The sequence below is a fragment of the Micromonospora sp. NPDC050417 genome, assembly GCF_044458865.1.
In the GTDB taxonomy this organism is placed as follows: domain Bacteria; phylum Actinomycetota; class Actinomycetes; order Mycobacteriales; family Micromonosporaceae; genus Micromonospora_G.
The window spans coordinates 1-112,966 of sequence record NZ_JBITIH010000023.1 but is presented as its reverse complement, the minus strand read 5'-3'; the positions used below and the strand labels follow the sequence as shown (position 1 = coordinate 112,966).

Annotated in this window: 109 protein-coding genes, 1 tRNA gene, 1 pseudogene and 1 riboswitch (1 of these 112 cut by a window edge); of the genes and pseudogenes, 40 read left to right on the top strand and 71 right to left on the bottom strand. The window is 70.2% G+C overall.

The window, feature by feature from the left end:
• The 3 genes from ACIBF5_RS26540 to ACIBF5_RS26530 form a co-directional block, all read right to left on the bottom strand.
• A protein-coding gene (locus ACIBF5_RS26540) for an FAD-dependent oxidoreductase (protein ID WP_396815588.1) crosses the window boundary here: on the bottom strand, positions 1-207 show its 5' portion. The gene continues 1,035 nt to the left of window position 1, outside the view; 207 of the gene's 1,242 nt are visible here — the first part of the coding sequence; it begins with the start codon at positions 205-207; its stop codon lies off the left edge, out of view.
• Positions 197-2,350 carry an MMPL family transporter gene (locus ACIBF5_RS26535; protein WP_396815587.1) on the bottom strand — a complete coding sequence of 718 codons (2,154 nt, stop codon included), beginning with the start codon at positions 2,348-2,350 and terminating at the stop codon, positions 197-199. The genes ACIBF5_RS26540 and ACIBF5_RS26535 overlap by 11 nt, the downstream gene beginning before the upstream one ends.
• A gap of 75 nt (positions 2,351-2,425) precedes the next feature.
• A tRNA-Asn gene (locus ACIBF5_RS26530) sits at positions 2,426-2,498 on the bottom strand.
• A gap of 260 nt (positions 2,499-2,758) precedes the next feature.
• Between ACIBF5_RS26530 and ACIBF5_RS26525 the strand changes: the two are divergent.
• Positions 2,759-3,061 (top strand): annotated as a pseudogene (locus tag ACIBF5_RS26525) (hypothetical protein); the annotation flags it as partial.
• A gap of 144 nt (positions 3,062-3,205) precedes the next feature.
• Here ACIBF5_RS26525 and ACIBF5_RS26520 read toward each other — a convergent pair.
• The 24 genes from ACIBF5_RS26520 to ACIBF5_RS26405 all read right to left on the bottom strand — a co-directional run bounded on the left by ACIBF5_RS26520 (position 3,206) and on the right by ACIBF5_RS26405 (position 32,230).
• The gene (locus ACIBF5_RS26520; RefSeq protein WP_396815586.1) at positions 3,206-4,213 is read right to left on the bottom strand and encodes a sugar phosphate isomerase/epimerase family protein; all 1,008 of its coding nucleotides are present in this window, start codon (positions 4,211-4,213) and stop codon (positions 3,206-3,208) included.
• A 278-nt stretch (positions 4,214-4,491) separates the two neighbouring features.
• Positions 4,492-6,624 (bottom strand): ThuA domain-containing protein, encoded by a 2,133-nt coding sequence (locus ACIBF5_RS26515; protein ID WP_396815585.1) that lies wholly within the window; start codon positions 6,622-6,624, stop codon positions 4,492-4,494.
• Between the two features lie 93 nt (positions 6,625-6,717).
• Positions 6,718-9,591 (bottom strand): PQQ-dependent sugar dehydrogenase, encoded by a 2,874-nt coding sequence (locus tag ACIBF5_RS26510; protein ID WP_396815584.1) that lies wholly within the window; start codon positions 9,589-9,591, stop codon positions 6,718-6,720.
• 300 nt (positions 9,592-9,891) lie between these two features.
• A complete protein-coding gene (locus tag ACIBF5_RS26505) occupies positions 9,892-10,959 on the bottom strand; it encodes a polyprenyl synthetase family protein (RefSeq protein ID WP_396815583.1) in 1,068 nt (355 codons plus the stop codon).
• A complete protein-coding gene (locus ACIBF5_RS26500; RefSeq protein ID WP_396815582.1) occupies positions 10,956-12,350 on the bottom strand; it encodes an alkaline phosphatase family protein in 1,395 nt (464 codons plus the stop codon). Before ACIBF5_RS26500 ends, ACIBF5_RS26505 begins: the two co-directional genes overlap by 4 nt.
• Before the next feature lie 28 nt (positions 12,351-12,378).
• Positions 12,379-13,569 carry a metabolite traffic protein EboE gene (gene eboE, locus ACIBF5_RS26495; protein ID WP_396815581.1) on the bottom strand — a complete coding sequence of 397 codons (1,191 nt, stop codon included), beginning with the start codon at positions 13,567-13,569 and terminating at the stop codon, positions 12,379-12,381.
• The gene (locus tag ACIBF5_RS26490; protein WP_396815580.1) at positions 13,569-14,432 is read right to left on the bottom strand and encodes a TatD family hydrolase; all 864 of its coding nucleotides are present in this window, start codon (positions 14,430-14,432) and stop codon (positions 13,569-13,571) included. Before ACIBF5_RS26490 ends, eboE begins: the two co-directional genes overlap by 1 nt.
• Position 14,433: 1 nt before the next feature.
• Positions 14,434-15,084 carry an EboA domain-containing protein gene (locus tag ACIBF5_RS26485; RefSeq protein WP_396815579.1) on the bottom strand — a complete coding sequence of 217 codons (651 nt, stop codon included), beginning with the start codon at positions 15,082-15,084 and terminating at the stop codon, positions 14,434-14,436.
• Positions 15,084-16,118, bottom strand: coding sequence for a sugar phosphate isomerase/epimerase family protein (locus tag ACIBF5_RS26480; RefSeq protein ID WP_396815578.1), 1,035 nt, complete (start codon positions 16,116-16,118; stop codon positions 15,084-15,086). Before ACIBF5_RS26480 ends, ACIBF5_RS26485 begins: the two co-directional genes overlap by 1 nt.
• Positions 16,115-16,975 (bottom strand): SCO3242 family prenyltransferase, encoded by an 861-nt coding sequence (locus tag ACIBF5_RS26475; protein ID WP_396815577.1) that lies wholly within the window; start codon positions 16,973-16,975, stop codon positions 16,115-16,117. Before ACIBF5_RS26475 ends, ACIBF5_RS26480 begins: the two co-directional genes overlap by 4 nt.
• A gap of 11 nt (positions 16,976-16,986) precedes the next feature.
• Entirely contained in the window at positions 16,987-18,165 is a 1,179-nt protein-coding gene (locus ACIBF5_RS26470) for an inositol-3-phosphate synthase (RefSeq protein WP_396815576.1), read from the bottom strand.
• Positions 18,166-18,959: 794 nt separating this feature from the next.
• Positions 18,960-20,144, bottom strand: a complete 1,185-nt coding sequence (locus ACIBF5_RS26465; protein ID WP_396815604.1) for a Gfo/Idh/MocA family protein — start codon at positions 20,142-20,144, stop codon at positions 18,960-18,962.
• Between the two features lie 51 nt (positions 20,145-20,195).
• Positions 20,196-21,245, bottom strand: a complete 1,050-nt coding sequence (locus tag ACIBF5_RS26460) for a substrate-binding domain-containing protein (protein ID WP_396815575.1) — start codon at positions 21,243-21,245, stop codon at positions 20,196-20,198.
• A gap of 94 nt (positions 21,246-21,339) precedes the next feature.
• On the bottom strand, positions 21,340-22,410 hold the full coding sequence (locus ACIBF5_RS26455; protein ID WP_396815574.1) for an ABC transporter permease: 1,071 nt from the start codon (positions 22,408-22,410) through the stop codon (positions 21,340-21,342).
• Positions 22,407-23,975, bottom strand: coding sequence for a sugar ABC transporter ATP-binding protein (locus ACIBF5_RS26450; protein WP_396815573.1), 1,569 nt, complete (start codon positions 23,973-23,975; stop codon positions 22,407-22,409). Before ACIBF5_RS26450 ends, ACIBF5_RS26455 begins: the two co-directional genes overlap by 4 nt.
• Positions 23,972-25,150, bottom strand: a complete 1,179-nt coding sequence (locus ACIBF5_RS26445; protein WP_396815572.1) for an ROK family protein — start codon at positions 25,148-25,150, stop codon at positions 23,972-23,974. The genes ACIBF5_RS26450 and ACIBF5_RS26445 overlap by 4 nt, the downstream gene beginning before the upstream one ends.
• A gap of 159 nt (positions 25,151-25,309) precedes the next feature.
• Positions 25,310-26,386, bottom strand: coding sequence for a YihY/virulence factor BrkB family protein (locus ACIBF5_RS26440; RefSeq protein ID WP_396815571.1), 1,077 nt, complete (start codon positions 26,384-26,386; stop codon positions 25,310-25,312).
• A 75-nt stretch (positions 26,387-26,461) separates the two neighbouring features.
• A complete protein-coding gene (locus ACIBF5_RS26435) occupies positions 26,462-27,268 on the bottom strand; it encodes an ABC transporter permease (RefSeq protein ID WP_396815570.1) in 807 nt (268 codons plus the stop codon).
• A 12-nt stretch (positions 27,269-27,280) separates the two neighbouring features.
• Positions 27,281-28,096 carry an ABC transporter permease gene (locus ACIBF5_RS26430; protein ID WP_396815569.1) on the bottom strand — a complete coding sequence of 272 codons (816 nt, stop codon included), beginning with the start codon at positions 28,094-28,096 and terminating at the stop codon, positions 27,281-27,283.
• Between the two features lie 129 nt (positions 28,097-28,225).
• Positions 28,226-28,879 carry an SRPBCC domain-containing protein gene (locus tag ACIBF5_RS26425; protein WP_396815568.1) on the bottom strand — a complete coding sequence of 218 codons (654 nt, stop codon included), beginning with the start codon at positions 28,877-28,879 and terminating at the stop codon, positions 28,226-28,228.
• 20 nt (positions 28,880-28,899) lie between these two features.
• The gene (locus tag ACIBF5_RS26420; protein ID WP_396815603.1) at positions 28,900-29,244 is read right to left on the bottom strand and encodes an ArsR/SmtB family transcription factor; all 345 of its coding nucleotides are present in this window, start codon (positions 29,242-29,244) and stop codon (positions 28,900-28,902) included.
• Positions 29,245-29,277: 33 nt separating this feature from the next.
• On the bottom strand, positions 29,278-30,498 hold the full coding sequence (locus ACIBF5_RS26415) for a low temperature requirement protein A (protein WP_396815567.1): 1,221 nt from the start codon (positions 30,496-30,498) through the stop codon (positions 29,278-29,280).
• A 125-nt stretch (positions 30,499-30,623) separates the two neighbouring features.
• Positions 30,624-31,496 carry a hypothetical protein gene (locus tag ACIBF5_RS26410; RefSeq protein WP_396815566.1) on the bottom strand — a complete coding sequence of 291 codons (873 nt, stop codon included), beginning with the start codon at positions 31,494-31,496 and terminating at the stop codon, positions 30,624-30,626.
• A gap of 260 nt (positions 31,497-31,756) precedes the next feature.
• Positions 31,757-32,230: an NUDIX hydrolase gene (locus tag ACIBF5_RS26405; RefSeq protein ID WP_396815565.1), complete on the bottom strand. Its 474-nt coding sequence runs from the start codon at positions 32,228-32,230 to the stop codon at positions 31,757-31,759.
• Between the two features lie 361 nt (positions 32,231-32,591).
• Between ACIBF5_RS26405 and ACIBF5_RS26400 the strand changes: the two genes are divergently transcribed.
• Positions 32,592-33,002: a hypothetical protein gene (locus tag ACIBF5_RS26400; protein ID WP_396815564.1), complete on the top strand. Its 411-nt coding sequence runs from the start codon at positions 32,592-32,594 to the stop codon at positions 33,000-33,002.
• A 190-nt stretch (positions 33,003-33,192) separates the two neighbouring features.
• Here ACIBF5_RS26400 and ACIBF5_RS26395 read toward each other — a convergent pair whose 3' ends face one another.
• Complete coding sequence (locus ACIBF5_RS26395) at positions 33,193-34,254, bottom strand: Ig-like domain-containing protein (RefSeq protein ID WP_396815563.1); 1,062 nt, start codon at positions 34,252-34,254, stop codon at positions 33,193-33,195.
• 541 nt (positions 34,255-34,795) lie between these two features.
• Positions 34,796-35,584, bottom strand: a complete 789-nt coding sequence (locus ACIBF5_RS26390) for a GAF and ANTAR domain-containing protein (RefSeq protein ID WP_396815562.1) — start codon at positions 35,582-35,584, stop codon at positions 34,796-34,798.
• A 786-nt stretch (positions 35,585-36,370) separates the two neighbouring features.
• Here ACIBF5_RS26390 and ACIBF5_RS26385 point away from each other — a divergent pair.
• The 4 genes from ACIBF5_RS26385 to ACIBF5_RS26370 all read left to right on the top strand — a co-directional run bounded on the left by ACIBF5_RS26385 (position 36,371) and on the right by ACIBF5_RS26370 (position 40,953).
• Complete coding sequence (locus ACIBF5_RS26385; RefSeq protein WP_396815561.1) at positions 36,371-37,792, top strand: PQQ-dependent sugar dehydrogenase; 1,422 nt, start codon at positions 36,371-36,373, stop codon at positions 37,790-37,792.
• A 271-nt stretch (positions 37,793-38,063) separates the two neighbouring features.
• On the top strand, positions 38,064-38,774 hold the full coding sequence (locus ACIBF5_RS26380) for a GAF and ANTAR domain-containing protein (protein ID WP_396815560.1): 711 nt from the start codon (positions 38,064-38,066) through the stop codon (positions 38,772-38,774).
• 196 nt (positions 38,775-38,970) lie between these two features.
• Complete coding sequence (locus ACIBF5_RS26375) at positions 38,971-39,957, top strand: AraC family transcriptional regulator (RefSeq protein WP_396815559.1); 987 nt, start codon at positions 38,971-38,973, stop codon at positions 39,955-39,957.
• 12 nt (positions 39,958-39,969) lie between these two features.
• Positions 39,970-40,953, top strand: coding sequence for an AraC family transcriptional regulator (locus ACIBF5_RS26370; protein WP_396815558.1), 984 nt, complete (start codon positions 39,970-39,972; stop codon positions 40,951-40,953).
• A gap of 71 nt (positions 40,954-41,024) precedes the next feature.
• Here ACIBF5_RS26370 and ACIBF5_RS26365 read toward each other — a convergent pair whose 3' ends face one another.
• Both ACIBF5_RS26365 and ACIBF5_RS26360 read right to left on the bottom strand, forming a co-directional pair.
• Entirely contained in the window at positions 41,025-41,213 is a 189-nt protein-coding gene (locus tag ACIBF5_RS26365; RefSeq protein WP_396815557.1) for a DUF397 domain-containing protein, read from the bottom strand.
• Positions 41,204-41,959, bottom strand: a complete 756-nt coding sequence (locus tag ACIBF5_RS26360; protein WP_396815602.1) for a helix-turn-helix transcriptional regulator — start codon at positions 41,957-41,959, stop codon at positions 41,204-41,206. The genes ACIBF5_RS26365 and ACIBF5_RS26360 overlap by 10 nt, the downstream gene beginning before the upstream one ends.
• A gap of 230 nt (positions 41,960-42,189) precedes the next feature.
• On the opposite strand from ACIBF5_RS26360, the gene ACIBF5_RS26355 reads away from it, so the two are divergent.
• The gene (locus ACIBF5_RS26355; protein WP_396815556.1) at positions 42,190-42,354 is read left to right on the top strand and encodes a hypothetical protein; all 165 of its coding nucleotides are present in this window, start codon (positions 42,190-42,192) and stop codon (positions 42,352-42,354) included.
• Between the two features lie 362 nt (positions 42,355-42,716).
• Positions 42,717-43,055 (top strand): winged helix-turn-helix transcriptional regulator, encoded by a 339-nt coding sequence (locus tag ACIBF5_RS26350; RefSeq protein ID WP_396815555.1) that lies wholly within the window; start codon positions 42,717-42,719, stop codon positions 43,053-43,055.
• Between the two features lie 112 nt (positions 43,056-43,167).
• Here ACIBF5_RS26350 and ACIBF5_RS26345 read toward each other — a convergent pair whose 3' ends face one another.
• A complete protein-coding gene (locus tag ACIBF5_RS26345) occupies positions 43,168-44,100 on the bottom strand; it encodes an ABC transporter ATP-binding protein (protein ID WP_396815554.1) in 933 nt (310 codons plus the stop codon).
• A gap of 303 nt (positions 44,101-44,403) precedes the next feature.
• Here ACIBF5_RS26345 and ACIBF5_RS26340 point away from each other — a divergent pair, with 303 nt between their 5' ends.
• The gene (locus ACIBF5_RS26340; RefSeq protein WP_396815553.1) at positions 44,404-45,453 is read left to right on the top strand and encodes a sugar phosphate isomerase/epimerase family protein; all 1,050 of its coding nucleotides are present in this window, start codon (positions 44,404-44,406) and stop codon (positions 45,451-45,453) included.
• Positions 45,454-45,548: 95 nt separating this feature from the next.
• Here ACIBF5_RS26340 and ACIBF5_RS26335 read toward each other — a convergent pair whose 3' ends face one another.
• Together ACIBF5_RS26335 and dnaG are read right to left on the bottom strand one after the other, a co-directional pair.
• Positions 45,549-46,085: a hypothetical protein gene (locus tag ACIBF5_RS26335; RefSeq protein ID WP_396815552.1), complete on the bottom strand. Its 537-nt coding sequence runs from the start codon at positions 46,083-46,085 to the stop codon at positions 45,549-45,551.
• 1 nt (position 46,086) lies between these two features.
• Positions 46,087-47,964 carry a DNA primase gene (dnaG, locus tag ACIBF5_RS26330; RefSeq protein ID WP_396815551.1) on the bottom strand — a complete coding sequence of 626 codons (1,878 nt, stop codon included), beginning with the start codon at positions 47,962-47,964 and terminating at the stop codon, positions 46,087-46,089.
• Positions 47,965-48,130: 166 nt separating this feature from the next.
• On the opposite strand from dnaG, the gene ACIBF5_RS26325 reads away from it, so the two are divergent.
• Positions 48,131-49,018 carry an NAD-dependent epimerase/dehydratase family protein gene (locus tag ACIBF5_RS26325; protein ID WP_396815550.1) on the top strand — a complete coding sequence of 296 codons (888 nt, stop codon included), beginning with the start codon at positions 48,131-48,133 and terminating at the stop codon, positions 49,016-49,018.
• Positions 49,019-49,033: 15 nt separating this feature from the next.
• Positions 49,034-50,257, top strand: a complete 1,224-nt coding sequence (locus ACIBF5_RS26320) for a low temperature requirement protein A (protein WP_396815549.1) — start codon at positions 49,034-49,036, stop codon at positions 50,255-50,257.
• Between the two features lie 48 nt (positions 50,258-50,305).
• On the opposite strand, the gene ACIBF5_RS26315 is transcribed toward ACIBF5_RS26320, so the two are convergent.
• Complete coding sequence (locus tag ACIBF5_RS26315) at positions 50,306-51,145, bottom strand: siderophore-interacting protein (protein WP_396815548.1); 840 nt, start codon at positions 51,143-51,145, stop codon at positions 50,306-50,308.
• A gap of 73 nt (positions 51,146-51,218) precedes the next feature.
• On the bottom strand, positions 51,219-52,259 hold the full coding sequence (locus ACIBF5_RS26310; protein WP_396815547.1) for an alpha/beta hydrolase-fold protein: 1,041 nt from the start codon (positions 52,257-52,259) through the stop codon (positions 51,219-51,221).
• An 83-nt stretch (positions 52,260-52,342) separates the two neighbouring features.
• Between ACIBF5_RS26310 and ACIBF5_RS26305 the strand changes: the two genes are divergently transcribed.
• Positions 52,343-52,936, top strand: coding sequence for an NADAR family protein (locus ACIBF5_RS26305; RefSeq protein WP_396815546.1), 594 nt, complete (start codon positions 52,343-52,345; stop codon positions 52,934-52,936).
• 52 nt (positions 52,937-52,988) lie between these two features.
• Here the strand turns inward: ACIBF5_RS26305 and ACIBF5_RS26300 are convergent, their stop codons facing one another.
• The gene (locus ACIBF5_RS26300) at positions 52,989-54,215 is read right to left on the bottom strand and encodes a deoxyguanosinetriphosphate triphosphohydrolase (RefSeq protein ID WP_396815545.1); all 1,227 of its coding nucleotides are present in this window, start codon (positions 54,213-54,215) and stop codon (positions 52,989-52,991) included.
• Between the two features lie 47 nt (positions 54,216-54,262).
• A complete protein-coding gene (locus ACIBF5_RS26295) occupies positions 54,263-54,625 on the bottom strand; it encodes a VOC family protein (protein ID WP_396815544.1) in 363 nt (120 codons plus the stop codon).
• A gap of 427 nt (positions 54,626-55,052) precedes the next feature.
• Between ACIBF5_RS26295 and ACIBF5_RS26290 the strand changes: the two genes are divergently transcribed.
• Positions 55,053-55,556 (top strand): roadblock/LC7 domain-containing protein, encoded by a 504-nt coding sequence (locus ACIBF5_RS26290; protein ID WP_396815543.1) that lies wholly within the window; start codon positions 55,053-55,055, stop codon positions 55,554-55,556.
• Positions 55,557-55,599: 43 nt separating this feature from the next.
• On the opposite strand, the gene ppdK is transcribed toward ACIBF5_RS26290, so the two are convergent.
• Positions 55,600-58,314, bottom strand: a complete 2,715-nt coding sequence (gene ppdK / locus ACIBF5_RS26285) for a pyruvate, phosphate dikinase (RefSeq protein ID WP_396815542.1) — start codon at positions 58,312-58,314, stop codon at positions 55,600-55,602.
• Between the two features lie 294 nt (positions 58,315-58,608).
• On the opposite strand from ppdK, the gene ACIBF5_RS26280 reads away from it, so the two are divergent.
• Positions 58,609-60,387, top strand: coding sequence for a beta-N-acetylhexosaminidase (locus ACIBF5_RS26280; RefSeq protein WP_396815541.1), 1,779 nt, complete (start codon positions 58,609-58,611; stop codon positions 60,385-60,387).
• Here ACIBF5_RS26280 and dusB read toward each other — a convergent pair.
• Positions 60,306-61,460, bottom strand: a complete 1,155-nt coding sequence (dusB, locus tag ACIBF5_RS26275) for a tRNA dihydrouridine synthase DusB (RefSeq protein ID WP_396815540.1) — start codon at positions 61,458-61,460, stop codon at positions 60,306-60,308. The genes ACIBF5_RS26280 and dusB overlap by 82 nt on opposite strands.
• Positions 61,461-61,750: 290 nt before the next feature.
• Here dusB and ACIBF5_RS26270 point away from each other — a divergent pair, with 290 nt between their 5' ends.
• Positions 61,751-62,845 (top strand): type IV toxin-antitoxin system AbiEi family antitoxin domain-containing protein, encoded by a 1,095-nt coding sequence (locus tag ACIBF5_RS26270; RefSeq protein WP_396815539.1) that lies wholly within the window; start codon positions 61,751-61,753, stop codon positions 62,843-62,845.
• Between the two features lie 61 nt (positions 62,846-62,906).
• Here ACIBF5_RS26270 and ACIBF5_RS26265 read toward each other — a convergent pair whose 3' ends face one another.
• From ACIBF5_RS26265 to ACIBF5_RS26255, 3 genes are all read right to left on the bottom strand, one after another.
• Entirely contained in the window at positions 62,907-64,286 is a 1,380-nt protein-coding gene (locus ACIBF5_RS26265) for a glycine--tRNA ligase (RefSeq protein WP_396815538.1), read from the bottom strand.
• Positions 64,287-64,514: 228 nt separating this feature from the next.
• Positions 64,515-64,991 carry a hypothetical protein gene (locus ACIBF5_RS26260; RefSeq protein WP_396815601.1) on the bottom strand — a complete coding sequence of 159 codons (477 nt, stop codon included), beginning with the start codon at positions 64,989-64,991 and terminating at the stop codon, positions 64,515-64,517.
• 106 nt (positions 64,992-65,097) lie between these two features.
• Complete coding sequence (locus ACIBF5_RS26255) at positions 65,098-65,439, bottom strand: antibiotic biosynthesis monooxygenase family protein (protein ID WP_396815537.1); 342 nt, start codon at positions 65,437-65,439, stop codon at positions 65,098-65,100.
• Between the two features lie 27 nt (positions 65,440-65,466).
• Between ACIBF5_RS26255 and ACIBF5_RS26250 the strand changes: the two genes are divergently transcribed.
• The 8 genes from ACIBF5_RS26250 (at position 65,467) to ACIBF5_RS26215 (ending at position 70,281) form a co-directional block, all read left to right on the top strand.
• The gene (locus tag ACIBF5_RS26250) at positions 65,467-65,724 is read left to right on the top strand and encodes a hypothetical protein (RefSeq protein WP_396815536.1); all 258 of its coding nucleotides are present in this window, start codon (positions 65,467-65,469) and stop codon (positions 65,722-65,724) included.
• 148 nt (positions 65,725-65,872) lie between these two features.
• Positions 65,873-66,823, top strand: a complete 951-nt coding sequence (locus ACIBF5_RS26245) for a metal ABC transporter substrate-binding protein (RefSeq protein WP_396815535.1) — start codon at positions 65,873-65,875, stop codon at positions 66,821-66,823.
• Between the two features lie 203 nt (positions 66,824-67,026).
• Entirely contained in the window at positions 67,027-67,755 is a 729-nt protein-coding gene (locus ACIBF5_RS26240; protein ID WP_396815600.1) for a metal ABC transporter ATP-binding protein, read from the top strand.
• A complete protein-coding gene (locus ACIBF5_RS26235; RefSeq protein ID WP_396815534.1) occupies positions 67,752-68,663 on the top strand; it encodes a metal ABC transporter permease in 912 nt (303 codons plus the stop codon). Before ACIBF5_RS26240 ends, ACIBF5_RS26235 begins: the two co-directional genes overlap by 4 nt.
• A 16-nt stretch (positions 68,664-68,679) precedes the next feature.
• Positions 68,680-68,997: an ArsR/SmtB family transcription factor gene (locus ACIBF5_RS26230; RefSeq protein ID WP_396815533.1), complete on the top strand. Its 318-nt coding sequence runs from the start codon at positions 68,680-68,682 to the stop codon at positions 68,995-68,997.
• Between the two features lie 16 nt (positions 68,998-69,013).
• On the top strand, positions 69,014-69,424 hold the full coding sequence (locus tag ACIBF5_RS26225; RefSeq protein WP_396815532.1) for a Fur family transcriptional regulator: 411 nt from the start codon (positions 69,014-69,016) through the stop codon (positions 69,422-69,424).
• Positions 69,425-69,502: 78 nt separating this feature from the next.
• Complete coding sequence (locus tag ACIBF5_RS26220; protein WP_396815531.1) at positions 69,503-70,108, top strand: hypothetical protein; 606 nt, start codon at positions 69,503-69,505, stop codon at positions 70,106-70,108.
• Positions 70,109-70,119: 11 nt separating this feature from the next.
• Positions 70,120-70,281, top strand: a complete 162-nt coding sequence (locus ACIBF5_RS26215; RefSeq protein WP_170208534.1) for a hypothetical protein — start codon at positions 70,120-70,122, stop codon at positions 70,279-70,281.
• Between the two features lie 4 nt (positions 70,282-70,285).
• Here ACIBF5_RS26215 and ACIBF5_RS26210 read toward each other — a convergent pair whose 3' ends face one another.
• The 3 genes from ACIBF5_RS26210 to ACIBF5_RS26200 form a co-directional block, all read right to left on the bottom strand.
• A complete protein-coding gene (locus ACIBF5_RS26210; RefSeq protein ID WP_396815530.1) occupies positions 70,286-72,304 on the bottom strand; it encodes an acyl-CoA dehydrogenase family protein in 2,019 nt (672 codons plus the stop codon).
• Between the two features lie 115 nt (positions 72,305-72,419).
• Positions 72,420-72,941 carry a DUF6328 family protein gene (locus ACIBF5_RS26205; RefSeq protein WP_396815529.1) on the bottom strand — a complete coding sequence of 174 codons (522 nt, stop codon included), beginning with the start codon at positions 72,939-72,941 and terminating at the stop codon, positions 72,420-72,422.
• A gap of 103 nt (positions 72,942-73,044) precedes the next feature.
• Entirely contained in the window at positions 73,045-73,458 is a 414-nt protein-coding gene (locus tag ACIBF5_RS26200; RefSeq protein WP_396815528.1) for a VOC family protein, read from the bottom strand.
• Between the two features lie 120 nt (positions 73,459-73,578).
• Here ACIBF5_RS26200 and ACIBF5_RS26195 point away from each other — a divergent pair, with 120 nt between their 5' ends.
• Both ACIBF5_RS26195 and ACIBF5_RS26190 read left to right on the top strand, forming a co-directional pair.
• Entirely contained in the window at positions 73,579-74,400 is an 822-nt protein-coding gene (locus ACIBF5_RS26195; protein WP_396815527.1) for a phosphatase PAP2 family protein, read from the top strand.
• Between the two features lie 102 nt (positions 74,401-74,502).
• Complete coding sequence (locus tag ACIBF5_RS26190; RefSeq protein ID WP_396815526.1) at positions 74,503-75,627, top strand: serine/threonine protein phosphatase; 1,125 nt, start codon at positions 74,503-74,505, stop codon at positions 75,625-75,627.
• 344 nt (positions 75,628-75,971) lie between these two features.
• Here the strand turns inward: ACIBF5_RS26190 and ACIBF5_RS26185 are convergent, their stop codons facing one another.
• The 4 genes from ACIBF5_RS26185 to ACIBF5_RS26170 all read right to left on the bottom strand — a co-directional run bounded on the left by ACIBF5_RS26185 (position 75,972) and on the right by ACIBF5_RS26170 (position 79,285).
• Entirely contained in the window at positions 75,972-76,472 is a 501-nt protein-coding gene (locus tag ACIBF5_RS26185; RefSeq protein WP_396815525.1) for a VOC family protein, read from the bottom strand.
• 174 nt (positions 76,473-76,646) lie between these two features.
• On the bottom strand, positions 76,647-77,396 hold the full coding sequence (locus ACIBF5_RS26180) for a sugar isomerase domain-containing protein (RefSeq protein WP_396815524.1): 750 nt from the start codon (positions 77,394-77,396) through the stop codon (positions 76,647-76,649).
• 55 nt (positions 77,397-77,451) lie between these two features.
• Complete coding sequence (locus tag ACIBF5_RS26175; protein ID WP_396815523.1) at positions 77,452-78,219, bottom strand: TIGR03943 family putative permease subunit; 768 nt, start codon at positions 78,217-78,219, stop codon at positions 77,452-77,454.
• 25 nt (positions 78,220-78,244) lie between these two features.
• A complete protein-coding gene (locus tag ACIBF5_RS26170; protein ID WP_396815599.1) occupies positions 78,245-79,285 on the bottom strand; it encodes a permease in 1,041 nt (346 codons plus the stop codon).
• 189 nt (positions 79,286-79,474) lie between these two features.
• Positions 79,475-79,581, top strand: a riboswitch (TPP riboswitch).
• A 78-nt stretch (positions 79,582-79,659) separates the two neighbouring features.
• Between ACIBF5_RS26170 and ACIBF5_RS26165 the strand changes: the two genes are divergently transcribed.
• Genes ACIBF5_RS26165 through ACIBF5_RS26150 form a run of 4 tightly spaced genes read left to right on the top strand, consistent with a single transcriptional unit; the run spans position 79,660 to position 83,082 of the window.
• Complete coding sequence (locus ACIBF5_RS26165; RefSeq protein ID WP_396815522.1) at positions 79,660-80,244, top strand: ECF transporter S component; 585 nt, start codon at positions 79,660-79,662, stop codon at positions 80,242-80,244.
• Between the two features lie 11 nt (positions 80,245-80,255).
• Positions 80,256-81,716, top strand: a complete 1,461-nt coding sequence (locus ACIBF5_RS26160; RefSeq protein ID WP_396815521.1) for an ABC transporter ATP-binding protein — start codon at positions 80,256-80,258, stop codon at positions 81,714-81,716.
• Entirely contained in the window at positions 81,713-82,513 is an 801-nt protein-coding gene (locus ACIBF5_RS26155; protein ID WP_396815520.1) for an energy-coupling factor transporter transmembrane component T family protein, read from the top strand. Before ACIBF5_RS26160 ends, ACIBF5_RS26155 begins: the two co-directional genes overlap by 4 nt.
• 23 nt (positions 82,514-82,536) lie before the next feature.
• Positions 82,537-83,082, top strand: coding sequence for a GNAT family N-acetyltransferase (locus ACIBF5_RS26150; protein ID WP_396815519.1), 546 nt, complete (start codon positions 82,537-82,539; stop codon positions 83,080-83,082).
• 27 nt (positions 83,083-83,109) lie between these two features.
• On the opposite strand, the gene ACIBF5_RS26145 is transcribed toward ACIBF5_RS26150, so the two are convergent.
• The 7 genes from ACIBF5_RS26145 to ACIBF5_RS26115 all read right to left on the bottom strand — a co-directional run bounded on the left by ACIBF5_RS26145 (position 83,110) and on the right by ACIBF5_RS26115 (position 90,837).
• Entirely contained in the window at positions 83,110-83,670 is a 561-nt protein-coding gene (locus tag ACIBF5_RS26145) for a hypothetical protein (RefSeq protein WP_396815518.1), read from the bottom strand.
• A 16-nt stretch (positions 83,671-83,686) separates the two neighbouring features.
• Complete coding sequence (locus tag ACIBF5_RS26140) at positions 83,687-84,973, bottom strand: ABC transporter permease (protein WP_396815517.1); 1,287 nt, start codon at positions 84,971-84,973, stop codon at positions 83,687-83,689.
• A complete protein-coding gene (locus ACIBF5_RS26135) occupies positions 84,970-85,716 on the bottom strand; it encodes an ABC transporter ATP-binding protein (RefSeq protein WP_396815516.1) in 747 nt (248 codons plus the stop codon). The genes ACIBF5_RS26140 and ACIBF5_RS26135 overlap by 4 nt, the downstream gene beginning before the upstream one ends.
• Positions 85,713-86,954: an efflux RND transporter periplasmic adaptor subunit gene (locus ACIBF5_RS26130; protein ID WP_396815515.1), complete on the bottom strand. Its 1,242-nt coding sequence runs from the start codon at positions 86,952-86,954 to the stop codon at positions 85,713-85,715. The genes ACIBF5_RS26135 and ACIBF5_RS26130 overlap by 4 nt, the downstream gene beginning before the upstream one ends.
• Before the next feature lie 41 nt (positions 86,955-86,995).
• Positions 86,996-88,531 carry a sensor histidine kinase gene (locus ACIBF5_RS26125; protein ID WP_396815598.1) on the bottom strand — a complete coding sequence of 512 codons (1,536 nt, stop codon included), beginning with the start codon at positions 88,529-88,531 and terminating at the stop codon, positions 86,996-86,998.
• 53 nt (positions 88,532-88,584) lie between these two features.
• A complete protein-coding gene (locus ACIBF5_RS26120; RefSeq protein WP_396815514.1) occupies positions 88,585-89,313 on the bottom strand; it encodes a response regulator transcription factor in 729 nt (242 codons plus the stop codon).
• A 90-nt stretch (positions 89,314-89,403) separates the two neighbouring features.
• Entirely contained in the window at positions 89,404-90,837 is a 1,434-nt protein-coding gene (locus tag ACIBF5_RS26115) for an HlyD family efflux transporter periplasmic adaptor subunit (protein WP_396815513.1), read from the bottom strand.
• A 224-nt stretch (positions 90,838-91,061) separates the two neighbouring features.
• On the opposite strand from ACIBF5_RS26115, the gene ACIBF5_RS26110 reads away from it, so the two are divergent.
• A complete protein-coding gene (locus ACIBF5_RS26110; protein WP_396815512.1) occupies positions 91,062-91,697 on the top strand; it encodes a hypothetical protein in 636 nt (211 codons plus the stop codon).
• Positions 91,698-91,733: 36 nt separating this feature from the next.
• Here ACIBF5_RS26110 and ACIBF5_RS26105 read toward each other — a convergent pair whose 3' ends face one another.
• Positions 91,734-92,258, bottom strand: coding sequence for a hypothetical protein (locus ACIBF5_RS26105; protein ID WP_396815511.1), 525 nt, complete (start codon positions 92,256-92,258; stop codon positions 91,734-91,736).
• Positions 92,259-92,425: 167 nt separating this feature from the next.
• Between ACIBF5_RS26105 and ACIBF5_RS26100 the strand changes: the two genes are divergently transcribed.
• The 3 genes from ACIBF5_RS26100 to ACIBF5_RS26090 all read left to right on the top strand — a co-directional run bounded on the left by ACIBF5_RS26100 (position 92,426) and on the right by ACIBF5_RS26090 (position 95,733).
• Complete coding sequence (locus tag ACIBF5_RS26100) at positions 92,426-93,322, top strand: alpha/beta fold hydrolase (protein WP_396815510.1); 897 nt, start codon at positions 92,426-92,428, stop codon at positions 93,320-93,322.
• Between the two features lie 168 nt (positions 93,323-93,490).
• Positions 93,491-95,206, top strand: coding sequence for a PHP domain-containing protein (locus ACIBF5_RS26095; RefSeq protein WP_396815509.1), 1,716 nt, complete (start codon positions 93,491-93,493; stop codon positions 95,204-95,206).
• Positions 95,203-95,733 carry a hypothetical protein gene (locus ACIBF5_RS26090; RefSeq protein ID WP_396815508.1) on the top strand — a complete coding sequence of 177 codons (531 nt, stop codon included), beginning with the start codon at positions 95,203-95,205 and terminating at the stop codon, positions 95,731-95,733. Before ACIBF5_RS26095 ends, ACIBF5_RS26090 begins: the two co-directional genes overlap by 4 nt.
• 68 nt (positions 95,734-95,801) lie before the next feature.
• Here the strand turns inward: ACIBF5_RS26090 and ACIBF5_RS26085 are convergent, their stop codons facing one another.
• Entirely contained in the window at positions 95,802-96,101 is a 300-nt protein-coding gene (locus ACIBF5_RS26085; RefSeq protein ID WP_396815507.1) for a hypothetical protein, read from the bottom strand.
• A gap of 395 nt (positions 96,102-96,496) precedes the next feature.
• On the opposite strand from ACIBF5_RS26085, the gene ACIBF5_RS26080 reads away from it, so the two are divergent.
• Positions 96,497-96,793: an MTH1187 family thiamine-binding protein gene (locus tag ACIBF5_RS26080; RefSeq protein ID WP_396815506.1), complete on the top strand. Its 297-nt coding sequence runs from the start codon at positions 96,497-96,499 to the stop codon at positions 96,791-96,793.
• Between the two features lie 68 nt (positions 96,794-96,861).
• Positions 96,862-97,626, top strand: a complete 765-nt coding sequence (locus tag ACIBF5_RS26075; protein WP_396815505.1) for an HAD family hydrolase — start codon at positions 96,862-96,864, stop codon at positions 97,624-97,626.
• On the opposite strand, the gene ACIBF5_RS26070 is transcribed toward ACIBF5_RS26075, so the two are convergent.
• Both ACIBF5_RS26070 and recO read right to left on the bottom strand, forming a co-directional pair.
• Complete coding sequence (locus ACIBF5_RS26070) at positions 97,623-98,408, bottom strand: isoprenyl transferase (protein ID WP_396815597.1); 786 nt, start codon at positions 98,406-98,408, stop codon at positions 97,623-97,625. The genes ACIBF5_RS26075 and ACIBF5_RS26070 overlap by 4 nt on opposite strands.
• A 92-nt stretch (positions 98,409-98,500) precedes the next feature.
• Positions 98,501-99,346 carry a DNA repair protein RecO gene (recO, locus tag ACIBF5_RS26065; RefSeq protein ID WP_396815504.1) on the bottom strand — a complete coding sequence of 282 codons (846 nt, stop codon included), beginning with the start codon at positions 99,344-99,346 and terminating at the stop codon, positions 98,501-98,503.
• A 233-nt stretch (positions 99,347-99,579) separates the two neighbouring features.
• Here recO and ACIBF5_RS26060 point away from each other — a divergent pair, with 233 nt between their 5' ends.
• On the top strand, positions 99,580-100,365 hold the full coding sequence (locus tag ACIBF5_RS26060; protein WP_396815503.1) for a DUF4097 family beta strand repeat-containing protein: 786 nt from the start codon (positions 99,580-99,582) through the stop codon (positions 100,363-100,365).
• 5 nt (positions 100,366-100,370) lie between these two features.
• Here ACIBF5_RS26060 and ACIBF5_RS26055 read toward each other — a convergent pair whose 3' ends face one another.
• The 8 genes from ACIBF5_RS26055 to ACIBF5_RS26020 all read right to left on the bottom strand — a co-directional run bounded on the left by ACIBF5_RS26055 (position 100,371) and on the right by ACIBF5_RS26020 (position 108,686).
• Positions 100,371-101,630 (bottom strand): acyltransferase, encoded by a 1,260-nt coding sequence (locus ACIBF5_RS26055; RefSeq protein ID WP_396815502.1) that lies wholly within the window; start codon positions 101,628-101,630, stop codon positions 100,371-100,373.
• Positions 101,631-101,805: 175 nt separating this feature from the next.
• Entirely contained in the window at positions 101,806-102,657 is an 852-nt protein-coding gene (locus tag ACIBF5_RS26050) for an NAD-dependent epimerase/dehydratase family protein (protein ID WP_396815501.1), read from the bottom strand.
• Positions 102,658-102,682: 25 nt separating this feature from the next.
• Entirely contained in the window at positions 102,683-103,618 is a 936-nt protein-coding gene (gene era / locus ACIBF5_RS26045; RefSeq protein WP_396815500.1) for a GTPase Era, read from the bottom strand.
• Positions 103,615-104,016, bottom strand: coding sequence for a cytidine deaminase (locus ACIBF5_RS26040; RefSeq protein WP_396815499.1), 402 nt, complete (start codon positions 104,014-104,016; stop codon positions 103,615-103,617). Before ACIBF5_RS26040 ends, era begins: the two co-directional genes overlap by 4 nt.
• Positions 104,009-105,499 (bottom strand): hemolysin family protein, encoded by a 1,491-nt coding sequence (locus tag ACIBF5_RS26035; protein WP_396815498.1) that lies wholly within the window; start codon positions 105,497-105,499, stop codon positions 104,009-104,011. Before ACIBF5_RS26035 ends, ACIBF5_RS26040 begins: the two co-directional genes overlap by 8 nt.
• Positions 105,499-105,966 (bottom strand): rRNA maturation RNase YbeY, encoded by a 468-nt coding sequence (gene ybeY, locus ACIBF5_RS26030; RefSeq protein WP_396815497.1) that lies wholly within the window; start codon positions 105,964-105,966, stop codon positions 105,499-105,501. Before ybeY ends, ACIBF5_RS26035 begins: the two co-directional genes overlap by 1 nt.
• A 32-nt stretch (positions 105,967-105,998) precedes the next feature.
• Positions 105,999-107,057: a PhoH family protein gene (locus ACIBF5_RS26025; protein WP_396815496.1), complete on the bottom strand. Its 1,059-nt coding sequence runs from the start codon at positions 107,055-107,057 to the stop codon at positions 105,999-106,001.
• A 201-nt stretch (positions 107,058-107,258) separates the two neighbouring features.
• Positions 107,259-108,686, bottom strand: a complete 1,428-nt coding sequence (locus ACIBF5_RS26020; RefSeq protein ID WP_396815495.1) for a serine hydrolase domain-containing protein — start codon at positions 108,684-108,686, stop codon at positions 107,259-107,261.
• A gap of 200 nt (positions 108,687-108,886) precedes the next feature.
• Here ACIBF5_RS26020 and ACIBF5_RS26015 point away from each other — a divergent pair, with 200 nt between their 5' ends.
• Complete coding sequence (locus tag ACIBF5_RS26015) at positions 108,887-109,834, top strand: RNA polymerase sigma factor (RefSeq protein WP_396815494.1); 948 nt, start codon at positions 108,887-108,889, stop codon at positions 109,832-109,834.
• A gap of 112 nt (positions 109,835-109,946) precedes the next feature.
• On the top strand, positions 109,947-110,822 hold the full coding sequence (locus ACIBF5_RS26010; protein ID WP_396815493.1) for an alpha/beta fold hydrolase: 876 nt from the start codon (positions 109,947-109,949) through the stop codon (positions 110,820-110,822).
• A 96-nt stretch (positions 110,823-110,918) separates the two neighbouring features.
• Here the strand turns inward: ACIBF5_RS26010 and ACIBF5_RS26005 are convergent, their stop codons facing one another.
• A complete protein-coding gene (locus ACIBF5_RS26005; protein WP_396815492.1) occupies positions 110,919-111,269 on the bottom strand; it encodes a histidine triad nucleotide-binding protein in 351 nt (116 codons plus the stop codon).
• A 37-nt stretch (positions 111,270-111,306) separates the two neighbouring features.
• On the opposite strand from ACIBF5_RS26005, the gene ACIBF5_RS26000 reads away from it, so the two are divergent.
• Positions 111,307-112,059: an SDR family NAD(P)-dependent oxidoreductase gene (locus ACIBF5_RS26000; RefSeq protein WP_396815491.1), complete on the top strand. Its 753-nt coding sequence runs from the start codon at positions 111,307-111,309 to the stop codon at positions 112,057-112,059.
• Positions 112,005-112,397 (top strand): helix-turn-helix domain-containing protein, encoded by a 393-nt coding sequence (locus ACIBF5_RS25995; protein ID WP_396815490.1) that lies wholly within the window; start codon positions 112,005-112,007, stop codon positions 112,395-112,397. The genes ACIBF5_RS26000 and ACIBF5_RS25995 overlap by 55 nt, the downstream gene beginning before the upstream one ends.
• A gap of 3 nt (positions 112,398-112,400) precedes the next feature.
• On the opposite strand, the gene ACIBF5_RS25990 is transcribed toward ACIBF5_RS25995, so the two are convergent.
• The gene (locus ACIBF5_RS25990; protein WP_396815489.1) at positions 112,401-112,784 is read right to left on the bottom strand and encodes a VOC family protein; all 384 of its coding nucleotides are present in this window, start codon (positions 112,782-112,784) and stop codon (positions 112,401-112,403) included.
• Between the last annotated feature and the right edge of the window lie 182 nt (positions 112,785-112,966).

Here is a 112,966-nt window from a genome sequence, read left to right as displayed (position 1 = left end):
GGTGCCGAGCCGGGGGTAGCCGGTGTTCAGCACCTGGAAGCCCCGGTCGAGCAGATAGCCGTCGACCCGGTCGGTGGCGACCCGGCCGCCGAGCCGTTCGGCCGCCTCGACCAGGAGCCAGGGGACGCCGGCCCGGTGCAGTCGGCGGGCGGCGGCCAGGCCGGCGAGGCCGCCTCCGACGATCACCACATCGGTGTCAGCGGGCATGGCGGGCACGGTATTCGGGTTGGTCCGGCTGGTCGACGCGGCGCAGTCGACTCGGCCACCAGATTGCCGGTCCGATGTGGTGGGCGAGGGCCGGGACCAGCAGTGAGCGAACCACGATGGTGTCGATGAGGACGCCGAGGGCGACCGCCAGGCCGAGTTCCACCAGGACCACCAACGGGAGTACGGCCAGCGCCGAGAAGGTCGCGGCGAGCACCACCCCGGCGGAGGTGATCACACCCCCGGTGACGCGGAGCCCGCGCAGGACCCCGGACCGGGTGCCGTGTTTCAGGGACTCCTCGCGTACCCGGCTCATCAGGAAGATGTTGTAGTCGACCCCGAGGGCGACCAGGAAGACGAACGCGAAGAGCGGGAACGAGGAGTCCACCCCGGGGTAGCCGAAACCGTGGTTGAACAGCACCGCGCAGAGTCCCAGGGTGGCGGCGAAGGAGAGCACCACGGTCACGATGAGCAGCAGTGGGGCGAGCAGTGAGCGCAGCAGCAGGGCGAGGATCACCGCGATCACGCCGAGCACGGTCGGGATGATCACGTTCTGGTCCCGGGTGGCGGCGTCGTTGGTGTCGACGGTGATCGCGGTGAAGCCACCGACGACCGCGCCGGCACCCGGCACCGCGTGTACGGCTTCGCGTAGCTTCCGTACGGTCTGCCGGGCCCCGCCGGTGTCGGCTTCCTCAGTGAGGGTCGCCTGCAGTTGGACCCGCCCGTCGACCACCTTGGGTGGGGCGGCTGTGCCCGCCGACGGGGCTGCCTGACCACCGGCACCGGGCGCGGCGGTCAGTGGTTGTACCCGCGCCACGCCGGGCACCGCACGGGCGGCGGCGGCGACCTGGTCGGCTCGGTCGGCGCTGACGAAGATGGTGGTGGGGCTGCCGAGCCCGCCCGGGAAGTGTCGGTCGATGATTTCCTGCCCGGTTACCGATCCGGTCGGGTCGGTGAACTGGTCGACCTGGCTGAGGCTGGTGGCACCGAGTTGGGTCAGGCCGGCGGCGAGCGCGATCAGCACCGCGGCGGTGATCGGCCAGATCAGCCGGGCGCGGCGGCCGACGAAGGCGCCGACGGCCTGCCAGAGTCCGCCGGGCTGGTTGGTGGTGCCGGCGTGCGGAACCCGAGGCCAGAACGCCCACCTGCCGCCGAGCAGCAGCAGCGCGGGAAGGAAGGTGAGCATGACCACGAGGGTCGCGCCGACACCGACGGCGGTGACTGGGCCGAGCGCCCGGTTGGAGTTGAGGTCGGACAGGAGCAGGCAGAGCAGCCCGGCGATGACCGTACTGCCGGAGGCGAAGATGGCCGGGCCGGCGCCGCGCCAGGCGGCGATCATCGCGTCGAGCGTACGGGGGTGGTGGTGCAGTTCTTCCCGATAGCGGGCGATGAGTAGGAGCGCGTAGTCGGTGCCGGCGCCGAAGACGAGCACGGTGAGGATGCCCTGGGCCTGCCCGTTGAGCTTGATCACGTCGTTCGAGGCGAGGACGTAGACGGCGAGCGTGGCGACCACGTACGAGACGCCTGCGGCGAGCAGCGGGATGACCCAGAGCACCGGGCTGCGGTAGACGATGAGCAGGATCACCAGCACCACGACGAGGGTCACCAGTAGCAGCGGCCCGTCGATCGAGGAGAAGACGGCGACCAGGTCGGTGAGGAGTCCGGCCGGTCCGGCGACCTCGACGACGAGGCCGTCGGCGCCCGGCCCGGTGACGTCGCGCAGGTCGTCGACGGCCCGTTGGATCCGGTCGCCCGCGTTGCCGCTGGCGTCGATCGGCACGATGAGCTGCACCGCCTGCCCGTCCTCGGACGGCACCGGCGGTGGCAGTGGGGTGACCACCCCCGGGACCTGGGCGAACCGGGTCGCGTCGCCCGTCACCTTCTGCCGGTCGGCGTCGGTGATGCCGCTGGTCCGTTCGTAGACCACCAGCGCCGGGGTGGTCTGCCGGTCGGTGAAGTCGTTGGCCAACCGGTCGGCCCGGGTGGCTTCGGCGTCGGCGGGCAGGAAGGCGGCGTTGTCGTTGATGGCGACGTCGCTCAGGCGTCCGCTGTATGGGCCGGCGAACGCGGCGAGCGCGAGCCAGCCGAGCACCACCGCGACCGCGACCAGCGTGCCGATGGCGCGGTGCTGCCGGATGCCCCACATCTCCCACCCCCGCCGGATCTCCCTGGATACGACGATGCCCGTCGGCGTGGCCGACGGGCGGGATTGTGGAGAAAGCTCCCCCGTTTGGACTCGAACCAAAAACCTGCCGGTTAACAGCCGGCTGCTCTGCCAATTGAGCTACAGGGGATCGTGCGGTTGCCGGATTTGGATCTCTCCGGCGCCCTTGCGACGGCATAAGAGTACAGGACTTCCGGGGGGTGTGCGCTAGGGGGTTATCGGCGAAGCTGGCCCCTCCGATATCCGGACAAAATGTCGCGCCTGCCACGAACAGGCATGAGCTTCCAGGAGTATGGGTAGGTACCTGAGCACAGACGACGCAGGCGCGGCGAAGTTGCCCATCCGGACCTCGGAGGGCGCAACGGCGCGTCAGGCACGGAAGGAGCCGCCATGCGCGGAAAGCTGTGGTTCATCGGCGGGCTGGCAGCGGGTTTCGTCCTCGGCGCCCGCGCCGGCCGGGAGAAGTACGAGGAACTGGTCGTCCGGGGCCGCAAGGTGCTCGACCATCCGACGGTGCAGGAGGCGGCCGGGGTGGCCCAGGCGCAGGCCAACCGGCTCTACGCCGAGGGCAAGGACCGGCTCAGCCACACCCGGCTCGGCGAGAAGCTGGGCCAGGCCACCAACGGCAGCACCACCGAACTGACCTCCACCGGCGCCGGGTCGACGACGACTCCGGCCACCCGGGGCACCACCCCGTAAGGAAGGGCCCCTTGTTATCGCTTTCTGTATAGGAAGGGCCCCCTCCTCACCCGGGATCGGGCGCGACGGGTACGGCAAGGGCCGGCCGCCATCGGCGACCGGCCCAGCGTCGCGCGGGTGTGCGCGTCGGCCCGTACGTCAGTCCTTGCTGGCGAAGGCGGCGTCGAACGCGGCGGCCGGGGCGTCGAACGCGAGCCGGCGGACGAACTGGAGCGCCTCCGGGGCGCCGACGAGGCGGTCCATACCCGCGTCCTCCCACTCGATCGAGATCGGGCCGTCGTAGCCGATCGCGTTCAGTGCCCGGAAGCAGTCCTCCCAGGGGACGTCGCCGTGGCCGGTGGAGACGAAGTCCCAGCCCCGGCGCATGTCGGCCCAGGGCAGGTGGGAGGCGAGCCGGCCGCGCCGACCATCGCCGGTACGTACCTTCGCGTCCTTGCAGTCGACGTGGTAGATCCGGTCGGCGAAGTCGAAGATGAAGTTCACCGGGTCGAGTTCCTGCCAGACGAAGTGCGACGGGTCCCAGTTGAGCCCGAACGCCGGCCGGTTCCCGATCGCGTCGAGGGTCTTCTTCGTGGTCCAGTAGTCGTACGCGATCTCACTGGGGTGGACCTCGTGCGCGAACCGGACGCCGACCTCGTCGAAGACGTCGAGGATCGGGTTGAACCGGTTGGCGAAGTCCTCGTACCCCTTCTCGATCATGGACGGCGGGACCGGCGGGAACATGGCCAGGGTGTGCCAGATCGACGAACCGGTGAAGCCGACAACCGTCTTCACCCCGAGCTTCGCGGCGGCGCGGGCGGTGTCCTTCAGCTCCTCGGCGGCCCGCTGGCGGACCCCCTCGGGTTCCCCGTCGCCCCAGATCCGGCCGGGCAGGATCCCCTGGTGCCGCTCGTCGATCGGGTGGTCGCAGACCGCCTGGCTGAGCAGGTGGTTGGAGATGGTGAAGACCTGGAGGTTGTACTTGGCCAGGGTTTCCTTCTTGCGCTCGACGTACGACTCGTCGGCGATGGCCTTGTCGACCTCGAAGTGATCGCCCCAGCAGGCGATCTCCAGGCCGTCGTAGCCCCATTCGGAGGCGAGCCGGCAGACCTCCTCGAACGGGAGGTCGGCCCACTGGCCGGTGAAGAGCGTGATGGGTCGCGCCATTGTCCTTCTCCCTGTCGGATACCTGGGATTCCCGACGGACACCGCGAAGGCGGTGTCCGTGGACGGGCGCGAGGGAGGCCGGTCCGGCCGTACGGCGCACCGGAGGAGGCGGGGCCGGCGTGTGCCTACGCACCTGGGCGAGCGGGTTGCGCCTCCCGCTGCTCACCGGCGGTCTCCTGGGTTGCCAAGACCCACTCTATTCCCCGGTTCGGATGCAAGGAAGGGCCCCTTGTTAACGCCGTGGCGTTAACAAGGGGCCCTTCCTTGCACTGCGAGCGTTACGCCGGGAGGGTCCAGCGCTGGTTGGCCGCGCCGAGGCAGTCCCAGAGGTGCACGTCCTGGCCGTTGGCGGAGCTGTTGTTCGACACGTCCAGGCACTTGCCCGTGGTGGGGTTACGCAGCGAGCTGTCGGCCGCGTTCGGCACCCAGTTCTGGGCACCGGTCGCGTTGCAGGTCCAGAGCTGGATCTTGGTGCCGTTGGCGGTGCCGCTACCGGAGATGTCGAGGCACTTGCCGAGCGCCCGCAGCGTCTGCCCCTGCACCGTCCACGTCTGACGCGGCGTACCGGCACAGGCGTTGATCTGAATCTGGGTGCCGTCGGCGGTCCCGCCGCCGTCGACCTCCAGACACTTACCGGCCAGACCCACGATCGGACCGGTGCCCGGGGTCGGGCCGGGGCCACCACCGCCACGGACCAGGGTGAGGTCGTCCACGTCGAACAGGCCGGTGCCGCTGCCGGTGAAGGTCAGGTACAGGTTCTGGGTGCTGGCGGGCACGTTCGACAGGTTGGTGGTGACGTCGGCGAAGGTGTTCCAGCCGCCGGTGTTCGGCACCGCCACCGACCCGAGGATCGGACCGGTGGTCGAACCGGTACGGACCTGGATGGTGCCGCCGGCGCCGCCGGAGACGACCCGGGACCGGAAGGAGGTGACCCCGGTCAGGTCCAGCCCGTTGTACGCCGCCCAGTCGCCGTTGTCGATGTAACCGATGGTCGAGCCACCGTTCGCGCCGGTCTTGCCGACCACCTGCACGCCACCGGTCGAGTTGAACGCCTCGGCCTGCACGGTGGTGTTACCGGTCGGCGGATTCGGTGGCTGGGTGCCGAGTTCCTTGATCCGTACGTTGCGGAACGACACGTCGTCGCCCGTACCGTGGTTCTGCAGGCCGATGTAGCCGGCCAGCGACCGGACCGGGTTGGTGTTGGTGAAGTCGTTGATCTGCACGCCGTTGAGGTAGATCCGCAGCCGCTCGCCCTCGACCAGCAGCTCGTAGTTGTTCCACTCCCCCGGCGGGTTCAGCGCGGCGTCCCGGGCGGCGATGTCGGCCGACTTGAAGGTGTAGACCGCGCCGGTGGTGCGGTCGGCCGCGTCGGTCGCGTCGATCTGGATCTCGTACCCGTTGTCCACCGCCGACCAGGGATCGGTCGAGGACGGAAAACCGATGAAGATGCCCGAGTTGTCGTCACCGTCCATTTTCCAGTCGAGCTTCAACGAGTACGACGAGAACTGCTTCGCGCTGTACCAGTAGAGGCCCATGCCACCGACCGAGGTGAGGGTGGCGTCGGTGTTGGTGAAGTTGCCCGGGCCCGCCTGCGACCAGCCGGTGGTGGAACCGTTGTAGAGGGTGGTGTACCCGGTCTCCGGCCGGCAGTCGGCCTTGGACCGGCCGGCCGCGTACCGGATGCCACCGAGCAGGTGCGCCCGGAACGCCGGCTCGGCGTACGTCGACTGGGTGTGCCCGGCGCCGGTGTAGAACGACCGCCCGCCCTCGTACGTCTTGCACCACGAGTGCGGGTGGTCGGCACCCATCCCGCCCCCGGAGTACGACGACTCGTCGAGCGTGGCGAGCACACGGGCGGTGGACCGGACGTTGGTCCGGTAGTTGTACCACTCGTCGGTGCGGGTCCAGGTCTGCGGCAGGGTGGCGGTGGCCGCGGTGGCCCGGTTCTCCACCTTGACGTTCGCCTGCTGGATCGCCGGGTGCGAGTCGAACCAGGCGCCGACGAGGTTGCCGTAGAACGGCCAGCCGTACTCGGTGTCGGCGGCGGCGTGCACGCCGACGTACCCCTTGCCGCTGCGGATGTAGGACTCGAAGGCGGTCTGCTGGGTGGCGTTGAGCGCGTCTCCGGTGGTGTTGAGGAAGACGACCACCTCGTACTGGGCGAGGTTGGCGGTGGTGAAGGCGTTCGCGTCCTCGGTGGCGGTGACGGTGAAGCTGTTCGCCGCGCCGAGGTCGCGGATGGCCTGGGTGCCGACCGCGATCGAGTCGTGCCGGAAGCCGGCGGTCTTGGAGAAGACCAGGACGTCGTACGGGGCGTCGGCGGCACTGGCCGGGGTGGCGGGTGTGGTGCAGGCGATGACGGCGAGTGCCGCCATCGCCGTACCGAGGACGGGTCGGAGGAGTCTGCGCATGGGGTGCTCTCTCCCTAGGGCGAGTGAGGAAGGGCCCCTTCCTATACGGAAAGCGATAAGAAGGGGCCCTTCCTTACAGGGGGTGGGGTGCGGTTACGGGAGGGTCCACTTCTGGTTGGGAGCGGTGGTGATGCAGTCCCAGAGGTGCACGTCCTGGCCGTTGGCGGAGCTGTTGTTCGACACGTCCAGGCACTTGCCCGTGGTGGGGTTGCGCAGGGTGCTGTCGGCCTGGGGGACCCAGTTCTGGGCGCCGGTCGCGTTGCAGGTCCAGAGCTGGATCTTGGTGCCGTTGGCGGTGCCGCCACCGGAGATGTCCAGGCACTTGCCGAGCGCCCGCAGCGTCTGCCCCTGCACCGTCCACGTCTGACGCGGCGTACCGGCACAGGCGTTGATCTGAATCTGGGTGCCGTCGGCGGTCCCGCCGCCGTCGACCTCCAGGCACTTAGCGGCCAGACCGACGATCGGACCGGTGCCCGGGTTGGGGTTGGGGCCACCGGTGCCGGTGGTGAAGGTGAAGGCGTCCAGGTCGTAGAGGGCCCCGGTGCCGCTACCGGCGAAGGTCAGGTAGAGCGTGGTGGCGCCGGCCGGCGGGTTGGTGATGGTGCCGGTGACGTTGGTGAACGTCTCCCAGCCGCCGGTGACCGGTACGGTCGCCGAGCCGAGCACCGTGCCGGTGGCGGATCCGGCCCGGATCTGGAGGGTGCCGCCGGAGCCGGCCGAGGAGACCCGGGCGCTGAACGAGGTGGCGTTGGCGAGCCGGTACGGCTCGAACGCGATCCAGTCGCCGTTGTTGATGTCGCCGACGGTACGGCCGCCCTCGGCCGGGGTCTTGGTGAAGGTGTTGATGCCGGACGAGGTCTTGAAGTGCTCCGCCTGGCGGCGCTTCGGCTGGAGGGTGTGCTGGGTGTGCGTGGTCAGCCCGCCGTTGTCGGTGTACTCGGCGTCGAAGATCGGGAAGATGTTCGCCGCGTCGTCGTGCTCACCGTCGGTCGGGATGGTGATGGTGCCGGTGCAGCCGTTGGCCGAGGTGATCTGGTGGCCGTGGGTGTCGTGGCCGAGCACGTACGTCATCTTGACCCGGGAGCAGTCGATCGTGCCGTCCTCCGGGTCGGTCACCGTGATCTGGAACGGGACCGCGTCGCCGAAGGCGACCAGTTGCCCGTTGGCCGGGGCGTTGATGGTCACCGTCGGGGCGGTGTTGCCGACGCTGATGATCACGCTCGCGCTGCCGGTCGCGCCGGCCGGGTCCCGGACGGTCAGGGTCGCGGTGTAGGTGCCGTTGGCGGTGTACGTCTTGGTCGGGTTCGCCGCCGTCGACGTGGTGCCGTCGCCGAACGCCCAGGAGTAGGTCAGCGCGCTTCCCTCGGGGTCGGACGAGCCGGCCGAGGAGAAGGTCACCGCGAGCGGGGCGGCACCGGAGGTCCGGTTGGCCGAGGCGACCGCGGTCGGGGCCCGGTTGCCGCCGGCGATGTAGTCGAACCGGTAGAGGGCCGAGTTCGCGTCGCCGTTGAAGTAGCCGGTGCCGTAGTCGAGGACGTAGAGCGCGCCGTCGGGGCCGAACGCCATGTCCATGACCTGCTTGCCGACCCAGGGGAAGGTGTCGATCGTGCCGACCGAGCCGTCGGTGTTGACGTGGATCGGCTTGATCCAGCCCCGGCCGAGTTCACCGGCGAAGAACTGTCCCTCGAACGACTGCGGGAACTTGGTGGTGGAGGGGTTCGAGGCGTTGTAGCGGTAGACCGGGCCGCCCATCGGCGACTCGGAGCCGCCGCCGAACTCCGGCGGGGTGCCGGCGTCACCGGCGTACCGGATCCAGGCGGGGCGGGCGGCCGGCAGGGTGGTCTGGCCGGTGTTGCGGAACGAGTTGTTGGTCGGGCCGCCGGTGCAGTTGAACTTGGCGTTGCCGGGGCCGTCGGGGAAGGTCCACTCGTTGTACGTCTCGCTGGTGGTGTTCGTGCCGGTGCAGTACGGCCAGCCGTAGTTGCCGGGCGAGGTGACCCGGTTGAACTCGACCTGGCCGCTCGGTCCCCGGTTGGCGTTGGTGGAGCCGGCGTCTGGCCCGTAGTCGCCGACGTAGACGTAACCGGTGGTCTTGTCGACGCTCATCCGGAACGGGTTGCGGAAGCCCATCGCGTAGATCTCGGGCCGGGTGTTCGCGGTGCCCGGGGCGAAGAGGTTGCCGGCCGGGATGGAGTACGTCCCGTTCGCGTTCACCTTGATCCGCAGGATCTTGCCGCGCAGGTCGTTGGTGTTGCCGGCGGAGCGCTGGGCGTCGAATACCGGGTTGCGGTTGGTCCGCTCGTCCAGTGGCGAGTAGCCGGCCGAGTCGAACGGGTTGGAGTCGTCACCGGTGGAGAGGTAGAGGTTGCCGGCGGCGTCGAAGTCGATGTCGCCACCGACGTGGCAGCACATGCCCCGGTCCGCGGCGACGTCGAGCACGTTGACCTGGCTCGCCATGTTCAGCGTCCAGTTGGCGTTGACGGTGAACCGGGAGAGCCGGTTGACGCCCTGCCAGGCGGTCCAGCTCGTGCCGGTGGCGGGGGCGTCGCCGGACGGGGTGGAAAGCGGCGGGGCGTAGTAGAGGTAGATGAACCGGTTCGTCGCGAAGCCGGGGTCGACGCCGACGCCCTGGAGTCCTTCCTCGTCGTGGGTGTAGACCGGCAGGGTGCCGACCACGGCGGTGGTCCCGTTGGCGTCGGTGCGCCGCAGTGTGCCGTTGCGGGCGGTGTGCAGGACCGAGCGGTCGGGCAGTACGGCGATGGTCATCGGCTCGCCGACCTCGGCCTCACCGCGGGCCAGGGTGACCTGCTGGAAGTCGGCCGCGCTGATCGGGTGGGCCTGCGCCGGGGTGGCGGTGGTCGTGGTGGTGGTGACCACGGTGGTGAGGGTCGCGGCGACGAGCAGCAGGGCTGATCCCGCTGTCTGCCATCGCCCGGGTCGGATTCCTACCTTGTCCAATGTGGACATTTGAGTGCTTCCCTTCCTGAGCAGTTGACTGCCAGGCAGGACGCGCGCCGTCGCGCCGGATGCCGTAGCCGGTTGAACCCGACCCGGTGGGATGTCACTCCCGCCGGGTGGTGATCGCGCCCGGTGCGAGCGCACCGGACGAGGTCACCGGTCGATGGGTTAACCGCGCCGCCGGTCACATCGACGTAACAACTCCGTGTTCGGAGTGACACTAATTTCCATACGTGGATGTGTCCATAGCTTCTGGGTTCCGGAACTGGACTTTTGCTCAATCGGAGAAAAGTCGCCGTCCGGTTGCGCTCAGTGCCGGCGGTCGGTCGCCTCCGCGGCCAGCGCCGCCAACTGCGCCTTCGCCTGTCCCGACACCGGGGCGTCCACCAATGCCGCCAGCGCGGCGTCCGTACGGACCCGGATCATCTGCTCGATCCGGTCCAGCGTGCCCGTGTCAAGGATGATCCCACGCAACTCGGCCGCCCCCTCCGGATCGAGGTCGGGGTTGCCGAACAACTCCTTCAACCGCAGCGCCTGCTCCCGGTCCGCACTGCCCCGGGCCAACGCCATCATCACCGTCGGCTTGCCCTCCCGCAGATCGTCGAGCACCGACTTGCCGGTCACCGCCGGATCCCCGAACACCCCGAGCACGTCGTCCCGGAGCTGGAACGCGTCCCCGAGCGGGTCACCGAAGGCCGCGAACGCGCTCAGCAACTCCGGCCCGGCACCGGCCAGCGCCGCCCCGATCTGCAACGGCCGGGTCACCGTGTAGCGGGCACCCTTCATCCGGATCACCGTCAACGCGCTCGCCACCGACCCGTCCCCCACCCCGGAAACCAGGTCCAGGTACTGGCCGGCGATCACCTCGGTACGCATGTTCGCGAAGACGCCGTACCCCTGGTGCACCTGGTCGGCGCTGAGCCCGCACTCGTGGAACATCTGGTCCGCCCAGGCCGCGCAGAGGTCACCGCAGAGCAGGGCGGTGCTGCGCCCGTACGAGGCCGGGTCACCGCGCCAGGACGAACGGGTGTGCAGGTCGGCGAAGAGCCGGTGCACGGACGGCTCACCCCGGCGCCGGTCGCTGCCGTCCATGATGTCGTCGTGGATCAGCGCGAACGCGTGGAACAGCTCCAACGCCGCCGCCGCCACCACGATCGGGGTGTCGTCCACCCCGCCCGCACCGCGCCAGCCCCAGTAGCAGAACATCGGGCGCAGCCGCTTCCCGCCAGCCAGCACGAACCGGTGCAGGGTGGTGAAAACACCGCGCGGCGCCCCGTCCGGCCAGTCCGGATCCTGTCGCTCCAGGAACGCCGACAACTGGGCGTCGAACCGCTTCCGCAACTCCGCCGCGTCGGTCAGCGGCGCCGTCGCGGTCACGACCCCTCCCGCGTGCCGATACCGGCGAGCTCCAACAGCAGGCCCTTGACCTCGGTCGCCTCCACCTTGTCCCGGGCCGCTCCCGGGGCGGAGCAGAGCAGCACCGGGCCGTCGGCCGGGTCCGCCGGCAACCGGCCGTGCGAGCCGCGTACGGCCCTCGCCCCGGCGTCCAGCCCCACCACGCTCATCAGGTAACGCATGCCGAGCTTCTTGCGCGCCAGCGCCACCCCGGCCCGTCGCTTCGCCGCGCCCGGTGCCTCCGGGTCGAAGAAGAGCTCGGCCGGGTCGTACCCGGGCTTGCGGTGGATCTCCACGAGTCGGGCGAAGTCCGGCGCGACCGCGTCGTCCAACCAGTAGTAGTACGTGAACCAGGCGTCCGGCTCCGCCACCAGCACCAGCTCACCCGCGCGTTCGTGGTCGAGGCCGTACCGGGCCTTGCCGTCGGCGTCGAGCACCTCGGCCACGCCGGGCAGGGCGGCGCAGAGCTTCGCCACCTCCGCCACGTCGGCCGGGTCCTTCACGTAGACGTGCGCGATCTGGTGGTCGGCGACCGCGAACGCCTTCGACGTCCACGGGTCCAGGTATTCCATTCCGTCCTGCGTGTAGACCCGGAGCCACCCCTCGCGGCGCAGCAACCGGTTCACGTCCACCGGCCGGGAGGCGTCGGTGATGCCGTACTCGGAGAGCACCACCACCGTGGCGTCCCGGGCGCGGGCCGCGTCCAGCAGCGGACCGAGCACCCCGTCCAGCTTCGCCGCGGCGGCAGCCGCCTCCGCCGAACCCGGCCCGAACCGTTGCAGGTCGTAGTCGAGGTGCGGGACGTAGACCAGGGTCAGGTCCGGGTCGTGGGTGGCCATCACCTGCTGTGCCGCCTGGCAGATCCAGCGCGACGACGGCAGCCCGGCCCCCGGCCCCCAGTACGTGAAGAGCGGGAACCCGCCGAGCTTGCTGGTCAGCTCGTCGTGCAGTTCCGGCGGGTCGGTGTAGCAGTCCGGCTCCTTGCGCCCGTCCGCGTAGTAGATCGGCCTCGGGGTGACGGTCCAGTTCACGTCGGCGCCCATCGCGTACCACCAGCAGATGTTCGCCACCGTGTAGCCCGGCTGCTCCTTCCGGGCCGCCTGCCACACCTTCTCGCCGCCCATCAGCGCGTGGTGCTGCCGCCAGAGGAACACCTCGCCCAGGTCACGGAAGTACCAGCCGTTACCGACGATGCCGTGCTCGCTCGGCGGGGCGCCGGTGAGGAAGGTGGCCTGCGCGGAGCAGGTGACCGCCGGCAGCACCGTACCCAGCTCCGCCTCGAACCCGGTCTCGGCCACGGCCCGCAACCGGGGCATGTGGGCCAGCAGTCGGGGGGTCAGCCCGACCACGTTGATCACAACGAGGGGTGCCATGTTCATCTCTCCTGCCAGAAAAGCGCGGTCATGCCCGCACCGGGGCGGATACCGGGGTCAGGCCGAGGTCGACCAGCTCGTCGCGGGCGAAGGCCAGTTCGGCCGCGATGCCGCCGACGAGTTCGGCGTCCGAGTTCGGCCGCCGGGCCGCGGGCAGGACCCCCCAGGTGTACGTCTCGACGTCGAAGTGGTCACAGCCGGCGCTCCCCCCGCCGAGCAGCTCGCGCAGGGCGCTGCGCAGCACCGGGGTGGTGGCCCGCAACGGCGGCTCCGGGTCGGCGTGCAACGGCACGTGGTAGTGCACCCGCCAGGCCCCGGGCAGCTCGCCGGCGAGGGCCGCGTCGAGGTCGTCCGTGGCGTGCGCCGGGTGGGCCGGGTCGGCCGCACCGGCGCAGCCGCTGCCCCGGGTCTGGTGCAGGAAACGCGGCTCGACGTACCCGCCCAACTGCTCGGCCGCCGCGGCCGGATCGTCCGCCTGGAGCGCGGCCGAGACCTGCACCTTCACCACCGGCAGCCCCGCCTGACGCAGCCGCTCCAACGCCTGTGCCGGCTCCTCCCAGGCGCAGGCGAGGTGGGCCAGGTCCAGGCAGACCCCGAGCCGGTCGGTGTCCACCCGGGCGAGCTGGGTGGCGGCCTGCGCGGTGCTCTCCACCACGCACCCGGGTTCGGGCTCGAAACCGACCCGGACGGCCCGCCCGGTCTGCCAGGCGATCGCCGCCAGTCCGGCGGAGAGCTGTTCCAACGTACGATCGGCGGCCCCCGCCTGGGCCGGTGTCCACGGCGTGCGCCAGGCCAGCGGCAGGGTGGAGATCGAGCCTCGGGCGGCGTCGTCGGGAAGCAGGTCGACCAGCACCCGGGCCAGGTCGAGCGTGTACTCCAGCCGCTCCGGCGCGGTCCAGTCCGGGTGGTAGACACCGAGCTTCACCACCGGTGCCTGGAACGAGCGGTACGGGAAACCGTTGAGCGTCACCACCTCCAGCCCCCGCGCGTCGAGTTCCGTACGCAGCTTGCGTCGCAGCGTCGGGTCGGCGGCGAGAGCGGCGGCCACCGGCGCGGCCAGCCAGAGCCCCAGGCCGAGTACGTCGGTGTCGAGCTGGCGTCGGATCGGCTCGGCGAACGTGTCGAGCTGGGCGATCACCCCGGCCAGGTCCTCGGCCGGGTGCACGTTCGTGCAGTAGCTCAGGTGGACGGTCTGCCCGTCCTGATGGCGTAACCGCATCAGCTACCTCCGCGCAGGATCGAGTTCCCCTCGAAGGTCGGCGCCGGCCCGGCCACCGCCCCCTCCAGTTCGGCCAGGTCGAGCCGGCCGGACTGGCCGTAGAACTCGATCGGGTTGCGCCAGAGCACCTGGTCGACGTCGTCGTCGGTGAAACCGGCGGCGAGCATCGCGTCGCCGGTGACCCGGGTCAGCAGCGGGTCGGACCGGCCCCAGTCGGCGGCCGAGTTGACCAGCATCCGCTCGGTGCCGTACTTGCGCAGGATCTCCACCATCCGGGGCGGCGACATCTTGGTGTCCGGGTAGATGGAGAACCCGGCCCAGCAGCCGGAGTCGCGGACCGCCTCGACGGTGACCTCGTTCAGGTGGTCGATCAACACCCGTCCGGGTTCGATGCCGGACTCGGCGACCACGGCGATGCTCCGCTCGGTGCCCCGGGCCTTGTCCCGGTGCGGAGTGTGGACCAGCGCCGGCAGGTCGTACGCGACCGCCAGGGCGAGTTGGGCGGTGAACGCCTCGTCCTCCTCCGGGGTGGTCGAGTCGTACCCGATCTCGCCGACCGCGACCACGTTCTCCTTGTCCAGGTAACGCGGCAGCAGATCGAGCACCTCCCGGCAGCGCGGGTCGTTCGCCTCCTTCGGGTTGAGCGCGATGGTGGCGTAGTGGCGGATGCCGAACTGGCTGGCCCGGAACGGTTCCCAGCCGACGAGCGAGTCGAAGTAGTCGGCGAACGATCCCGCGCTGGTGCGCGGTTGCCCCAACCAGAACGCCGGCTCGACCAGGGCGCGCACCCCGGCGGCGGCCATCCGCTCGTAGTCGTCGGTGGTGCGTGAGGTCATGTGGATGTGCGGGTCGAAGATGCGCATGTCACGCCTCCTTCGTGTTCGGTACGGGCGACGAGGCGGCGGACGAGACCGGGGTGCCGGTCGTACGCAGCCGGGCCAGCAGGGCGGAGGCGTCGGCCGGGATGGTGCGGCCGGCGGCGCGGCGTTCCTCGTCCAGCCCGGCGAGCATGATCTCCAGTTCGTCGTCGGCCCGCTCATCGAGCTGATCCACCACGGTCAGCGGAATCTCCATGAAGACGCACTTGAGCACCGCCTGACGCCAGGTGGCGGCGTCGAGGTGTGCGGCGTAGGGGCCGAGCGCGGCGGCGACCAGCCGGGTGTCGTTGGTCCGGATCGCGTCGTGCAGCAGCGGCACGCCGTTCGCGCCGACCGGCAGCCACGGCAGGGCCCGCAGGACGGCCCGCTTCTCCGCCGCGTCGCCGTACCGGTAGAGGGTTTCCACCTGCCCGACCACCCGGTCGGCCGGCAGCATGGTCAGCAGCAGGGCGCGGGTGGCGTCGTCGGCGGTCCAGCCGGGCGCGTCCGGCAGGGGCGCCCGACCGCAGCGACGGCCGGCGACGGCGAAGAGCCGCCCGACCGTCTCCGGGTCGGTCGCGACGCCGCGCAGCGCCTGGTCGAGCCAGTCCGGGTCGGGTACGGCCGCCAGTGCGGCCCGTAGCTGGTCCGGTTCCATCACGCCTCCCCTTCTGCGCCGGCGGGGCGTGCCACGGTGGCGGCCACGCTGACCGGCTCGCTGGTGACGCCGGCGGATCCGCCGCCGCCCGAGCTGCCGCCGCCCGGCCCGACGCGCGGCCCGCCGCCCGGCCCGAAACGCGGCCCGACGCCGGTTGGTAGGCCGGTGCGACCGGTGGGTTCGACCGGCACCCCGGCCTGCCAGGCGGCGGTGTGCAGGAAGTCGACCGAACGGGCCGCGACGGCCGGTGCGGCGTGCGAGTCGCGCGGCAGTTCGACCGCGACCAGCCCGGTGTAACCGCTGTCGGCCAGGGCCCGCAGCACCGGCGGGAAATCGATCTCGCCGGTGCCGAACTCCAGGTGCTCGTGCACGCCCCGACGCATGTCGTCGATCTGCACGTTGACCAGGTGGGCGGCGACCTCGACGACACAGTCCGGCACCGGCTGCGGTTCCAGACACCGGCAGTGTCCGATGTCGAGCGTGATGCCGAAGCCGGGCGGTGCGCCGAGGGCGTGCCGCAGCCGCCACCAGGCCGCGATGTCCGGCACCAGCATGCCCGGTTCCGGTTCGAAACCGAGGGTCACCCCGGCCGTGTCGGCGGCGTCGACCACCTCGGCGCAGCCCGCGACGAGCCGGTCCCAGGCACTGGTCTCGTCCAGTTCGGCCGGGCGTACCCCGGCCCAGAACGACACCGCCTCGGCGCCCAGGTCCGCCCCGATCGCCGCGGCCCGGCGGAGGAACTCGATCCGCAGCGCCGGGTCGTCGTCGAGCAGCGTCGGGGCGTGCTTGCGCCACGGGTCGAGCAGGTAACGGGCCCCGGTCTCGATGACCAGGCCCAGGTCCAGTTCGGCGAGGCGGTTGCCGAGCGCGGCCACCCGTACCGCCAGGCCGGGTGCGAACGGGTCGAGGTGGTCGTGGTCGAGGGTGAGCGCCACTCCCTGGTAACCCAGATCGGCGATGACCCGCAGGGCGTCGTCGAGCCGGTGGTTGGCGAAGCCGTTGGTGCCGTAGCCGAAGCGCAGGCCGGTGCTCATGTCGGGGACAGCTTCCGGGCCAGGCGCCGCCCGAGTGGTGCCGCTGCGGCGACCGCGAGACCGAGCAGGCCGGCACCGGTTCGGGCGACCAGTGCGCCCTGCAACGCCGGCAGGCCGGTGATGCCGGCCCCAACCGCGGCCCGGACCTGGGGCGCGGCCGGGTCGGTGGCGACCCGCACCTGGGCGGTGCCGTACTGGCCGACGTACCAGGCGGTGAGGGCGGCGGGAACCCAGGCCCGCCAACCGCTGCGGCGGGGACCGGCGACCGCGGCGGCGGCCACCGCGGCGGTGCCGGCCAGGGTCACCCGGGGCAGGGTACGGTCGGCGCCGCTGACCTCGCGGCGGGACAGTTCGGTCACGGTGTACGTGTGCGCGGCCACGGTCACCGCAGCCGGCACCGCCCGCAGAGGTCGGCCACCGCTCGCGCCGAGCAGCACGTCGAGCCCCCGGCAGGCGGCCATCACGGCGGGACCGGCGGCGGTGTTCTTGGCCGCCACGTCGTACGCCCAGATCGCACCGGCCAGCGGCACCGCCACGGCGAGCGCCCGGCGACCACCGGCGAGGCCGGCGACGGCCAGGCCGGCAGCGGTCAGCCCGGCGGAGACACCGAGCGCGGTGCCCGGGGTGATCCGGCCGCTCGGAATCGGCCGCTCCGGCCGCTCGACCGCGTCGAGCCGGCGGTCGGCCCAGTCGTTGGCCGCCATTCCGGCCCAGTAGAGAAGGACCGAGGCACCGGCGAGCGCCGACACCTTCCGGTCCAGCACCCCGGCGGCGGCGGCACCGGCCACCACGTCACCGGGGACGGAGAGCGCGGCCGGGGCCCGGACCAGCTCCGCGAGGTCAGCCAGGGTGGGCATGTCGGCGCACCTCAGCCCTGTTCCACGGGGGGCGGGACCGCCGCCCCGGACGCGTCGGCGTCGAGTTGGCGGACGAAGGCGCAGAGGGTCGCCCACTGTTCCGGTAGCGAGTGCGGTCCGGCGCCGAGCGGGTCCTTGAAGAAGAAGGCCAGCTCACCGAGGGGGCCGCTGCGCCCGGTGCGGTGCGCGGTCGCGGTCAGCCGGGCCAGGTCCAGCACCAGCGGCGCGGCCAACGCCGAGTCGCAGCCGTGCCAGGTGAACTCCATCCGCATCGCGGTGCCGAGGAAACCCGAGAAGGTGATCAAGTCCCAGGCGGTCTTGAAGTCGCCGATGTCGTCGACGTACTCGATCCGGGTGTTGCCCTCCGGCACGTACCCGAGGGTCTCGCCGAGCACCCGCTGCTTGCTGGCCGCCTTGGCCGCGTTGGCGGCGGGTTCGGCCAGGTTGGCGCCGTCGCCGCCACCGAGCAGGTTCACCCCGGACCAGGTACGCACCTTCAGGTTGCGCAGCGCGAACATCGGTGCGAGCACCGACTTGACCAGGGTCTCCCCGGTCTTGCCGTCGTGCCCGGTGTACGGCACCCGCTCCCGCTGTGCGAGTTCCGCCAGTGCGGGAAGTCGGGCACCGGTCGACGGGGTGAAGTCCACAAAGGAGCAGCCAGCGGTGAACGCCGCGTACGCGTACGCGGAACTCGGCGGCAGCACCGTCGCCCCGGTCGCCAGCTCCTGTTCGAGTGCGGCCAGGTCGGTGTGGCCGGGGTGCGGCGCCGGGGCCGGTTCGGTGGCGGAGACGTTCACCACCACCACCCGGTCGAGCCGGTGCCGGTCACGGAAGCTGGTGAGGTCGGCGACGAGGGCGGCGATGACGTCGGCCTGCCGCGCGGCGGCGGGTACCGGACGGATCTCGTCCTCGACCGAGGCCAGTTCGTCCGGGAGGGCGGTCACCAACCGGGCCGGCAGGACGCCGGCGGTGGCGAGCGCCTCCGCTTTCTTGACAATGGGGGTGGGTGCGATGTCGTGACCGCCGAAGACCAGGTCGGCGTAGCCGGGCAGGGCCGGGCTACGCAACGCGGGTAGTTCGGTGACGCAGCCGGTCGGCTCGACGAGCCCGGCTCGTAGGGCGAGAGCCCCGACCACGCTGGTGACGGCGACTGAGCCGCGTGCGCCCACCAGCCAGATTCCCGTACGCATGTTGTGCTCCTTCCTCGCGCGGGGAACTGCGCGGCGACACCCGTCGGGGGTTGACAGATGTGCCGGTATCAATACTGGCGTGCTGGAAAGTCAACGGCGTGGTGGAAGAGCACCCCGCCCGCCCGACCTGCGCGGATGGCGTTCCACGAACAGCGCCGGAGTCGGCGGCAACGGCGTTGTTCGCAAAACCCGGCAGGTACGGGCGGACGGGGCTGGCAGGCAAGGTCGGTCGGCGTCGCGACCTTGCCTCCCCCGCGTCGTGCCGGCTGGTACGGCGGCGGTACCGCAGCGCCGCGCCAGCCGGAGTCCTTCCCTGATGTAGTTGTCGTCGGATGCGGTCCGGGACGGGGGCCCCGGGCCGTACCCCGGGCTACGGCGTAGCCCACGGGAATGTCGTCCGGTTCGTCTGCGGACCCCGGGGGTCGGGGCCGGTGGAGAGGGATGGCGGTCGGAGGGGTCGGGACCGGTGTGGGTGGCAGCCCCGAGGGGGTCGGGACCGGTGTGGCTGTTGGCGCCCGGTACGGCCGGGGAATCCCGGTCCGGCCGTACCGGACGACCGCGTTACCTCCGTACGCCCTTCGCGGTCCGGCTGGACTCGCGGTGCGTACGCCCTCCGGGTCGACCCTGCTCCGGTCGCGGGGCGCAACCGCGACCGGACCCTCGCTGGTCGATCCGGAAAGCCGCTCGGGTGGGGGTGTTGGCACGCACCCCCACGGTTCGGATGGTGGAAACCGTGGGACGGACCTACCGGTGCGCCGGGCGGCGCGGCCGGTCGGTGCCGCGGTGTTGCCGGGTCAGGCGGCGACCGTGACGAGCGTGGGCTCGACCTCGGTCCACGACGATCCCAGCTCCGCCGAGCGCACCACCGCGTCCAGCACGAGCTGGACCTGGAGGGCGTCGGCGAACGACGGGGTGGGGTCGGTCCCGGTGGCGATCGCCTCCAGGAAGTCACGCATCTCGTGGGTGAACGAGTGTTCGTAGCCGATGATGTGTCCCGGCGGCCACCACGCGGACATGTACGGGTGGTCGCCTTCGGTGACCAGGATGCGGTTGAAGCCCTGTCCGGCCGCAGGGCCGGTGGCCTCGTAGAACTCCAGCTCGTTGAGGCGTTCGAGGTCGAACACCACCGAGCCGAGCGATCCGTTGATCTCGACCCGCAGCGCGTTCTTGCGCCCGGTCGCGAAGCGGCTCGCCTCGTACGTGGCGATGGCGCCGCCGTCGAGCCGCGCCACGAAGACGGCGGCGTCGTCGACGGTGACCTCACCGGTGGCGACTGCTTCGACCGAGCCGTTGCCGGTGGAGGCGGCGAGCCCGCTGGACTCCGCCGACAACGGGCGCTCCTTGATGAACGTCTCGGTGATGGCGCTGACCCCGGTGATCCGTTGTCCGGTCACGTACTGGGTCAGATCGATGATGTGCGCACCGATGTCGCCGAGCGCACCGGAACCCGCCCTGTCCCGCTGCAACCGCCAGACCAGCGGGAACTGCGGGTCGACGATCCAGTCCTGGAGGTAGACCGCACGCACGTGCCGGATCACGCCGAGCCGGCCGGATTCGACCAGCTTGCGCATGAGGGTGACCGCGGGGACCCGGCGGTAGTTGAACCCGCACATGGACCGCACTCCGACCGCCTGTGCCTTGGCCGCCGCGGCGACCATGGCCCGAGCCTCCTCGACGGAGTTGGCCAGCGGCTTTTCGCACAGCACGTGCTTGCCCGCCGCCAACGCCGCGATGGTGATCTCGGCGTGGCTGTCGCCCGGGGTGCAGACGTCGACCACGTCGATGTCGTCCCGGTTGATCAGGTCACGCCAGTCGGTGGTGTGCCCGTCCCAGCCGAGCCGGTTGGCGGCCGTGGCCACCTTCGACTCGTCCCGGCCGCAGATCAGGGCCATCCGGGCTCGTGTCGGCAGGTCGAACACGCGGTTCACGGTGCGCCACGCCTGTGAGTGCGCGGCTCCCATGAACGCGTAGCCGACCATGCCGACCCGCAGCTCGCTTTCTACAGTGGACAAGGTGGGCCTCCCCTTAGATCAGAACCCGAGCTTGGTGTAGGTGCTCGCGTTCTCCTTGGTGATGGTCTCCGAAGTGAGAGTGATCTCCTTCGGGACCTGCAGCTCGACCAGGTCGGACATGCCCTTGCCCTGACCGATCAGGCGAGCCAGCGTGATCGCCGAGGATGCCATCGAGGGGCTGTAGGTGACGGTCGCCTTCAGCACGCTGTTGTCGGCCCCGATCGCGTCGATCGCGGCCTTGGACCCGGCCCCGCCGACCATGATGAACTCGCTGCGGTTGGCCTGGGTGATCGCGGCCAGCACACCGATGCCCTGGTCGTCGTCGTGGTTCCAGATCGCGTCGATCTTCGGCAGCGCCTGGAGCAACTGCGAGGCGGCCACCCGACCGGTGTCGGCGGTGAACTCCGCCGGGATCCGCCGCGCCACGCTGAAGCCGAAGGTGGCGAGTTCGGCCTTGAAGCCGGCCGAGCGCTCCTGGGTCAGCTCCAGCGAGTCGATCCCCGGGATCTCACCGATGATCGGGTTGGCGATGTTCTTGGCCTTCATCTGCTCGCCGATGTACTTGCCGGCGGAGACGCCCATGCCGTAGTTGTCGCCCTTGATCTGGAGCCGGTAGGCGAGCGCGTCCGGGAACGCGCGGTCCAGGTTGACCACCGGGATGCCGGCCTTCATGGCCTCCAGGCCGAACGCGTTGAGCTCCTTGCCGTCGTGCGGGAGCAGGACGATGACGTCCGGCTTCTGCGCGATCAGCGTACGGAGCGCGGCGAGCTGGGCGGGTGCGTCGGCGCCGGCCTCGACCGTCTTGAAGGTGACGTCCGAGTAGAGCCCGGCCTGCGCCTTGGCGTTGGTGGTGATGGCGGCCAGCCAGCCGTGGTCGGCGGCCGGGGCGGAGAAGCCGATGGTGACCGGCTTGCCCGGTGCGGCGGCGGACGCGTCGGCGACCTTGGTCTGGCCCTCCGGCGCGGAAGCTTCGTTACTGGTGCAGGCGGTGAGCAGGGCACCGGCGCCGAGCGCGGCCCCGCCGAACATCAGCCGGCGGCGCGACAGGTCGCGCGCTTGCTGGGTCATAACGACCTCCTGTTTTCTTTGAAGGGTGGGGTGTGCGGATATGTTGGGTCCGGCGAGCGCCTGACTGCGACGTCACCTGGAGGGTTGCGGTGCCTCAGGTCGTGGTGACCTTGTTCCGCGCGAAGAACTGGGTGACCGACTTGAACCGGAACTGCTGGATCAGTACGGCGGCGACGATGATGCCGCCCTTGACCATGTTCTGGATCTCGACCGGAAGGCCGTTGATCGCGAACAGGTTGGTGATCGTGGCGAAGATGATGACGCCGAGCACGGAGCCGACGATGGTGCCCCGGCCGCCGCTGAGCAGCGTCCCGCCGATGATCGCGGCGGCGATCGCGTCGAGTTCGTAGAGGTTGCCCATGGCCGCCTGGGCGGAGTTCGCCTGGGCGGTCAGCATGATCGCGGCGATCCCGCAGCAGAGCCCGGAGAGCGCGTAGAGCAGCAGGCTGTGCCACTTGACGTTGATGCCGGCGAGCCGGGCCGCCTCGGGGTTGCCGCCGACGGCGACCGTACGGCGACCGAAGGTGGTGCGGTTGAGCAGCACCCAGCCGACGATCACCACCCCGGCGAAGATGTAGACCAGGATCGGGATACCGAGGAACTTGTTCGCGGCGATCCCGTTGATGAAGGTGTTGGCCGAGACCTGGGTCTGCTTGTTGGAGATCTGGGCGGCGAGGCCCCGGGCGGCGACCAGCATGGCCAGGGTGGCGATGAACGGCACCAACCGGCCGTACGAGATCAACACCCCGTTCACCAGGCCGACGATCGTACCGACGATGATCGCGGTGAAGATCATGCCGACGGCGCCGTAGCTCTGGGTGGCGACGGTGGTGGCCCAGACCCCGGCCAGCGCCACGATCGCGCCCGCCGACAGGTCGATGCCGCCACCGATGATCACGAAGGTCATGCCGACGGTGACCACACCCACCACGGAGGCGAGTTGGAGGATCGACAGGACGTTGCTCCACACCCAGGAGGAGTCGCCGTAGAGGTCGGGCTGGGTGACCGCGCCGATGATGATCAGCAGCGCCAGTACGCCCAGCAGACCGAGGTTGCGGGTGATGGACTCGCCCAGGTCGCCACGCCATCTGCCGCCCTTGGCCGGGGGCGTGGCGCCGCCGTGCTGCGGGGTCTCGGCCACCGCGGTCGCGGTCGCGTCACTCATGCTGGCGCACCTTCCATCAGCGACCCCGACATGACGAGGTCGAGCACCGTGTCTTCGTCAAGTTCGCCAGCCGGCGCCTCGCGCACCACCCGTCCTTCCCGCATGACCAGCACGCGGTCGGCCAGGCCGAGCACCTCGGGCACCTCGCTGGAGACCAGCAGCACGCCGACACCACGGGCGGCAAGGCTGCGGATCACCTGGTAGAGCTCGGCGCGGGCGCCGACGTCGACGCCCCGGGTCGGCTCGTCGAGCAGCAGCAGCCGGGTGTCGCCGAGCAGCCAGCGACCGACCACCACCTTCTGCTGGTTGCCGCCGGAAAGGGTGCGTACGGCCCGTCGTACGTCGCGCGGACGCAGCTCCAGCGCCTCGGCGATGCCCTCCGCCTCGGCCAGTTCCTTGCCGGCGTCGGTGAAGCCGAGCCGGGCGTAGCGGCTGAACGTGGCCAGGGTGACGTTGCGGTAGATCGGTTCGCCGAGCAGCAGCGCCTGGCTCTTGCGCTCCTCCGGTGCCATTCCCATGCCGGCCCGTACGGCCGCGCCGACGCTGCCCGGACGCAGGGCGCGCCCGTTCATGGTGACCGTCCCGGTCTGGGGCCGCCGCGCGCCGTAGATGCATTCGAGCAGTTCGGAGCGGCCGGAGCCGACCAGTCCGGCGATGCCCACGATCTCGCCCGGTCGGACGCTGAGCGAGATGTCGACGAACTCGCCCTCCCGGCCCAGCCCCTCGACGCGGAGCAGTTCGGTGGTCTCGGCTTCGGTTTCGGCGGGCCGCTCGGGGAAGACGTACTCGATGTTCCGGCCGGTCATCCGGCTGACCAGGTCCTTGGTGGGGGTGGTCTGGGCGGGCAGGTTCGCCGCGGTGGTCCGGCCGTCCTTGAGGACGGTGACCCGGTCACCGATCTCGCGGATCTCGTCCATCCGGTGCGAGATGTAGATGACCGCGATGCCCTGCGCGGTCAGTTCCCGGATGATCCGGAACAGGTTGCCGACCTCGTCGTGGGCGAGCACCGCACTCGGCTCGTCCATGATGATCAGCCGGGCGTCGTGGGAGAGCGCGCGGGCCATGCTGACGATCTGCTTGCCGGCGGCCGGCAGCGACCGGACCATCCGGCTCGACGGGATCTCGCCGTGGCCGAGCCGACCGAGGATGCCGTTCGCCTGGCGTTCCATCCTGCCCCGACGGACGAAGCCGAGCCGGCGGGGCTCGTGGCCGAGGAAGGCGTTCTCGGCCACCGACAGGTCCTCGACCAGGTCGAGTTCCTGGTAGATGGTGGCGATGCCGGCCTTCATCGCGGCCTGCGGGTTGGCGAAACTGACCGGCTCTCCCAGCCACTCGACCTGGCCCGAGTCGGGCTGGTGCGCACCGGAGAGAACCTTGATCAGAGTGGACTTGCCGGCGCCGTTCTGCCCGAGCAGGCAGTGCACCTCGCCGGCGCGGACTTCGAGCTGCACCCCGTCGAGGGCACGTACGCCGGGGAAGGTCTTCACCACGTCGGTGAGGCGCAGGACGATCTCGGCCTGCTTGCCCGCGCTATCTGGTTGTTCGGTAATGGCTTGCTCGCTCACAATGCCTCCCCGAAGGCGACGTCGCTGGCGAGTACCGCGGCGCCGGTGACCCCCGCGCGGGGGCCGAGTTCGGAAAGCACCACCGGCAGATTGCCGGTGGCCAGCGGCAGCGACCGCCGGTAGACCACGCTGCGTATTTCCGCGAGCAGGATGTGACCCAACTGGGCCAGCCCCCCTCCGATGACAATCATCGATGGATTGGCGAAGCTGACCAGGCCGGCGAGAACTCCGCCCACCCGCCGCCCGCCGTCACGAATGAGTCGGATGCAGGTCACGTCACCCTCGACAGCGCCCTCGGCGACATCCAGGGCGGTGACCGCACCGCTCGCCGCGAGCCGCTCGGCCAGCACCGGTGATGCGCCACTGCGAGCCGCGACCGTGGCGTCCTTGGCCATGGCGGCACCGCTGAACAGCGCCTCCAGACAGCCGACGTTGCCACATGAACACATGGGTCCGTGGGAGTCGACCTGGATGTGGCCGATGTCGCCGGCACAGCCGTCGGTGCCCCGGTAGACCTCACCGGCCAGGTAGATCCCGCACCCGATACCGGTGCCGATTTTGACAAAGAGGAAGTCGTCCACGGAGTGCGCGACGCCGCCGTGCCGCTCCCCGATCGCCATTATGTTGACGTCGTTGTCCACCACCGCCGGGCACTTGTGCTCACGGGTGAGCAGTTCGCGCACCGGGAAGCGGTCCCAACCCGGCATGATCGGCGGCGACACCGGAACCCCGTCCCGGAAGCTCACCGGGCCGGGTACGCCGATGCCGACGGCGTCGAGCCGCTCGTACGCGCCTTCGACCTTGGCCTTCTGCAGCAGCTCGTTGACCCGTTGCAGGATGACCTTCGGGCCGGACCGGATGTCACTGGCCTCGGCGTACGCGATGACGGGTTCGAGCCGCCCGTTGACGACCTCGACGTCGATCGAACTGGCGCCCAGGTCCACCGCGGCGAACCGCAGCCCGGGGTTGAGTTCGACCAGTGTGGAGCGTCGGCCACCGCGCGAGGCGGCGAGTCCCGCCTCGGCGACGTAGCCGGCGTTCACCAACCGATCCAGCTCGGCGAGCAGACGCGGGCGGGGCATTTCCAACCGGTCGGCGAGTTCGGCGCGGGAGACGGCTCCCTGATCTCGGAGCAGTCGCAGCAACCGGAGGTGGAGTGGTTCCGCCGTACGCACGTGGACTCACCTCCCGGTCGGGTCTGTTCACATCGACGCAACGCCGAGGTGTTGTGCCCGACACAGTAGGAGCCTTCCCGCGCGGCTGTCTAGAGCTTCAGGAGATCTGGAACTAACTTTTGTCTTCCTGAGCAAAAGCAGCGTGCCGATCAAGAAAACTCAATCGTTCGGTGGACGCGGCGCCCTGCGCAGTGTGCGATCGTCCCGGAGCTCCAGGTACGGCTCTCGATCCGGTGGGTAGCCGGCCGCGATCGCCCGTCCCCGCTCAAGTTCGGCGTTCAACTCCGCTCCAATGAGGATCGCCACGTTGGTCAGCCAGAGCCAGACCAGGAAGATGATCACGGCGGCGAGGGTGCCGTACGTCTTGTTGTACGAGCCGAAGTTGACCACGTACAGGGCGAGCCCACCGGAGGCGAGCAGCCAGACCGCCACAGCCAGCACCCCGCCCGGGGTGATCCAACGGAAGCCGCCCTGCCGGGCATTGGGCGAGGCCCAGTAGAGGATCGCGAACATCAGGCTGACCAGCAGCAGCAACACCGGCCACTTGGCGATGTCCCAGACCGTCACCGCGACCGAACCGATCCCCAGTACGTCACCGGCCGCCTCGGCCAGCCGTCCGGTGAAGACCACGATCAGGGCGCTGGCCAGCAGCATCACCCCGATGACGGCGGTCACCGCGAGCCGGATCGGCAGTGTCTTCCAGATCGGCCGTCCCTCGGGCACGTCGTAGATCGCGTTCGAGGCGCGCATGAACGCGCCGATGTAACCGGAGGCGGACCAGAACGCGGCGAGCAGACCCAGGATCGCGGCGAGGCTGGCCGTACCGGAGTTCTCGCGTACCTGGGTGATCGCGGTGTCGAGGATCTGCTGGATGTCCTCCTGGGTCACCACGTCCCGGATGGTTCCCTGGACGTCGTCGGTGGTCCGCTTGCCGAGCAGCCCGAGCAGCGACACCAGCACCAGCAGGCCGGGGAAGATCGAGAGCACGCTGTAGTAGGTCAGCGCCGCCGCCAGGTCGGTCAGGTTGTCCTTCTGGAACTCGGAGACGGTCCGGCGCAGCGCCGCCCACCAGGAGGTGCCGGACAACCGGGCCGGGCTCGTCGGCCCCTCGTCCGGCGCCGGCGGCCCGTCGACGCCCTCACCCTCCGGTCCACGCTCACGTTCGGCTCCACGTTCGCGCTCACGTGCGGGCTCGTGGGAGGGGCCGGAAGTGCCGGAGGGCTGGTCCGAGGCCATCGCGGGCTCTCCTGTCTGCGTGACGTGGTCACCACGTGGTGCCCAACCGGCAGCCGGGATAATCCAGCGGTCAGGTCACTTGTACAACATCCGGCCCATCCGACGGGACGCGACGAACAGACCGAGTCCGGTGGCGGCGAGCAGGTAACCGATGTCGACCAGCCGGATCCAACCGCCGGTGCCGGTGCTGATGCCCCGGATCAGGTCGACCGCCCGGTAGAGCGGCGTCACCTCCACCAGCCAACGCAACACCGACGGGTAACGCTCCGCCGGCACGAAGGTGCCGGAGAAGAGGAAGAGAGCGAACTGCGCCGAGCCCATCAGGTCGAAGTCCTGCCAGCTACGCATGAAAGTGGAAAGTGCCATGCCGAGTGCGCCGAACGCGAAGCCGACCAGCACCGCGGCCGGGAAGGCGGCGAGCGCCCGGAGCGGGGTGGTCAGCTCCATCGCGACCATGATGGCGAGGAAGGCGGCCGAGTAGAGGGTGCCGCGCATCATCGCCCAGCCGAGCTCGCCGAGGGCGATCTCGAACGGCCGTACGGGGGTCGCGAGGATCCCGTCGTACAGCTTCATGTACTTCATCTTCCCGAAGAAGTTGAAGGTCGTTTCCGAGAGCGCACCGCTCATCGCCGACGAGGCGAGCATCGCCGGGGCGACGAAGGCCGCGTACGTCACCACCTCTCCCCCGGGCAGGGTGAGGTCGCCGATCAGGGCGCCCACCCCGACCCCGATCGAGAGCAGGTAGAGCAGGGGCTCGAAGAAGCCGGAGACCAGCACCACCCAGTAGGCGGACTTGAGCGCGGCGACGTTCCGTTCGGCCACCGAGACCGAGCGGCGTGCGCCCTCGAAACTGACCAACCGGGGCAGGACGAGGCTGACCACGGGTTCCCCTTTCTAGAGCACGAGCCGGCGGCGGAAGGCGGCGCGGGCGAGCAGCCAGCCGCCGACCGTCCAGGCACCCAGGTAGAGCAGGTGACCGGGGACCGACCACTGCGGCGCGACACCGAGCGTGGCCGCCCGGCAGAGGTCGACCCCGTGCCAGAGCGGGGAGACGTACGCCGCCCAGCGCAGCCCCATCGGGAGCGACTCGACCGGGAAGAAGACCCCGGCGAAGAGCGTCATCGGGATGACCGCGAAGCGGAACAGGATCGCCAGGTAGCTGTCGGTGCGTACCGAGGCGGAGTAGGCGAAGACCGGGGTTGCCACGGCCAGTCCGATCAGCACCACCAGCGGCAGGATGGCCAGCGCCCACACCGAGTGCAGGGCACCGAAGAGCGCCGCGACCAGGAGGAACGCGGCGCTGCTGCTGAGCACCCGGACGGCGACGAAGGCCAGGTGGCCACCGAGGATGTCGACCACCCGCAGCGGCGCGGCGGCCTGCGCGAGGTAGGTCCGGGTCCAGTTGAAGTTGCCGAGCACCGGCCAGGTCGATTCGCCGACCGCGACCTGGAGTGCGGTGGAGGCGATCAGGCCGGGCACGAGGAAGTCGAGGTAGTCGACCCCGCCGACGCCCTGGGTGACGTACGCGCCGACGCCGAGCCCGAAGCCGACCATGGTCAGCAGCGGCAGCACGAACGACGACACCGCGCTGGACCGCCAGGTCCGCCGGTAGTCGACCAGGTGATATTCGAGTACGGACAGGGTCGGCGCCAGCCCGCGCGGCGCGTGCCCGGGGGTGCGGGTCGGAATCGATCCGTCGACGGCCACCATCAGCGCACCCGGTTCCGGTCGGCCGTCACGTCACACCGCTTCACGTCAGCCCTCCGTACAGCTCCGCGGCACGACCTCTGGTGTCGTGCCGCGGGTACTGTACGGCGACCCGGCGACGTTTTCGCCAGATTATTCCGCTGGCGAAGCCTCCGGCACGCCGGTGTAGAAGCCGGTCGTACGCTCGGCGGCGGCCTGCGCCTGCTCCGGGTCGGTGCCCGCCTCGACGCTCGCGTCCCGCCAGCGCTCACTGCTGAGGGTGATGAACCTCCGGCCCTCGGGCGAACTGGACCACGCCTCGACCTCGGCCCGGTCGACCGGCTCGCCACCGCTGGCGAGGTGCATGCCGAGACCCAGCAGTCCGAGGTCCCAGCCGACACCGGTCGCGCCGGGCCCGAACTGGTCCCAGAACTCCTCGCTGACGTGGGCGACGTGCTCCAGTTCGAACCGGGTGCCGCCGGTCGGCTCGCTGTCGAGGCGGACCTCGATCCAGCTCACCTGGTCCCCGTACTCCCAGGTCGCGGCGTAGCTCTTGGGCGGGTCGCAGCGTTCGACCGTGCCGCCGGCGTTGCCTTCGAGCTGGTACCGGCCACCGATCCGCAGGTCGCCGGAGACCGGCAGGAACCACCGGGCGATCCGGTCGGCGTTGGTGACGGCTTCCCACAGGTCGTCGAGCGTGGTGTCGTAGACCCGGCTGATGGTCTGCACCCGGGCCTCACCCGCCTCAAGTACGCGGGAGCCCATCTGCCGGCGTACGGCATTGATCTCGTGGTTGGCGTCGATCATCAATTTCTCCTCGGGTGTGTCTACTCGTCCTGGCCGCGCAGGCGGCGTTCGCGCTTGCCCCGGGCCACCTCGGTCGCGAGCGCGTCGAGGTGCGGGGTCCAGAACCGCCGGAAGCGGGCGAGCCATACGTCCACGTCCCGCAGTGGCTCGGAGTTGACCGCGTAGAGGCGGCGGACGCCCTGCGGGCGTACGGTCGCGAAGCCGTTCTCGCGGAGCACCTTGAGGTGCTGCGACACGGCCGGCTGGCTGATCCCGAACTCGCGTTGGATCACCGTGGTGATCGCACCGGAGGTCAGCTCCCCGTCGGCGAGCAGTTCGAGGATCCGCCGCCGCACCGGGTCGCCGAGTACGTCGAACGCGTGCACGAGCAGCAAGCTATCAGCACACGCTTATATAAGTCAACGCTTGCCTTCGCCCCCGTCGAGCGTCAGCGGGTCCTCTCCGGGCGGCGCGGATATCCGACCCTCCCGGACCGCTCGTCGAATCAGGTAGATGTCGACGGCCACGGCTCCGAACAGCGCAACATTGCTGACCGCCGAAATGCCCATCGGATGGAGCAGCAGCAGCACCGGGCTCAGCAGCCCGAGAATCGCCAGACCGACCAACCCCGGCCACGGCAGACGGTGGAACACCGCCACGTGGTACAGGATTCGGGCGATCAGGAAAAGCGCGGCTCCACCGACGATGAGCATCACCCACGCGCTCTGGGGCTCACTGAGCGGCTCGGTGACGAGCACCTCGTTGCCGACCGCGGTGAGCAGGGTTCCCGCGATCACCATCGCGTGGCACAGCGCGACGGAAACCGCCAACCTCGGGCGGTTCTGATCGAGAATGCCGCCGATCCGGAGATCACCGGGAATCAGATAACCGCGCCAGAGCAGCACCACGTTGAGGAACGCCAGCCCGAAGGCGAGCGTACGCAGCGGAGTGATGCCCGCAGCGGCGTAGGCGAGACCGCTGACCAGGATCACCTCACCCAGGGCGATGATGAACACCTGCTGGTACCGCTCCGAGAGATGCTCGCCGACATTGCGGAGGTTCTCGTCCGGCACCCGGCCGAGCCCCGGCGTCGGCCAGCCGAGCCAGGCGATTCCGTAGTCGATGGCCAGTGCGACCAGCCACAGCACCACCCGCTCGGTCTCCGGCCGGAAAGCACCGACCATCCAGGGCACCCCGGAGATCACAAACCAGATCAGGACCAGCAACGACCGGCGTTGCAGCGGATGCCCGCGCAACAGCGAAAACAACAACACACCCCGACCGAGGTGTACGAGGACGTACGCTCCGGCAAAGATGAATCCGTGCGCCCCGAACGCGCCCGGTACCGCAGCCACCATCACCAGGCCGACGAACATGATGCAGAGAACGAGTCCCTGGATGATCGGCTCGTTGGGGTTGTACCAGTCGGTCGCCCAGGCGGTCGCGATCCAGATCCAGTAGGCGCCCGCGAACAGGATCAACGTCTCAAGGGTGTTGCCCCAGGTCAGATCGTCGAAGAGCCGCCTTGACAGCAGGGTCAGCCCGAGAATGAAGGCCAGGTCGAAGAAGAGTTCGAGGGCTGACGCCTGGCGCGGGTGCTCGCGCTTACGCAGCAGCCTCGCCGCCCGGTCACTCGCCACGAATTCGTCCGCCTCACCCGGTCCGTCGCACTATTCGTATCACGGGGTCGGGATCCGGCAGGGCGATACGACGGGAACGGAAGTGATCCGATGAGGCACGCCGACGACGCGGCGAACGGGACAGGCTATTGAATGATCACCTTGTCGACGTCGACCCCAGGCTCGGCATCGCTGTAGAGCATGATCTCGACCGCCCCCGCGGGCAGGGCGATCTGGAATGTCATCAGGGCGGGCGTCTCCCAGCCACTACCGCTTACCTGCCGAGCCTGGGGAGGGCCTCCGTTCACACTGACCTTCAGCGTCCTGGGAGGACCATCGCTCTCATAAACGACACCCATGGTTCTCACACCAGCGGCGGGCACCTGGGCGTGCATGACGAGGTAATTGCCCAGGCCGACGTAACGGACCCGATAACCACCGTCACACGTACCGCACTTCACCACCTGGGAACCAACAAGCTCGTTGCGTGAATCCTCCGCCTGGATGACGATTTGAGGAAATGGCTGAGGCGTAGGCGACGCCTGGACCGCGTCCGCCGCGACACCCGGGCGTGGGGTGGCGGCACCGGGTTCAGGCGTCGGCCGGACGGGCTCCGGCGAATTCGTCGCGCGCGATCGGGTCGGGGACGGGGTCAGGGTCGCGGTCGGGGTGGCGGAAACGGTACCGGAGGGAACCGAAGACCCCTCCTCGGCAATCGGCTCCATCAGCGGCGCCAGGCCCGTCAGGCCCGGCACAGCCAGTGGGCTCTCGTGCGACACCTGCCTCGACGGAAGGGAAGCCGCCCACAGAACCAGCCCTGTCGCGGCGACCACCCCGAGCACGGTCAGCACCATCATGAAATAGCCGAACCCGCTGAGACCTTCGCCGTCGCGCACCTTGTGAACTCCGCGGTAGGTCTTTTCGGCAGCCGCCCGCCGGATGGACTTTCCATAAAATCCACCCCGGCCAACCTTCGCCGCTCCGGGACGCAACGACCGCTCCGCATCCTCTAGATGCACTGCCCCTCCATCGCCAACAGACAACCCTGACCCGTGCGCCACCACCATGACGGGCGGCATGGGTGTCGGGTTCACGGCGATGCCCGAAATCCCTCCTCGACCTCAGTCGGGACGGCCAAAATGTCACGAGGGAGCGAAATGCGAGCAGGGCTTCCCTAAAGCCCCCAAACGCCCGATCATCAACCTCTCCCATACCCTCCGGGCCGCGACACCACAGAGTGGTTGATACGGCCCGACAGGAGCCCCACCAGGGCGCATGCTCAGTCGGCCCAATCCGCCCAAGGGCTCTCCGGGGCCAGGGTCGCGATCACGGCCCGCAACTCTGGCGGCTCCAGTCGATCCGAAAGTGAAGCCAATTCGGAAACGGCGATCCAGGCGTACGTATCAAGGTTCTGCTGTTCGTCGGGGAGCAGACCGGCCCGGGTCAATGCGGGTCGGTCCATGGCATAGCGGGCCACGAAGAACGGTTCCGGCCCGACGAACCGCTTGCCGTTCCAGCGGACGTCCCGCTCGACCGCCAACGACTGGTCGACGATGGCGGCCGGGTCAAGGCCGGTCTCCTCGACCAACTCTCGCCGGGCGGCCTCGATCGGCGTCTCCCCCGGATCGATACCGCCGCCGGGCGGTTCCCAGAGCAGTGCCCCGTCAAACGGGTCCCGCCAGTGCAGCAGCAACACCCGGTCGGACGCGTCGAGGCAGATCACCCGTACGGCTGGCCGGTAGGTCGTCTCCACGGTCCCCACGGTAGTTCACAGCGGAGGCCCACCCCACCCTCGTACGCACGTCCACGAGCGCCGAACATATGCACGATGTTCATTGCACGGCACTCGCAACGGCGGCGATCAACGCGTCACGACTCCGACCGCAACAAAGGAATGATTGCGCGTACTAACGCTCGCGAACAATATTCACACAGCAGTTTCTGTCCTTGATTACACATCAGAACAACTGGCTGCCGACACCTAATGGCATTTAGCCTGGAGGAGTAGATGGAAATGGACGAAGGAGAACATGTTTCGACTCCAGGTCCATGATTCGCGCCATTTACTCCATCCCCGCAGGCTGCCGCAGCCTGCCGAAACAAGGAGCAGCATCATGTCCGAATCCGCAGCCGTCGGGCGCCAATCCGACGAACAGCCCCCACTCACCGAAGCCGAGGTGGCCGAAGTGGGCACAGAACTCGTGCCGGCCACCGCTTTCGGCCTGCCACCCACCGCCCAGACCTTCTTCGCAGTGGTCAACGCCAATGGCACCCTCGCCCGAGGATTTGGCGTCATTTCGTCGACCCGACTGGGAACGGGCCAATACCAGGTCGCGTTCTCCCACGACGTCAGGGGTTCCGCCTACGTCGCGACGCTCGGGCTGTCCACCACGTCGGGAACGTCACCCAGCGGCGAGATCGCTGTGGTCGGTCGCTTTGGCCTGATCAACGGGGTCTTCGTACAGACCTTCGCGTCGACCGGCACTGCCTCTGACCGCGGCTTCCATATCGCCATTCATTCCTGACAGCTCATTCGGTGGTCCCCGTGGCGCTTTCGCCACGGGGACCATTGACGTGCTGGTCCGTTTGTCCGCGTGCCTCGTCCCGACGGGCAGGCAACTCTGCCAGGAAGCGTCGGAATGGTGGGTCGGACCGGAAACGAAATGTCGCTAGTCGCCGGGGGCGGGCGCTGGGTCCGCCCCCGGCAAGAACGTGTCAAGCGCGGAACTGGATGCTCACGGTGGCGGTGCTGCTCTGGCCGCCTTCGCTCAGTCGATAGGTGAATCTGTCGGTCGGGCCGTGGTTCGGGGTGGGCGTGTAACGGATGGTGCGGTCGGGCAGCACCACGGCGGTGCCGTAACGGGGTGCGGAGGCGACGGCGACGGTGGCCGCGGCGGTGGCGTGGTCGTTGTCCCGTACCCGGATGACGACCGGAGTCGTGCCGCGCACCTCGGCCCGGTCGTCCATCGCACGGAAGGCGGAACCGAAGGTGCCGTCACCGCTGTTGTAGAAAATCGTGGCCTTGCCGTCCCGGTCAAGAGTACGGACGTCGATGAGCCCGTCTCCGTTGGAGTAGAGCACCGTGCAGGTCCAGGTCGCGATCCCGTCGAGGTCCTGCTGGAGCAGTTGGGTCTGACCATCGCCCTGCATCGCCGTGACCCCGCTCGCGGCGGCGCAGTCGTCGCCATAGGTGATCAGCATGTCCGTGCTGGCGTCGCGGTGCATGTCGCGGACGATGTAGCTGGTGGGGCCCAGAGAGCAGAACGATGGACCCGGGACCAGGTTGTTGTTGCCGGTGCCGACGTAGATGTGCATGCCGTCGCCCTGGTCGGTGTACTCGTAGATGTCGTCGCGGCCGTCGCCGTTGAAGTCGCCCACGCCCATGAACGACGGCTGGTCCTGGCCTTGCAGCTTGCGGTTCAGTTTGAACTGGTCCAGTACGAGCAGGGTGTAGTCGATACTCGGCGGTGGCCCGGCGAACCAGGCTGCGGCGATCTCGTCGGCCGGATCCGCGTCGAGGTTCGCCGCGGCGCCGACGTCAGGGCAGTTGGGTGGGCTGCCCACTCTCAGGTAGCTGTACGTGGTAGGCGAGGCGTAGCCGCCGGCGGCGCGGCCGAGTTGGACCCGCAGCCCGCAGTGGGCCGGCGGCAATGGCACGAGTGTGGCCCGGTCGTTGATGCCGTCGCCGTTGACGTCACCCACCATGGTCTCGCCCTGGGAGCCGGCGTATACCGGACCGGGGGCGATGAACATGACCAGGATGCTGACAACGGTCATCGTGAGGAGCTTTCTGCCATGCATGGAATCCCTCCAGGGTTCCGGTACGGCCTCAGCAGGGCCGCGTAGTCGAGTGGGAACGACCAGAGCGGCGTTCCCGAGGGCCGGTGCACGACTTCGGATACGGGGATGCGGCTCATGCTGCCCAGGAGGCTGGCTGGTCGTACCCGTCGAAGTCCGCTGATTGAATGCCGGCCGGCTGCTCGACCAACTGGAGGAGGGTCCTGGTTTCGTGGAGGACCACACGTCATCGTGAATTGCTCTCGCCCGCGGCACGCTGCGCGGGACTGTTGCGAGAACCGGGCGAACCCGGCGGATCCCTCTTCACGGGTGGAGGACGCCGGTGCGGTGCTGGAGCCTGTCTCAGCTCTCCGCCACCGGGCTGTCGGTCGACGCTACGGTCATCCGGCCGCCCCGTCTGCCGGTATGGGGAGCTGACGGGATGCGGCTGACCGTTGGCACCGAGCGAACTCGGTGTATTACCGCAATCGTACGACGCTTTTCCGGCCGCGACCGATCACCACTTGCCAGATCAAGGACATCAGGTATGCCTGGTCGTGGGGACGACTCGGCCGTCAGCGCCGTCAGGCGTACCGCCGGGCGGGGACTGTCGCTTCAGCCAGGGTGCTGCTCTGGTCTCGATGAGCTGCATCGCAACGACATGGAGTTTGGTGTTGGTGTTCTGGGACACCCGGAGCAGCAGATTGAATGCCGCTGCGGCGCTCAGTTGATATCGCTCCATGAGGAGCCCGCACGCCTGGCCGACCACCGCGCGGCGCTCCAGGCCGATCTGCATGTCACGGTGTTCTTTCGTCCGCACCAGGGCGACGGTCGCGTGCGTGGCGAGTACCAGTGCGCTCTGTCTGGCCCCGGTGTCGTAGGCGTGGCGGCAGGTGGCGTAGAGGTTGAGGGAACCGAGGGTGTGGCGGTCGGTGAACAGCCGAACGCTGAGGACGCTGAGAATGCCGAACTCTCGGACGGCGGGCGGCCCCCACGACAGCCACCGGTGGTCCCGACTCAGATCGTTGCACAGCACCTCGTCCCGGCCCGCCGAGGTGGTGAGGCAGGGTCCTTCGCCGAGTTCATACTGGAGTTCGTCGGCACGTCTGGCGGTCTCGATGCTCGCCGCCACGGTGGTGGGACGCCGCCGGTTCAGGATGGTGATGCTGCTTTCCTCGCACCCGGTGACCAGCAGCGGCGCCACCCTCAGGATGGTCTCCATGGCGAACTGCGGGTCTGGTCGAGTGAGCAGTTGACGGGCCATGGCAGTCAGGTGCGTGACCAGACGTTCATGGTTACCGCTGTCTGTGTTGCCCTGCTGCTCGGTCATCTGCTCGTCCGTCTGCTTGTTCGTGGTTCGAGCGTGGGTCGGTCCTGGCGAAGCATGGCCATTCGATCCGAGATTTGTGGTTGACCACCGTGGCCAGGCAGGGACCGGCCCGGTCGTTGTCACGACCGGTTGGTGACGCCGAGGTCCGGGCAGTGGGGGTTGGCTGTAGACGCTGGCCGGCTGCTTGACCAACTATGGGCCCTGGTGCCCGGCCGAGAAACCACGGGCGTACCGGGTGGTGGGCGGGTCCAGGCGAACCAGGTCGCGAGGTCAAGCGCCTGACGTCGCGGCCCTCGACCAGAGGAGAAGCATAACTCCGTGCCTTCGGGAGGAACACCCCGTACCCCTTGATCATGGACAAACAGCACTAACCCGGAGTTTTGGAGGCCGCTCGCCACGTCCAACCGGGACAGGCGCACCCTGCTGAATGTTCAGAAAGCGAAGGTTCCGTTCGATATGCGCAGTCACGGAACAGCGCGAGTGGACACACCCTCGTGGTCCGGAGCAGATTTGGATGACGGTGCCGGAAAGCCCGGGCTCTCCGGCACCGCCGGGTTGGGGCGGTTCAGCAGCGAGCCGTCCCAACCACCCCCACGAGCCGGCACCGTACGCAAGCCGCCGCGCGCCCCTCGACCGCCACCCCTCGTAGCCCGTATGCGAGTCGGGTAGCCGACCGCGCAGGTGGTCAATTAGCCGACTGACATTCGCCATTGCGCGGCGTAACCCTGGGATGAAACCACCCGGGTCGAGCAGCCTGCCCACTCAGTTCGACCGAGGGGAGGGGCCATGCTCACACGACGAGCACGGTTCCTGACCACTGCGCTGGCGCTCGTTTCCGCAATCCTCGCGGCACCCGGTGCGGCAGTAGCCGTACTGCCGCCGTACTTCGTCGACCACGTGGCCTTCGCCGGCTTGACCCAGCCGACGAAGGTCGCCTTCGCCGCCGACGGCCGGGTCTTCGTGGCCGAAAAACGGGGTGTGATCAAGGTCTTCGACAACCTGGCCGACACCACGGCCACGACTTTTGCCGACCTACGGACCGTGGTCTACGACTACGAGGATCTCGGCCTGCTCGGGCTCGCGCTCGCACCCGGCTTTCCCGGCAACCCGTGGGTGTACGTCAGTTACACCCACGACGCACCGATCGGTGGCACCGCACCGGTCTACCGCGACACCTGCCCGGCTACCGACAGGTGTCTGACCAGCGGCCGAGTCTCCCGACTGAGGGCCTCGGGCAACGGGATGATCGGCACCGAGCAAGTCCTGGTCACCGACTGGTGTCAACAGAGCGACACGCACTCCATGGGCGACGTCGCCTTCGGGCCCGACGGTGCCCTGTACGTCGCCGGTGGTGAGGGTGCGAGTGGCAACCAGGTCGACTACGGGCAACTCGGCACACCCACCAACCCGTGCGGCGACCCGCCGTCCCCGGTAGGCGGCGTGATGACCCCGCCGACCGCCAGGGGTGGAGCACTGCGCGCACAGAGCCCACGTTCGGGTGGGCCGGCACGACTCTCCGGAACGCTGATCAGGATCAACCCGGCGACCGGTGCCGCCCTGCCGGACAATCCCCAGGCGGGCAGCCCGGACGCGAACACCCGTCGGATCATCGCGTACGGCCTGCGTAACCCGTTCCGGTTCGTTTTCCGGCCAGGCACCCGCGAGATCTGGCTGGGTGACGTCGGGTTCCGCGACTGGGAAGAGATCGACCGGCTGGTCCCCGTGGCCAGCGGGGCAGCACCCAACTACGGTTGGCCCTGCTACGAGGGGACGACCAGACAGCCGAGCTACGACGCGGCCAACCTCAACCTCTGCGAGACCCTCTACACCGCCGGCCCGGCCGCGACGGTCGCGCCGTTCTACACCTACCGACACGCCCTCCCGGTCGTACCGGGGGACGGATGCCGGACCACCAGCGGCGCGATCACGGGCCTCGCCTATCTGCCCGCGACCGCCGGCAACTACCCGGCCCGCTACAAGGGCGGCCTGTTCTTCACCGACCTGCTGCGGCAGTGTGTCTGGGCGATCAAGCCGGGCTCGGGCGGCGTACCCCACCCTCGTTACATCCAGCCTCTGGGCAGCACGATCGGCCTGCCGGTGGACTTGGCTGTCGGTCCCGACTGCAATCTCTACTACGTCAGCATCACCACCGGCTCGGTGCGGCGCTATGTCTACAAGACCGGCGGGACGGGAAGTTGCCCGCCGTGATGCTCGGCGGCGGCCACATCGGCCAGCACGGGCCATGCCGCCGCCGTCTGGACGGGCCGGTGGGGGCCAAAGACCGCGCCGGGGGTGGCCGGCCGCAGACGGCCACCCCCGGCGCCCATACCGTTGCCATCTTCTCCGCGAGGTCGGCCGCGCACCGGGCGGCCTGACCTCTCCGTTCGGGCCAGGGTGGCGTTCGTAATCCGCGCAACTCGCGGCCAACTGGTTCGCTATCTGTGCTGCAGATCGGCGGCCGTGCCGGCATCGTTACGGTGTGGAAGCGGATTCGCTCGCGAACCGGATGACCGCCTGGGCGCGCAGCCTGGCATCGGAGCCCGATCCGGCGGCACTGCTGGCCCACGTCGCCGCGATGACGCTCGCGGAGGTGCCCGGTGCACATGACGTCGGGGTGGCGGTCTTCGACAGTTCGGGGCTGTCCACCAAGGCGTCCGTCGGGGTGCTGGCACTTCGGATGGACACGGCGCAGCGCGCGGTGCACGAGGGGCCTTGTCTGGACGCCGCGACTCGAAAGTCCGTCCGTAGCGGCGATCTCACCTTCGACCCTCGCTGGCCCAGGCTCGCACCACACGCCGCCGAGGTGGGCGTACGTTCGGCGCTCGCGCTGAGTCTCTTCGTCACCAGTCGGCCGTTGGGCGTGCTGAGCATCTACGCCACGACCGCAGGCGCCTTCGGACAGATCGCCGAGGCGATTGGCAGTGTGCTGGCCGCGCACGCGGCCGTGGCGATTGCCGCGATGACGATTCAGGTGGAGTTGCGAACGGCGCTGGAGTCCCGGGACCTGATCGGGCAGGCCAAGGGGGTGTTGATGGAGCGGTGTGGGGTCAGCGCCGAGGAGGCGTTCCATTGGCTTACGGTCACCTCGCAGAGAAGCAACATCAAGCTCAGGGACGTTGCCCGGGAGCTGATGTCCTCTCGCGATTCCGTGCTGTGGACCGCTGCCGCGCCCGTCGAGCCACCGCAGTAGGCCGGGTTGTCCACAATACGCATATCCATCCACTTGATCTTCGCATTTCGGACAAGTGATGATACTGTCGGATCAGACGGATCAGCCGCTCGATCGACCGGAGACGGAGATCTGTCGGCCACGATTACGCGACCCACCATCAACGACATGCGTCCTTCGACGCGTGTCGACACGCGCTCGCGAAAGCGTTTCCATCATGACGATCCCCAGGCGCACTCCCGACCCGACTCTTCCGGCGCAGTCTGTTTTCGCCACCACCAAACCCGAGGAGGCGCACGCCTTCCTGTGCACTCAGTACATGGAGAACGCGGTGCGCTTCCGTGGAACACGTGAGGCGTTCAGGTTCCGCCACGCGCACCGCTCCGCAGGGCGGTTCTCCATCGCCACGGCCATCCACACGATGTCGGTCGAGTGCGTCGACGAACCACCCGAGCAACTTCTGTTCGGGCGGGTGCTGGCCGGTCGATTCGAGCGCGACATCAAGGGACACACGCTCAGGGCCGAACCAGGAGACGTCTTTCTCATGGCGAGGCCCGGCGAACCTCTCACGGTACGTTGGGACACGGTCCGCATCCAGGTTGTCCAGATCGACTACGCCACGCTCGCCGAGGTCCTCGGTGAGAATCCGGCCGGGCCGCTGACACAACTCATCGGCTACGCACCGGTTTGCCCGGCCGCTGCCCGGCTGTGGATGGACACCGTGGATTACCTCGCGACCAGTGTCCTTCCCAACCCCGAGGCCGCCCGCAGTCCACTCCTCCTGGCCAACGCGACCCGCTTCCTGGCCTCGGCCGCCCTGACCGCCTTTCCCAACGACTCCCTCGACCGGTGCACCCCAAAGGACCGCACCGACGCCACCCCGTTCGTCCTGCGTCGCGCCGTCGATTTCATCGACACACATCTCGCCTCTGACATCGCACTCCCGGACATCGCCGCCGCCGCACGGGCAACCGGCCGCGCGGTCCAGCGCGCCTTCCGACGACATCTCGACACCACTCCCACCGCCTATCTACGTGACGCCCGCCTCCACCACGCCCATCGCGACCTCAGCAACGCAGACCCCGCCAACGGCGACACGGTCACCGCCATCGCGGCCCGCTGGGGCTTCCTCCATCCCGGCCGGTTCGCCACCACCTACCGGCGTGTCTACGGAAGATCCCCGCACATCACCCTGCACCAGTGACGGAGGGAACCGATGCGCGTCAACAGCACCACCATGCCGCTCACGCGGACCGAGTTCGCCACCTCGGACCCGGACGCCGCGCACCACTACATCAGCAATGTCTACCTCGGCCATCGGGTCCAGCAGCGGGGCAGCACGGCAGGTTTCACCTTCACCACGACCCGGAACCTCGTCGGCGAGATGAGTGTCGATCACGTGCGACACTCGTCCGGCACATCCTGCGTGACCGAGTCACCGGATCGGCACATCTTCATTTTCCCCAACGCTGGATGCCTCGATGTGTCCACGGACCACGAGAACATACGTCTGTCCCGAGGGGATGTTGCTTGCTACCGCCTTGATTGGCCGCTGACGGTGAGCTGGGACATGCTGGACCTGTTTGTCCTGTCACTGCCGGTGGAGGTGCTCAACCGTGTCGCAGGTGAGCGCACCGGCTGCGGTCTCGCCGGCAGCCTGCGCTTCGAAGCGATGACACCGGTCTCTCCCGCGATGACGAGATACTGGCGGTCGACAGTCGGCTACGTACACCGCGAACTCGTCGCCCAGGGCTCGACCCTCTCCAACCCACTGATCCAGGCTTCGACGACGGACCTGGTCGCCATCGCGGCGCTGAGCACCTTTCCGAACACCACGATGACGCTCGAACCCGCACGGGATTCCGATCAGGTCGCGCCGACCGCGCTGAGGCGAGCTGTCGCGTACATCGGTGCCCACGCCGCCGAACCGATCACCCTGACCGACATCGCCACCGCTGCCAGGGTCGGCCCTCGGGCACTACAGCAGGCGTTCACCCGCCATTACGACACGACCCCGACCAACTACCTGCGGCGCATCAGGCTCGAACATGCGCACCGCCAACTACAGAGCGCCGATGCCACCCGGGGCGACACCGTGGCCTCCATCGCCCGCAGGTGGGGCTTCGCCCACCCCGGCCGATTCGCCGTCGCCTACCGCCGGCAGTTCGGCCGGACACCCCATCAGACCCTGCGCGGCTGAGCAGTGCCCAGACACGGCAACGCCCGCCCGGCCCCGGGGCGGAACGGGCGCTGCCTACCTCGGGGTGTCGTTCACCGGCGGACGGCGTCGGCGACAAACGCGCGCCAGGCGGTCGGGCCGAAGACGAGGGTGCCGCCGTCGCGGTTCTTGCTGTCCCGGACGAACACCCGACCGGGCAGGTTGTCCGCCACCTCGACACAGTCGCCGCCGCTTGAGTTGCTGCGGGTGGACTTGCGCCAGTGGGCTCCGGTCAGATCCATGGCCTCACGATCTCCTTGATCAGGTCGAGCGACTGCCGGCGTGGCAGGGCGTCGTTACGCACACTCTCCCACTTCGCTAGCAGGGTTTCCACGTCCTCGGTCCGGTCCGCCACGTCGCCACCGATCTGGTTGTCCAGGTGGCCGACCCAGCCGGCCTCGGTCGAATGGGCCAGGACGAGCGGGCCGTCCAACCCGACATACAGTCCGGCGCTGGCCGGGATGACGAGAACGCTGACGTGTTGGCGCTCGGCGCTGGCGATGAGGTGCAGCAGTTGGTCCGCCATCACCTTTTCGTAGCCGTCGGCGAAACGACGCAGGGCCGACTCGTCGATCACGGCGGTGAGCTGCGGCGGGTGCTCCCGGTCCAGGATGGCCTGCCGCTCCAACCGGGTGGCCACGAGCTTTTCCACCTCCTCCTCGGTGAGCCGGGCGTCGGTCCGGATGACCGCGCGGGCGTAGTCCTCGGTCTGGAGCAGCCCAGGGATCAGCGTCGGGTGGAAGCAGCGGAGTTGGGTGGCGTTGCGCTCGGCTTCCAGCCAGGGGCGGAACCAGGTCGGCTCGCCGTCCCGTTTCGCCAGTTCCAGCATGGCGACAAAGAGGCCGCCGGTGTCGAGGACATCGTCGGCGCGGGCCAGGTAGACCTCGTCCAGCGGGCGCTGCCCCAACTCCACCGTCGACACCTGCGAGCCGGAGTAGTGCATCCGCTTGCCGAAGTCCTCCTGGCTCATGCCGGCGGCGTTTCGCATCCGTCGCAACTGGGCGCGGATCAGTTCCGCCGTGGGTACGAGTTTGGTCGCCACACTTCCTCCACAATGTTGTGATCATCATTGTTGGTCCACCTGACGACAGGACCGTCTACGTCTGCTCTGCCGGTTGCGCCGCGAACCTCTTCGCAAACTAATGGGCTGGGGGCAAGCTGTCACTACGCGGAACCGTTCGGATTTATTCCATTTCCTCGTGCACCATGGGGGCCACGATGCAATTGCAGAATGACGAGCCGACCTCGGACAAGCCGGACATCTCCGTCGCGCCGCCGCGCGAACTGAGCCCCGACCCGCCACCGCTGACGGTGGTCGCCGTCGGCGTCTACGGCCAGCACATCTACGACCGGTGTCGTCGCACCATCAACCTCCCGGCATGAGCAGATGGGGTTCGGCTGACGTGTTTCGCGTACGGCCAGCACCAACTGCCACATGAAGCGGAAATGTTCCACATGGAATTTCATGTACGTCCTGGTGGCGGCGTCGCCATCATTTCCGAGGCATCGTCGTACGAAGGAAGAATGCGTGCGACAACGATGTTGCCCATCTCTCACCGGGACAGATAGACGCCCGTTTTCTCAGACTGGACCGACTCGTCGCCCGGTCAACGACACGGCTGAGGCTCGACACGAAGATCCACGCGCGCAGAGCTGTTGTCACCGGCGCTCTGACAACAGCTCAGCGCGCGTGGATCACGCACGGCCGACGCGGGAGACAACGAAGGGCGGCGTAACCTGCCGCAGTGAGCACAAGTCGTAGTTACGGAGACCCATCCGGCATTGCCCGGAGTCTCGACATCGTGGGCGAACGCTGGGGCCTGCTGGTCGTACGCGACCTGCTGCCCGGCCCGAAGCAGTTCAGCGACCTGCTCGCCGGCCTGCCCGGGATCAGCCCCAACGTGCTGAGCAAGCGGCTACGCGAACTGATCGAGGGTGAGGTCGTCGGCTATCAGGACCTCGGCGCACCGGACCGGGTCCGGGTCTACGAGCTGACCGAGTGGGGCCGCGGCCTGGAACCGGTGCTGCGCCACCTCGAACAGTGGGGACAGCGCGCCCCGCTCCCGCCCGCCGGGCCCCGGTGACCCGCCAGCGGTACGTGGCCACACAATCCCCGGGTGTTCACCTTTGGCATCGACGGATACCGGCCTGACTGGCGCGGTGCCCGCCCTCACCACCGCCCACAGGCAACCACGTTCAGTCGATCAGGGTGCGGCCGGTGAGGTGCAGGAAGACGTCCTCCAGGCTGCTGCGGCGTGCCAGTGAGCTGGCCGGGGTGAGGGCCCGGTTGTGGATCTCGGTCAGGGCGGCGTCGCCGTTGTCGACGTAGAGCAGGATGCGGTCGGGCAGGATCTCGATCCGCTCGGCGAGGCCGTCGAGTTTGCCGGCGAACTCCTCCTGCGACTCGGTCGGGAAACGCAGCTCCACCACCTCACGGGTCGAGTAGCGCTCGATCAGCCCGCGCGGCGAACCCTCGGCGACGATCCGGCCGCCGTCCATCACCACCAGGCGGTCGCAGAGCTGCTCGGCCTCGTCCATGTAATGGGTGGTCAGCACCAGCGTCACGCCCTGCTGCTTGAGCCGGAACAGCCGTTCCCAGACCAGGTGCCGGGCCTGCGGGTCGAGCCCGGTGGTCGGCTCGTCGAGCAGCACGATCTCCGGCTCGTTGACCAGCGCGCGGGCGATGGTGAGCCGGCGCTTCATGCCGCCGGAGAGCGGCTCGACCTTGCTGTTGGCCCGCTCGGCGAGCTGCACGAAGTCGAGCAGTTCCGTGGCGCGGTCGCGGGCGACCCGGCGCGGGATGCCGAAGTAGCGGGCGTACGTGGTGAGGTTCTCCCGTACGGTCAGCTCGGGGTCGAGATTGTCCGTCTGTGGACAGACGCCGAGCCGGGCCCTGATCGCCGGCCCGTCACGGAGCGGGTCCATGCCGAGGATGCGCAGCTCACCGCCGGTGGGCGGGGAGACGCAGCCGACCATACGCATGGTCGAACTCTTGCCGGCGCCGTTGGGGCCGAGGAAACCGAACGCCTCCCCGGGCCGCACCTCGACGTCGATCCCATCGACGGCGGTGAAATCACCGAACCGTTTGACCAGTCCGCGAGCTTGGATGAGAGGTTGTTCCGTGGCCACGGCGACGACCCTAGCCGCCCGGTACGACACCTCCCAGCGAGTTTCCGGGAGGTTACGATATTCATTTTCATGAGCGCACCTTCGTCACCTGCGCAGAGAAAGTTTCCCGTCAGATGACCCTTTCTTTTTGACCTTGACGGCGGGTACGGTCCGCAACAGGAGATCGACCCGCCTGGAATCCCGACCCTCTTGGCACAGGGTCCCGGCTCTCTTGGCACAGAGCCCCGGGTCGGCTCCGCACTTCGGCGAATCGGCGCACGCCAGCACCACACCTGCCCACCGAGAGCTGAAAGGGACGTCAACATGGGCTCACCCGACACCACCACCGGCCCGTGGAGCCGCCGAGGATTCCTCGGTCTCTCCGCCTGCGCGGCGGCCAGCGCCATCACCGTCGCCGGCCCGTTCACCGGCATGGCTCAGGCCGCCGACGGCGGCGAGGTACGCGACAGCCAGGGTCACCGGCTGCCGGTCGGCAAGATCGGCATCCAGCTCTACTCCGTCCGTAGCGACCCGGCGCCCTTCGCCGACAAGCTGCCGAAGCTCGCCCAACTCGGCTTCAAGGAGATCGAGTTCGCCGGTTACGGGACCAACCCGACCGACGCCGACATCCTCGCCATCCGCAAGCTCCTCGACGACAACGGCCTCAAGGCGGTCGGCTCGCACGTCGGCTTCGGCTCGTTCCAGACCGACCTGACCCGCCAGCTCGACATCGCCCAGATGCTCGGCATGAAATACGTCGGCACCGCGAACGCGCCGACCGGCAGCCGCTACAAGACGGACTGGCGGGTCGCCGCCGACGCCTACAACGCGGTCGGCGGCGCGGCCAAGGCCCGTGGGCTGAAGTTCTACCAGCACAACCACGACGGGGAGTACAACTTCCTGCTCGACACCGGACCGCTGGACGCGAACGGCCGGCCGACCCGCTCCACGGGACAGCGCGGCCTGGAATACTTCTTCGGCCTCACCGACCCGGAGCTGGTCTACTTCGAAATGGACATCTACTGGGCGTACCAGGCCCAGGTGCGGTTCAAGACGTACGTGGACGAGTCCGGCGCCACCCGGCGCAAGAACTTCGACCCGATCAAGACCATCAGCAAGAAGCAGGAGCGGTTCCCGCTCTTCCACGTCAAGGACGGCGTGCTCAACACCGCGGGCACCAGCCTCACCATGACCGAATACGGCGTACCCGGCGGCTACGTGCCGTTCGAGGACTTCTTCGCCAGCCTGAAGTCCCTGGACGCGCACCACTACATCTGGGAGCACGACAACGCCGGCTCGACCCCGCCCGAGCAGGGCGGCGTCTGGGGCGCCACCGAGCGCAGCGTGATCAACATGAAGGCGGCCCGGTTCTAGGCCCTCCGTCACGGCCGCGTCCGTCGGCCGGGGAGGCAACTCCCCGGCCGGTGGGCCGGTAACCGTCGCCCGGCGCCACCCTCACCATCTTCGACTCAGGCCGGCGCCGACAGATCTCCGGTGCCGCGCGCACCCTCGACCAACGCGTCCGTCTGCTCCACCACGGCGGGGTCGTCAGCCGCTGTACCCGGGTCGTAGCGGACCGTCCAGCGCAGGCCGTCAACCCCGCTGACCCGGCGCGCGACCACGCGTACCGCGCCGCCCGCCGGCAGCTTGGCATGCGCGGTGTACGACACCGAGCTGGTCACCCGGGCGCGCACCTGGTGCGGCACATCCCCCGGCTCCAACAACAGGTACGTCTCCACCGGCAGATCCGCCACGACCAGGTATCCGTCGCGCTCGACCACCGTCTCGGCCGGCGTGACCGCGAGTTCCCGCCCGGACCAGACCGCCTTGTTGATCTCGTGCCAACCCAGCCGGTGCGCCCGACCGGGCAGCCAGAGCCCCCGGTTGCTGACCACCACGACCCCGTCGCCGTTGGCCGTGGCCGCCCAGGAGAGCATCCGCTCGTCCCGCTCCAACGGCGGACGCTTCTCCGCCGCCAGCTTCGGCTTCCGGTTGAACAGTCCCATCTCAGAAACCCCCAGCGGCCTGCTCGCGCAACGCCCGTGCGTGCTGCTCCAACGAGAGCAGCTCACCGAAGAGCGCGAAATACTCGTCCTTGTTGGCGACCGGGTTGACCCGCTGCACCTTCGACTTCAGATCCCGGATCCGGGTGGTGACCGCGCCCCACTCCAGCCGGGCGAGCGTGATCGAGACATAGCGCGGGTCCGGCTCACCGTCGATCCGCAGCGGCTCCACCGCCAACTCGCCGACGAGCGCCCTGCCCCCCAGGTCGGCGCAGGCGTCCCGGACCTGCTCGATCCAGACCGCGCCACTCGCCGCGCTCGCCGCACCACCCGCCTCGGCGATCGCCTCCCGGACGGCCAGGTGCACCGGGTGCAGGTAGACCTCCGGACCGAGCGCGTCGAACATCGGTCCGGCCAGCACGGGCTCCTGGATCGCGAGCTTCAACGCCTCCCGCTCCACCATCGTCTGCGGATTGTCGACAGCGGGCGCGGCCGGAGCCACCGGGCGGGCCGGGACGGCGGCCGTACCGCCGGGGGTCGGCTTGGTCGGGGCGTTTCCGGCGGCGAGTACCGCCCGCTGCACCGGCTCGATCTCCATGCCGAGGTCACCGGCGAGCTTACGCACGTACTCCGGACGTTTCTCCCGGTCCTTGAGCTTCGCCACCAGCGGCGCCGCCTGACGCATCGCCTCCACCCGGCCGTCGACGGTGTCCAGGTCGAAGCGGTTCAGCACGTGCCGCAACGCGAAGTCGACCAGCGGCTCACGGCGGGCGACCAGATCACGTACGGCCATGTCGCCCTTTGCCAGGCGCAGGTCGCACGGGTCCATGTTGTCCGGGCTGACCGCGATGAAGGTACGCCCGACGAACCGCTGGTCGTCCTCGAACGCGCGCAGCGCCGCCTTCTGCCCGGCCGCGTCCCCGTCGAACGTGAAGATGATCTCGCCGGCCACCGCGTCGGTGTCGAGCAACAGCCGGCGCAGTACGCCGATGTGGTCCGCGCCGAAGGCCGTGCCACAGGTCGCCACCGCCGTCGGTACGCCCGCCAGGTGGCAGGCCATCACGTCGGTGTAACCCTCGACGATCACCGCCCGCCCCTGCTTGGCGATCTCCCGCTTGGCCTGGTCGATGCCGTAGAGCACGTGCGACTTCTTGTAGATCGGCGTCTCGGGGGTGTTCAGGTACTTCGGGCCGTCGTCGTCGTCGAAAAGCTTGCGCGCACCGAAGCCGATCACGTCCCCGGTCAGTTCCTTGATCGGCCAGAGCAGCCGGCGCCGGAACCGGTCGATCAACGAACCGGACCGGGCCTCCCGGGCCAGCCCGGCGGTGACCAGCTCCTGGCCGGTGAAGCCACGCTGCCGTAGGTGCTTGGTGAGCAGGTCCCAGCCGTCCGGGGCGAACCCGCAGCCGTACCGCTCGGCGGCGGCCCGGTCAAAGCCACGCTGGGCCAGGAACTCCCGGGCCGGGCGGGCACCGGCGGTGCCGAGCTGCCCGGCGTAGAACTCGACCGCGGCGGCGTGTGCGGCGACCAGTCGCTGCTTCTGGCCCTGCTGCTGACGTACCGGGGCCGGACCGGCCTCGATGTAGCGCAACTGGATGCCGGCCCGGCCGGCGAGCCGCTCGACCGACTCCAGGAACGACAGGTGCTCGGCGTCCATCAGGAACTTGATCGCGTCGCCGCCCGCTCCGCAGCCGTGGCAGAAGTAGACGTTCCGCGCGGGCGACACGGTGAACGAGGGCGTCTTCTCGTCGTGGAACGGGCAGAGCCCCTTGAGGTTCCCGCCCCCGGCGGACTTCAGGGTGACCGTCTCGGAGATCACGTCGGCGATCGAGGTGCGCTCACGGACCAGTGTGATGTCCTCGTCCCGGATCCGCCCAGCCATGGTGCCACCCCCTCAGGCGTACATCCTGCCCTGTCGCGCCGATCCGACCGGCTCCGGGTGGCGACTCTCCCCCGTGCCGGTGGACCGGGGGCTGCGGGAGAGCGGCCGGTCCGTTGAATCGCCCGGACCACCTAACGAGGGATCAAACGCATGGCATCGTCATAACATGCGCATCCTGCTTGCCGGTGCGACCGGCTACCTCGGCTCCGCGGTGCTGCCCGCCCTGCTCCTCGACGGGCACCAGGTCACCGCGATCGCCGGCAGCGACGACGCACTCGCCGTCATCACCGCCGCCGGTGCCTCCGCGATACGCGGCGACGTCACCGACAGCACCCTGCTCAGCAACGCCGCCCGGGACGCCGACGGGGTGATCCACCTGTTCGCCCCCGGTGGACAGGTCACCGCCGCGTTGGACGACGCGGTGGTCACCGGCGTCCTCGCGGGCATCGAGGGCAGCGGCAAGCCCTACATCCACAGCGCCGGAATCTGGGTGCACGGCAACGGGGTTCTCGACGAGGACTCTCCGTTCGAACCGCCGGAACTCACCGCCTGGCGGCCAGGAATCGTCGAGCGGGTACGGGCCGCCTCGGGCATCCGCAACATCATCGTCTCCCCCGCCGTCGTCTACGGCCATGGTTCCGGCATCGTCCGCATGATCATCGACGGCCCGCAGGTCACCGACCCCGAGCCGGCCCTGCTCTTCCCCGGCAGCGGCGACCAGCACTGGACCAGCCTCCACATCGACGACCTGGCCACCTTCTACTCCGCCGCGCTGATGCGCGCCGCCCCCGGCTCCTACTACATCGCGGCCAGCGGGGAAAACCCGACCATGCGCGAAATCGCCACCGCCGCCAGCCACACCCTCGGACTCGGTGGCCGGATCGCCCCGGAACCGGCCGAGGAGACCCGACGGCGGCTCGGCCCGCTCGAAGGCGCCTTCCGGCTGGACCAGCAGACCAGCGGCGAGCGGGGACGCCGGGACCTCGGCTGGAAGCCGATCGGCCCGTCACTGCTCGACGAGATCGCCACCGGTTCGTACGCCCGCCGAGCCTGACCGGACCCCCACGACGTGACCTGGTGGCACCCGGCAACCGACCGGCGCGGCCGGGTCGGTGGGGTCGGCCGGACCGGCCTGTCCCGACCGCGACTGCGGCTGCGCGAGTCCGAACTGCCCGTGGACCAGGACGAACGGCACGCCACCTGGCTGGAGCTCTTCTTCGACCTGGTGTTCGCCCTCGCCCTGGCCACCGTGCAGAACCGGCTGGACACCCCGACCCCACACTTCGGCGACCTCGTCGCCACCTTCGGCCTCTACGCCGTGGTCTGGCTCGCCTGGGTCGGCCAGGCGTTCTACGACACCCGCTTCGATCCGGACGACGTCTACCACCGGCTCGCCGTACTGGTCACCATGGTGGGCGCGGGGGCGATGGCGGTGGGCGCGGCGAGCCCACCCCACACCCTGCTGCTCCCGATCGGCTACATCGTCGTACGCCTCACGCTGCTCCTGCTCTACCTGCGGGTACGCCACACCACCCCGGTCACCCACCGGCTCACCACCATCTACCTGACCGGTTTCGGGGTCGGGGTGCTCTTCTGGATCGTCTCCCTGGCGGCGCCCGTACACCTGCGCCCGGTGCTCTGGGCCATCGGCCTCGCGGTCGAGTTCCTCACCCCGTGGCTCGGCCACGCCTGGGAGGCACGGGTCCCGGTCGACGCCACACACCTGCCCGAACGGATCGGCCAGTTCACCATCATCCTGCTCGGCACCACGCTCACCGACCTACGCGACGTGATCACCCCCCGCCCCCCGGCCGAGGTGGTCATGACGGCCGGGATCGCGTTGATCATCCCGGCCGCCGTGTGGTGGGTCTACACCACCTTCGTCACCACCGGGATGGCCCTGCCCCGACTGAGGGCGGGACTCGCCTACTCGTACGTGCACTCGATCCTCGGCGCCGCCCTGCTGCTGCTCGGCTGGGCACTCGGCGAGATCGTCGGACAGGTGAACGACCACGCGACAGAGCTGCCGCACCGGCTCCGCGTGCTGCTCGTCCTGGCACTCGACACCTGGATCCTCTGCGGACTCGGTCTGCAGTGGGTCTCCCTGGGCTATGTGACCCGCTACCGCCTGCTGGTGGCGGTCATCGGCCTCGTCCCGATGACGCTGATCCCACTCCTGATAGGCGATCCGCTGACCCTGATCTCCCTGACCGCCGCCACGGTGGTCGGGTACGCGGTCCTGGTCAGCCGGCACATCGCCAGACTCGGCGGTATCCGTACCACCGGGCCCTGACCGGCGGTGCCCGAATCCGCCGGGAGCCGTCCCGCCAGGAGGCAGAGGTCAGGCGAGTTCGCGGGCTTCCTGCTCCTCGATCCGGCGGTTCCAGTCGGCCTTGGCCGCGCGCCAGCCCTCGTCGTCGGTGCCGGCCCGCCAGTAGCCGGAGATGGAGAGCTGATCCCGACCGAGTCCGCGCTCGACCCGGAGCAGGTGCCGCAGTTCCCGGACGAACGCCGCCTCGCCGTGTACGAACGCGTGCGGCCTACCGGTGGGAAGCTCTGCCTCCCGGACCGCGGCGACCAGACTCTCGCCGACCGCGCTGCCGTTGCGGTGCAGCCAAACGATCTCCGCGTCGGCCTCGGTGACCAGCTTCTGTTCCTCGTCCGGGCCGGCGACCTCGACGAAGACCCGCGCGGTCGCGTCGACCGGCAACCGCTCCAGGGCGGCGCCGATGGCCGGCAACGCGCTCTCGTCGCCGACCAGGAGGTGCCAGTCGGCGTCCTGGTTCGGCGCGTAGCCGCCACCCGGGCCGCAGAACATCACCGGGTCGCCCGGACGGGCCTGGGCCGCCCACGGTCCGGCAAGCCCTTCGTCGCCGTGGTGGACGAAGTCGATGCTCAGCTCCAACTCCACCGGATCCCAGGCGCGGATGGTGTAGGAACGCAACCTAGGCCACTGCTCCTGCGGCAGGTCGCGGCGGATCGCCTCCAGGTCGAACGGCACCGGATAGTCGACGCCCGACCGAGGGAAGATCAGCTTGACGTAGTGGTCGGTGCAGGCGCCGATGTCGAGACCGGCCAGCTCGCTCCCACCAAGCACCACCCGGATCATGTGCGGGGTGAGCTGCTCGGTCCGTCGTACAGTGGCGTGGGTGACCCGGGCACGCGCCTGACGATCCGTCATGAGGTTAGGTTAACCTAACACCCGCTCCCGTGGTTTCCGAGGCCCCGATCGCGACCCGGGTCACACCGCCTCCTCAGCGGGCCAGACGGTGCGCGAGCCAGCCGAGCGCCAACGGGTAGCGGTAGTCGATCCCACCGTGCCCGGCGTCGAAAAGCTCGAAGTGAATCCGGTCGTCCGGCACACCCACCCGGGCGAGTTCGGCCCGGTACGCCTCCGCGCCGAGGTCGAGGAACCACTCGTCCCGGGACCCCGCGTCAATCCAGACCGCCCGCAGCGAGGTCACCGCCTCCCGGTAACGCTCGACCATCCGGACCGGGTCCCAGTCCAGCCAGCGCTGCCACACCTCCGGACGCAGCACCCCGGTACGCGGGTCGAACGGCAACTCCGGCGTACCGTCCGGGGCGGCGGAGAAGCAGGCGGTGCAGCCGAGCAGCATCAGCAGGGTCTGGTCGGCCGGTTTGGTGAACGAGGGCCGGGTCTGGAAGTCCGCCCACCAACGGAAGATGTCCTGGTCGTAGTCGCGCAGGTAACGGACCGCATTGCCGAACTCCGGCAGGTAGCACAACTCGTACAGGTTGTCCCCCGCGTGGGTGGCCAACGCCCCGAACAGGTCCGGTCGAAGCATCGGAGTGATCATCGCGCCGAACCCGCCCGACGACTTGCCCGCGATCGCCCGCGACTCCCGGTCGGCGATGGTCCGGTAACGGGCATCGACCCAGGGCACCACCTCGTCGCAGAGGTACGAGTGGTAGGCGCCGGTGCCCGGCGAGTCGACGAACTGCGATCCGCCGTACGTCGTCCACGCGTCGACGTACACCACGACGCAGCCGGGCGCCTGACCCGAGGCGAAAACCTGGTCCGCGGTCTCGATGAACGGCTGCCGGTACGGCATCCGGTTCTCCCACATCGACAGGTGCCCGGTGTACCCCTGGATCTGGTAGACCGTCGGGTGCCGCACGGCCGGGTCGTCGTCGTACCCCGGTGGCAGGTAGACCCAGAGCGGTCGCTCGTGCGGGTCACCCAACGGGTTGTCCCGCAGCAGCTCGGAGGAGATGACATGGCGGTCGAGCCGGCCGGCCAGCTCGGAGTTCCACGGCAGCATCCCGCGAGTCAACCACGTCCGACCCACCTCCGCCTCGCCCCGCAGGCGACAAAATCGCCTCGGCGTCGGGGCGGTTGCCGGGCATACTCGCCCGCATGTCGTCGACACCATCCCCGCAGACCCACCCCCGCGACGTCGCCCAGCTCAGCCGCGCCCTCGCCGACGGCGTACGGCTGAAGTTCGTCTTCTTCTGGAAGCACCGTTCGGACGGGGTGGTCGACGCCGGCTGCCTGAGCCAGTGGGCGCCGTCGCCGTTCACTGTGGATGGTCTCGTGTTCGCCACCGCGGAGCACTACATGATGTGGCGCAAGGCGACACTCTTCGGCGACGCGGGGACCGCCGAGCGGATCCTCGCCGCCGGTCATCCGCACCGGGCCCAGACGCTGGGCCGTCAGGTCGCCGGCTTCGACCAGCGAACCTGGGAGAAGCACCGGTACGACATCGTGGTCGCCGCGAGTGTGGCGAAGTTCGGCCAAGACCCGGCGCTGTGCGAGTTCCTGCTCGGCACCGGTGACCGGGTGTTGGTGGAGGCGAGCCCGGTGGACCGGATCTGGGGTGTCGGCCTGGCCGGCACCGACCCCGACGTGGCCGAGCCGGAGCGGTGGCGCGGCCTCAACCTGCTCGGCTTCGCCCTCATGGACGCCCGCGCCTCCCTCCGCGAACCCACCATCCCCACCGCCAACGGTTAGGAAGGGGCCCTTCTTCTACCGAAAGCGATAACAGGGGGCCCTTCCTTACACCTCAGGTGGCGAGGCGGTGGTGCCAGGCGACGGCGGCGGGGTCGGTGAGGGAGGCAACCTGGTCGATCACCACGCGCAGCCGGGCGGCGTCGGTGCCGGCCGCTCGCCACAGCGGGGAGAAGACCGGGTCGAGCGCGCCCGGCGCCCGTACGGTCAGTGCGTGCACCAGTTCGGTGATCACCTCGCGCTGGCGGGCGTACCAACGGTCGGCGCCGGGGCGGCGCATCACGTACCGCAGCGCCATTCCCTTGAGCAGCGCGCACTGGGCCCGGACCAACCGGGGTACGACCAGGTCGGCGGCGTACCGGCGCAGCGGATCGGGTCCGTACCGCTCCCGGGTGGCGTCGACGGCGGCGGCGACGAACCGGCCGGTCAGCGCACTGGTGGTGCTCTTCAGCGCGACCTGGGCCCGGTGACTGCCGTCGTAGCCGGCGAGCGGGGCGAGCAGTGGGTCGGTGAGGAGGCCGAGCAGCACCGGGGCGAGGGCGTCGGCGGATTCGGTGGAGTAGGTCCCGGCGACGTCGGCGCAGAGCGCGGCCTGGTCGTCGCCGTCGTCGGAGAGGTCCGGTAGCCGCAGGTGTCCCCGGTAGACCCCGTCCTCGACGTCGTGCACCGAGTAGGCCACGTCGTCGGCCCAGTCCATCACCTGTGCCTCCAGGCACTGCGCCCGTTCCGGAGCACCCTGGCGCAGCCAGGTGAAGACCTCGGTGTCGTCGGCGTAGACGCCGAACTTGCGTCGGCCGGGTTCCCGGTGCCAGGGATATTTTCCGGCCGCGTCGAGCGACGCCCGGGTCAGGTTGAGGCCCGCGGAGGCGCCGTCGGGCCGCAGCACCTTGGCCTCCAGGCGGGAGAGTACGCGCAGCGTCTGCGCGTTGCCCTCGAAGCCGCCGCAGGACTGGGCGAGGCTGTCGAGCACCTCCTCGCCGTTGTGCCCGAACGGCGGGTGGCCGAGGTCGTGCGCGAGCCCGGCGACGTCGACGACGTCCGGGTCGGCGCCGAGCCGTTGTCCCATCTCCCGGGCGATCTGCGCGACCTCAAGGGAATGGGTCAGCCGCGTACGGAGGAAGTCGTCGGTGCCGGCGGTGTGCACCTGGGTCTTGGCCGCCAACCGACGGAAGGCGGCCGAGTGCAGCACCCGGGCACGGTCCCGCTGGTACGGGCTCCGCCCGTGACCGGTCTCCTTGCGTGGCTCGCCGACCAGACGCTCGGTGTCGCCGTCGTGGTTCACCGTTCCATCCTGTCACCCGGTTCGGCCGGTGTCGGCGCCCGGCCTGCTCAGGAGGGGGCCGTCGCGGCCTGGAGTACGCAGAACTCGTTTCCCTCGGGATCGGCGAGCACGATCCACGTGTCGGTCTGGCGCTGTCCCACGTCGACGTGGCGCGCCCCCATGTTGACCAGCCGCTCCACTTCGGCCTCCTGGTCGCCGGGGCGAAGGTCGATGTGGAGCCGGTTCTTTGTCTCCTTACCCTCGGGCACCGGCACGAAGAGGATGCTGGGCAGTTCGTCGGCGGATCGACTGATCTCCACCTCTTCGGGCTTCTCGTAGGTGATCCGGTAGCCGAGTGCCTCGGCCCACCAGCGGGCGAGGCGCGCCGGGTCCTGGGCGTCGACCACCAGGTTTGCCCAGAGACTGCCCATGGCAGACACCTCCGTCGGATCAGGTGACGAAACTTGAGTGACGCCCAGGTTACGCCCGCCTGACCGGAGTGGCGCATCTTCGACCGGCTGACACTTTTCGCATTTGTTTGGTGATCCCTCGCAACCACCGATCAGGTTGGAGTTGCTGTCCAATTGCCGACCGTCACGGGATCACATAAGGCATTCGCCAGGTGTAGCGTGCCGTAAACAGAAGGTCACCAGCCGGCGGCGATAACCGGCCCGGTCGGCAGAGTCTGACCAGCCCGATGTCCCACCCGCAGAGCCCACGCGACCATCCACGTTGCCGGCCGGCGTCGAACCGACGGGGACCCCAGGGCCATCGACCAGCGCACGCCCTGGACACCCGGCGGTCCGGACCTCCCCGCAGGACAGTTCCCTCCGTCAGCACAGTTAAGGAGAGTCTCCCGTGGACGCTGACGCCGCCATCCGGGCCGAACTGTACCGGCTGCGCCGCCGGCTCCCCGATCTGTCGGGCGCGGTGCTCGGCGGAGTGGACGGCCTGCTGGTCGCCGCTGACCTCACCGACGCCGACCCGCACCACCTCGCCGCGCTCGCCGCCGCCACCCTCGGCCTGGGACACCGGTTCGCCCAGTCGGCCGGCCACGGCCCACTGCACGAGTCGGTGGTACGCAGCGCCGGCGGCTGTGTGATCACCTACCCGGCTGGCGCGTACGGGCTACTGACCCTGGTGACCTATCCGGACAGCGACGTGGAACGGATCCACCCCGAGGCGCGGGCCTCCGCGCACCGGCTCGGCACCATGGTCGACTCGCTCCGGGTCGCGGCGTCGGTGGCCGCCGTCGCGGTCCCCGACCCGCACGCTCCGCTCGACGTACGCACCCCGATGGCCACGCTCCCGGCCGACCTCTGGGCCGAGACCGGGGGCCTACGCCCACCGGGGCTGCGCTGAGCGCGTACGCGCACCGCGCAGTCCCCGGTGGGGTGTCAACGGGTCAGCGGCTGTCCGAGCCGGTCGTCGTGATGGCCGCGCGGCCCGCCTCCAGCCGGGCGACCGGCACCCGGAACGGTGAGCAGGAGACGTAGTCGAGCCCGACCTCGTGGAAGAAGTGGACCGACTCCGGGTCACCGCCGTGCTCGCCGCAGACTCCGAGCTTGAGGCCCGGTCGCGCGGCCCGGCCCTCCTCGGTGGCGATCCGGACCAACCGCCCCACCCCGTCCCGGTCGATCGACTCGAACGGGGAGATGCCGAAGATGCCCAGCTCCAGGTAACGCCAGAAGAACGCGCCCTCCACGTCGTCGCGGGAGAAGCCCCAGCCCATCTGGGTCAGGTCGTTGGTGCCGAAGGAGAAGAACTCCGCCGCCTCGGCGATCTGGCCGGCGGTCAGCGCCGCCCGGGGCACCTCGATCATGGTGCCGACCAGCACCTCGACACCGCTGTCGCCGACCACCTCGGTAATGATCTTCTCGGCCTCGGTCCGGACCGTCTCCAGCTCCTGCACCGCGCCGACCAGCGGCACCATGATCTCCGGACGGGCCACCCTGCCGTCGCGGGCACAGGCCACCGCCGCCTCCACGATCGCCCGCACCTGCATCGCGAAGAGCCCGGGGATGACCAGGCCGAGCCGGACCCCGCGCAGCCCGAGCATCGGGTTCTGCTCGTGCATCCGGCGTACCGCCGCGAGCAGCGCCTCCTCCTTGGCCGCGTCCTGGCCGCGCTCCTGAGCCACCGCCACGTTCACCGCCAACTCCTCCAACGGCGGCAGGAACTCGTGCAGCGGCGGGTCGATCAGGCGTACGGTCACCGGCTGCCCGTCCATCTCGCGGAAGATCTCCACGAAGTCGTCGCGCTGCAACGGCAGCAGCGCCGCGAGCGCCTCCTGCCGGTCGGCGTCGGTACGGGCCAGGATCAACCGCTCGACCAGCTCCCGCCGGTCCCCGAGGAACATGTGCTCGGTGCGGCACAGCCCGATCCCCTCGGCACCGAACCGCCGGGCTCGGGCCGCGTCCTCGCCGGTGTCGGCGTTGGTCCGTACCCGCAGCCGGCGCCGCTCGTCGGCGTGGGCCATGATCCGGTGTACGGCCTGCACCAGCGGGTCGTCCGACTCGCTCGGATCGAGGCTGCCCTCGAAGTAGCGCACCACCTCGGACGGGGAGACCGGCACCTCGCCCCGGTAGATCCGGCCGGTGGTTCCGTCGATCGAGACGACCTCGCCTTCCCGTACGGTCTGGCCGTCCACGGTGAACTGACGCGACCGTACGTTCACGTCGAGCGCGTCCGCGCCGCAGACACACGTTTTGCCCATCCCCCGCGCCACCACCGCCGCGTGGCTGGTCTTGCCGCCCCGGGAGGTGAGGATGCCCTGGGCGGCGATCATGCCGGGCAGGTCGTCCGGGCTGGTCTCCCGCCGGACCAGGATGACCGACTCGCCCTCGCCGGCCAGCTCGACCGCCCGCCCGGCGGAGAAGACCACCTTGCCGACCGCGGCGCCGGGCGAGGCGCCGATTCCGGCGGCGAGCGGCGCGACGTCGTGCTCCAGCCGGAACCGGGGGAACATGAGCTGGGCGAGCTGGGCGCCGTTCACCCGGTGCAGCGCCTCGTCCAGGTCGATCAGTCCCTCGTCGACGAGCTGGCCGGCGATCACGAACGCCGCCGCCGCGGTGCGCTTGCCGACCCGGGTCTGGAGCATCCAGAGCTTGCCCCGTTCGATGGTGAACTCGATGTCGCAGAGGTCGAGGTAGTGCTCCTCCAGTCGGGCCATGATGCCGAGCAGTTCGCCGTACGAGCGGGGGTCGAGCTTCTCCAGCTCCTGGAGCGGGACGGTGCTGCGGATGCCGGCGACCACGTCCTCCCCCTGGGCGTTGGCCAGGTAGTCGCCGTAGATGCCCTGGGCGCCGCTGGCCGGGTCGCGGGTGAACGCGACCCCGGTGCCGGAGTCCGGCCCGAGGTTGCCGAAGACCATCGCGACCACGTTGACCGCGGTGCCGAGGTCGGCCGGAATCCGCTCCTGGCGGCGGTAGAGGACCGCACGCTCGGCGTTCCACGAGCCGAAGACCGCGAAGATCGCCAGGTCGAGCTGCTCGCGCGGGTTCTGCGGGAAGTCCCGGCCGGTGTGCTTACGGAAGATCGTCTTGTACGTGTCGACCAGCGCCCGCAGGTCCGCCGCGTCGAGATCCAGGTCGTCGGTGGTGCCCTTGGCCCGCTTCACCTCGTCGAGCGCGTGTTCGAACTCCTCGCCCGGCACCTCGCAGACCGTCTTGCCGAACATCTGGATCAACCGCCGGTACGAGTCCCAGGCGAACCGCTCGTTCCCGCCGGCCTGGGCGGCGAGCCCGGTCACGCTGGCGTCGTTGAGCCCGACGTTGAGGACCGTCTCCATCATGCCCGGCATGGAGAACTTCGCCCCGGAGCGAACCGAGACCAGCAGCGGGTCGGCCGGGTCGCCGAGTCGCTTACCCATCGCCCGCTCCAGCGACGCCAGGTGCGCGGTGATCTGCTCGGCGAGTTCGGCGGGGGCGGTCCCGCTGGCCAGGTATGCCTGGCACGCCTCGGTGGTGATGGTGAATCCGGGCGGCACCGGTAGGCCGAGGTTGGTCATCTCCGCCAGGTTGGCGCCCTTGCCGCCGAGCAGGTCCTTGAGTTCCCTGTTGCCCTCGGTGAAGTCGTACACCCATTTGTGTCCGACGCTTGCCGTGTCCCTCGATGCCACCAGAAGCCTCCCACGTACGACGCTGAACGAAGGGTTGAGTTGGTCTGCTTACCCCGAGTACGGAATTCCGTACCGAGAAGAACCAATGGCCATTGGTCCGCGAAGGTTAAGCCAGCGTAGGGCGACCAGTCAGTAATGGGTGACAATCGGCACAGGCGTCGTCCCTGTCCGTGTTCGCACCGGTGTGCGGGAGCGCTTCCACGCGCATGAGCACGCACCAGGCCGGCGGTAACCTGGGTACGGCACCGAACGGCACCCCACCCCGGTCCCGCCCCCGAGGAAGCTGAACCGACGATGAGCAGTAGCCCACAGGAGCACGCCCCCGCCCGCCCCGCGCCACCGGCACCCCGTACGCCCGAACCGGGCGGGGCGGCCGTCCCGGCGACGGACACCCGGCTGACCGGGGTGCTGCCCGCGCCGACGCGCGTACGACCCGCGCCCGGTGTGCGCTACCGCCTCACCGCCGACACGGTCATCCGGACCGGTGCCGACCCGGCCGCCGGTACGGTCGCCGACTACCTGGCCACGCTGCTGCGCCCGGCCACCGGCCACCCGCTGCCGGTGATCCTCACCGACGACAACACCGTCCCACCGGCCGACGCGATCACCCTGCTCCTCGACCCGACCACCGAAACAGCGGCGAGCGGGACGGCGGCAACCAGGGACGCCGAGCACGAGGGCGGGTACCGGCTCAACGTGACCGGCGACGGCATCGTGATCCGGGCCCGGGACCGGGCCGGGCTCTTCCACGGCGTACAGACGCTGCGACAACTGCTGCCGGCGGCGATCGAGAACAGCACCGTCCAGCCCGGCCCCTGGGAGGTGCCGGGCGGAGAGATCGTCGACACGCCCCGATTCGCCTACCGGGGCGCCATGCTCGACGTCTCCCGCCACTTCTTCGAGGTCCCCGACGTACTCCGACTGGTCGACCAGCTCGCCCGGTACAAGCTCAACCACCTGCACCTGCACCTCACCGACGACCAGGGCTGGCGGATCGCCATCGACTCCTGGCCGAAGCTGGCCGAGATCGGCGGCGCCACCGAGGTTGACGGCGGGGTCGGCGGTTACTACACCCAGGCCGACTACCGGACCATCGTCGAGTACGCCGCCACCCGGCACATCACCGTGGTGCCGGAGATCGACCTCCCCGGGCACACCAACGCCGCACTGCACGCCTACCCGGAGATCGCGCCGGACGGGGTCGCGCCAGCGGCGTACACCGGCACCGAGGTCGGGTTCAGCTACCTCGCGGTCGACAACGAGCGCACGTACGACTTCGTCACCGACGTCCTCGGCGAACTCGCCGCACTCACCCCGGGCGCGTACCTGCACATCGGTGGGGACGAGGCATTCAAGCTCAACCCGGCCGACTACGCCACCGTGATGAACCGGGTGCAGCGAATCGTCGCCGACACCGGCCGTACGGTCGTCGGCTGGCACCAGCTCGCCCCGGCCGAGCACGTCCCCGGCCGGGTGCTCCAGTACTGGGGCACCAGCACCGCCGACGACAAGGTGACGGCGGCCGTCGCCCAGGGCGCACGAGTGATCATGTCCCCGGGCAACCGCACCTACCTGGACATGAAGTACACCGAGTCGACCACGCTCGGGCAGGACTGGGCCGGCCTGATCGAGGTACGTACCGCGTACGACTGGGACCCCGGGACGTACCTGGACGGGGTGCCCGAGGAGGCGGTCCTCGGGGTCGAGGCACCACTGTGGACGGAGACGATCCGTACCGTGGCGGAAATCGAGTACATGACCTTCCCCCGTCTGGTCGCCGTCGCCGAACTGGGCTGGTCCGACGGTTCGGCCCGGGACTGGGAGTCGTTCCGGCTCCGGCTCGCCGCACACAGCCCACGGTGGGACACCGCCGGGATCACCTACCACCCCTCCCCCGATGTCCCCTGGCCGACCGCGACCGGCAGCGCACCCGCCATCCCGGCACCGCGCCGCGAGATCGGCACCGTCGACCCGAGCGCCGACGAGGGCACTCAGCCGCCGGAGTCGTCCATCTCGGCACCCGCCGGTACGACGTCGCTGTCCCGGTCCGACAACCAACCATCCGGCAGGTAGACCTTGCCCGGCGAGTTCGTCCGACCACGCGGCTGACCGAGCGTCTGGGTCGGGAACGGCTCCACCGGGTCGAGCTTGCCGAGCAGGTCGTCCAACTCGGCCAAACTGTTGATCATCGCCAGCGCCCGGCGCAGCTCACCGCCGACCGGGAAACCCTTCAAATACCACGCCACATGCTTACGGAAGTCGGTGCAGCCGTCCCGCTCACTGCCCAACCACTCGGCCAGCAGCTCGGCGTGCCGGCGCATCGTCCCCGCCACCTGCCCCAGGTCCGGCAACACCCGGTCGGACCGGCCCGCGAAAGCCGCCGCCAGGTCGGCGAAGAGCCACGGCCGCCCCAGGCAACCCCGACCGACCACCACCCCGTCAGCGCCGGTCCGCTCCAACATGCGGAGCGCGTCATCCGCCTCCCAGATGTCCCCGTTGCCCAGCACCGGCACGTCCAGCGCCTGCTTCAGGGTGGCGATCGCGTCCCAGTCGGCGCTGCCCGAATAACGCTGCTCGGCCGTACGCGCGTGCAGCGCCACCGCCGCCACCCCGGCCTCCTGCGCGGCAAGACCGGCCTCGACGTACGTCAGATGGTCGTCGTCGATGCCCTTGCGCATCTTCACCGTGACCGGCACCCCGGCCGGTGCCGCCGCGGCCACCGCCGCCCGGACCAGCCGGGCGAAGAGCCGGCGCCGCCACGGCAACGCCGCACCGCCACCCTTGCGGGTGACCTTCGGCACCGGACAACCGAAGTTGAGGTCGATATGGTCGGCCAGGTCCTCCTCGACCACCATCCGCACCGCCGCCGCCGTCGTCTCCGGATCAACCCCGTAGAGCTGGAGACTGCGCGGACGCTCGTCACCACCGAACGCGATCATGCGCATGGTCCGGGGATTCCGCTCCACCAACGCCCGCGTAGTGACCATCTCGCAGACGTAGAGCCCGCCACCCTGTTCCCGACAGAGCTGGCGAAACGCGACATTGGTGATGCCGGCCATCGGCGCGAGCACCACCGGCGGCCACACCTGGTGCCCGCCGAGGGCCAGCGAACCCGGCACAGCCCGGGCAGCAGCGGACGACGTCATCCCCCGAGCATCCCACCTACCGCCTCCGGCGTAAGGAAGGGCCCCTTGTTATCGCTTTTGGTAGAGGAAGGGCCCCCTGTTAACCGCCCCCCCGTAACACACTTTCCGTCCCGCTGGGCGATTTCCACAGGTGGTTCGGTTGTCCACAGATCGGAGGCGGAAGGAGGTGGGCGCGGGGCACGGTGTCCCAGGCTGCACGGATGACCGGAGCAACCGACCTCGAACCGGCCGTGCGCCGCGAACCGGCGTCCGTGCCTGCCACGCCGACTGTCCCGACAATCCGACCACCGATGACAAGCGTCCCGACAATCCGGCCGCTGAGCGCCGAGCCATGGACGACCGAGAACAAGAACGAAACCGGACCCGTCGGGACGACCGGGACCGGGGCGACGAGCGAGACCGACGGTACGGCGCAGAGGGGCCCCGTTCAGGATCTGGAGACAACGGCCGCTCGGCAGCAACAGATCGTGTCCCGGGCCCAACTGCTGAGTGCCGGGGTGAGTGACATGCAGATCTACCGACGCGTCCGGCAAGGACGCTGGCAACGCCCACTGCCGGGGACGTACTCCTTGGTCACGGGTGTGTTGACGGATGAGCAACGGCGAATCGCGGCGGCGCTCTACACCGGACGGGACGGGCAGATCACCGCGGTGGCGGCCCTGCACTGGTACGGCTTCCGCTACGTACCCACGAGTGACCGGGTGCAGTTGATCGTGCCGCACCACAGCCGCAGGAAGTCGGCCGGGTACGTGAACGTCGCACGTGCTCTGACACTCGACAGCCGTGCTCGTGATGCCGGGCTGTACCGGGTCTGTTCGCCGGCCCGAGCGGTCGTCGACGCGGCCCGGGACATGCGCGATCTCCGTACCGTCCGGACCATCCTCGCGGAGGCGATCCAGCGCGACTTCACCGACCTGCCGGCGCTCGACGGGGAGATCCGACGTGCCCGCCGCAGCCGTACCGCGCTCGTCCGGCGGGCCTTCGCCGAGGTCGTCGACGGCGTGCGGTCAGCACCGGAGGCCGAACTCCGGGAGTGCCTGGCGGGCAGCGAGGTGCTGCCCGAGATCCGGTGGAACCCTCGGCTCGGTGACCGGTCCGGTGCCCGGCTCCCCAGTCCGGACGGCTGGATCGACGACGCCGCGATCGCCCTCGAGGTCGACTCCCGGGAGTTTCACTTCACGCCCACCGGTTGGGCCAACACCCTGCGGAGAAACAACGAACTGGGGCGGCACGGCGCGCTGGTGTTGCACTTCACGCCGGCTCAGATCAGACAAGACCCGGATCTGGTACGCCGCACGGTCGAGGACGCCTACCGTTCGCGTCAGGGCTCCCGCCCCCCGTGCTCGGTGCTCCTCCTACCCGAGCAAGCGCACTCACCCGAATAGGCGCGTTAGGAAGGGCCCCTTCCTATACAGAAAACGATAAGAAGGGGCCCTTCCTTACATCTCAGCAGCCGGGGAGGCGCTCGATGAGGTAGTTCTCCACCTGGTCGAGGGAGACGCGCTCCTGGAGCATGGTGTCGCGGTTGCGTACGGTGACCGCATTGTCGTTCAGGGTGTCGAAGTCGACCGTCACGCAGAACGGGGTGCCGATCTCGTCCTGCCGGCGGTAGCGGCGGCCGATCGCCTGCGAGTCGTCGAACTCGACCACCCAACGCTTGCGCAGTGCGGCGCTCAGGTCCCGCGCCTTCGGCGACAGCTCCGGGTTACGCGACAACGGCAGGACGGCCACCTTCACCGGGGAGAGCCGGGGATCGAAGCGCAGTACGGTTCGCTTGTCGACGCCGCCCTTGGTGTTCGGCGCCTCGTCCTCGTCGTACGCCTCCAGCAGGAACGCCAGCACCGCGCGGGTCAGGCCGGCGGCCGGCTCGATGACGTACGGCATCCAGCGCTCGCCCTTCTCCTGGTCGAAGTAGGAGAGGTCGACGCCGGAGTGCTTGCTGTGCGTGGTGAGGTCGAAGTCGGTCCGGTTGGCGATCCCCTCCAACTCGGAGAACTCGGTGCCGCCGAACATGAACTTGTACTCGATGTCCACGGTCCGCTTGGAGTAGTGGGAGAGCTTCTCCTTCGGGTGCTCGAACAGCCGCAGGTTCGCCTCGCTGAGGCCGAGGTCGATGTACCAGTTCCAGCGCTCACGCAGCCAGTAGTCGTGCCACTGCTCGTCCGAGCCCGGCTCGACGAAGAACTCCATCTCCATCTGCTCGAACTCGCGGGTACGGAAGATGAAGTTGCCCGGGGTGATCTCGTTGCGGAACGACTTGCCGACCTGGGCGATGCCGAACGGCGGCTTCTTCCGCGCCGACGTCATCACGTTGGCGAAGTTGACGAAGATCCCCTGGGCGGTCTCCGGGCGCAGGTAGTGCATGCCCTCGTCGCTCTCCACCGGACCCAGGTAGGTCTTCATCAGGCCGTTGAACATGCGCGGCTCGGTGAAGGTGCCCTTGTTGCCACAGTTCGAGCAGTTGATCTCCGCAAGGGAGGTCGGCGGCCGGCCCTGCCGGGCCTCGAACGCCTCTTCGAGGTGGTCGGCACGGAACCGCTTGTGACAGGACTGGCACTCGGTCAGCGGGTCGACGAACGCATCCAGGTGCCCGGAGGCGCCCCAGACGTCGCGGGCGAGGATGACGGCGGAGTCGAGCCCGACGATGTCGTCGCGCTGCTGCACCATCGTGCGCCACCACTGACGGCGGACGTTCTCCTTCAGCTCGACGCCGAGCGGGCCGTAGTCCCAGGCCGACCGGGTTCCTCCGTAGATCTCGCTGGAGGGGAAGACGAAGCCTCGACGCTTGGCGAGACTGACCACGGCATCGATACGGTCGGCAGGCATTGGTTCTCCTCCTACGCCGACTGGCGGTCGGCGGGGACAGGGTGTCGGCGGGGACGGTCCGGAACGGGACAACGGTACGGTCACCGGTGGTCCAAGCCCAGCAGATTACTCCGCCGGCCCACCGGTTACTCCGTTGGCCCACCGGCCCGACCAGCACCTCCGCCGGGCTGGCCCGGCTCCGGCCGCCCGGGGGCCGGAGGCTCTGGGCCCACCGGATCCCAGGTCCGGCTAGTTGACGCCGCAGACCTCAAGCTGACCGGTCCGGCGGTCCTGTGCGAGCAGCACCCGCAGGCGGTCGGAACCACCGGTGCCGTAGACGACGTCGACCGGGACGGCCAGGTCGGTGGTGCCGGTGACCTCACCTATCTCGTACGACCGGATCTGCGGCTCGTCGGAGACCCGTGCCTCGAACTCGCGTGGCGACTCCCGGCGCTGGGCCGCGTCGCAGAGGACCTCGTAGGCGTTGTCGTACTCCTGCTTGCGGAGCGCGTCGAAATAGTCGCCGGTCACCGCCCGGGCCTGTTCGTTGACCGCCTGGCCACCCGCCACGCCCAGCCCGACCACGGCCGCCGCCCCGCCGCCGCAGCAGAGCACCACCGCGAGCGCGGCCACACCCAGCCCGAGCCAGAGCCGCATGGTCCGGCCCTCGGTCGGCGGCGCGGCGAACGGGGGCGTGACCCCCGGTCCGGGCGGCGGCGCGGACACACCGCCCTGCGATGGTGGGCCGTACGTTCCGGGCGGCACCGGGTACGGCATCGGCGGGCCGGCCGGCCCCGGAGTGGTCATGGTCGCAAGGGTAGTGCCCGCGATCTCATCGTCGGGGATCAGTGGCCCGGTCACTCGCCGTGACCTCGACCGTGCCGCCCGGGTCGGCCGTGGCGAGCGCCTCGTAGGCGGACGGCTCGTCCAGCGATTCGGCGAGCAGCGGGGTCGCGTACACCTTGACGTCGAAGGCGCCCAGGGCGCGGCGGTAGGTGCCGACGGACTCCCATTCGGTCACCAGCGCCCAGTGCCGGGGGTCGTCGAGCGCGCGGAGGAGCTGCCCGCGCTGGTAACCGGGGCGGGCGGCCAGCGCGGCCAGCGCGGCGTGTGCCCGTTCCGTGAAGGACGCCGCGCCGTCCTCGTCGACCACGAACCGGTTCGTCACCAGCACCGGGTGCCTCCTCGTAGAGTTTGTGCCATGCAGCGTACGCAGAGCGTCTTGCTGGCCCGCCTGGCCCGGGTGAATCCGACCGTCGTGTTCCTCGCCACGGTCATCGTGATGCTCGTCGGCCTTTTCGCACCGGGGATCATCGGCGGGGCGGTGCTGCTGGCGCTCGCCGCCGGGTTGCTGGCGCTGCTGCGGGTCACCTGGCCGGTGCAGCCGCCGGCGACGCGGCTCTTCCGCCTGTTGATGTTGGCCCTGCTGACCACGGTGGCCCTGGTGAAGATCCTCTGATCCGAGGCCCCTCCACCCGATAGTCCACGGGCCCTCCGCCGGTGATCCGAGGGCCCGCCGCCCGGCCGACCGACGCCCGCCGCGCGCTTGGTCACATGCACGCATGCGTTTTTGACAATCATTCTCATTCGCGCGGACAGTAGGTGTCATGGTGATCCGCTCCGTCCCCCGTACCCTGGCCCTCGCCGCGAGCGCGCTGCTGGCCCTCGGCACCGCCGCCGCCTGCGGCTCCGGCTCCGGCGGGAGCGCCGACGGGCGGATCGACGTGGTCGCGGCCTTCTATCCGCTCCAGTACGTCGCCGAGCGGGTCGGCGGCGACGCCGTACGGGTGACGAACCTCGCCAAGCCGGGCGCCGAACCGCACGACCTCGAACTGAACCCGGGCCAGGTCGGCCAGATCAGCGACGCCGACGTGATCGTCTACCTCGACGGCTTCCAGCCGGCGGTGGACGACGCGATCAAGCAGGTCGGCGGCGACCGGAGCTTCGACGTGGCCGCGGTGGAGCCGCTGCGCGACGCCACGGCCGGTGGACACGAGCACGAGGGCGAGGGCGAGGGGGCGGCGGCCGAGGAGAAGGCCGGCGCCAAGGACCCACACGTCTGGCTCGACCCGACCCGGCTCGCCACCATCGGCGACAAGCTCGCCGAACGCCTCGGCAGGACCGACCCGGGCCGGGCCGCCGACTACACCGCCCGCGCCCAGACCCTGCGGACCGAGCTGACCGCCCTGGACCAGGAGTACGCCCAGGGCCTGCGCAACTGCCAGCGCCGCGAGCTCGTCACCGCGCACACCGCCTTCGGCTACCTGGCCGCGCGCTACGAACTGGAGCAGGTCGGCATCTCCGGGATCACCCCAGAGGACGAGCCCTCGCCGAAGCGGCTGGCCGAGGTCGCCGACGAGGCGAAGGAGCACGGCGCCACCACGATCTTCTTCGAGACCCTGGTCAGCCCGAAGGTCGCCGAGACGATCGCCCGGGAGATCGGCGCGTCGACCGCCGTACTCGACCCGATCGAGGGGCTTTCCGACGGTGGCGGTGACTACGCTTCCGTGATGCGTACCAACCTCGGCGCTCTGAAGAGCGCTTTGAGCTGCTCATGAGCGAACATCTACGGGTGGACGCAGAAGAACGCCGAGCGACGGTCGGCGAGCAGCCCCGGGCCACGGGGACCAGCACGCCCCGGGACACGGTGAACGGCACGGCGCGGACGGCCGTCGAGGAGTTGCCCCGGACGGCGGTGGACGCGACCCCGGGCACGGTGCGGGTCGAGTCGCGCCGGACGGTGGTCGGAGTCGACCGGGCGATGGTGAGCTACGGCGACCGCCGGGTGCTGCGCTCCGTCTCGCTGCGGGTCCAGACCGGCGAGGTGGTCGCCGTACTCGGGGCGAACGGTTCGGGCAAGTCGACCCTGATCCGGGCCGTCCTCGGGCTGGTTCCGCTCGGCGGCGGGTCGGTCGAGCTGTTCGGCACCCCGCTGCGCAGGTTCCGGCAGTGGGCCCGGCTCGGCTACGTGCCGCAGCGGCTCGGCGCCGGCAGCGGCGTACCGGCGACGGTGGCCGAGGTGGTCGCCGCCGGCCGGCTGGCCCGGCGGGGCTTCCTGCGCCCGTCGGGCGCCGCGGACCGTACGGCGGTGGCGAACGCCCTGCGCGCGGTCGGGCTCAGCGACCGGGCCGCCGACCCGGTCTCCACCCTCTCCGGCGGCCAGCAGCAGCGGACCCTGATCGCCCGCGCCCTGGCCGGTCAGCCGGAACTGCTGATCCTGGACGAGCCGACGGCCGGCGTCGACGCCGGCAGCCAGGAGGCGTTCGCCGGGGCGCTGCGCAACTTCGTCGCCGACGGCGGGACGGTCCTGCTCGTCGCCCACGAACTCGGCCCGCTGGCGCCGCTGATCAGCCGGGCCGTGGTGGTGGCGCAGGGCGAGATCGTGCACGACGGCGCGGTGCCGGAGCCGGCGGGACACCACGCCGACACCGACCACGACCACGTCCACCCGCACGGTCCGGAGGAACTACCGGGGTTGTGCATCAAATGATGATCTTCCAGTACGAATTCATGCTCCGCGCACTCGTCGGTGCCCTGGTCATCGGGCTCGCCGCTCCGGCGCTCGGCATCTACCTGGTGCAGCGCCGGATGTCGCTGATCGGCGACGGGGTCGGGCACGTCGCCCTCACCGGGGTCGGGATCGGCCTGCTGCTGAACACCTCCCCGGTGCTCACCGCCGTGATCGTCTCGGCGGTCGGCGCCGTCGCCATCGAACTGGTCCGGGAACGCGGACGCACCTCCGGTGACCTGGCGTTGGCCCTGCTCTTCTACGGCGGTATCGCCGGTGGGGTGATGCTGGTCGGCCTCTCCGCCAACAGCAGCAACGCGACCCTGATGTCGTACCTTTTCGGCGCCCTGACCACGACGTCGCCGGAGGACCTGGTGGTGATCGTGGTGGTCGCCGTCGTGGTGCTGGCCGCCATGCTCGGCCTGCGCCCGGCGCTCTTCGCGATCAGCCACGACGAGGAGTACGCCCGGGTCTCCGGACTGCCGGTGCGTGCGCTCAACCTGTTGCTCGCCGCGACCACGGCGGTGACCGTGACCATCGCCATGCGGACCGTCGGACTGCTGTTGATCAGCGCCCTGATGGTGATCCCGGTCGCTACCGCGCAGCAGTTCAGCCGGGGCTTCCGGAGCACGATGGCGGCGGCGATGACGCTCGGGCTGGTCGCCGCCGCAGTCGGGATCTGGCTGGCAGGAACGGCCAATACCGCTCCCGGTGCGACGATCGTGGTGGTTTCGATCGCCGGTTTCCTGCTCGTCGCCCTCGGTGGTGCCGGCTGGCGGTCCCTGCGCCGACGGACAGGGCCGGCCGGCGCCGACGGACCGGTCGAGCCCGCCGGGGCGCCCGAATCGGTGCTGGAGCAGACGGCCCCGTTGGTCGGACCGGGACGATAGTGGTTACCGTTACGTGGTGACCAGCGGAGGATACGAGGTGTACGAGAGCGCCGGGGAACTGTTACGAGCACTCTCCGCTCCGATCCGGGTCGCGATCGTCACCGAACTCGCCGACGGTGAGCGCTGCGTACACGAACTGGTGGAGAAGCTCGGTGCGGCGCAGCCGCTCGTCTCCCAGCACCTGCGGGTGCTCCGCGGCGCCGGGGTGGTACGCGGCTCGCGTCGTGGCCGGGAGATCGCGTACGCGCTGGTCGACGAGCACATCGCGCACATCGTCGCGGACGCCGTCAGCCACGCGGGCGAAGCGGCCCCGGCGCGGCTCAACGCGAGCTGACCGCCGAGGAGGGGACATGACGGACGCGGACACGGCAAGCGGCACCGCAGTCCGCAACACCCGGCAGCGCAGCGCGGTCGCCGCCCTGCTGGCCGAGGTGGCGGGCTTCCACAGCGCCCAGGACCTGCACGGGATGCTGCGTGAGCGGGGCGAACGGGTCGGGCTGACCACCGTCTACCGGACTCTGCAGGCACTCGCCGACGCGGGCGAGATCGACGTGATGCGCCCGGCCGGCGGGGAGCACCTCTACCGGCGGTGCAGCGACGGGCACCACCACCACCTGGTCTGCCGGGGCTGTGGCCGTACGGTCGAGATCGAGGGTCCGGCGGTGGAGCACTGGGCCGACCGGGTCGCTGCCACACACGGGTACGCCGACGTCAGCCACACGCTCGAAATCTTCGGCACCTGCCCGGACTGCGCCGCCTGATCCACCGGAGGCACCCGTACCCAGCACGGACGGTTGAACGGTTTTCGCGTCCGGTCCACCCGTGGCACGCTCTTCGACGTGAAGATTTACGCTGACCGTTTTCCGACCGCCGTCCGGCAACTCCTCACCGACCTCCTCGTCGTCGCCTGGGTGTACCTGTCGATCCGGTTCGCGATGTGGCTCTACGACCTCATCCAGAAGCTCGCCGTACCGGGGCAGAAGCTGGAGGGCGCCGGCACCGACCTGGCCCGGAACTTCGCCGAGGCAAGCGACAAGATCGGGCGTACGCCCCTGGTCGGTGACGAGCTGACCGGGCCGTTCGACCGGGCGGCCGAGGCGGCCCGGTCACTCGCCGAGGCGGGGCAGAACCAGCAGGAGCAGGTGGGTGACCTGGCGTGGGCGCTGGCCCTGCTCGCACTGGTCCTCCCACTGGCCGTGGTGCTGCTCGGCTGGTTGCCGCTGCGGCTGCGGTGGATCCGCCGGGCCAGCGCGGCGAAGGTGCTGCGTACCGCGCCGGCCGGGCGGGACCTGCTCGCGCTCCGGGCGCTGTCGAACCAGCCCCTGCGGCAGCTCAACCGGATCGGTCCGGATGTGGCGCAGGCGTGGCGACTCGGTGACGAGGCCACCGTCGATGCCCTGGCCGCTCTGGAGTTACGGCGCCTCGGACTCCGCGTGAATCGATAGAGTTGACCACTGTGCGTATCGTGCTCGGTCTGCTGAGCGTCGTCCTGCTCGGCTACGCTGCCGCCCTGCTCTGGGCGGCCCAGCGTGGCCGGGGCATTCCGCGCGCGGCATACCTGGCACTGATCCCGCTCAACCTGGCCGTGCTCATCCTGGTCATCCTGGTGGTCTGGTAACCGGTCACCGCACCGGTGGAGCCTGCGACGGGATGCGGCGGCGTACGTCCGGCACGGTGGCGGGGCCCGGCTCCCAGGCGGCCACCCACGCCTGCTCCCCCGCCGGGGTGACGACACCGTCCTCGACGAACGCGTACCGGCCGGCGAGGATCCGTGTGGCCGCCGCCACGTCAACCGAGTCGGTGTTCTCCCACAGGTGGTGGAAGAGGGTCTCGACCCGGGTCCGGGCCTGCCGGCAGAACAGGTCGGCCAACTCGACCCCTTCGGGGCGGTCGTCGCGCTCGGCCCGGGCCCGTACGGCGACCGCGGCCATCGCGAACAGTTCCGCGCCGATGTCCACGATCCGGCCGAGGAATGCCTGCTTGCGTTCGAGCTTTCCCTGCCAGCGGGACATCGCGTAGAAGGTGGAGCGGGCCAGTTTGCGCGAGGAGCGCTCGACGTAGCGCAGGTGTCGCGCCAGGGGGCCGAATTCGGCGTACGCCCCGGGTTGCTGGCCGCGACCGACCGCGAGCGTGGGCAGCCACCTCGCGTAGAAGACGCTGGCGTTGGCGGCGGCGCGGGCCTTGCGGCGCAGGCGTGCGTCGGGGTCGATGATGTCGCCGGCGACGGAGAGGTGGGCGTCGACCGCCTCACGGGCGATCAGCAGGTGCATGATCTCGGTCGAGCCCTCGAAGATCCGGTTGATCCGCAGGTCACGCAGGAGTTGCTCGACGGCGGCCGGTCGTTCGCCCCGGGCAGCGAGTGAGTCGGCGGTCTCGTAGCCGCGACCGCCCCGGATCTGGATCAGATCGTCGGCGACCTGCCACGCCATCTCGCTGGCGTAGAGCTTGACCAGCGCGGCTTCGATCCGAATGTCGGAGGTGTCGTCGTCGGCGAGCATGCAGCAGAGGTCGAGCATGGTTTCCATGCCGTACGTGGTGGCGGCGATGAAGGAGAGTTTCTTCGCCACCGCCTCGTGCTCGCCGACCGGACGGCCCCACTGGACCCGTTCCGCCGACCATTCACGGGCCACGTTCAGCGACCATTTGGCGGCGCCTACGCACATCGCCGGCAGCGAGAGCCGGCCGGTGTTCAGTGTGGTCAGGGCGATCTTCAGGCCCTTGCCCTCGCCACCGATGACGTTCTCCTTCGGCACGATCACGTCGTGGAAGCGGGTGACGCTGTTCTCCAGGCCGCGTAGGCCGAGGAAGGCGTTGCGTCGCTCGACGGTGATGCCGGGTGAGTCGCCCTCGACCACGAACGCGGTGATTCCGCCGCGCCGCCCGTCGCCGGCCGGCACCCGGGCCATCACCACGAGCAGGGTGGCGACGGTGCCGTTGGTGGCCCAGAGTTTGATGCCGTTGAGCCGGTAGCCGCTGCCGTCCTCGGTCGGTTCGGCGGTGGTGGCCAGGCGGGCCGGGTCGGAGCCGACGTCGGGCTCGGTGAGGAGGAAGGCGGAGACCTCGCCGGCGGCGAGCCGGGGCAGAAAGCGTTGCTTCTGTTCGTCGGTGCCGAACATCTTCAACGGCTGCGGCACTCCGATCGACTGGTGCGCGGAGAGCAGCGCGCCGATCGCCGGGCTGGCCGAGCCGGCGAGCATCAGTGCCCGGCAGTAGTGCAGGTTGCTCAGGCCGAGGCCGCCGTACTTCTCGTCGATCTTCATGCCGAAGGCGCCGAGCCGGGCGAGACCGTGGAAGACCTCATCGGGGATTTCGGCGTCGCGTTCGATCTGTGCGCCGTCGACGTCGGTGCGGACGTAGGAGTCGAGTTGGCGCAGCCACTGCTCGGCCCGGGCGGCGCGGTCCGGGTCGGGGCGCGGCCAGGGGTCGATCAGGTCGAGTCGGAGCCGGCCGAGGAAGAGTTCCCTGCCGAAGCTCGGTTTGCCCCAGGTGGTTTCCCGGGCCGCCTCGGCAACCTGGCGGGCTTCCCGTTCGGAGACCTGGCCGGCTTCCTTCGGCAGTGGCCCGATCCCGTCGGCGGTGCTGGTCGGCCCGGGTCCGTCGGCGCCGTCCGCCGCCGGCCGGTCATTCTGCGTGGTGGTCACGGCAACCCCCTAGACGAGGTACGGCAAAAGCCTGCGCTGACCTGCACGGACAACGCTACTGCGCCCTGTTACCCAGCGGTAGCTTTGTGCACTCCCCGAAATTTCCGGCAACCGGTCAGCTTCCCGGAATCACCGGCGGCAGGTCGTCCTCGGCCGCGTCCACGTCGTCCTCGTCCTCGTCGTCTTCACCCCACTTGCGGCGCAGGTACGGCAGCCCGGCCCAGAAGGTCAGGAACCAGACCGCGGTGAGACCGCTGAGCACGAACGCGATCGGACGGGGCAGGACGAAGTCGGTGATCAGCAGCACGGAACTGACCATCGCGATCAACATGAAGCCGAGCCCACCGGTGGCCATGCTGTGCGCGAAGAACACCAGTTCCGGTTTGCGTCCCTGGCGGAACAGTGCCCGGTGAAAGGCGACCGGCGAAATGATCAACGCGGTCGCGGCGGCGGCGGCGAGCAGCGCCACCACGTACACGTCCCTCTGGAACTGGCTGGTGTCCGGGAAGCCGTTGCTGAACGGGAGAGTGAGCAGGAACGCGAAGAGGATCTGCACCCCGGTCTGCGCGACCCGCAACTCCTGCAGCAGGTCGGCGAAGTTGCGCTGCCAGCGCTGCTTCTCGGTCTCCTTGGACACCCCGGGCCGCCTCTCGTTCACGTTTGGTCCGGCAGCTTTGCCCGGCTCGCGCTTGCGTCAAACGTGAACTCGCCTCGGGTGAGGAGGTCTATGACACCGAGGGTCAGGCCCCCGGCTGGGAGATGTTCACCATCCACGGGGTGCCGAACCGGTCCACACACGCACCGAACTCGTCACCCCACATCTGCTTCTCCAGTTCGACCGAGACCGCGCCGCCCTCGACCAGCTTCTCCCAGTAGCCGCGCAACTCGCCGCTGTTCTCCCCGCTCAGGCTGACCGTGATGTTGTCCCCCGGGTTGTACGCCATTCCCGGCGGAGTGTCAGACCCCATGAGAGTGAACCCGCTCGGGGTCTCCAACATCCCGTGCATGATCCCCTCGGCGTCGCCGCCGCCCGCCGCACCGAACTCACCGAAGGTGGTCAGGCGCAACTCACCACCGAAGACCGCCTGGTAGAACTCCATGGCCTGCCGCGCGTTGCCATTGAAGCTGATGTACGGATTCAGGCGAGAAACCACTGCACTCTCCTCACGTCGCGACCTGGATGACGTTCGCAGGCTAACCCCGAACGGCGGCCCGGGCCGGTACGGCGCGCGACGACGGACATCGTCACCGGAGTGGATGGGTAACGGAGACGCATGCGTACGCCACAACCCACACTCGACGAACAGTCGGAGACAGTCGGATGGTGGGCGAGGCGACTCGACCCCGACCGTTCGCTCGGCCTGCGGCTGACCATGGCGTCCGTCGCGGCGCTGCTCGTACTCGTCCCCTTCTCCGTACTGGCCCTGCTGGTCATCTCCGCCTGGTGGCCGCTACGCGAGGTCGACGAGAACCTGGCCGACGCACTGCACTCGGTCGCGGTGACACGTCCCGGATGGGTGGCGGCGATGCAGACCTGGACCGACCTCTTCGGCCCCGGGCCGCTGCGGGCGGCGGTCCTGGCCACGGCCGCGTGGCTGTGGTGGCGTGGCGCGCGACGGGTGGCACTCTGGGCCGTCACGACGATGGTGACCGGCGGGGTGCTCGGCGCCACGCTCAAGCTGATCTTCGGACGGGACCGGCCGAACATGCTGGACGCCGTCTCCCACGCCCCCGGCTACTCGTTCCCGTCCGGACACGCGCTCACCGCCGCACTGGCTGCCGGCGTACTCCTGCTTGCTCTCCTGCCCTTCCTCGACCAGCCCACCGACGGCCGGCGGCGGCGCGCGGCCCGGTGGGCGCTGTGGGCCGGCGCCATCATCGTCACGGTGGTGACCGGGCTGAGCCGGATCGCGCTCGGCGTGCACTGGATGAGCGACGTCATCGGCGGCTGGATCCTCGGCGCCGCCGTGGTCGCCGCGACAACAGCCGCCTTCGCCACCTGGCGTGACCGGGTCGGCCGCCGCCCCACCTCCCCGGTGAGCGACGGCGTCGTCGAAGAGGAGAGCCAACGAGAGCCAGAGCACCCGACCGCGTAGCGGGGAACGACACCGCCAGATGCCGGCACGGGTCGGACGACGGCGATCGCCCCGGGTTCATATGCTGACGGCTCCCTTCGACCGTCATGAGGTACCCCGATCGTGCAGTCGCCCCCGGACCGCGCCGATGCGTCCCACGCCGCGCGGCTCGCCAGCCACGCCACCGTCTCCACCACCCTCGCCCTGCTCAGCGACCGGCGACTCGGCCGCCTGGTCGAGAACGCGGAGCCGGTCGGCGCCGGAATCGGCGGCGCGGCGCTGTCGATGGAGGTCGAAGGGGTACGGGTCTTCGTCAAACGGATCCCCCTCACCGACCTGGAACTGCGGCCGGAGAACGTACGGTCGACCGCGAACCTGTTCCACCTCCCGACCGCCTGCCAGTACGGCATCGGCGGCCCCGGCTTCGGAGCGTGGCGGGAACTGGCCGCGAACGTCATGACCACCAACTGGGTGCTCAGCGGGCGCAACGGCAGCTTCCCGCTGATGTACCACTGGCGGGTCCTGCCCGGCGCGGTACCGACGCCGGAGGAGCACACCGACGTGGAGGGCGCCGTCGCGTACTGGGACGACTCACCGGCCGTACGAGAACGGCTCAGGGCGGTCGCCCGCTCCTGCGCCACCGTCGTCCTGTTCCTGGAACACATCCCCCTGACCCTGGACGAGTGGCTGACCCGGCAGGTCGGCGACGGTGCCGACGCGATCGACTCGGCGTGCCAACTGGTCGAACAGAGCCTGACCGGCGATGTCGCCTTCATGAACACCAACGGGCTGCTGCACTTCGACGCGCACTTCCGCAACGTCCTCACCGACGGGCGGCGGCTCTACTTCGCCGACCTCGGCCTGGCCACCTCGCCCCGGTTCGACCTCTCCCCCACCGAGCACGACTTCCTCCGGGCGAACTCCAGCCACGACCTCTGCTACACGATCACCGCGCTGGTCAACTGGCTGGTGTTCCGGATCGTCGGCGCCGCCACCCCGGCACCGTTCGGCGCGGCGGAACGCAACGAGCTGATCCGCCGGTACGCCAAGGGCGAGCAGCCCACACAACTGCCACCAGCGGCAACGGCGATCGTCAGACGGCACGCCCCGATCGCCGCCGTACTGAACGACTTCTACTGGACCCTGCACGGGGAGAGCCGCACCGCGCCGTACCCGTACGAGGAGGTCGAACGGGTACGCGCCGAGACCGGGTTCGAGTCGAGCGGGCTTCCCATCCGGGCGACATAGGGTGGCACGGTGAGATCGGTGAGCCAGCGGCCGATCCTGGCCCGGGCGTTCGGCGAGCCCGCCGGCAAAGGCCAGTTGGACCGACCTGCCCACGTGGTACGTGGTCGCCGCCCGCGACACCGTCGACGGCCCGGACGGGGCGCCCGTGTTCGTCCACGAGTCGATCCACCCCGAGGCGCAGCGCGCCATGGCTCGCCGCAGCGCATCGGTCACGGTCGAGTTGGACGCCTCGCACTCGGTCGCCGGCTCCCAGCCGGCCGGGGTTCAGGCAGGGAGCCAGCGGATCCGTCCGTGGGAAAGCGGTCCTCAGGGTGGATCTCGTGGGCGGTGGCATCCCGGTCCGCTCACTGCGGGCCGGCGAAGCCGCCCTTCGGAGCGATCAGTTCCAGGTTGGTTCCGTCCGGGTCGTTGAAGTACGCGACCTCGGTGCCGACCGCGTCCGGCGGCGTCACCTCGTCGGCGGCGAAGGTGTACGGCTCGCCGAGGAACCCGTACCCGGCGTCACGCATCCGCTCGTAGACCGATCGGAGGTCGTCGACCTGGAAGCAGAGGTGCATGGACCCGGGCCGGTTGGCGGCGGGCTGACTCCGCTCACCTACCGGGTCCTCGAACTGGATCAGGTCGATGCCAAGATTGCGCAGGTGGAAGGTGGCGTACCGCAGTTTCGAGCGGGACAGTCCCTGCGAGTGCGCGAACCCCGCCCCGTGCATGTTCTCGTCGTTGACCGCCGGGTCCGTCCCGGTCAACGCCCGGTAGAAGGCGACCGAGCGATCGAGGTCGGAAACGGCGATTCCGACGTGCGCGGCGGTATCAAGGCCGAACGTCGCATCCGCTGTGGTTGACATCGTGATTTCCCTTCGACAGGCCCCGGCTTCCATCCACCGGGTCGCGGTCGCGCCACCTCGTCTCGTGGCGGGGCCGACCCCATCGCAGTGCCCACTGGCGGCGAAGCTAACCCCTCCTCTGCGGTGAGGAGGGGCCCCTTATACATCCGAATCCGATAACAGGGGGCCCTTCCTTCAACTGCCGCGGCGGATGCGGCCGGCGTAGCGGGCTTCGAGGGCGTGGTTGTGGTCGTCGCCGGCCGGGATGTTCGCCGACAGGTACACCGGCGGTGTCTGACCGGCGTCGACCAGCCGGCGGACCACCTCGACCACGATCTGCTGGGCGAGCAGCGCCGCCGTGATCGAGGAGACCGCGCCGACGGCTCCCCCGCCGGGCAACGGCAGGGTGGCGTCGCCGTACGGGGCGCCGTTGTCGAGCACCACGTCGGCCAGGTCGGCGAGCTTGCGCCCGGACGGGTGACGGGACGGAACCTGACCCGAGTGCTCCCGGGAGGTGATCGCGATCAGGGGGTGACCGTGCTCCTTGACCAGGGTCGCGAACTCGACCATCGCCCCGTTCACCCCGGAGTTGGAGGCGAGCACGAAGACGTCCGACGGGCTGACCGGGACGAGTTCGTAGAGGCGGTGCGCCACCGCCGGGTCACGTTCCAGCATCGGACCGAGCACGCTCGCCGGGGCGCCACCGTGCAGCACCACGTCCCGCAGAGAGATCCGGTTCGTCGGCACCAGTCCACCGGCCCGCCCGGCGATCTCCATCGCGAGCGCCTCCGAGTGCCCGGTGCCGAAGGCGTGGATCACCCCGTCGTCGGTGAGCGCGGCGGCGATCAGGTCAGCCGCCCGGCGTACGCCTTCGCTCTGTTCCGCCGCCACCCGCGCCATCGTCTCGGTCACCACGGCCAGGTAGTTCTCCGCGCTCAGGGTCATGCCCGCCCTCCTCGTCCACGTTCGAGCGGCCGGTCGCGCCCCACTTCGGTGCGGCTCACTCGTACGGCTGCTTCGGCGCCTCGACCTGACGCCACGACTCCACGTCGAGGTACGGGATCTCCGCGTCGTTCACCGGGTCCCTGCCGAGCTTGTCGGAGTAGCGGCCGACGACCTCGACCCAGGTGTCCGGGGCGAGCCCGGTCGGCGCCGCACCGGCCAGACCCAGCTTGATCGGCCGGCCGTCGGCGGCGCAGCAGGAGAGGATCATTCGCGCCAGGATCGGTTCGCCGTTGGCTCCGGTGGCGACGAAGCCGGTGAGCTGGACCCGCCGGTCGCCGAGGGAGACGCCCTTGTCGAAGATGGCCCGGGAGGCGTAGTCGAGGACCGGAAGTTTCACCGGGTCGCCGTCGGGCAGCGGCGGGTAGTCCGAGAACGGCTGGCTGCCGAGCGCGGTGCCGGCCTGGTCCGCCGCGTACGAGCCGAGTGCCGGCGGTGCGACCAGCAGCAGGCCGAGCACCGGCAGGATGAGCAGCCAGCCGACCCGGGGCTCATGGTGGCCCTTGCCGCCGTGGTCGTGCCCGTGGTCGTCGCCGTGGTCGTGCCCTTGGTCATGCCCGTCCGGCTCGCCCCGGTTGGCGCGTGCGGCCGGGCGCAGGTCGTGCAGCAGGGTCATCACCGCGGCGACGATCAGCAGGAGCGCGGACGCGATCAGGAACGGCCGCAGCCCCTCCTTGACGTACCGCAGGTACATCTCGGTGAAGCTGGCCCTGAGCACCGCCCCGCCGAGCAGCAGCAACACGACCGCCTGAGCCTGTCGGTTCATGACCGCACCACCGCCTGTCGGTTCATCAGAAGACCACCGCTCCCACTCCGACCGCCACCAGGATGGCGAGCGCGAACGTCGCCGGGGCGAACCGGAACGCGAACCGGCGCCCGAACACTCCGGCCTGCATCGAAATCAGTTTGAGGTCGACCATCGGCCCGACGACCAGGAACGCCAACCGGGCGGTGAGCGAGAACTGGGAGAGCGACGCGGCCACGAACGCGTCCGCCTCCGAACAGATCGACAGGAGTACGGCGAGCACCGCCAACGCCAGGACCGACAGGATCGGGTTGTCGGCGAGGGTCTGCAACCAGCGCTCCGGCACCAGCACGTTGATGCAGGCTGCGGCCATGGCGCCGAGGACCAGGAAGCCACCGGCGTGCACCACGTCGTGCCGTACGGCCGACCAGAACGCCCGGCTCTTCGACAGTCCGTCGAGGTCGGGGCGGTGTGGCAGCCGGATCCAGTCGGCCCGGCCGAGCCGCAGCCAGAGCCAACCCATCACCATCGCCACGATCAGGCTGGCGACGCCCCGGCCGACCACCATCTCCGGGTTGGCCGGAAACGCGACCGCGGTGGCGGTGAGCACGATCGGGTTGATCGCCGGGGCGGCGAGCAGGAACGCCAGCGCGGCGGCGGGGGTGACACCCCGGCGGATCAGTGATCCGGCGATCGGCACCGCCCCGCACTCGCAGCCCGGCAGGATGACGCCGGCGCAGCTCGCCACCGGTACGGCCAGCGCCGGATGTTTCGGCAACGCCTTCGCCCAGAAGGAACGGGGTACGAAGACCGCGATCACCGCGCTGAGGACGACCCCGAAAACGAGGAACGGGACCGCCTGCACCATCACGGAGACGAAGACCGTGGTCCAGGTCTGCAACCGGGGGCTGGAGATCGCGTTGGCGACCGGTCCCCGGAAGACGACGAGCAGGACGAGGAGCGCGGCGAGCACCTCGACCGAGCCGATCCGGTCGCCGAAGAGACGACGCCGGCCGGGGCCGTCGCCGGCCGGATCTGTGGGGTGACTGTCAGTGGTGTCGGCGGCGGGCGGGATCGTCCAGTCGATCCCGTCGCCCGGCCTGGCGCGACGCTCGGTCGCTCGGTCGGGGGCGGTCACGGCGGTCTCGGCTCTCCTCGCTCGGCCTGGTTGCGGGGGCAGCTCACCTTAACCCGATCCCCGGTGTCCACCACCACACTCGATCGATCGGACCCTGTGCCTCGCCAGTGGTCGGTGCTAGCGTCGCCGAAACAACTTCACATCCGACAGGGGAGCGCACAGCGCTGAGAGTGCGGGATGACATCCGCAGACCCTCGAACCTGATCTGGGTAATGCCAGCGCAGGGAGTTCGGTCATGCTCCGGCCGCGCCGGAGTCCGGCGAGCCGCCGGGCCGAGGCGTGCGACTTCTCCTGGTTCATTTCGAGGACTGGGAGGCACCACCATGCAGGGCTCGACCCCCAACCGCTGGCGGACACTCGACATCGTCATCGCGTCCACGCTCAGCGTGGCGTTCGGTGTCATCTTCTGGGCCTGGGGCCTGCTCTGGAACGGTCCGGCCGACGCGATCCCGCTACCCGGGCGGGCATTCCTGTACGGCGTGTGGCTGGTCCCGGCCGTACTCGGCGCGCTGGTCATCCGCAAGCCCGGCGCGGCCCTCTACACCCTCACCCTGGCCGCGCTGGTCTCGGTCGCGCTCGGCACCAGTTGGGGCTGGACCCTGGTGATCCAGGGACCGGTCGAGGCGCTGGCAGCGGAACTGGCCTTCGCCGCGTTCGCCTACCGCACCTACCGCCTCCCCGTGGCGCTGCTCGCCGGTGCCCTGGCCGGGCTCGCCGCCGCCCTCTACGACGTCTTCGTCTGGTACCCGGACACCGCCTGGGACAGCTTCCGCCTTCCCTACCTGGCCATCACCACCGTCAGTTCCCTGGTCGTAGCCGGGCTCGGCAGCGTCGCCCTCACCCGGGCGCTGGCCCAGACCGGGGTGCTGGACCGCTTCCCCGCCGGCCGCGAACGCGCCACCGTCTGAGCACTCCACACGTGAGCAGAGTCGAGTTACGCGGGTTCGGCTGGCGGCACGCCGGGCGGAAACGCTGGGCGGTACGCGGACTGGACCTGCGGATCGAGGCCGGGGAGCGGGTGCTGCTGCTCGGGCCCTCCGGGGCGGGCAAGAGCACCCTGCTCGCCGCGCTCGCCGGGCTGCTCGCCGAAGACTCCGGTGAGCAACAGGGACGCATCGAGGTCGACGGGGTCGATCCGCGTACCGCCCGGGACCGCGTCGGCATCCTCTTCCAGGACCCGGAGAGCCAGCTCGTCATGGCACGGGCCGGCGACGACGTCGCGTTCGGGCTGGAGAACCGGGGGGTGCCGGCCGGCGAGATCTGGCCCCGGGTGGAGCAGGCCCTGCACCGGGTCGGTTTCCCCTACGGTCGGGACCGCTCCACCGCCGCCCTCTCCGGGGGCGAGCAGCAACGCCTGGCGCTGGCCGGCGTACTCGCGCTCCGCCCCGGTCTGCTCCTGCTCGACGAACCCACCGCCAACCTCGACCCGGCCGGGGCGGTCCTGATCCGGGACGCCATCGGCGCGGCGGTCGGCCGGGACACCACCCTGATCCTGGTCGAACACCGGGTCGCCGAGGCGTTGCCGCTGGTCGACCGGGTGGTGGTGCTGGAACCGGGCGGCGGTGTCCGGGCCGACGGCAGTCCCGCCGACGTCTTCGCCGCCCACGGCGACACGCTCGCCGAGGCCGGGGTCTGGGTGCCGGGCCGGTCGGTGCCCGCCCGAGGGTCGACCACCGCCGCTGGCGACGTGCTGCTCACCGCCGACCGGCTCGGCCTGCCACCCCGGCTGGCCCCGACCGATCTGACCGTACGGGCGGGTGAGGCGGTCGCCGTACTCGGGCCGAACGGGGCCGGCAAGACCACGATGGCACTGCACCTCGGCGGGCTGCTCAAGCCCGGCACCGGTCGACTGACCGCGAGCGCCGCCCTGGCCGGCCCGGACGCCGGCACCCCCGCGCACCGCTGGCGGGCCAGCGCGCTCACCCGCCGGATCGGCTCGGTCTTCCAGGACCCGGAACACCAGTTCCTCAGTCGCACGGTCTACGACGAACTGGCGCTCGGCCCGCGCCGGACCGGCCAGCCGGAGACCGCCGTACGAGCCACGGTGGAGGAGCTGCTGACCCGGCTCCGGTTGGACCTGCTCGCCGGCGCGAACCCGTACACCCTCTCCGGTGGTGAGGCCCGGCGGCTGAGCGTGGCGACCGCCCTGGCCACCGCACCCCGACTGCTCGTACTCGACGAACCGACCTTCGGCCAGGACCGGCGTACCTGGGTCGAGCTGGTCGACCTCCTCGCCGACCTGCGCGACGAGGGACACGGCGTCGTCACCGTCACCCACGACAGCGACTTCGTCGACGCGCTCGCCGACCGGACGGTGACGCTCACCGCCACCCGGGAGAGCAGCCCGGTCGCCGCCGGACCCGAGGAGCGCCGGAGGTGATCGTCACGGGTCCCGTCGGTACGCCGACCGCGCCGCTGGCCCGCCGCAACCCGGTCGCCAAGCTCGTCGCCGCGCTGATCTTCTCGTTCGCCCTGGTCGCCACGATCGACCCGGTCGCACCGGCGGTCGCGATCGTGATCGAACTCGCCGCGCTGCCGCTGTTCGGGATCGGCTACACCACCCTGGCCCGGCGGATCTGGCCGTTGCTGGTCAGCGCCCTCGGGGTGCTGGTCACCATGGTCCTCTTCGCCGCCGACCGGGGCGGTACGGTGCTGCTCGACGCCGGCCCGCTCACCGTCACCACCGGGGTGCTCCACACCGCACTGGGGTTGGCCCTGCGCCTGCTCGCGGTGGCCCTTCCGGGTCTGCTGGTCTTCGCCACCACCGATCCGACCGACCTCGCCGACGCGCTGATCCAGAACGTCAAGGCGTCCCCCCGGTTCGCGCTCGGCGCACTCGCCGCGTTCCGGATGCTGCCGCTGCTCGCCGCCGAGTGGCAACTGCTCGGCATGGCCCGGCGGGCCCGGGGCGTGGACGCCGGGCGCAACCCGGTGGCCCGGCTGCGACTCTTCGCCGCCACCGCGTTCGCCCTGCTCGTCGGGGCGATCCGCCGTGGCACCCGCCTCGCCACCGCGATGGACGCTCGGGGTTTCGACGGTGGTACGCCGCGTACGGTCGCCCGCCGTCAACGGTTCACGTCTGCCGATGCCGCGCTCGTCGCGGGCGCCGCCGTACTCGCCGGGGTGGCGTTGGGGGTGAGTGTCCTGCTGGGTACGTTCCAACCTCTGCTCGGTTGAGCCCAGCCACCGGAAGGATCCCGATGAACGTCGTCCTGTGGGCGGAAGCCGCCCCGGGCACCGTCGCCCTGTGGTTGCGCCCCTGGTCCGACGACGATCTCGAAACGCTGGTCGAGACCTACCGCGACCCGGCGCTACGCCGGTGGACCCGGTCCCCGGTGACGAACGAGCAGGACGCGGCGCGTTGGCTGGAGATCCGGCACGAGGGCTGGCGGAACGGGGACTACCTCAGCTTCGCCGTCCTGACCGAGGGGCAGGACGGGCGGCTGGTGGCGAACGTCGTACTCAAGTTGCGCGACGCGTCACGGCGAATCGGCGAGGTCGGTTACTGGACGGCCGCGTACGCCCGGGGTCAGGGTGTCGCGCCCCGCGCGCTCGAAGTGCTGACCTCCTGGGCTTTCGACACGTTCGGCGCCGACGGGCTAGAACGCCTGGAGCTGCTGCACCAGATCGACAACCCGGCGTCGTGTCGGGTCGCGGAGAAGAGCCGGTACGCCTACGAGCGGACCCTGCCCGCCCGGCCGCCCTTCCCGAACGACGGTCACCTGCACGTCCGGCGTCCCGGCTGACCGCCTCCGGTCGCCGGTGGGCAGCGGTCACCGTCGCTCGGCGGTGACCTTGGTGGCGGTGACCGTACCGGCGGAGTTGGGTCCGGCGACGGTGACCGTGTCGCCCGGTTTGAGGTCGGCGAGCGATCCGGCGCTGGCCACCGCCACGGTGGTGTCGGGGCTGGTCCGGACCGTGATCAGGGTGCCGTCGGCGGTCTGGAGGTAGACCGTGCTGCCGTCCACCAGCTTCACCGTGCCGGTGGTGGCCGGTGCCGCCCCGGCCTCGGCGCCGGGGGCCGCACCACTACCGCTGCCCCTGTCGGCACCGCTGCCGGTGCCGTCGGGGCGGTTGGCGGGGCCGCCGCCGGGGAAGCCGGCGAAACCGCCCGCGCCGCGCTGGCCACCCCGACCGATCGCGGCGGCCGGACCGCCGCCGGGCGGATCGCCGTACGACTTCTGCACCTGCACCCCGCCAACGAAGCCGCCGATCAGCAGCACCACCGCGCCGAGGTAGAGCGTCGCCCGGTTCCACCACCGGCGTCCCGCGACCGCCGCCAGTTCACCGGCCAGGTCACCGTGGTCGTCCACGGTCCGAGCTGCTCCTGTCATGCCTGCATCCCCGAGGTCATTCGTAACGGAGGGCGTCGATCGGGCGGAGGCCGGCGGCGCGGCTCGCCGGTACGCTGCCGAAGAAGAGTCCGATCGCGACGGAGACGCCGAGCGCCAGCGCGATCGAGCTGGGCACCACGACCGGCTTGACGCCGACGATGGTGAAGTGGCTGCCGATCAGGGCCGCTGCCACCCCCAGTCCTCCGCCGACCACGCTGAGCATGGTCGCCTCGGCGAGGAACTGGGTGAGGATCACCCGGCGTGGTGCCCCGAGCGCCTTGCGGATGCCGATCTCGCGGGTCCGTTCGGTCACCGTGACCAGCATGATGTTGGTGATTCCGATCCCGCCGACCAGCAGGCTGATGCCGGCCACCGCGCCGAGCAGGACGGTGAAGGTGTCCGCCGTCTCGGTCTGCGTCTGGAGCAGTTGGGCGGCGTTCTGGATCCGGTACGGCGCGCTCTGTCCCGCCGCACCGCCGACCGCCGCACCGCCGACCGCCGCACCGCCGACCGCGCCCCGACCGGTCCCGCCCCGGTTCGCCGCGTTACCAGCGGCTGGGCTGACCCGGAGACGCTGGTCGAGGATCGTGGCGACCTGGGCCTCGGCCTCGTCCACCCGATCCGCTCCCGTCGCCTCGACGATCACCGAGTTGACCGGCCCGTACCCGGTCAGCGTCTGCTGGACCGAGGTCAACGGCGCCACGGCCACGTCGTTGGCGTCCTGGAAGCCGGTACCGGAGCTCTTCTCCGCGAGCACACCCAGCACGGTGTAGAGGGCCCCGCCGACGGTCACCTGCGCGCCGAGCGGATCCGTACCGGGGAAGAGTTCGGTCGCCAGGGTCTGACCGATCAGCACCACCCGTCGGCCCTGCGCCACGTCCTCGTCGCTGAACGCGGAACCGGCCGCCAACGGCGTGTTCGACGCGCCCAGGTAACTCGGGTAGGTGCCGACGAACTGCGGCACCTGGTGATCGGCACCTTCGTAGGTGATGGTCGCCGAGGCGCTCACCACGGGCGAGACCGAGCGGACGTCCGGTGCCAGCACCGGGTCCTTCAGCGCCAACGCGATCGGTACGGTGATCGCGTTGGCGCTGCCGCCGCGCGCGGTGCTCTGCACGGTGAGCGTGTTGCTGCCCAGCGCGGCGATCCGGTCGGTGATCTGCTTCGCCGACCCGTTGCCGACCGCGACCAGCAGGATCACCGCGCCGACCCCGATCAGGACGCCGAGCATGGTCAACGCCGAGCGGAGCTTGTTGACGGTGATCCCGCGTACGGCGAACCGTAGGACCTCGAAGAAGCTCACCGGGCCCGCTCCAGTCGCGCGGTCGGCCACTCGCCCCGGTCGGTGCCGTCCTGACGCTGGTCACTGGCGATCTCGCCGTCGAAGAGGCGGACCAGCCGCTTGGCCCGGTCACCCACCTCCGACTCATGGGTGATCATGACAATGGTCCGGCCGGCGGCGTTCAGTCGATCGAAGATCGCCAGTACGTCCTCGGTCGACCTGCTGTCCAGGTTGCCGGTGGGCTCGTCGGCCAGGATCAGCGCCGGTTCGGTCACCAGAGCCCGCGCCACGGCGACCCGCTGCTGCTGGCCACCGGAGAGCTGGTTCGGTTCGTGTCCGGCCCGGTCCGCCAGCCCGACCAGGTCGAGCGCGGCCAGCGCCCGACGCCGCCGCTGCGCCGCCTTCACCCCGGCGTACGCCAACGGCAGTTCCACGTTCGCCACCGCGCTGGTCCGCGCGATCAGGTTGAACGCCTGGAAGACGAAGCCGATCCGGCGGTTGCGGACCAGGGCCAACTGCCGGTCGTCGAGTCGGCTGACGTCCACCCCGTCGAGCAGGTACTGCCCGGTCGTGGGGACGTCCAGGCAGCCCAGGATGTTCATCAGGGTCGACTTGCCGGAACCGGAGGAACCCATGATCGCCAGGTAGTCGCCGGACGCGACGGCGAGCGACACCCCGCGCAGCGCGTGCACGGTCGCCTCGCCCTCGCCGTACCGCTTGGTCAGCCGGCGTACGTCGAGCACCGGCCGGTCTGACGCGGTCACCGGCCACCTCCGGCCGCGCCGCCCCTCCGGGGGAACCCGCCGCCGCCGGTGAAGCCACCGCCGCCGGTCAGGCCGCCGCCCGGCCGGCCGCCACCGGTGGCCCCGCCGGGCGTGGAGAGACGGAGTACGACCAGTTCACCGGCCTGGAGCCCGGAGGTGATCTGCACCCCCTGGTCGCCGGTGAGGCCGACCTCGACCGGACGGACCACCGACTGGCCTCCCTCCGACACGGTCACCGTGTGCCGGTTGCCGACGGTGGTGAGCGCGGCCGGGTTGACGTAGATCGCGTCCTGCACCTGGCCGACCGTCACCGACGCCTGCACGGTCTGGCCGGGGCGGGCCCCCGGGGGCAGCTTGTCCACACTGAACACCACCCCGTACGTGACCACGTTGTTGCTGCTGCTGGCACTCGGGTCGATCGAGGTGAGCTTGCCGGTGGCGGTGGCGCCAGGCAGGGCGTTCCAGGCGACCGTGACCGGCTGGCCGACCTTGAGCCTGGTGGCGTCGGCCTCGGCGACCGAGGCGGAGACCTCCAGCCGGCTCAGGTCGGCGAGCTGGACGAACCCGGTCGACGAGCCGGCGTTCGAGCCGCCGCCCTGCTGTCCGCCGCCCTGCTGTCCACCGGCCTGCTGTCCACCGGCCACGGAACCGCCGGACGAGGCGCCCGACGCACCGGTGGAAGAGCCACCGCTGGCGCCGCCGACACTGCCGTTGACCGCCACCACGGTTCCGGCCATCGGCGCCTTCAGCACCGTGCCGTCCACCCCGTCCTGCGCCGCGTCGACAGCGAGCTGGGCGTTGGTGACCTGGGTCTGGGCATCGGTCGTGTCGGCGCCGGCGGCCTCGGCCCGGTCCCGGGCCGCCTCGGCCGCGTCCAGGTTCGCCCGCGCCGCGGTGAGCTGCCGGTTCGCCGAGGTCGGGTCCACCTTCGCCAACACCGCGTCCTTGGTCACCAGGTCGCCGACCTTGACCTTGATCTCGCTGACCGTGCCGGCGGTGCCGAAGGTCGCACTCGCGGTAGCCGCACTGCGCAGCGTGCCGGCGGCGGAGACGGTCGCGGTGACCGTGCCCTGCCCGACCGGAACGGTGCGGGTCGTGTCACCGGCCGCGGCCGAACTCGACTCGGGCCTGACGAACGAGGTGTAGGCCCAGAGGCCGCCACCGATGATCACCAACCCGAGTACGGCGTTGACGAGCACCGACGGTCGGCGCGGGAAGACCAGACGTCGCACCGGCATGCGCGCCAGCCTGAACGGTCAAACTCAGTGCAGCCCCGGGGTCAGCTCGGAGCAACCTGGGAACCGGGACCGGCGGCGACGGAGTCGGAATCCTCCATGATGGAGGGCAGCAGAACCCGGAAGGTCGCCCCCTGCCCCACCTCGGTGAAGAGGGCCACCTGGCCGCCGTGCCCCTGCACGATCGCCGCGACGATCGCCAGCCCCAGCCCGGAGCCGACTCCCTGGCTGCGGGTACGACTCGGGTCCACCCGGTAGAGCCGCTCGAAGATCCGGCCGGCGTGCTCCGGCGCGATCCCCCCGCCGGTGTCGGCGACCTCCAGCACCGCCACCTCACCGGTGGCCGGGCCGCTCGTACCGGGCCCGGGTGGGAGAGGTCGGGTCGACCGGCCGACCCGGACCGTGATCTCGGCCTCCGGCGGGGTGTGCTGCAACGCGTTCGCGACCAGGTTCGTCGCCACCTGACGCAGTTGGTGCTCGTCGCCGAGGACGGTGACCGGCTCCAGGTCCGCCCCGGCCGGGCCGAGCGGCACCAACCGGACCGGCCGGTCGGGGCGGCGGGCGTACGCGTCCCGGATCGTGTCGGCGGCGATCGCCAGCAGATCCACCGGGGCCCGGCTCATCGGCCGGCGCAGGTCCAGCCGGGCCAGGTGCAGCAGGTCCTCGACGAGCAGCCCCATCCGGGCCGCCTCGCTCTCGATCCGGCTCATCGTCTCGTCCAGCGCCGGACCGGGCGGGGCACCACCGCGTCGGTACAGCTCGGCGAAGCCGCGGATCGAGGTGAGCGGCGTACGCAGCTCGTGCGAGGCGTCCGCGACGAACTGCCGCAGCCGCTGCTCCGAGGCGGTACGGGCGGCCATCTCGGCACCGATCCGGTCGAGCATGACGTTCAGGGCGATCCCCAACCGGCCGGGCTCGGTGTGCGGGTCGGCGTCCTCCACCCGACGGGCCAGATTCCCGGCCGTGATCTCGGCCGAGAGCCGCTCCATCCGGGTCAGCGGGCGTAGACCGATCCGCACCACCAGGGCCGCGACCAGGCCGAGCACCAGCAGTACGAGCAGCATCACCGACCCGTCGATCAGCAGCAACCCGTCGGCGGTGGCGTCGACGTCGCGCAGCGACAACGCCACCACGGCCAGCCCGCCGTTCACGGTGGGGGCGACCAGCACCCGCCACCCGCTGCCGTCGTCGATCGCGTCGACGGTGAACGGCTCACCGGCGTCGGCCCGCTGCGCCAGCGCGGCGAAGCCGGCCAGCCGGGGCGGGGAGAGTTCCTCGTTGGAGAGGACCGCGATCAGCACGGTCTGGTCCGGGTGGTAGATCACCACCGCCTGCCCTGGCCCGGTCGGCAGCGGGCGGCCCGCCCGCCCCGGAGCGGACCCGTGCTCCGGCAGGAGCCCCGCCATGTACGGGCGGATCGAGCGGTTCAACTGCTCGTCCACCCGATCGGTGAGGTACGAGCGGAGCAGCACCAGTCCGGCCGCGTTCGCCACGATCAGGGCGATACCGGTCAGTACGGCGATCACCACCACCAGCCGCGCCCGCAGCGTCCAGTGGCTCCAGCGGCGTACCCGCGACAGTCGACGCCACCAACGTCCGACCGGCGGCGGCACCGTCCAGACCGGCGTGCCGGTCACTCGCCGGCCGCCCGGGGCAACCGGAGCGCGTAGCCGACACCCCGTACCGTCTGGATCAGCGGCGGGTCCGAGCGGTCGATCTTCTTGCGCAGGTAGTAGACGTACGACTCGACGATCCGGCCGTCGCCACCGAAGTCGTAACTCCAGACCCGGTCCAGGATCTGCGCCTTGCTCACCACCCGACCGGCGTTCACCATCAGGTAGCGCAGCAGGTTGAACTCGGTCGGCGACAGGTCCACCAACCGGCCGGCGCGGCGTACCTCGTGCGCGTCCTCGTTCAGCTCCAGGTCGGCGTAGCTGAGCACACCCGGCTCCGGTTCGACCCGGCTACGCCGCAGGATGGCCCGGATCCGCAGCACCACCTCCTCCAGGCTGAACGGCTTGCTCACGTAGTCGTCCGCGCCGACGGTCAGCCCGGAGATGCGGTCCTCCACGGCGTCCCGGGCGGTGAGGAAGAGCACGGGTACGCCCCGGCCGTTGCCGGTCGCCCGCAACTGCCGCGCCACCTGGAAGCCGTCCAGGTCCGGCATCATCACGTCGAGTACCACGAGATCGGGCTCGAACTCGGCCGCGGCGGCGAGTGCCTCATGTCCCCCGTACGCGATCCGCACCTCGAAGTCGATCAACCGTAGGGTGGCCGAGAGCAACGCACAGATGTTCGGCTCGTCGTCCACCACCAGCACCCTGGTCGACCGTCGGGCCTGCTCTCCTGCCGGTTGGCGCACCGCCGGACCCCCTCCCCCTCGAACGTCGGCTCATCTTTAGCCGAGCCCGCTGGGAGGGACCTGGGAATCAGATCGCGTTCCGCTGGGGATTCACCAGTTGAGGACCACTTCGTCGCTCTCGGCGAGGCCGGTGGTGATCTCGACGTACTGGTCACCCCGTACGCCGATGGTCACCTGGCGGGGCTCGGTGCCGCCGGCCGGGGTCCGGACCAGGACCTCCCCGCCGGACGGGCCGGTGGTGGCGCCGTCGGCGGCGGGCGGGGCGGCCTCCGGATGGACCGCCGTCGCCGGGGCCCGCAGCACACCGGTCACCGACTCGACCGTGACCCGTACGTTCGCGGTCTGCCCGACCAGCGCGTCGGCGGGCACCTGGTCGAAGCTGAGCAGCGCGCCGTAGCGGACGAGTGGCCCGTCGACGGTGCCGACCGGGTCGACCTGGGTCACCTTGGCCGGCAACTGCTCACCTGGCCGGTCGGCGAGGATGACGGTCGCGGCCAGGCCGACCGCGAGTCGCCCGGCGTCCGCTTCGGGAAAACTCGCCGCCACCTCCATGCCGCCGACGTCGCCCAGGGTGATGAAGGTGCCGCCGTTCACCGCGCTACCGACGCCACCGGCCACGGAGAGGATCCGGCCGGCGATCGGTGCGGTGATCGTCGCGCCGGCCAGCACCTCCTCGGCATCTGCCAGGTTCAGCTCGGCGCTGGTCACCTGTTGCTGTGCCCGGAGTACGGGGTCCGGGCCGCCCGCCGAACCGGAGCCACCCCCGCCGGGGCAGTTCCGGTCCGTACCGCCGCTCTGGCCCGGCCCACCGGAACCGGTCGGCGGGGCCGACGCACCGGGACCGGACGCCCCCGGTGACCGGGACTGCCCGGCCGACGTCGACGGGGCCGACGGTGTCGGCGTGCCGGACTGCGGCGGTGTCCCCGCTGGGGCGGACGGGCTCGGCGTGCGGGAACCGCCCGGTGTCGGCGTACCGGAACCTGGCGCGACGGCCGTGCCGGGACCTGGCGCGACGGCCGTGCCGGCACCCGTGCCGCCGGTAGCGGTTCCGCCGCCACCTCCGCCCGCCGTGCCACCGGGCTGGGCTCCGCCGCCCGGGGCGCAGCCGTCGTCGGGGACCGCTGACTGCCGCTGCTGCGCGGTGTCGAGCGCGGACCGGGCTTCGGTGAGCGCGTCCCGGGCGGAGTCGACCCGCTGCTGGGCATCGGCGGGATCGAGTCTGGCCAGGAGCGCACCGGCGCTGACCTGGTCACCCGCGCGTACCTTGACCTCGGTGACGGTGCCGCGACCGGCAAAGCCGAGAGCCCGGGTCTGCGCCGGTCGGAGGTTGCCGATGGTGGCGATGGCGAGGGTGACGTCGCCACGATCCACCCGGGCGGTCGCCGCCGGGCGGGATGGAACGGCTGCGTTGCCGGTCAACGCGTACGCCGCCACCGAGCCGGACAGCACGAGTACGACGGCGACGCCACCGGACAACCACCACACCCGCCGGCCGCGCACCGACGCACCCAGGCCGATCCCCATGACCGGCGAGTGTGCTCACCCCGGCTCGCAATTGGCTCGGCCAGACCTCGGAATTTCCTGAAAGTCCCGGCCGGGAACGTCACCGGCGGTGGGGCGCCGCGATTCCCAGCCGGTGTCGAGCTGGATCCGATCTGGCGCCGAGGTGCGGACGGTTGCCTGTGCGAGCGCCTCCGGGATCCGCTCACCCTCCCGGTTCCCGAGGCGCCGACCCGAGGGAGGTTTCGGTGGCGGTGTGGAGCTGGCGGACGCGCTGGACGTCGACCGTGGCGGTGGGATCAGCGGCCCTGATTCTCCTGGCCGCCTGCGGCGGCGGCAACGCCAGCGGTCAGGATGCGGCTACACCGGCGGCTGGTGGTCGAACCGGCGCCATGGCCGCGTACGTCGACTGCCTGAAACAACAGGGAATCGACGTACCTGACACCCCGCCCACCGGTCGACCATCTGCCCGGCCCCGGCCCGACGGCTCCGGTCGACCGTCGAGCTGGCCGTCCGGACGGCCGTCCCGTTTCCCCTCCGGGCGGCCGTCCGGTCAGCCGTCGCCGGGTGCGTCCGGCTGGCCGGGCGGCAATCGGGGGCTCGGCGGCGGCTTCGCCGCCCTACGTCCGTCCGGTGTGGACGATGCGACCTGGCAGAAGGCGCAGCAGGCGTGCGTGTCCACGCTGCCCAGCGCCGGACCGGGCCGACGTGGCGGCACGGGCCAGCCGGGCGGCCGACCGGACCCGGGCTCCGCGTACGCCAACTGCCTCAACGACCACGGCGTGCCGCCGGCACCCGTCCTGAACACCGCCGACCCGAAGATCAGTGCGGCGGTGGAGGCGTGCAAGGTGCTCAGCCCGGCTCCGTCCCCCGCCGCGGGCTGAGCCCGCGTCCGGCCCGTCGCCGACAGCCGGTCCCGGTCAGGACATCAGCGACGGCGGCACCGGTACGCCCAGGTGTTGCAGAAGGCGGCCGAGCTTGTGGTCGAGGTCGACGCCGACCGTGGTGATCTCCGGACGGCCGTACGAGCCGAGGGTGTGGCTCGGCTGGTCGATCGTCATGGTCGTGCCGCCCGCGCCCTGCACGATCGCGAGATGCAGTGGGACGTACGCCAGCACCGTGGGGTCGTGGCGAAACATCCGCTCCGCGATGACGTGGTCGCCCATCAGGTACTCGACGCCCCGTGCGGTGTCGCCGGCGAGACCCATCAGTGGCTGCACGTCGAGACTCCAGAAAATGAAGAAGGCGTACGGCGCCTGCTGGCGAGCCATCTCGACCACCTCGGACCAGTCCGCCCTCCGTTCCACCATGGCGGCGATGCTGGCGGTGTCCAGGGCCGGCACGGCCGCCTCGTACCGTCGACGGAAGTCGTCGAACGGGGCGTCGACCGGGATGGTGAGCCGTCGCGCCTGGTAGTCGGTTTGCTGGGCCTGTTGGGCGACCATGCGCACCCCCCTCGATCTCCGCCCTGGGTGACAGCGCGCCGGGCGTGGCGGGCTCCACCTCGGCACGGTACGCCGAACCCGTGGGGATTGGCCCGGAACGTCGGTTCTGAGGGGGGTCGGCGGCGCATACTGACCCGGACAGTGATCAACGGGTCCGAGGAAAAGCGATGACCGGTTACGGCTCGGACATGGGTTACGGCTCGGACATGATCGAGACGAGCTACGTACAGGGACCCCGGACACGTTTCGCGTACCGCCGGTTCGGGCCCGCCGGGGGCGTACCCCTCGTGCTGACCGCTCGTTTCCGGGGCACCATGGACCACTGGGACCCCGCGTTCCTCCAGATCCTCGCGCTCGAACGCGAGGTGATCATCTTTGACAACGCGGGGGTCAGTCTCTCCTCTGGCGAGACCGCCAGCAGCATCCACGGGATCGCACTGACCACGATCGAGTTCGTCGAGGCGCTCGCACTGCCGCAGCTCGACCTGCTCGGCTGGTCCATGGGCGGATACGTCGCCCAGGATGTCGCCCTGACCCGGCCGGACCTGGTCCGGCGGCTGGTGGTGGCGGCGAGCGGGCCCGGTGGCGTACCGCAGACGCCGCCCCGCCCCGAACGGGTGCCGTCGGTGATGCGCAAACCCGAACTGGACGACGAGGACCTGCTCTATCTCTTCTTCCCCGAGAATCCCCGGGGGCGGGCGGCCGGATCGGCGTCGTTACGCCGGATGAACCTACGGCTCGACGGAAGCCGGGCGGCCGTCGGACCGGAGAGTGTCGCCGCCCAGATCGTCGCGATCACCAACTGGAACGCGGGCGAGAACTCGGCGTGGGCACGACTCGACCAACTGACCATGCCGGTGCTCGTCGCCAACGGCGCACACGACATCGTGGTCCACGCCTACCAGTCGTACGCCATGTCGCAGCGGCTACCGAACGCCCGGGTCCTGCTCTACAGCGACGCCGGCCACGGCTTCCTCTTCCAGCACCCACAGGAGTTCGGCGAAGAGGTGCTGTCGTTCCTCGCCGCCGACGCACCGATCGGGATCAGCGACGTACGCGACTGAGCCGGGCCGAATCACACCGAGAGTCACCTTTCACGGCGGACGGTCACCACATCGATCGACCACACATTGTCGAAGCCGCATGTTCGCATCGCTGCCGTGACCAAGACACCTGCCGTTCCCCGGGCCTCGCGAAATTGGCGCCACACACTGCCCGAAACGGAGTCACCCATGGGTCACGATCACTCTCATCACGGCCACGACCACGGCCACACTCACGAGCACGGCCACGACCACGACCACGAGCTGTCGCCGGCGCTCGACATGGCCGTACCGGACGCGGAACTCTCGCCGTCGGACCTGTCCCGGCGTGGTTTCCTGCGCAACGCCGGCCTGCTCGGTGCCGGTGCCGCCGCCGCGTCCGTGCTCGCCACCCCGGAACTGGCGCACGCGCACGGCTCGGAATCGCACGACGACCGGGACCGCACCGGTGGCTTCCAGTGGCTCGCCGGTGACCACCACATCCACACCCAGTACAGCTCGGACGCGCAGTACCGGGTGATCGACCAGGCGCGGCACGCGCAGGCGTACGGTCTGGACTGGATGGTCATCACCGACCACGGCAGCGTGGCCCACGCCAAGATCGGCGTCGACAAGGTCAACCCGGACATCGTCGCGGCCCGCGCACAGCTCAAGGACCTGCTGATCTTCCAGGGCATGGAGTGGAACATCCCCGCCGCCGAGCACGGCACCGTCTTCGTCCACCCCGGACGCAACGAGGTCGCCGTACTCAAGGAGTTCGAGAACGGCTTCGACGGCTCGGTCACCGGCACCTCCGGCCCGGGTGCGGCGAACGAGGCGCTCGCCATCGCGGGCGTCAAGTTCCTCGCCGAGGCGGTACGCAAGCGCCGCGTCGACGGTGCCCTCTTCCTCGCCAACCACCCGGCCCGCCGGGGCGTCGACTCGCCGCACGAGATCCGGGCCTGGCGCGACGCCGACCCGACCGTGGCGATCGGCATGGAGGGCGCCCCCGGCCACCAGGCCGCCGGCATCCCCGGCGGAACCGGCCGAGGCCGCGGCTACTACGAGAGCAGCCCGGGCGCCGAGTCGTTCCCCGGCTACCCGCTGGAGAGCTACCGCACCTGGGGCGGCTTCGACTGGATGACCTCCACCGTCGGTGGACTCTGGGACAGCCTGCTCGCCGAGGGCAAGCCGTGGTGGATCAGCGCCAACTCCGACTCGCACGTCAACTACCTGGACACCTCCCAGCGGGGTCCGAACAGCAACTTCGACGTCGACGGCAAGCACGCCGACCCGGTACGCGGGCCGCTGCTCACCGCCGCCGGGGACTACTGGCCGGGCTTCTACAGCCGTACCCACGTCGGCGCCAGCAGCGACAGCTACCGCGCCGTCATGGACGGCCTGCGCGCGGGCAGGGTCTGGGTCGACCACGGCGGGCTGATCCGTGGCCTCGACGTACGGGCCCGGGTCGCCGGCGACCGGCACCGCGACTCCGGCACCCCGCTCGGCGGCGTGCTGCGGGTCCGCCGGGGCGAGCAGGTCGAGGTGACCATCGACATCGACCTCGCCACCGGTCCGAACTGGTCGCAGTTCGTGCCCAAGCTCGCCCGGGTCGACGTCATCGCCGGTGCCGTCACCGGACCGGTACGCGACGGCGACACCTTCACCGCCCCTCGTACGCGGGTGGTCAAGTCGTTCGAGGTGAGCGCCAAGAACAACGGCCGGGTGTCGTTCAGCTACCACTTCGGCCGGGTGAACGAGCCGTTCTACCTGCGGCTGCGGGGCACCGACGGCAACCGGAGCGCCACCGGCCTGATGGGCGCCCCGGTCGACCCGCACGGCCCGGCGATGGACGTCGTCGGCGACGCCGACCCGTGGGCCGACCTCTGGTTCTACGCCAACCCGATCTGGGTGCTGCCGAAGTGACGCACCTGAGCGTCAGCCTCGGACATCGGGGCATCAGCCTCGGACACCGCGACGACCTCGATGCGGAGCAGTGGCTGCGCGACGTCGTGCTGCCGCTCAGCCTGCCGGACCTGACCGCCTGTACGCACCTCATGCGGGAGCCGTACCCGCACGTGGCGTTGAGTTTCGCCGGCACGGGACTGGACTCGGCGGCGTTGCCACCGGTGCCGCCCGAGCTGCGGGACGCGGCCACGGCCGCTGCGGCCGAGCACGCCACCCGCCGCTCCGGGCGGGCGGTCTACTTCGCCGGGGTCGAACGGCTCGTGGGCACGATCACGGTCAGCGAACTGCTGGACTGGAGTGCGATCGACCAGGTTGCCGTACTCGGCGGCGCGCCGGCGCAGCCGGAGACCCGGATCCACACCCGGGACTTCGTACGTCCCCAGTGGCGCAACGGTCAACTGGTGCTGACCACGCAGCCGGCCCGGGGCGGCATCCTCGTTCCCTTCGAGATGCCCGACCCCACCCCCTGCTGCGCCGACCACTGAAGGAAGGGCCCCTTCTTATCGCTTTCTGTATAGGAAGGGGCCCCTCCTCACCGCTCGACGAGCCGGGATCAGCTTCGCCGGAAGGCGTACTGGCGGGCGGAGCGGGCGCTCTGGCTCTGCCCGACTCCGCCCGACCGGCCGTTCCTGACCGGTGGGCCGGACTTCGGCGCCACCGGTCGCGGTGCCCCCGGGGTACTGGTCCCCGGGACGTCGACCCGAGGCGTGTCGTTCGCCGGGGTGGCGTTCTCCGGCAACTCGACCGGTACGGAAAGCCCCGTCGGGTCGGGCTTGCGCCCCGGTACCGGCGCCACGAACGCGATGTCACGCTTGGGCTGCTGACCACGTCGTTTGTTCGACTTACCAGGCATCTGGGTCTCCTCTGGCAGATCTCCGCCCCGGGTCGCGATCGGACGCGGGAGGGTCGGGTGAGAACGGGAGGTGCCCGGACGGTCTGGTCCAGCGGTCGTTCCCCATGGCGGTCACCTGGAACGTGACGGCCCTGTTGGTCACGTACCTGTCGGATGCGAGATGCCCGACCGGTAACGGTGCTCAGGAAACCGTGGGAAGCGTGGACGTCCGGAACACGGGGCCCACGGCGGAACGCGGTGGGCCGGCACGGTGCACGGGGACGTCAGTAACGCATGGAGGCACGGTAACCCTGCGTCCCGCCCCGACGCATCCGATTTAGCTCCACCCCGCCTCGTCCGGGAGCGGTGGCCGATCACGGTGGTTCCGGGCCGGTGGTGGTGCGACCATCAACAGCATGCTGATCGCGTTTTCGGTGAGCCCGCTCGGTGGCGGGGAGTCCGTGGGTGATGCCGTGGCCGAGGCCGTCCGGGTGGTCCGGGAGTCCGGGCTGCCGAACCAGACCAACGCCATGTTCACCCTGGTCGAGGGCGAGTGGGACGAGGTGATGGCGGTGGTGAGGCAGGCTGTCGACGTACTCTCCGCGCAGGCACCCCGGGTGAGCCTGGTCCTCAAGGCGGACATCCGGGCCGGGGTGACCGACGCGATGACGGCGAAGGTGGCGCACATCGAGGCCCGACTGGCCGAGCAGTGACCGCCGCCCGCTCCGCGCCCACCGGCCAGGGTCCGCCCACCGGCCAGGGTCCGCCCACCGGCCCGGCCATGCCCGCACCCCGGCTGCTGATGTGGGACATCGACGGAACCCTGGTGCACACCGGCGGGGTCGCGAAACTCGCGTACGCCGAGGCGTTCACCGCCCTGACCGGGGTGGCCTGGCGGCGGATGCCCGACACGGCGGGGCGGACCGACCTGGACCTGGCCGCCGAGGCGTTCACCACGCACGGGGTCAGCGACTACGAGCCGTACCTGGAGGAGTTCTTCCTCCGATACGCCGCCGCCTTCACCGCCCGCCGGCATCTCATCCCCGAACTGGGAAAGGTCCTGCCCGGGGTCGCCGGGGTGCTCGCCGGTCTGGTCGGTCACGCACACGTGACCCAGACCCTGGTGACCGGCAACATCCCGGCGGTGGCGGTGGACAAGCTGGCCGCCCTCGGTCTCGGTGCCGGTCTGGACCTCGACATCGGCGGCTACGGCCGGCACGACACCGTGCGCGCGGCGCTGGTCAGACAGTGCCGCGAGCGGGCCGAGGCCAAGTACGGCCGCCGCTTCGCGCCCGCCGACATCCTGGTCATCGGCGATACCGTGCACGACGTGGCGGGCGCCCTCGCCAACGGGGTCACCGCGGTCGGCGTCGCCAGTGGCCGCACCGGTGCCGCCGAGCTCACGGCTGCCGGCGCGCAGATCGTGCTCACCGATCTGGCCGACGTGGAACCGGTGGTACGCCTGCTCGCCGGCACCGGCCACGTCACCGAGCCACGTCACCGGGCCGACCGACGTCGCCGGCCGGCTCTGGAGGTATCGGGCTAGCTGGTGGCGACGTGCGGTGCGACCGGGTTCGGCAGGGCGCCGCCGAAGCGGCGGTCACGCTGCGCGTACAACTCGCAGGCGTACCAGAGGTGCCGGCGGTCGAAGTCCGGCCAGAGTACGTCCAGGTAGATGAGTTCGGCGTACGCGCTCTGCCAGAGCAGGAAGTTGGAGGTGCGCTGCTCGCCGGAGGGGCGCAGGAAGAGGTCGACCTCGGGCACTTCGGGGTGGTAGAGGTACCGGGCGACCATCTTCTCGTTGACCTTGGACGGGTCGATCTTGCCAGCGGCGACGTCGCGGGCGATGGCGGCGGCAGCGTCGGCGATCTCGGCCTGCCCGCCGTAGTTGACGCAGAACTGGAGCGTCAGTTTGGTGTTGCCCTCGGACATCTCCTCCGCGGTCTGCAACTCGGAGATCACGCTCTTCCAGAGTCGCCCGGCCCGACCGGACCAGACCACCCGCACGCCGAGGTCGACCAGTTGGTCCCGGCGCCGCCGGATGACGTCCCGGTTGAAGCCCATCAGGAAGCGCACCTCATCCGGTGACCGCCGCCAGTTCTCGGTGGAGAAGGCGTACGCGGAGAGGTAGGGGATGCCCATCTCGATCGCGCCCTCGATGGTGTCGAAGAGGGAGAACTCTCCGGCCTCGTGACCCTTGGTACGGGGCAGCCCGCGCTCCTTGGCCCACCGGCCGTTGCCGTCCATCACCACCGCCACGTGCTTGGGCACGGCGCCGGCGGGCAGTGCCGGTGGCCGTGCTCCGGAAGGGTGCGGTGTCGGCTCGATCAGCTGCCGGCGGGTTCCGCGCGACGTGGAACGGATCACTGTGCTCTCCCCCTGTTCCGACCTGGAGCCTGCTCCCCCGGCCGGTCTTCCGATCAGTCTGACCCGCCCCGACCTTCGACGTCGGCTCGGTGAGCCTGGTCAGGGCGGTGGGGCTGGTCACCACGGTCGGGTCGATCGTCTCGATCAACCAACGGCAGCGAGCGTAACGCGCGCTCGAGATGCCATTGCAGGTGCGCCGCGACCAGGCCGCTGCACTCCCGCCGGTGCCCGGCCTCGGCGGCGTCGGCCACTCGCCAGTCGCCCGAGCTGAGGGCGGACATCAGGTCGATGGTGGCCGGTGCCGGGTGGGCCGCGCCGGGTGGGCGGCAGTCCGGGCAGACACAACCCCCGGCCGGTACGGAGAACGCCCGGTGTTGTCCGGGTGTGCCGCAGACGGCGCAGGCGACCAGGGCCGGCGCCCAGCCGGCCAGTGCCATGCCGCGCAGCAGGTACGCGTCGAGCACCAGGCTGCTGGCGTGGCTCCCCTCGGCCAGTGCGCGCAGCGCGCCGAGGGTGAGTTGGAACAGCCGCAGCGACGGTTCACGCTCGACCGGGGTGAGTCGCTCGGCGGTCTCCGCGATGGCACTGGCGGTGGTGTATCGGGGGTAGTCCTCCAGGAACCGCCGCCCGTACAGGTCGATTCCCTCGACCTGGCTCACCGTGTGCAGCGGACTGCCGAGGTTGCCCTCCGGGTCACCGGCGAGTTGGAGGTCGACGTGACCGAACGGCTCCAGGCGGGCACCGAAGCGGGAGGTGGTCCGGCGTACCCCACGGGCGACCGCCCGCAACCGGCCGTGTCGCCGGGTCAGCAGGGTGATGATCCGATCGGATTCGCCGAGTTTCTGCACCCGCAGGACCACCGCGTCGTCGCGGTAGAGCTGTCTGCGGTAACCGGCCATCCGCCCATTCTCTCCTGCCTCCGGTCGACCGCCGCACACCCGGGTCGGACGCCTCCGCCGGCCGTGCCGGACGGCACCGGGCACGGCGACCCTGAGCCCGTATCAGGGTCTTCCTCCGCCGGGGGCGGAGCCGGGTGTGGCGACCCTGAGCCGATATCAGGGTCCTTTCTCCGGGACAGATGCGTGGCTCGGCCCTGATGTCCGACTCGGCGTTCGCACGTAGCCTGACGTGCATGAACACGTTCCGAACCGTCTCCGCCCTCACGGCGGGGGCGCTCGCACTGGGCCTCCTCGCCGCATGCAACGACTCCAGCCTCGGGGAGCGGCGGCTCGACTTCGACCAGACCGAGGCCGTCAAGATCAACAAGATCACGGTGGCTCCTGGTGCCGGCGACGTCGTGGTGTCGACCGGGGCGGTCGACACGGTCCGAATCAAGCGGGTGATCCGCTACCGAGGCGCCCAGCCCAGCGACGACACGTTCCGAATCGACGGGACCGAGTTGCGGATCGACACCGAGTGCGGGTCGAGCTGCAGCGTCTCGTACGACATCCTCGCGCCGACCGGGGTCGCGGTCGGCGGGGAGAACGGCTCCGGCGACGTCAGCCTCTCGGACGTGGGCGATGTCGACGTGAAGGTCGGCTCCGGTGACGTCACCCTGGCCAGGGTGACCGGCACGGTCCGGGCCGAGACCGGCTCGGGCGACATCAACCTGCGCCGGGTCGAGAAGGCGGCGACGGTACGCACCGGGTCGGGCTCGGTGACCGGGGACGACCTCGGAAGTACGGTCGAGGCCACCACCGGCTCCGGGGACATCACCCTGGCGATACGGACGGCGGGCTCGGTGAAGGCACACGCGTCGAGCGGTTCGATCGGGCTGACGGTGCCCCAGGGGGCGTACCGCGTCGAGGCGCACAGTTCGTCCGGGACGACCCGTTCCGATCTCCAGACTGATCCGGCCGCCAGCCATCTGCTCGATCTGGAGACCGCTAGCGGAGACATCACCCTTACCCGGCGCTGACCGGGTCAGCGCCGGGCCGGGTCACGGTCGACGGGCACGGCACCGGTCTCCTGGACGCGGTCGGACCGGCCGGCGTCCGGGGCCTGACCGCTCTCCCCTGCCCCACCGTCGCCTCCGGGCCGCCCGCTGTCGCCGTCGCTGCGACCGGGACCGGGACCGGAGCCGGAGCCGGAGCCGGAGCCGGAGCGCTGGGCGGGGATGGGCAGCGGGTGACCGTCGAACCGGGGGTTGGCCGACCGGTTCGGCCCCGCCGCCGTGGTGCGGCGCGGGCCGGCGCCGGGCAGCAACGCGGTCGGGCGGCGCGCGGCCACGTCCTCCATCCAGCCGAAGAGCCCGACGGCCAACGCGACCAGGGTGGTGACCACGAGCAGCCGGACGGTGGTGCCGGTGAAGTCGTGCAGGCGCCATCCGGCGCGGACCATCAGCGCGGTCAGGCCGATCACGATCGGCATGTGCCAGAGGTAGATGGTCAGCGCCCGCCGGTTGAGCACCGTCACCGCACGGCTGAAGATCTCGTTGCGCTCCACCCAGGCGGCTCCGCTCGGAGCAAGGCCGAGCAACAGCAGGGTGAAGCCCGCGGACCAGAGCCCGTTGCCGAGCCGGATGTCGTTGAGGTCGAAACCCCGGGGACCGGGGTGGGTGAGGAACCAGGCGGCGCCGGCCCCGGCCAGCGCGACGGCGACCGGGACGAGCACCCGTCGGGAGAGCCGTCGGAGCAGTCCGTCGTGGTGGGCGAAGCCGATCAGCCACGCTCCGAAGTAGAGCCCGAAGTCGCCTACCACGGCAGGGGCGGTGGGGAAGCCGAATTCCACCACGGCCAGCAGGACGTACGGGGCGGCGAGAGTGGGGAGCGGGTAACGCCGGAAGAGCCAGAGTGCGAGCGGTGAGGCGAGTACGAACCAGAGGTAGTCGCGCAGGTACCAGATCGCGCTCAACGCGAGCGCACCCCAGGTGTTGCTCGGCGGGTCGGCCACGGGTGCGATCCAGAACACCAGCCGCCAGCTGACCGGTAACCCGGTGAGCAGCATCGCCGGCACAAAAAACACGGCGAGTAACCAGAGCGACGGGAGGAGTCGGCGGAGTCGGCGGCCTACGGCCCTGTTGCCGGAACGGTCCAGGGAGGCGGCCATCAGCGATCCGGCGAGCGCGAACATCACCGACATCGCCGGGAAGGCGATGGTCAGGAACGCCCAGCCAGTGGTGTGGTAGACGACAACTCGGACGATTGCCAGAAAACGGATCAGATCCACATATCTGTTTCGCATCAGCCTGCATCTAAACCGGGGCAACAGGGGGCGTACGTAGCCCTACCCTGCCGGGCCGCCGCTTGAACGATGCAGCGGGTGACCCATAGGTGAACAATCCCATGAGATCGGCCTATATGCAGTGAAGATGCAATGAGGTATAGAGCGCCACTGCGCGACTCGCCGCGTACGGGCGTCAGTCGTCGTAGTTCGGGACCGTACCCAGCGGATACCCGCAGAACTCGGCACCCACCAGTCCCGCCGTCTCCCGCTCCCCGGCCCGCTCACGGACCGTGTCGGCATACCGCTCCGCGTCGTCACGCGGGTCGTACCCGATCCGCCGGCCCTCGGCGAGCGACCACCACCGGCGGGTGTTGCGACTGATCCCCCAGAGCACCTGGAAACCGGCCGCGTCGGTCTCCAGGCAGGCGGTGACCAGCCGCGCGCAGTCGTCCGGCGAGATCCACATGTCCAGCCCGCGCAGTCCGGGCGGTTCGGGGAAACAGGCCCCGAGCCGGAGCGCGAAGACGGACATGCCGAAGCGGTCGGCGTAGAGGCTGCCCAGCGACTCGACCGCGGCCTTGCTCCAGCCGTAGTAGGTGTCCGGACGAGGAAACGCGGCTGCCGGCACACCGTCCGGCCCGGCCGGTGCGGGCACCCCGGCCGGATCGGGACTGCTGCCGGCCTGCCGGTAGAACCCCGCGGCGTGCACGGACGAGGCCAGCACGACCCGCGGCACACCCGCCGTCCGGGCCGCTTCCAGCAGCGTACGCGTACCGTCCACATTGGTACGAAGCAGCTTCTCCCAGCTCGCCTCACCGGCGATGGCGGCCAGGTGCACGATGGCGTCCACGCCGACACAGGCCGACGTGAGCGCCTCCGGATCGGTCAGGTCGGCACGGATCAACCGGACCGCCTCGCCGGGGGCCGACGGCTCCTGGTCGGCCAGATCGAGCAGCCGGAGCGTACGTCCCGGCGCCGCCAGCCGTGGTCGCAGCAGCCGACCTATCCGACCGGCCGCCCCGGTGATGAGCAGTTCCCGCGCCACGCCGGCCTCCCCGCCGCCGCTGGAGTCAGAAACCGAGCTTCCGTAGCTGCCTCGGGTCCCGCTGCCAATCCTTCGCGACCCGCACGTGAAGGTCAAGATAGACCCGGCTGCCGAGCAGTTCCTCGATTTGCTGCCGGGCCCGGGTGCCGACGTCCTTCAGCCGGCTGGCCTGGTGACCGATCACGATCGCCTTCTGGCTGGGTCGCTCGACGTAGACGTCGGCGTAGATCCGGATGAGCTGGTCCTCGGGGATCATCTCCTCGACCACCACCGCGATGGAGTGCGGCAGTTCGTCGCGGACCCCTTCCAGCGCCGCCTCCCGGACCAGCTCGGCGACGAGCACCTGCTCGGGTTCGTCGGTGAGCATGTCGTCCGGGTAGAGCTGCGGCGACGGCGGCAGGTAGCCGGTCATCACGTCGACCAGGGTGTCGACCTGGTGCCCGGAGACCGCGCTGACCGGCACGACGGCGGCGAACTCGCCCATCTCGTTGACCGCGAGCAACTGCTCTGCCAGCCGCTTCTTGTCCACCAGGTCGGTCTTGGTCACCACCGCGACGACCTTGGCCTTCAGCTCGGCCAGTTCGCCGGTGATGAACCGGTCACCACGCCCGACCGGCTCGTTCGCCGGCACGCAGAGGCCGATCACGTCGACCTCGCTCCAGGTCGACCGGACCAGGTCGTTGAGGCGCTCGCCGAGCAACGTACGGGGCCGGTGCAGACCGGGGGTGTCGACCAGGACGAGCTGCGCCTCCGGCCGGTGCAGGACGGCCCGAATCACGTGCCGGGTCGTCTGCGGCTTGCTGGAGGTGATCGCGATCTTCTGGCCCACGATCGCGTTGGTCAGGGTCGACTTGCCGGCATTGGGACGCCCGACGAAACAGGCGAAACCCGCCCGGTACGGCTCGGTGCCGTTTCCACCCACCCGCGAGCCGCCCCGTGAGGCCGGCGTCCGGGCGCTCATTCGACCACCGTGCCGAGCAGAGTGCCGTTCGGGGCAGCCACGTGGATCGGCGCGTCGGCGGCGAGATCCCGTACGGCGGCGTGCCCGGCGCCGTCCAGGGTCGATGCCTCGGTCACCACGGCAGCCGCCTCCAGTCGGGTGGCGCCGGCCGCCGCCGCCGAGGCGACCGCCAACTGGAGCGCGGTGAGCGCCAACGAGGGCAGGGCCACGCTGGCCGCCGCGTACGTCCGGCCGTCCTGGTCCCTTACCGAGGCCCCCTCCACCGCGCCGACCCGGGAACGTGCACCTCGGGCCAGGACGACCAGTTTGGTGTCCTCGGCGCTCAGTTCGGTGGGCGCGGCGGCCGAACCGGTCGGCCCGGCCACAACGGCGGCGGGTACGGCGGACGACTCAGGCATCTGCGGGTTGCCTCTCCTCGGATCGCTCTTGCTTCTGCTTCTTGCCCGGCCTGGCGGTCATGCCCGGCTCGGTGTTCTTGTCCAGCTCGGTCTTTCCGCGCTGGTCGGCATTCTTGCGCTGGTCGGCGCCCTTACGCTGGTCGGCACCCTCCGAACGACCTGACCGGTCGCCCTTGGCACCGACGTCGACCCGGCTGACCAGCACCGAGTCGATCCGGTTACGCCGACCGGTGGTCCCCTCGGCGATCAGCCGTAGCCCGCCGAGTTCGGCGGCGGCACCCGGGATCGGCACCCGACCCAGTGCCTGGGCGAGCAGGCCACCGACCGTTTCCACCTCGTCGGCGGGAAGTTCCACGTCGAAGATCTCACCGAGGTCCTCGACCGGCAGCCGGGCGGTGACCCGCACGTCGCCGTCGTCGAGGCGTTCCACCGGAGGCCGCTCGACATCGTACTCGTCGGTGATCTCGCCGACGATCTCCTCCAGGATGTCCTCGATCGTGACCAGACCACCGGTGCCGCCGTACTCGTCGACCACGATGACCAGGTGGGTACGGGCCGCCTGCATCTCGGAGAGCAGGTCGTCGACGGGCTTCGACTCCGGTACGAAGGTCGCCTCGCGCATCAGCTCGGAGACCGGCAACTCCTCGGCCGCGGCTTCGCCGCCCTGGGTCCGCCGGATCAGGTCCTTCAGGTAGAGCACACCGAGCACGTCGTCGACGCTCTCGCCGATCACCGGAATCCGGGAGAAACCGGAGCGGAGGAAGAGCAGCAGCGCCTGGGACGGCTTCTTGTGTGCCTCGATCCACACCATCTCGGTCCGGGGCACCATCACCTCGCGGGCGATGGTGTCGCCGAGGGCGAAGACCGAGTGGATCATCTGGCGCTCGCCGTGCTCGACCACGCCCCGCTGCTCGGCCAGGTCGACCAGCTCACGCAGCTCGACCTGGGTGGCGAACGGGCCCTCACGGAAGCCCCGACCGGGGGTCACCGCGTTACCGATCAGGATCAGCAGCGAGGCGAGCGGATTCAGCGCCCGGCCCAGCCAGCGGACCGCCGGCGCACTGGCCCGTCCGACCGCGTACGCGTGCTGCCGGCCGATGGTGCGCGGCGCGACGCCGACCACCACGAAGCTGACCACGGTCATCGCACCGGCGGTGACCAGCGCCGCCCGCCAACCCGCGCCGAAGGTGTCCACCGCGACCAGCGCGACCAGGGTGGTCGCGGTCAGTTCGCAGAGGAGCCGCAGGAGCAGCAACAGGTTGAGGTGGCGGACCGCGTCGGCGGCGACGATCTGGAGCGTACGGGCGCCCCGGGCGCCGTCCCTGGCGAGTTCCCCGGCGCGAGCCGGGGAGACGGCGGCGAGCGCGGCCTCGGTCATGGCGAAGAGGCCGGCGAGCACCACCAGGGCGGCGCCGAAGAAGAGAAGTTGCAGATCGGGCAGGCCGGTGGCGGTGGCACCGGCGGCGGCTAAGTGGTCGGGCATCACTGGGCTCGCGCTGCTCGCCAACCGGAGAGGAGCTTGGCCTGCAATGCGAACATCTCGCGCTCCTCCTCCGGCTCCGCGTGGTCGTAGCCGAGCAGGTGCAGCACCCCGTGCACGGTGAGCAGGTGCAGTTCGTCGGCGGCGGCGTGACCGGCGGTCGCCGCCTGCTTCGCGGCCACCTCGGGGCAGAGCACGATGTCGCCGAGCAGCGCCGGCTCACCGCCGCTGACCTCGCCGGGGCCGTGGTCGACGCTGCCCTCGTCCATCGGGAAGGCGAGTACGTCGGTCGGCCCGTCCCCACCCATCCAGCGGTGGTTCAACTCGGCCATGTACTCGATGTCGACGAGCAGCACCGACAGCTCGGCGAGGGGGTTGACCCCCATCTCGTCGAGGGCGTAGCGGGCGACGGCGAGCACCGCGTCGGTATCAACCTCGGCGCCCGACTCGTTGGCGATCTCGATGGACAACTGTTTCCCCTGCTGCTCTCTTGGTCTGCTGCTTAGCGGCGCCGGCTGGCGCGGCCACCCTGTGCGGTACGGCCGGGAACGGCGTGCACGCCCTGGCCCTGCTGCGCCTCCCGCTCGGCATCCCACCGGGCGTAGGCGTCGACGATGTCGCTGACCAGTCGGTGACGTACGACGTCCGAGCTGGCGAGCTGGGCGAAGTGAACGTCCTCCACGCCCTCCAGGATGTCGCGTACCACCCGCAGTCCGCTGGTGGTCCCGCCGGGCAGGTCGACCTGGGTGATGTCGCCGGTGACGACGATCCGGGAGCCGAAGCCGAGCCGGGTGAGGAACATCTTCATCTGCTCGGGCGTGGTGTTCTGCGCCTCGTCGAGAATGATGAACGCGTCGTTGAGGGTCCGCCCCCGCATGTACGCCAGCGGCGCGACCTCGATCGTCCCGGCCTGCATCAGCTTCGGGATCGACTCCGGGTCGAGCATGTCGTGCAGCGCGTCGTAGAGCGGGCGCAGGTACGGGTCGATCTTCTCGTAGAGGGTGCCGGGCAGGAAGCCGAGCCGCTCCCCGGCCTCGACCGCCGGCCGGGTCAGGATGATCCGGTTGACCTGCTTGGCCTGGAGCGCCTGGACGGCCTTCGCCATCGCCAGGTAGGTCTTACCGGTGCCGGCGGGGCCGATGCCGAAGACGATGGTGTGCCCGTCGATCGAGTCGACGTAGCGCTTCTGGCCCAGCGTCTTGGGGCGGATGGTGCGCCCCCGCCGGGAGAGGATGTTGAGGGTCAGGACCTCGGCGGGCCGCTCGGTGCTGCCCTGTTCGAGCATGCCCACCGTGCGCCGGACGGCGTCGACGGTCAGCGTCTCACCCTTTTCGATCAGCTCCAGCAGTTCGGTGAAGAGCCGCTCGGCGAGCGCGTTGTCGGCCGGAACGCCGGTGATGGTGATCTCGTTGCCCCGGACGTGTACGTCGCTGTTGATCGAACGCTCGACCAGGCGGAGAACCTCGTCTCCCGGCCCGAGCAGGTTAACCATGATCTGCGAGTCAGGAACGGTGATCCTGGTCTGCACCCGGGCCTGCCCGGGAGGTGGGGTACCGGTCATAGGTCGGGCCCGGCGGGCCCCACGACACCTGCTCTCGATTTCCTGGCCGCGCCCCGTAGGCGCAGCGTGTGGACGGCTTTCCCATCGTATCTGCTCAACGCCGAGAGCACGCCGTCCATTTCCCCGCCCGGCGCGACAGCCGTCACCCAGGGGTAAGGAAGGGCCCCCTGTTATCGCTTTCCGTTGTACAAGGGGCCCTTCCTAACCAGCGTGGTCGGTGGCCTGGCCGGCGTGGTCGGTGGCCCGGAAGTCGAACCCGTCGAAGGTCTCCTGCGTACGGGTGAACCGGTAGGTGGCCCAGTGCATGCGTACCACCCGGCCCCGCTCGTCCCGGGTCAGCCGGAGCAGCTCCCCCGCCTCCCGGCCGGAGACCGTACGGAGCACGTCCGGCTGGTCGGGCAGGGGGACGAAGACGGACGGCGGTCGGCTGCCCGGGGCGCCCGCCCCTCGGGCCTGGAGCGCCCCGTCGTGCCAGCTGAAAATGTGCTCGTAGCCCTCGCCCCACCAGCGCCCGAGCATCTCCCGGTAGCGCTCCGGGGCCGGTCCGCCGGAGGTCCAGGCGACGATCTCGGCCGGGTCGTCGGCGACCGAGGCGTCGAGGAGCAGGTGGGGCAGTTCGAGGATCGCACTGGCGGTGCCCGAGGAGGCGAGTACGGCGGCGCCCATCGCGCCCGGCGTACCGGGGCCGCCCCGCCGGCCGTAGACGGCGGCGAGGAATCCGGGCATGGCCCCGTCGTGCCCGACGTGCACCACCCGCTGCGGTGCCCCGGTCTCCGGCTCCGGGCGCGGCACCAGGATCAGCCCGAGGCCGAATCCGCCGCTCCAGAGGGTCTCGTCGGTGACCGTGAGCGGCCAGCGCATCTCGTCGAGCGTGCCCGGCCGGAGGACGGCACCGGCCGGGTCGACCGCCGCCGGATCGGCCAGGAAGGCGGCCCAGCGGGCCATGTCCGGCGCGCTGCTCCAGAGCTGGGCGGCCGGGCCCACCCCGCCGAAGTCGGTGGCCGGTTCGGCGTGGGCGTGGTCGGAGTAGGTGTCGACGAGGAAGCCGGTCGCGGCCTCGGAGCCCGGGACGGGTGCGGTCGCGGTCAGTCCGAGCGGGTGCAGCACCCGCTCGGCGAGGACCTCACCCCAGCTACCACCGCGCAGCCGGGCGACCGCCTGGCCGAGTAGGGCGAATCCGAGGTTGGAGTAGTGGTAGCGGCGGGCCGATGGCAGAACCCGCTCGGCCCGGTCCAGCTCGCTCAGGAGTTGATCCACGCCGGGGGCGCGCAGGGTGTCCCAGACGTCGCCGTACGGCTCGCGTTGCAGCCCGGCGGTGTGGGAGAGGAGCCGGCGTACGGTCAGCTCGCCGTGTGCCGGCAGGTCGAGGTGCGCCCCGATCGGGTCGTCGAGGTCGAGCAGCCCTTCGTCACGGGCCTGCAACACGAGTACGGCGGTGAAGGTCTTGGTCACGGAGCCGATCCGGAAGCGGGTCGGCGGCCCGAGCGGGGTGTCGTTGCCGGTGCTGCCGACCGTGAGCGTCCAGAGCGGGCGGTCGGCGCGGTGCAGCGCCACCGAGAGCGCGGGCACGCGGGCCTCTGCCTGCACCCGTCGGGTCATCCGTGCCAGCCGGTGTTCCACCTCGGTCATCTCCGCCGTCCTTCACCCACCACGCCAAGATCACCCGATCCTACCGGCGCCCTCCCCGGCAGGCGCCGCCGGTTCATGTACCGCGAGTAGCATCGAATCGGCCTCTCGCTACAGAGAGTGAATCTCCTCCCTTCGTCGAACTTTCCGTACGACTTCCGCATCTGGCACCGGGAAGTGCCGTGTGATCAGAGGAGACGGGTGTGTTCTCGACCCTGGAGTCCGATTCCGAGCTGGCGCTGGCCGCCCAGTCCGGCGACGCGACCGCGCTGGGCGTGCTGGTGGCCAGGCATCAGGCCGGCATGCAGGCGGTGGCGTTGAGCCTGCTCGGGTACGGCCCCGACGCCGAGGACGCGGTCCAGGACGCCATCCTGACCGCGCTGGGCCGGATCGGTGACCTGCGCGACCCGGCGGCGGTCGGGCCGTGGCTGCGGGCGATCGTGCGCAACAACGCCCGGATGCGGCTGCGCCGGTCCCGTACGGTCCCGGTCGGTGATCTGGAGGCGCTCGCCCTACCGGCCACCGACCCCACACCGGAGGAACTGCTGGACGGCCGGTCGATGCGGGACTGGGTGTGGCACGCGATGGGCGAGTTGTCCGAGCCCATCCGTTTGGTCACACTGTTGCGCTATTTCAGCGGCGCATCGTCCTACGAGCAGATCGCCGCGCTCTGCGGCGTGCCGGTGGGAACCGTCCGGAGCCGGTTGAGCCAGGCCAGGAGCAAGCTCACCACGGCACTCCAGGAGACGGCGGACGAGGCCCACGACGACGCCGCCGCGCAGGCCGCCGCCCGCCGCCGCGAGGCCGAGCAGGGACTGGCGACGGCGTACCGGGGCGAGTTCTCCGACTTCGTACGCGAGACCTGGTGGTCCGACGCCGAGTTCGTCACGCCCGACGGGCAGGTGGCCGGCGGTCCGGACTTCGCGATCTGGGGCATGAACAAGGATCTGAACGACGGCGTACGGCAACGGATCGCCAACGTCGTCACGAGCGGAAACGTGATGATCTGGGAGGCGGACCTGATCAGCCCGCCGGACAACCCGACGCACTGCCCACCGTCAGCCATCTGGCTGCACACTCTGCGTGAGGGACGAACCGCCCGGATGCGCCTTTACCACCCCGAACCAACCCTGACATCTGACGAGACGTGACCGCCCTCTCATCATCGCCCGGCCCGTTCACCGAACTTTCCGGCCGCCACGTCATCACGTAGACGACAGCTCAGGCACGCCTACGTCAGGCCACGGTCTCAGGAGAGTTCCGATGAGTTCCCACACCACCGACGCGCTCACCGCCGGCGCCCATGTCGTCGACGTCGACGGCGTGTCGCAGGTCTACCACGTCGCCGGCACCGGCCCCGTCTGCGTGGTCCACTCCGGCGGCCCCGGAATCGAGTGGACCTACCTGCGCATGCCGACGCTCGAAGCGCACCTCACCATGGTCTACCTGGAACCCGTCGGCACCGGCGCGTCCGGCCGCCTCGCCGACCCCCGGCAGTACCACCTCGACACGTACGCCCGGTTCCTGAACGCGGTGGTCGCACACCTCGGCCAGCCGAAGGTGTTCCTGCTCGGACACTCACACGGCGGATTCGTCGTCCAGCGCTACGCGCTGGCCCACCCGGAGCGGGTCGCCGGCCTGCTCCTGTACGGCACCTCACCGGTCACCGGCCCGGAGTTCTGGGGCGACGCGATGGCGAACGTCCAGCGCTTCGTCGAACGGCACCCGGACCGACCGGAGGCCGCCGACATCCCGAAGGCGTTCCAGGAGAACCCGACCGAGCCGACCGACGACTTCGTCAGCACCAAGTTGCAGCGAATCCTGCCGGTGTACTTCGCCGACTACTGGGGCAACGAGAGCGAACTCGCACCGTTGCGGGCCGCCGTACGCGGCTGGCTCGGCCCGCAACTCGGTGAGGAGCCGACCCCGTTCGACGTACGCGACCAGCTCGGCTCGATCACCGCACCGACCCTGATCCTGGTCGGCACGGACGACTTCATCTGCGGCACCCGCTGGGCCACCATGCTGCACGACGGCATCACCGGCTCCGAGCTGCACGTCTTCGACAAGAGCGGGCACTTCTGCCACATCGAGCAGACCGAGGAGTTCACCGAGGCGGTCGCCAAGTTCGTCTCCTGACCCCCCACCTGGCCGGGGTACGGCGGCGCCCCACGGGCGCCCCGCGTACCCCGGCCGGTCCGTGTGTCAGCGGCCCGGCCCTGCCAGGGTCAGGGGTCAGCGGGCGAGCATCGGGCCGAGCGGGGCCCCGCCGAGCACGTGCGCGTGCGCGTGGAAGACCTCCTGCCCACCCCACGGCCCAGTGTTGAAGATCAACCGGAAGCCGTCGATGCCCAGCCCCTCCTGCTCGGCGACCGTCGCCGCGGTCTCCATCACCGCACCCGTCAGCTCCGGGTCGGCCTGCGCCATCGTCACCACGTCCACGAAGTGCTCCTTCGGGATCACCAGGACGTGCACCGGAGCCTTCGGCGCGATGTCACGGAAGGCGAGCGTCGTCTCGGTCTCCCGGACCACCGTCGCCGGGATCTCGCCGGCCACGATCTTGCAGAACAAGCAGTCAGTCTCCACCCACCGGATGCTATGCCCCGGGAGGATGATGGTGCGCGTGACAGGACGAGCGGTACTGGTGACCGGGGCATCCCGGGGAGTCGGACGGACGGTGGCGACCGCCTTCGCCACCAGCGGGGACCGGGTGGCGATCCACCACCGGGAGTCCGCCCCACTGGCCGAACAACTCGCCGCCGCGCTGCCCGGCGGCGGGCACGTCGTGGTCCAGGCCGACCTCACCGACCCCGAAGCGGTACGCCGGATGGTGGACGAGGCCGCAGAACGGCTCGGCGGACTCGACGTACTGGTCAACAACGCCGGACAGTCGACCCCGCACCCGATCGCCGACACCACCTACGAACAGTGGCAACGGCACTGGCGCCAGACCATCGACCTCAACCTGATCGGCGCGGCGAACGTCACCTGGTGCGCCGTGACGCACCTGCGGGCCCGGGGCGGGGGCAGGATCGTCAACGTCTCCTCCCGGGGCGCCTTCCGGGGCGAGCCGAACCACCCCGCCTACGGCGCGAGCAAGGCCGGACTGAACTCGATGGGCCAGTCGCTGGCGGTGGCGCTCGCGCCGTACGGCATCGCGGTCGCCACGGTCGCGCCCGGCTTCGTCGAACCCGACCTGACCAACGAGCACATCAAGGTGCCCCGGGACGAGGCGATGCGGGCGCAGAGCCCGTTCAACCGGGTGGCCCGCCCCGAGGAGATCGCCGCCGCCGTGCACTGGCTCGCCTCCCCCGAGGCGGAATGGGCCTCCGGCACCGTCCTCGACCTCAACGGCGCCTCCTACCTGCGCACCTGACCCCCGTACGCGATCAGCGTAGTCCGCGGACACGGACCCACCTACCCAGGCGGGTGGCTCGCCAGGCGAATATGAGTTCGCGCAACCTGGCTCGCCACTTCAAGTCCGCGACAGGCACCACCCCGTTGCAGTGGCTGTCGACGCAGCGGATCCGCCGGGCCCAGGAGCTGCTGGAGAACACCGACAACAGCATCGACGCCATCGCCGTGGCGGCTGGCATGGGGACCGCAACGACACTGCGCCGGCAATTCAACCGCACCGTCGGTGTGCCTCCGGATGCCTACCGTCGTACGTTCCGCAGTGCCTCGTCCACATCGAACCAGTCGTCGCACGTGTGAGCCTCAGGAAGACATCGCCGCTCGGTCGGCCTCACTGCGGAGGACACAGAATTCATTGCCCTCGGGGTCCGCGAGGACAGCCCAGCCGGCGCCATCGGGTTCCCGACGATCGGCGACGAGGGTGGCGCCGAGGTTCAGTAGTCGTTCGACCTCTTCCTCGCGCGTGGTCTTCGGACGCAGGCACAGGTGGATCCTGTTCTTGAGCGTCTTCGGTTCCGGCACCTGGTTGAAGTACAGCAGCGGGCCCTCCGGCAGCATCACCTGAGTCTCTGGGTCACCTGGGTTGGCCTCCGGGTGCAGCGGAGAACCGAGCACCTCACTCCAGAACCGAGCCAACTCATAGGCGTCTGCACAGTCGATCGCCACGTTCTGCAATACCGAGACCATGTACGAGAGCCTGCCCGAAAGGTCGCTCGGCCCGCTACCACGTTGCGGCGACTTCGTCGCGGCGCAGGTCAGCGCAGTAACCGGTTACCGCGATTGTCGTTACCGGTTCAACCCCGAAAACAAGTTTGGGCCACCCCGATAGGGGTGGCCCAAACTAGAAAAATTGTCCGGCGGCGTCCTAC

Excerpts from the sequence above, each read along its gene's own strand:
- ACIBF5_RS26535 (WP_396815587.1), bottom strand. The coding sequence starts at position 2,350 with ATGTGGGGCATCCGGCAGCACCGCGCCATCGGCACGCTGGTCGCGGTC.
- ACIBF5_RS26520 (WP_396815586.1), bottom strand. The coding sequence starts at position 4,213 with ATGGCGCGACCCATCACGCTCTTCACCGGCCAGTGGGCCGACCTCCCG.
- ACIBF5_RS26515 (WP_396815585.1), bottom strand. The coding sequence starts at position 6,624 with ATGCGCAGACTCCTCCGACCCGTCCTCGGTACGGCGATGGCGGCACTC.
- ACIBF5_RS26510 (WP_396815584.1), bottom strand. The coding sequence starts at position 9,591 with ATGTCCACATTGGACAAGGTAGGAATCCGACCCGGGCGATGGCAGACA.
- ACIBF5_RS26500 (WP_396815582.1), bottom strand. The coding sequence starts at position 12,350 with ATGGCACCCCTCGTTGTGATCAACGTGGTCGGGCTGACCCCCCGACTG.
- eboE (WP_396815581.1), bottom strand. The coding sequence starts at position 13,569 with ATGCGGTTACGCCATCAGGACGGGCAGACCGTCCACCTGAGCTACTGC.
- ACIBF5_RS26490 (WP_396815580.1), bottom strand. The coding sequence starts at position 14,432 with ATGCGCATCTTCGACCCGCACATCCACATGACCTCACGCACCACCGAC.
- ACIBF5_RS26485 (WP_396815579.1), bottom strand. The coding sequence starts at position 15,084 with ATGGAACCGGACCAGCTACGGGCCGCACTGGCGGCCGTACCCGACCCG.
- ACIBF5_RS26480 (WP_396815578.1), bottom strand. The coding sequence starts at position 16,118 with ATGAGCACCGGCCTGCGCTTCGGCTACGGCACCAACGGCTTCGCCAAC.
- ACIBF5_RS26475 (WP_396815577.1), bottom strand. The coding sequence starts at position 16,975 with ATGCCCACCCTGGCTGACCTCGCGGAGCTGGTCCGGGCCCCGGCCGCG.
- ACIBF5_RS26470 (WP_396815576.1), bottom strand. The coding sequence starts at position 18,165 with ATGCGTACGGGAATCTGGCTGGTGGGCGCACGCGGCTCAGTCGCCGTC.
- ACIBF5_RS26465 (WP_396815604.1), bottom strand. The coding sequence starts at position 20,144 with ATGGTCGGCTACGCGTTCATGGGAGCCGCGCACTCACAGGCGTGGCGC.
- ACIBF5_RS26460 (WP_396815575.1), bottom strand. The coding sequence starts at position 21,245 with ATGACCCAGCAAGCGCGCGACCTGTCGCGCCGCCGGCTGATGTTCGGC.
- ACIBF5_RS26455 (WP_396815574.1), bottom strand. The coding sequence starts at position 22,410 with ATGAGTGACGCGACCGCGACCGCGGTGGCCGAGACCCCGCAGCACGGC.
- ACIBF5_RS26440 (WP_396815571.1), bottom strand. The coding sequence starts at position 26,386 with ATGGCCTCGGACCAGCCCTCCGGCACTTCCGGCCCCTCCCACGAGCCC.
- ACIBF5_RS26430 (WP_396815569.1), bottom strand. The coding sequence starts at position 28,096 with ATGGTGGCCGTCGACGGATCGATTCCGACCCGCACCCCCGGGCACGCG.
- ACIBF5_RS26425 (WP_396815568.1), bottom strand. The coding sequence starts at position 28,879 with ATGATCGACGCCAACCACGAGATCAATGCCGTACGCCGGCAGATGGGC.
- ACIBF5_RS26400 (WP_396815564.1), top strand. The coding sequence starts at position 32,592 with ATGTCCGAATCCGCAGCCGTCGGGCGCCAATCCGACGAACAGCCCCCA.
- ACIBF5_RS26395 (WP_396815563.1), bottom strand. The coding sequence starts at position 34,254 with ATGACCGTTGTCAGCATCCTGGTCATGTTCATCGCCCCCGGTCCGGTA.
- ACIBF5_RS26390 (WP_396815562.1), bottom strand. The coding sequence starts at position 35,584 with ATGACCGAGCAGCAGGGCAACACAGACAGCGGTAACCATGAACGTCTG.
- ACIBF5_RS26385 (WP_396815561.1), top strand. The coding sequence starts at position 36,371 with ATGCTCACACGACGAGCACGGTTCCTGACCACTGCGCTGGCGCTCGTT.
- ACIBF5_RS26375 (WP_396815559.1), top strand. The coding sequence starts at position 38,971 with ATGACGATCCCCAGGCGCACTCCCGACCCGACTCTTCCGGCGCAGTCT.
- ACIBF5_RS26370 (WP_396815558.1), top strand. The coding sequence starts at position 39,970 with ATGCGCGTCAACAGCACCACCATGCCGCTCACGCGGACCGAGTTCGCC.
- ACIBF5_RS26365 (WP_396815557.1), bottom strand. The coding sequence starts at position 41,213 with ATGGATCTGACCGGAGCCCACTGGCGCAAGTCCACCCGCAGCAACTCA.
- ACIBF5_RS26360 (WP_396815602.1), bottom strand. The coding sequence starts at position 41,959 with ATGCGAAACGCCGCCGGCATGAGCCAGGAGGACTTCGGCAAGCGGATG.
- ACIBF5_RS26355 (WP_396815556.1), top strand. The coding sequence starts at position 42,190 with ATGCAATTGCAGAATGACGAGCCGACCTCGGACAAGCCGGACATCTCC.
- ACIBF5_RS26340 (WP_396815553.1), top strand. The coding sequence starts at position 44,404 with ATGGGCTCACCCGACACCACCACCGGCCCGTGGAGCCGCCGAGGATTC.
- ACIBF5_RS26335 (WP_396815552.1), bottom strand. The coding sequence starts at position 46,085 with ATGGGACTGTTCAACCGGAAGCCGAAGCTGGCGGCGGAGAAGCGTCCG.
- dnaG (WP_396815551.1), bottom strand. The coding sequence starts at position 47,964 with ATGGCTGGGCGGATCCGGGACGAGGACATCACACTGGTCCGTGAGCGC.
- ACIBF5_RS26325 (WP_396815550.1), top strand. The coding sequence starts at position 48,131 with ATGCGCATCCTGCTTGCCGGTGCGACCGGCTACCTCGGCTCCGCGGTG.
- ACIBF5_RS26315 (WP_396815548.1), bottom strand. The coding sequence starts at position 51,145 with ATGACGGATCGTCAGGCGCGTGCCCGGGTCACCCACGCCACTGTACGA.
- ACIBF5_RS26305 (WP_396815546.1), top strand. The coding sequence starts at position 52,343 with ATGTCGTCGACACCATCCCCGCAGACCCACCCCCGCGACGTCGCCCAG.
- ACIBF5_RS26295 (WP_396815544.1), bottom strand. The coding sequence starts at position 54,625 with ATGGGCAGTCTCTGGGCAAACCTGGTGGTCGACGCCCAGGACCCGGCG.
- ACIBF5_RS26280 (WP_396815541.1), top strand. The coding sequence starts at position 58,609 with ATGAGCAGTAGCCCACAGGAGCACGCCCCCGCCCGCCCCGCGCCACCG.
- dusB (WP_396815540.1), bottom strand. The coding sequence starts at position 61,460 with ATGACGTCGTCCGCTGCTGCCCGGGCTGTGCCGGGTTCGCTGGCCCTC.
- ACIBF5_RS26270 (WP_396815539.1), top strand. The coding sequence starts at position 61,751 with ATGACAAGCGTCCCGACAATCCGGCCGCTGAGCGCCGAGCCATGGACG.
- ACIBF5_RS26265 (WP_396815538.1), bottom strand. The coding sequence starts at position 64,286 with ATGCCTGCCGACCGTATCGATGCCGTGGTCAGTCTCGCCAAGCGTCGA.
- ACIBF5_RS26250 (WP_396815536.1), top strand. The coding sequence starts at position 65,467 with ATGCAGCGTACGCAGAGCGTCTTGCTGGCCCGCCTGGCCCGGGTGAAT.
- ACIBF5_RS26245 (WP_396815535.1), top strand. The coding sequence starts at position 65,873 with ATGGTGATCCGCTCCGTCCCCCGTACCCTGGCCCTCGCCGCGAGCGCG.
- ACIBF5_RS26240 (WP_396815600.1), top strand. The coding sequence starts at position 67,027 with ATGGTGAGCTACGGCGACCGCCGGGTGCTGCGCTCCGTCTCGCTGCGG.
- ACIBF5_RS26235 (WP_396815534.1), top strand. The coding sequence starts at position 67,752 with ATGATGATCTTCCAGTACGAATTCATGCTCCGCGCACTCGTCGGTGCC.
- ACIBF5_RS26225 (WP_396815532.1), top strand. The coding sequence starts at position 69,014 with ATGACGGACGCGGACACGGCAAGCGGCACCGCAGTCCGCAACACCCGG.
- ACIBF5_RS26195 (WP_396815527.1), top strand. The coding sequence starts at position 73,579 with ATGCGTACGCCACAACCCACACTCGACGAACAGTCGGAGACAGTCGGA.
- ACIBF5_RS26185 (WP_396815525.1), bottom strand. The coding sequence starts at position 76,472 with ATGTCAACCACAGCGGATGCGACGTTCGGCCTTGATACCGCCGCGCAC.
- ACIBF5_RS26180 (WP_396815524.1), bottom strand. The coding sequence starts at position 77,396 with ATGACCCTGAGCGCGGAGAACTACCTGGCCGTGGTGACCGAGACGATG.
- ACIBF5_RS26175 (WP_396815523.1), bottom strand. The coding sequence starts at position 78,219 with ATGAACCGACAGGCTCAGGCGGTCGTGTTGCTGCTGCTCGGCGGGGCG.
- ACIBF5_RS26165 (WP_396815522.1), top strand. The coding sequence starts at position 79,660 with ATGCAGGGCTCGACCCCCAACCGCTGGCGGACACTCGACATCGTCATC.
- ACIBF5_RS26150 (WP_396815519.1), top strand. The coding sequence starts at position 82,537 with ATGAACGTCGTCCTGTGGGCGGAAGCCGCCCCGGGCACCGTCGCCCTG.
- ACIBF5_RS26145 (WP_396815518.1), bottom strand. The coding sequence starts at position 83,670 with ATGACAGGAGCAGCTCGGACCGTGGACGACCACGGTGACCTGGCCGGT.
- ACIBF5_RS26130 (WP_396815515.1), bottom strand. The coding sequence starts at position 86,954 with ATGCCGGTGCGACGTCTGGTCTTCCCGCGCCGACCGTCGGTGCTCGTC.
- ACIBF5_RS26115 (WP_396815513.1), bottom strand. The coding sequence starts at position 90,837 with ATGGGGATCGGCCTGGGTGCGTCGGTGCGCGGCCGGCGGGTGTGGTGG.
- ACIBF5_RS26105 (WP_396815511.1), bottom strand. The coding sequence starts at position 92,258 with ATGGTCGCCCAACAGGCCCAGCAAACCGACTACCAGGCGCGACGGCTC.
- ACIBF5_RS26100 (WP_396815510.1), top strand. The coding sequence starts at position 92,426 with ATGACCGGTTACGGCTCGGACATGGGTTACGGCTCGGACATGATCGAG.
- ACIBF5_RS26095 (WP_396815509.1), top strand. The coding sequence starts at position 93,491 with ATGGGTCACGATCACTCTCATCACGGCCACGACCACGGCCACACTCAC.
- ACIBF5_RS26085 (WP_396815507.1), bottom strand. The coding sequence starts at position 96,101 with ATGCCTGGTAAGTCGAACAAACGACGTGGTCAGCAGCCCAAGCGTGAC.
- ACIBF5_RS26080 (WP_396815506.1), top strand. The coding sequence starts at position 96,497 with ATGCTGATCGCGTTTTCGGTGAGCCCGCTCGGTGGCGGGGAGTCCGTG.
- ACIBF5_RS26075 (WP_396815505.1), top strand. The coding sequence starts at position 96,862 with ATGCCCGCACCCCGGCTGCTGATGTGGGACATCGACGGAACCCTGGTG.
- recO (WP_396815504.1), bottom strand. The coding sequence starts at position 99,346 with ATGGCCGGTTACCGCAGACAGCTCTACCGCGACGACGCGGTGGTCCTG.
- ACIBF5_RS26060 (WP_396815503.1), top strand. The coding sequence starts at position 99,580 with ATGAACACGTTCCGAACCGTCTCCGCCCTCACGGCGGGGGCGCTCGCA.
- ACIBF5_RS26055 (WP_396815502.1), bottom strand. The coding sequence starts at position 101,630 with ATGCGAAACAGATATGTGGATCTGATCCGTTTTCTGGCAATCGTCCGA.
- era (WP_396815500.1), bottom strand. The coding sequence starts at position 103,618 with ATGAGCGCCCGGACGCCGGCCTCACGGGGCGGCTCGCGGGTGGGTGGA.
- ACIBF5_RS26040 (WP_396815499.1), bottom strand. The coding sequence starts at position 104,016 with ATGCCTGAGTCGTCCGCCGTACCCGCCGCCGTTGTGGCCGGGCCGACC.
- ACIBF5_RS26035 (WP_396815498.1), bottom strand. The coding sequence starts at position 105,499 with ATGCCCGACCACTTAGCCGCCGCCGGTGCCACCGCCACCGGCCTGCCC.
- ACIBF5_RS26025 (WP_396815496.1), bottom strand. The coding sequence starts at position 107,057 with ATGACCGGTACCCCACCTCCCGGGCAGGCCCGGGTGCAGACCAGGATC.
- ACIBF5_RS26020 (WP_396815495.1), bottom strand. The coding sequence starts at position 108,686 with ATGACCGAGGTGGAACACCGGCTGGCACGGATGACCCGACGGGTGCAG.
- ACIBF5_RS26010 (WP_396815493.1), top strand. The coding sequence starts at position 109,947 with ATGAGTTCCCACACCACCGACGCGCTCACCGCCGGCGCCCATGTCGTC.
- ACIBF5_RS25995 (WP_396815490.1), top strand. The coding sequence starts at position 112,005 with ATGGGCCTCCGGCACCGTCCTCGACCTCAACGGCGCCTCCTACCTGCG.
- ACIBF5_RS25990 (WP_396815489.1), bottom strand. The coding sequence starts at position 112,784 with ATGGTCTCGGTATTGCAGAACGTGGCGATCGACTGTGCAGACGCCTAT.